The sequence below is a fragment of the Cupriavidus sp. F041 genome (genome assembly GCF_057814235.1).
Map to the genome: position 1 here is coordinate 4,010,956 of NZ_JBVASY010000002.1, position 115,343 is coordinate 4,126,298.

The 115,343-nt window shown below is 63.4% G+C and carries 90 protein-coding genes, 1 tRNA gene, 2 pseudogenes and 2 riboswitches (2 of these 95 only partly in view); of the genes and pseudogenes, 51 read left to right on the top strand and 42 right to left on the bottom strand.

All coding sequences use genetic code 11. The annotated features are described in order from the left end of the window. A protein-coding gene (locus ACZY0R_RS35925; RefSeq protein WP_488865175.1) for an MFS transporter crosses the window boundary here: on the top strand, positions 1 to 32 show its 3' portion. The gene continues 1,270 nt to the left of window position 1, outside the view; the window shows 32 of its 1,302 coding nt (coding positions 1,271-1,302); its start codon lies beyond the left edge, outside the window; its stop codon occupies positions 30 to 32. A gap of 49 nt (positions 33 to 81) precedes the next feature. Further along, on the top strand, positions 82 to 1,293 hold the full coding sequence (locus ACZY0R_RS35930; protein WP_488865177.1) for a M20 aminoacylase family protein: 1,212 nt from the start codon (positions 82 to 84) through the stop codon (positions 1,291 to 1,293). Here the strand turns inward: ACZY0R_RS35930 and ACZY0R_RS35935 are convergent. Further along, positions 1,278 to 2,216 (bottom strand): hypothetical protein, encoded by a 939-nt coding sequence (locus ACZY0R_RS35935; RefSeq protein ID WP_488865179.1) that lies wholly within the window; start codon positions 2,214 to 2,216, stop codon positions 1,278 to 1,280. The genes ACZY0R_RS35930 and ACZY0R_RS35935 overlap by 16 nt on opposite strands. Before the next feature lie 358 nt (positions 2,217 to 2,574). Between ACZY0R_RS35935 and gcl the strand changes: the two genes are divergently transcribed. The 8 genes from gcl to ACZY0R_RS35975 all read left to right on the top strand — a co-directional run bounded on the left by gcl (position 2,575) and on the right by ACZY0R_RS35975 (position 14,316). Further along, complete coding sequence (gcl, locus tag ACZY0R_RS35940) at positions 2,575 to 4,350, top strand: glyoxylate carboligase (RefSeq protein ID WP_488865181.1); 1,776 nt, start codon at positions 2,575 to 2,577, stop codon at positions 4,348 to 4,350. Positions 4,351 to 4,480: 130 nt separating this feature from the next. Then, complete coding sequence (gene hyi / locus ACZY0R_RS35945) at positions 4,481 to 5,263, top strand: hydroxypyruvate isomerase (RefSeq protein ID WP_488865183.1); 783 nt, start codon at positions 4,481 to 4,483, stop codon at positions 5,261 to 5,263. A 52-nt stretch (positions 5,264 to 5,315) separates the two neighbouring features. Then, positions 5,316 to 6,242 carry a 2-hydroxy-3-oxopropionate reductase gene (gene glxR / locus ACZY0R_RS35950; protein WP_441636848.1) on the top strand — a complete coding sequence of 309 codons (927 nt, stop codon included), beginning with the start codon at positions 5,316 to 5,318 and terminating at the stop codon, positions 6,240 to 6,242. A gap of 89 nt (positions 6,243 to 6,331) precedes the next feature. Next, the gene (locus ACZY0R_RS35955) at positions 6,332 to 7,645 is read left to right on the top strand and encodes a glycerate kinase type-2 family protein (RefSeq protein ID WP_488865185.1); all 1,314 of its coding nucleotides are present in this window, start codon (positions 6,332 to 6,334) and stop codon (positions 7,643 to 7,645) included. Positions 7,646 to 7,707: 62 nt separating this feature from the next. Continuing rightward, complete coding sequence (gene pyk, locus ACZY0R_RS35960) at positions 7,708 to 9,186, top strand: pyruvate kinase (protein ID WP_045242300.1); 1,479 nt, start codon at positions 7,708 to 7,710, stop codon at positions 9,184 to 9,186. 101 nt (positions 9,187 to 9,287) lie between these two features. Next, positions 9,288 to 10,181 carry a KPN_02809 family neutral zinc metallopeptidase gene (gene ypfJ, locus ACZY0R_RS35965; RefSeq protein WP_488865187.1) on the top strand — a complete coding sequence of 298 codons (894 nt, stop codon included), beginning with the start codon at positions 9,288 to 9,290 and terminating at the stop codon, positions 10,179 to 10,181. A gap of 137 nt (positions 10,182 to 10,318) precedes the next feature. After that, the gene (locus tag ACZY0R_RS35970; protein WP_488865189.1) at positions 10,319 to 11,074 is read left to right on the top strand and encodes a TetR/AcrR family transcriptional regulator; all 756 of its coding nucleotides are present in this window, start codon (positions 10,319 to 10,321) and stop codon (positions 11,072 to 11,074) included. A gap of 143 nt (positions 11,075 to 11,217) precedes the next feature. Next, a complete protein-coding gene (locus ACZY0R_RS35975) occupies positions 11,218 to 14,316 on the top strand; it encodes an efflux RND transporter permease subunit (protein ID WP_488865191.1) in 3,099 nt (1,032 codons plus the stop codon). 234 nt (positions 14,317 to 14,550) lie between these two features. On the opposite strand, the gene ACZY0R_RS35980 is transcribed toward ACZY0R_RS35975, so the two are convergent. The 9 genes from ACZY0R_RS35980 to ACZY0R_RS36020 form a co-directional block, all read right to left on the bottom strand. Then, positions 14,551 to 14,901: a hypothetical protein gene (locus tag ACZY0R_RS35980; protein ID WP_488865193.1), complete on the bottom strand. Its 351-nt coding sequence runs from the start codon at positions 14,899 to 14,901 to the stop codon at positions 14,551 to 14,553. Positions 14,902 to 15,318: 417 nt separating this feature from the next. Further along, positions 15,319 to 15,738: a nucleoside diphosphate kinase regulator gene (gene rnk, locus ACZY0R_RS35985; protein WP_045242295.1), complete on the bottom strand. Its 420-nt coding sequence runs from the start codon at positions 15,736 to 15,738 to the stop codon at positions 15,319 to 15,321. A gap of 173 nt (positions 15,739 to 15,911) precedes the next feature. Next, positions 15,912 to 16,073 (bottom strand): hypothetical protein, encoded by a 162-nt coding sequence (locus tag ACZY0R_RS35990; protein ID WP_276290773.1) that lies wholly within the window; start codon positions 16,071 to 16,073, stop codon positions 15,912 to 15,914. Positions 16,074 to 16,256: 183 nt separating this feature from the next. Beyond that, complete coding sequence (locus tag ACZY0R_RS35995) at positions 16,257 to 16,697, bottom strand: Cd(II)/Pb(II)-responsive transcriptional regulator (RefSeq protein WP_488865195.1); 441 nt, start codon at positions 16,695 to 16,697, stop codon at positions 16,257 to 16,259. A 117-nt stretch (positions 16,698 to 16,814) separates the two neighbouring features. After that, entirely contained in the window at positions 16,815 to 17,192 is a 378-nt protein-coding gene (gene speD / locus ACZY0R_RS36000) for an adenosylmethionine decarboxylase (RefSeq protein ID WP_488865197.1), read from the bottom strand. Positions 17,193 to 17,202: 10 nt separating this feature from the next. Further along, the gene (locus ACZY0R_RS36005) at positions 17,203 to 17,373 is read right to left on the bottom strand and encodes a hypothetical protein (RefSeq protein WP_488865199.1); all 171 of its coding nucleotides are present in this window, start codon (positions 17,371 to 17,373) and stop codon (positions 17,203 to 17,205) included. A 6-nt stretch (positions 17,374 to 17,379) separates the two neighbouring features. Then, entirely contained in the window at positions 17,380 to 18,891 is a 1,512-nt protein-coding gene (locus tag ACZY0R_RS36010) for a DUF4178 domain-containing protein (RefSeq protein WP_488865201.1), read from the bottom strand. A 13-nt stretch (positions 18,892 to 18,904) separates the two neighbouring features. Next, positions 18,905 to 19,933, bottom strand: coding sequence for an SPFH domain-containing protein (locus ACZY0R_RS36015; protein ID WP_488865203.1), 1,029 nt, complete (start codon positions 19,931 to 19,933; stop codon positions 18,905 to 18,907). A 45-nt stretch (positions 19,934 to 19,978) separates the two neighbouring features. Then, on the bottom strand, positions 19,979 to 20,365 hold the full coding sequence (locus ACZY0R_RS36020; protein WP_488865205.1) for a DUF350 domain-containing protein: 387 nt from the start codon (positions 20,363 to 20,365) through the stop codon (positions 19,979 to 19,981). Positions 20,366 to 20,585: 220 nt separating this feature from the next. Between ACZY0R_RS36020 and ACZY0R_RS36025 the strand changes: the two genes are divergently transcribed. The 4 genes from ACZY0R_RS36025 (at position 20,586) to htpX (ending at position 25,405) form a co-directional block, all read left to right on the top strand. Continuing rightward, positions 20,586 to 22,097: a polyamine aminopropyltransferase gene (locus ACZY0R_RS36025; RefSeq protein WP_488865207.1), complete on the top strand. Its 1,512-nt coding sequence runs from the start codon at positions 20,586 to 20,588 to the stop codon at positions 22,095 to 22,097. 27 nt (positions 22,098 to 22,124) lie between these two features. Continuing rightward, on the top strand, positions 22,125 to 23,849 hold the full coding sequence (locus ACZY0R_RS36030; RefSeq protein ID WP_488865209.1) for an FAD-dependent oxidoreductase: 1,725 nt from the start codon (positions 22,125 to 22,127) through the stop codon (positions 23,847 to 23,849). A gap of 71 nt (positions 23,850 to 23,920) precedes the next feature. Continuing rightward, positions 23,921 to 24,376 (top strand): hypothetical protein, encoded by a 456-nt coding sequence (locus ACZY0R_RS36035; RefSeq protein ID WP_488865211.1) that lies wholly within the window; start codon positions 23,921 to 23,923, stop codon positions 24,374 to 24,376. Positions 24,377 to 24,526: 150 nt separating this feature from the next. After that, complete coding sequence (htpX, locus tag ACZY0R_RS36040) at positions 24,527 to 25,405, top strand: protease HtpX (protein ID WP_045242287.1); 879 nt, start codon at positions 24,527 to 24,529, stop codon at positions 25,403 to 25,405. A 53-nt stretch (positions 25,406 to 25,458) separates the two neighbouring features. Here the strand turns inward: htpX and ACZY0R_RS36045 are convergent, their stop codons facing one another. From ACZY0R_RS36045 to ACZY0R_RS36055, 3 genes and pseudogenes are all read right to left on the bottom strand, one after another. After that, entirely contained in the window at positions 25,459 to 26,493 is a 1,035-nt protein-coding gene (locus tag ACZY0R_RS36045; RefSeq protein ID WP_488865213.1) for a GlxA family transcriptional regulator, read from the bottom strand. 62 nt (positions 26,494 to 26,555) lie between these two features. Beyond that, positions 26,556 to 27,760 (bottom strand): annotated as a pseudogene (locus ACZY0R_RS36050) (MFS transporter). 123 nt (positions 27,761 to 27,883) lie between these two features. Further along, on the bottom strand, positions 27,884 to 31,165 hold the full coding sequence (locus ACZY0R_RS36055) for a bifunctional cytochrome P450/NADPH--P450 reductase (protein ID WP_488865215.1): 3,282 nt from the start codon (positions 31,163 to 31,165) through the stop codon (positions 27,884 to 27,886). A gap of 238 nt (positions 31,166 to 31,403) precedes the next feature. Between ACZY0R_RS36055 and ACZY0R_RS36060 the strand changes: the two genes are divergently transcribed. After that, positions 31,404 to 32,087, top strand: coding sequence for a TetR family transcriptional regulator (locus ACZY0R_RS36060; protein WP_488865218.1), 684 nt, complete (start codon positions 31,404 to 31,406; stop codon positions 32,085 to 32,087). 48 nt (positions 32,088 to 32,135) lie between these two features. Next, positions 32,136 to 33,062: an alpha/beta fold hydrolase gene (locus tag ACZY0R_RS36065; protein WP_488865220.1), complete on the top strand. Its 927-nt coding sequence runs from the start codon at positions 32,136 to 32,138 to the stop codon at positions 33,060 to 33,062. Between the two features lie 72 nt (positions 33,063 to 33,134). On the opposite strand, the gene arfB is transcribed toward ACZY0R_RS36065, so the two are convergent. The 5 genes from arfB to ACZY0R_RS36090 form a co-directional block, all read right to left on the bottom strand. Then, entirely contained in the window at positions 33,135 to 33,539 is a 405-nt protein-coding gene (gene arfB, locus ACZY0R_RS36070; RefSeq protein ID WP_488865222.1) for an alternative ribosome rescue aminoacyl-tRNA hydrolase ArfB, read from the bottom strand. Positions 33,540 to 33,728: 189 nt separating this feature from the next. Continuing rightward, entirely contained in the window at positions 33,729 to 34,946 is a 1,218-nt protein-coding gene (locus tag ACZY0R_RS36075) for a hypothetical protein (RefSeq protein ID WP_488865224.1), read from the bottom strand. A 56-nt stretch (positions 34,947 to 35,002) separates the two neighbouring features. Beyond that, positions 35,003 to 36,424 (bottom strand): DUF2252 domain-containing protein, encoded by a 1,422-nt coding sequence (locus ACZY0R_RS36080; protein ID WP_488865226.1) that lies wholly within the window; start codon positions 36,422 to 36,424, stop codon positions 35,003 to 35,005. 112 nt (positions 36,425 to 36,536) lie between these two features. After that, the gene (locus ACZY0R_RS36085; RefSeq protein WP_045242279.1) at positions 36,537 to 36,761 is read right to left on the bottom strand and encodes a YMGG-like glycine zipper-containing protein; all 225 of its coding nucleotides are present in this window, start codon (positions 36,759 to 36,761) and stop codon (positions 36,537 to 36,539) included. A 9-nt stretch (positions 36,762 to 36,770) separates the two neighbouring features. Then, the gene (locus ACZY0R_RS36090; RefSeq protein WP_488865228.1) at positions 36,771 to 37,160 is read right to left on the bottom strand and encodes a hypothetical protein; all 390 of its coding nucleotides are present in this window, start codon (positions 37,158 to 37,160) and stop codon (positions 36,771 to 36,773) included. A 776-nt stretch (positions 37,161 to 37,936) separates the two neighbouring features. Here ACZY0R_RS36090 and ACZY0R_RS36095 point away from each other — a divergent pair. The 4 genes from ACZY0R_RS36095 to ACZY0R_RS36110 all read left to right on the top strand — a co-directional run bounded on the left by ACZY0R_RS36095 (position 37,937) and on the right by ACZY0R_RS36110 (position 42,936). Beyond that, entirely contained in the window at positions 37,937 to 39,250 is a 1,314-nt protein-coding gene (locus ACZY0R_RS36095) for a dicarboxylate/amino acid:cation symporter (RefSeq protein WP_488865230.1), read from the top strand. A 92-nt stretch (positions 39,251 to 39,342) separates the two neighbouring features. Next, a complete protein-coding gene (locus ACZY0R_RS36100; protein WP_488866373.1) occupies positions 39,343 to 40,215 on the top strand; it encodes an amino acid ABC transporter substrate-binding protein in 873 nt (290 codons plus the stop codon). 1,114 nt (positions 40,216 to 41,329) lie between these two features. Beyond that, positions 41,330 to 42,049, top strand: a complete 720-nt coding sequence (locus tag ACZY0R_RS36105) for a HipA family kinase (protein WP_488866375.1) — start codon at positions 41,330 to 41,332, stop codon at positions 42,047 to 42,049. Between the two features lie 8 nt (positions 42,050 to 42,057). Continuing rightward, positions 42,058 to 42,936 carry a hypothetical protein gene (locus ACZY0R_RS36110; RefSeq protein ID WP_488865232.1) on the top strand — a complete coding sequence of 293 codons (879 nt, stop codon included), beginning with the start codon at positions 42,058 to 42,060 and terminating at the stop codon, positions 42,934 to 42,936. Positions 42,937 to 42,962: 26 nt separating this feature from the next. On the opposite strand, the gene ACZY0R_RS36115 is transcribed toward ACZY0R_RS36110, so the two are convergent. From ACZY0R_RS36115 to istA, 3 genes are all read right to left on the bottom strand, one after another. Continuing rightward, positions 42,963 to 43,817 carry a hypothetical protein gene (locus ACZY0R_RS36115; protein ID WP_488865234.1) on the bottom strand — a complete coding sequence of 285 codons (855 nt, stop codon included), beginning with the start codon at positions 43,815 to 43,817 and terminating at the stop codon, positions 42,963 to 42,965. 268 nt (positions 43,818 to 44,085) lie between these two features. Continuing rightward, entirely contained in the window at positions 44,086 to 44,853 is a 768-nt protein-coding gene (gene istB, locus ACZY0R_RS36120) for an IS21-like element helper ATPase IstB (RefSeq protein ID WP_488861608.1), read from the bottom strand. Between the two features lie 155 nt (positions 44,854 to 45,008). Next, positions 45,009 to 46,526: an IS21 family transposase gene (gene istA / locus ACZY0R_RS36125; protein WP_488861606.1), complete on the bottom strand. Its 1,518-nt coding sequence runs from the start codon at positions 46,524 to 46,526 to the stop codon at positions 45,009 to 45,011. Between the two features lie 840 nt (positions 46,527 to 47,366). On the opposite strand from istA, the gene ACZY0R_RS36130 reads away from it, so the two are divergent. Beyond that, positions 47,367 to 47,780, top strand: a complete 414-nt coding sequence (locus tag ACZY0R_RS36130; protein ID WP_488866377.1) for a very short patch repair endonuclease — start codon at positions 47,367 to 47,369, stop codon at positions 47,778 to 47,780. Here the strand turns inward: ACZY0R_RS36130 and ACZY0R_RS36135 are convergent. The 6 genes from ACZY0R_RS36135 to ACZY0R_RS36160 form a co-directional block, all read right to left on the bottom strand. Continuing rightward, positions 47,768 to 48,394, bottom strand: coding sequence for an MAE_28990/MAE_18760 family HEPN-like nuclease (locus ACZY0R_RS36135; RefSeq protein WP_488865236.1), 627 nt, complete (start codon positions 48,392 to 48,394; stop codon positions 47,768 to 47,770). The two genes, ACZY0R_RS36130 and ACZY0R_RS36135, sit on opposite strands and share 13 nt — an antisense overlap. Before the next feature lies 1 nt (position 48,395). Further along, on the bottom strand, positions 48,396 to 49,493 hold the full coding sequence (locus ACZY0R_RS36140; RefSeq protein WP_488865238.1) for a DUF262 domain-containing protein: 1,098 nt from the start codon (positions 49,491 to 49,493) through the stop codon (positions 48,396 to 48,398). Positions 49,494 to 49,663: 170 nt separating this feature from the next. Then, positions 49,664 to 50,839 carry a DNA cytosine methyltransferase gene (locus tag ACZY0R_RS36145; RefSeq protein WP_488865240.1) on the bottom strand — a complete coding sequence of 392 codons (1,176 nt, stop codon included), beginning with the start codon at positions 50,837 to 50,839 and terminating at the stop codon, positions 49,664 to 49,666. 275 nt (positions 50,840 to 51,114) lie between these two features. Next, a complete protein-coding gene (locus ACZY0R_RS36150; protein WP_488865242.1) occupies positions 51,115 to 56,958 on the bottom strand; it encodes a DEAD/DEAH box helicase in 5,844 nt (1,947 codons plus the stop codon). Positions 56,959 to 56,978: 20 nt separating this feature from the next. Then, entirely contained in the window at positions 56,979 to 59,075 is a 2,097-nt protein-coding gene (locus ACZY0R_RS36155; protein ID WP_488865244.1) for a hypothetical protein, read from the bottom strand. Positions 59,076 to 59,102: 27 nt separating this feature from the next. Further along, entirely contained in the window at positions 59,103 to 61,814 is a 2,712-nt protein-coding gene (locus ACZY0R_RS36160; protein ID WP_488865246.1) for a hypothetical protein, read from the bottom strand. 1,144 nt (positions 61,815 to 62,958) lie between these two features. Between ACZY0R_RS36160 and ACZY0R_RS36165 the strand changes: the two genes are divergently transcribed. From ACZY0R_RS36165 to tnpC, 4 genes are all read left to right on the top strand, one after another. Continuing rightward, the gene (locus ACZY0R_RS36165; RefSeq protein ID WP_488865248.1) at positions 62,959 to 63,291 is read left to right on the top strand and encodes a hypothetical protein; all 333 of its coding nucleotides are present in this window, start codon (positions 62,959 to 62,961) and stop codon (positions 63,289 to 63,291) included. Between the two features lie 1,003 nt (positions 63,292 to 64,294). Further along, positions 64,295 to 64,771, top strand: coding sequence for an IS66-like element accessory protein TnpA (gene tnpA, locus ACZY0R_RS36170; RefSeq protein WP_488865250.1), 477 nt, complete (start codon positions 64,295 to 64,297; stop codon positions 64,769 to 64,771). After that, a complete protein-coding gene (gene tnpB / locus ACZY0R_RS36175; RefSeq protein ID WP_376990061.1) occupies positions 64,771 to 65,124 on the top strand; it encodes an IS66 family insertion sequence element accessory protein TnpB in 354 nt (117 codons plus the stop codon). The genes tnpA and tnpB overlap by 1 nt, the downstream gene beginning before the upstream one ends. Positions 65,125 to 65,181: 57 nt before the next feature. After that, positions 65,182 to 66,789: an IS66 family transposase gene (gene tnpC / locus ACZY0R_RS36180; RefSeq protein ID WP_488865252.1), complete on the top strand. Its 1,608-nt coding sequence runs from the start codon at positions 65,182 to 65,184 to the stop codon at positions 66,787 to 66,789. 81 nt (positions 66,790 to 66,870) lie between these two features. Here tnpC and ACZY0R_RS36185 read toward each other — a convergent pair whose 3' ends face one another. Continuing rightward, on the bottom strand, positions 66,871 to 67,131 hold the full coding sequence (locus tag ACZY0R_RS36185; protein ID WP_488865254.1) for a hypothetical protein: 261 nt from the start codon (positions 67,129 to 67,131) through the stop codon (positions 66,871 to 66,873). A gap of 791 nt (positions 67,132 to 67,922) precedes the next feature. Then, complete coding sequence (locus ACZY0R_RS36190) at positions 67,923 to 68,582, bottom strand: DUF6471 domain-containing protein (protein ID WP_488865256.1); 660 nt, start codon at positions 68,580 to 68,582, stop codon at positions 67,923 to 67,925. A gap of 80 nt (positions 68,583 to 68,662) precedes the next feature. Here ACZY0R_RS36190 and ACZY0R_RS36195 point away from each other — a divergent pair, with 80 nt between their 5' ends. The 6 genes from ACZY0R_RS36195 to ACZY0R_RS36220 all read left to right on the top strand — a co-directional run bounded on the left by ACZY0R_RS36195 (position 68,663) and on the right by ACZY0R_RS36220 (position 76,454). Beyond that, the gene (locus tag ACZY0R_RS36195; RefSeq protein WP_488865258.1) at positions 68,663 to 69,217 is read left to right on the top strand and encodes an HAD domain-containing protein; all 555 of its coding nucleotides are present in this window, start codon (positions 68,663 to 68,665) and stop codon (positions 69,215 to 69,217) included. Between the two features lie 10 nt (positions 69,218 to 69,227). Continuing rightward, on the top strand, positions 69,228 to 69,728 hold the full coding sequence (locus tag ACZY0R_RS36200; RefSeq protein ID WP_488865260.1) for an HAD domain-containing protein: 501 nt from the start codon (positions 69,228 to 69,230) through the stop codon (positions 69,726 to 69,728). 235 nt (positions 69,729 to 69,963) lie between these two features. Further along, positions 69,964 to 70,458: an HAD domain-containing protein gene (locus ACZY0R_RS36205; protein WP_488865262.1), complete on the top strand. Its 495-nt coding sequence runs from the start codon at positions 69,964 to 69,966 to the stop codon at positions 70,456 to 70,458. A gap of 940 nt (positions 70,459 to 71,398) precedes the next feature. Continuing rightward, entirely contained in the window at positions 71,399 to 74,059 is a 2,661-nt protein-coding gene (locus tag ACZY0R_RS36210; protein ID WP_488865264.1) for a DDE-type integrase/transposase/recombinase, read from the top strand. Between the two features lie 2 nt (positions 74,060 to 74,061). Further along, the gene (locus ACZY0R_RS36215) at positions 74,062 to 75,108 is read left to right on the top strand and encodes an AAA family ATPase (RefSeq protein ID WP_488865265.1); all 1,047 of its coding nucleotides are present in this window, start codon (positions 74,062 to 74,064) and stop codon (positions 75,106 to 75,108) included. Between the two features lie 5 nt (positions 75,109 to 75,113). Then, on the top strand, positions 75,114 to 76,454 hold the full coding sequence (locus tag ACZY0R_RS36220; RefSeq protein ID WP_488865267.1) for a TniQ family protein: 1,341 nt from the start codon (positions 75,114 to 75,116) through the stop codon (positions 76,452 to 76,454). A gap of 195 nt (positions 76,455 to 76,649) precedes the next feature. Here the strand turns inward: ACZY0R_RS36220 and ACZY0R_RS36225 are convergent. Then, a tRNA-Arg gene (locus ACZY0R_RS36225) sits at positions 76,650 to 76,725 on the bottom strand. A 387-nt stretch (positions 76,726 to 77,112) separates the two neighbouring features. On the opposite strand from ACZY0R_RS36225, the gene ACZY0R_RS36230 reads away from it, so the two are divergent. Next, positions 77,113 to 77,982 carry a c-type cytochrome gene (locus ACZY0R_RS36230; protein ID WP_488865270.1) on the top strand — a complete coding sequence of 290 codons (870 nt, stop codon included), beginning with the start codon at positions 77,113 to 77,115 and terminating at the stop codon, positions 77,980 to 77,982. A gap of 115 nt (positions 77,983 to 78,097) precedes the next feature. Here ACZY0R_RS36230 and hemN read toward each other — a convergent pair whose 3' ends face one another. Beyond that, positions 78,098 to 79,531 carry an oxygen-independent coproporphyrinogen III oxidase gene (gene hemN, locus ACZY0R_RS36235; protein WP_488866379.1) on the bottom strand — a complete coding sequence of 478 codons (1,434 nt, stop codon included), beginning with the start codon at positions 79,529 to 79,531 and terminating at the stop codon, positions 78,098 to 78,100. Positions 79,532 to 79,927: 396 nt separating this feature from the next. Between hemN and ACZY0R_RS36240 the strand changes: the two genes are divergently transcribed. Next, positions 79,928 to 81,079: an ABC transporter substrate-binding protein gene (locus tag ACZY0R_RS36240; RefSeq protein WP_488865272.1), complete on the top strand. Its 1,152-nt coding sequence runs from the start codon at positions 79,928 to 79,930 to the stop codon at positions 81,077 to 81,079. Between the two features lie 28 nt (positions 81,080 to 81,107). Here ACZY0R_RS36240 and ACZY0R_RS36245 read toward each other — a convergent pair whose 3' ends face one another. Both ACZY0R_RS36245 and ACZY0R_RS36250 read right to left on the bottom strand, forming a co-directional pair. Continuing rightward, on the bottom strand, positions 81,108 to 82,271 hold the full coding sequence (locus ACZY0R_RS36245; protein ID WP_488865274.1) for an ATP-binding protein: 1,164 nt from the start codon (positions 82,269 to 82,271) through the stop codon (positions 81,108 to 81,110). Next, positions 82,243 to 82,974 (bottom strand): response regulator, encoded by a 732-nt coding sequence (locus ACZY0R_RS36250; protein ID WP_276290943.1) that lies wholly within the window; start codon positions 82,972 to 82,974, stop codon positions 82,243 to 82,245. Before ACZY0R_RS36250 ends, ACZY0R_RS36245 begins: the two co-directional genes overlap by 29 nt. A gap of 398 nt (positions 82,975 to 83,372) precedes the next feature. Between ACZY0R_RS36250 and ACZY0R_RS36255 the strand changes: the two genes are divergently transcribed. After that, positions 83,373 to 84,005, top strand: a complete 633-nt coding sequence (locus ACZY0R_RS36255; RefSeq protein WP_488865276.1) for a hypothetical protein — start codon at positions 83,373 to 83,375, stop codon at positions 84,003 to 84,005. Further along, on the top strand, positions 83,995 to 84,756 hold the full coding sequence (locus ACZY0R_RS36260) for a peptidase associated/transthyretin-like domain-containing protein (RefSeq protein ID WP_488865278.1): 762 nt from the start codon (positions 83,995 to 83,997) through the stop codon (positions 84,754 to 84,756). Before ACZY0R_RS36255 ends, ACZY0R_RS36260 begins: the two co-directional genes overlap by 11 nt. Before the next feature lie 247 nt (positions 84,757 to 85,003). Here the strand turns inward: ACZY0R_RS36260 and ACZY0R_RS36265 are convergent, their stop codons facing one another. Next, positions 85,004 to 87,097, bottom strand: a complete 2,094-nt coding sequence (locus ACZY0R_RS36265; RefSeq protein WP_488865280.1) for a UvrD-helicase domain-containing protein — start codon at positions 87,095 to 87,097, stop codon at positions 85,004 to 85,006. Positions 87,098 to 87,321: 224 nt separating this feature from the next. Here ACZY0R_RS36265 and ACZY0R_RS36270 point away from each other — a divergent pair, with 224 nt between their 5' ends. The 10 genes from ACZY0R_RS36270 to ACZY0R_RS36315 all read left to right on the top strand — a co-directional run bounded on the left by ACZY0R_RS36270 (position 87,322) and on the right by ACZY0R_RS36315 (position 96,660). Then, positions 87,322 to 87,552, top strand: a complete 231-nt coding sequence (locus tag ACZY0R_RS36270; RefSeq protein ID WP_488865282.1) for a YMGG-like glycine zipper-containing protein — start codon at positions 87,322 to 87,324, stop codon at positions 87,550 to 87,552. A 68-nt stretch (positions 87,553 to 87,620) separates the two neighbouring features. Further along, positions 87,621 to 87,708: riboswitch (glycine riboswitch) on the top strand. A gap of 21 nt (positions 87,709 to 87,729) precedes the next feature. After that, a riboswitch (glycine riboswitch) is annotated at positions 87,730 to 87,869 on the top strand. Between the two features lie 99 nt (positions 87,870 to 87,968). After that, complete coding sequence (gene gcvT, locus ACZY0R_RS36275) at positions 87,969 to 89,096, top strand: glycine cleavage system aminomethyltransferase GcvT (RefSeq protein WP_488865284.1); 1,128 nt, start codon at positions 87,969 to 87,971, stop codon at positions 89,094 to 89,096. Positions 89,097 to 89,206: 110 nt separating this feature from the next. Next, complete coding sequence (gene gcvH, locus ACZY0R_RS36280) at positions 89,207 to 89,587, top strand: glycine cleavage system protein GcvH (protein ID WP_045242267.1); 381 nt, start codon at positions 89,207 to 89,209, stop codon at positions 89,585 to 89,587. A 101-nt stretch (positions 89,588 to 89,688) separates the two neighbouring features. Beyond that, positions 89,689 to 92,610 (top strand): aminomethyl-transferring glycine dehydrogenase, encoded by a 2,922-nt coding sequence (gene gcvP / locus ACZY0R_RS36285; protein WP_488865285.1) that lies wholly within the window; start codon positions 89,689 to 89,691, stop codon positions 92,608 to 92,610. 111 nt (positions 92,611 to 92,721) lie between these two features. Then, positions 92,722 to 93,264, top strand: a complete 543-nt coding sequence (locus tag ACZY0R_RS36290; RefSeq protein WP_441632263.1) for a DUF421 domain-containing protein — start codon at positions 92,722 to 92,724, stop codon at positions 93,262 to 93,264. 31 nt (positions 93,265 to 93,295) lie between these two features. Further along, positions 93,296 to 94,672, top strand: a complete 1,377-nt coding sequence (locus ACZY0R_RS36295) for an L-serine ammonia-lyase (protein WP_488865287.1) — start codon at positions 93,296 to 93,298, stop codon at positions 94,670 to 94,672. Between the two features lie 85 nt (positions 94,673 to 94,757). Then, positions 94,758 to 95,081, top strand: a complete 324-nt coding sequence (locus tag ACZY0R_RS36300; protein ID WP_488865289.1) for an EthD family reductase — start codon at positions 94,758 to 94,760, stop codon at positions 95,079 to 95,081. Next, complete coding sequence (locus ACZY0R_RS36305; RefSeq protein WP_488865291.1) at positions 95,078 to 95,281, top strand: hypothetical protein; 204 nt, start codon at positions 95,078 to 95,080, stop codon at positions 95,279 to 95,281. Before ACZY0R_RS36300 ends, ACZY0R_RS36305 begins: the two co-directional genes overlap by 4 nt. 101 nt (positions 95,282 to 95,382) lie before the next feature. Then, the gene (locus ACZY0R_RS36310; RefSeq protein WP_488865293.1) at positions 95,383 to 96,120 is read left to right on the top strand and encodes an MBL fold metallo-hydrolase; all 738 of its coding nucleotides are present in this window, start codon (positions 95,383 to 95,385) and stop codon (positions 96,118 to 96,120) included. A gap of 60 nt (positions 96,121 to 96,180) precedes the next feature. Further along, entirely contained in the window at positions 96,181 to 96,660 is a 480-nt protein-coding gene (locus ACZY0R_RS36315) for an OsmC family protein (RefSeq protein ID WP_045242262.1), read from the top strand. A gap of 117 nt (positions 96,661 to 96,777) precedes the next feature. Here ACZY0R_RS36315 and ACZY0R_RS36320 read toward each other — a convergent pair whose 3' ends face one another. The 4 genes from ACZY0R_RS36320 to ACZY0R_RS36335 form a co-directional block, all read right to left on the bottom strand. After that, positions 96,778 to 96,999 (bottom strand): hypothetical protein, encoded by a 222-nt coding sequence (locus ACZY0R_RS36320; RefSeq protein WP_488865295.1) that lies wholly within the window; start codon positions 96,997 to 96,999, stop codon positions 96,778 to 96,780. A 100-nt stretch (positions 97,000 to 97,099) separates the two neighbouring features. Next, positions 97,100 to 98,215, bottom strand: a complete 1,116-nt coding sequence (locus tag ACZY0R_RS36325; protein WP_488865297.1) for a YbdK family carboxylate-amine ligase — start codon at positions 98,213 to 98,215, stop codon at positions 97,100 to 97,102. Next, complete coding sequence (locus tag ACZY0R_RS36330; protein WP_045242260.1) at positions 98,215 to 99,429, bottom strand: cation:proton antiporter; 1,215 nt, start codon at positions 99,427 to 99,429, stop codon at positions 98,215 to 98,217. Before ACZY0R_RS36330 ends, ACZY0R_RS36325 begins: the two co-directional genes overlap by 1 nt. A 161-nt stretch (positions 99,430 to 99,590) precedes the next feature. Then, a complete protein-coding gene (locus ACZY0R_RS36335) occupies positions 99,591 to 101,504 on the bottom strand; it encodes a tetratricopeptide repeat protein (RefSeq protein ID WP_488865300.1) in 1,914 nt (637 codons plus the stop codon). 189 nt (positions 101,505 to 101,693) lie between these two features. On the opposite strand from ACZY0R_RS36335, the gene ACZY0R_RS36340 reads away from it, so the two are divergent. The 3 genes from ACZY0R_RS36340 to ACZY0R_RS36350 all read left to right on the top strand — a co-directional run bounded on the left by ACZY0R_RS36340 (position 101,694) and on the right by ACZY0R_RS36350 (position 103,816). After that, complete coding sequence (locus ACZY0R_RS36340; RefSeq protein WP_488865302.1) at positions 101,694 to 102,059, top strand: hypothetical protein; 366 nt, start codon at positions 101,694 to 101,696, stop codon at positions 102,057 to 102,059. 58 nt (positions 102,060 to 102,117) lie between these two features. Continuing rightward, positions 102,118 to 102,534 (top strand): helix-turn-helix domain-containing protein, encoded by a 417-nt coding sequence (locus ACZY0R_RS36345; protein WP_488858095.1) that lies wholly within the window; start codon positions 102,118 to 102,120, stop codon positions 102,532 to 102,534. A 271-nt stretch (positions 102,535 to 102,805) separates the two neighbouring features. After that, positions 102,806 to 103,816 carry a reverse transcriptase N-terminal domain-containing protein gene (locus tag ACZY0R_RS36350; RefSeq protein ID WP_488865304.1) on the top strand — a complete coding sequence of 337 codons (1,011 nt, stop codon included), beginning with the start codon at positions 102,806 to 102,808 and terminating at the stop codon, positions 103,814 to 103,816. On the opposite strand, the gene ACZY0R_RS36355 is transcribed toward ACZY0R_RS36350, so the two are convergent. After that, complete coding sequence (locus ACZY0R_RS36355) at positions 103,784 to 104,809, bottom strand: IS1595 family transposase (protein ID WP_488861174.1); 1,026 nt, start codon at positions 104,807 to 104,809, stop codon at positions 103,784 to 103,786. The two genes, ACZY0R_RS36350 and ACZY0R_RS36355, sit on opposite strands and share 33 nt — an antisense overlap. Positions 104,810 to 104,890: 81 nt before the next feature. Between ACZY0R_RS36355 and ACZY0R_RS36360 the strand changes: the two genes are divergently transcribed. From ACZY0R_RS36360 to ACZY0R_RS36370, 3 genes and pseudogenes are all read left to right on the top strand, one after another. Further along, a complete protein-coding gene (locus ACZY0R_RS36360) occupies positions 104,891 to 105,709 on the top strand; it encodes a group II intron maturase-specific domain-containing protein (RefSeq protein ID WP_488865306.1) in 819 nt (272 codons plus the stop codon). Positions 105,710 to 105,875: 166 nt separating this feature from the next. Next, a pseudogene (locus ACZY0R_RS36365) lies at positions 105,876 to 106,433 on the top strand (IS630 family transposase); the annotation flags it as partial. A 720-nt stretch (positions 106,434 to 107,153) separates the two neighbouring features. Beyond that, on the top strand, positions 107,154 to 107,993 hold the full coding sequence (locus ACZY0R_RS36370) for a hypothetical protein (RefSeq protein WP_488865308.1): 840 nt from the start codon (positions 107,154 to 107,156) through the stop codon (positions 107,991 to 107,993). A 136-nt stretch (positions 107,994 to 108,129) separates the two neighbouring features. On the opposite strand, the gene ACZY0R_RS36375 is transcribed toward ACZY0R_RS36370, so the two are convergent. From ACZY0R_RS36375 to ACZY0R_RS36385, 3 genes are all read right to left on the bottom strand, one after another. After that, positions 108,130 to 109,281: a branched-chain amino acid ABC transporter substrate-binding protein gene (locus tag ACZY0R_RS36375; protein ID WP_488865310.1), complete on the bottom strand. Its 1,152-nt coding sequence runs from the start codon at positions 109,279 to 109,281 to the stop codon at positions 108,130 to 108,132. 145 nt (positions 109,282 to 109,426) lie between these two features. Beyond that, on the bottom strand, positions 109,427 to 113,434 hold the full coding sequence (gene putA / locus ACZY0R_RS36380; RefSeq protein ID WP_488865312.1) for a trifunctional transcriptional regulator/proline dehydrogenase/L-glutamate gamma-semialdehyde dehydrogenase: 4,008 nt from the start codon (positions 113,432 to 113,434) through the stop codon (positions 109,427 to 109,429). A gap of 183 nt (positions 113,435 to 113,617) precedes the next feature. Then, on the bottom strand, positions 113,618 to 115,343 hold the 3' portion of the coding sequence (locus tag ACZY0R_RS36385) for a primosomal protein N' (RefSeq protein WP_488865314.1). 602 nt of this gene lie beyond the right edge of the window; the window shows 1,726 of its 2,328 coding nt (coding positions 603-2,328); the start codon falls outside the window, past its right edge — the gene reads right to left on this strand; the stop codon is at positions 113,618 to 113,620.

Here is a 115,343-nt window from a genome sequence, read left to right on the forward strand (position 1 = left end):
TCCTCGCGGTGCTGACGATCCGCGAAACCTGAGAAGACTGAGCCTTTCCTCCCCTGCCGTTTCGTAGCCAAGGAATACAGAATGACCCGCGAACCCAGCCTGACTCCCTTCCAGTTGCTGCCGCACCTGCTGCCGCAGATCCAGATCGACGCCGACACCTTTATCGGCATCCGCCGCCAGATCCACGCCCAGCCCGAACTCGGCTTCGAGGTGGGCGCCACCAGCAAGCTCGTTGCCACCTTGCTGGAGAGCTGGGGCTACGAGGTGCACACCGGCATCGGCAAGAGCGGCGTGGTCGGGCAGCTCAGGGTGGGCAACGGCAAGCGCCGCCTGGGCATCCGCGCCGACATGGACGCGCTGCCGATCGTCGAGGCCACGGGCCTGCCGTATGCCAGCAAGAACCAGGGCAAGATGCACGCCTGCGGCCACGACGGCCACACCGCCATCCTGCTGGCCGCCGCCAAGGCGCTGGCCGACAGCCGCGACTTCGACGGCACGCTCAACCTGATCTTCCAGCCCGACGAGGAAAACCTGTGCGGCGCGCGCGCCATGATCGAGGACGGCCTGTTCGAGCGCTTCCCGTGCGACGCGGTCTTCGCCCTGCACAATATGCCCGGCGTGCCGGCCGGCAGCTTCCGGGTGCTGCCGGGCCCGGTGAGCCTGTCGTCCGACGTGGCGGACGTGACCATCAAGGGCGTGGGCGGGCACGGCGCCATGCCGCACCGCGCGCGCGATCCGATCGCCGCGTCGGCGGCCATTGTCACCGCGCTGCAGACCGTGGTGGCGCGCAACGTGGCGCCGGACGATACCGCGGTGCTGTCGGTGGGCTTTATCCGCGGCGGCGCGACCCACAACGTGATTCCGGAATCGGTCACGCTGGGCCTGAACGTGCGCGCAGCGCGCCCGGAAACGCGCGCGCTGGTGGAGCAGCGCATCCGCGAGATCGTCATCCTCACCGCGCAGGCGCATGGCGTGGAAGCGCACATCGACTACCGCCAGCTGACGCCGCCGATGGTCAACACGGAAAGCGAAACAAAGCTGGCGCAGCAGGTTTGCAGGGACCTTGTCGGCGCCGACAAGGTCGTGACGCAAGCGCCCAAGGGCCTGAATGGCAGCGAGGACTTCGCGTGGATGCTGAACGAGGTGCCGGGCTGCTACCTGATCCTGGGCAATGGCGAAGGCGAGTTCGGCGGCTGCATGGTGCATAACCCCGGCTACGACTTCAACGACCGGGTGCTGCCGTTGGGCGCGGCCTGCTGGGTCCGCCTGGCGCAGACTTACCTGACCGCGTGAGATAGCGTGGGCGGACCCGCTGCTGCGCTCTCCGCCTCCACCGCCTCCACCGCCTCCCTCGGTTGCGCGGACGAAACCGAGCCTGGATCCCCTGGCGTCCGCGCGTCGCGGACCTCCGGTGGAACAGGCGCCGGCGACGGTACCGCGGGGCCTGGCGCTGTAACGGGTACGGCTGCCGCCATGGCAGCCACTGCCGGCGCGCCGGCGCTTTGCACGGGCGCCCGCCCCAGTTGCGAACTGATCTCGGCCGCTTCGGCCAGCACATAGGCAAGCCGCCGCAGCGGCCGGCTGACCTGCAGTTGCAGGAAAAGCGTCAGCGCCGCGCCGGGCACGAAGGCTACGCCGTACAGCGACAGCAGCGGCAACAGGCTGCCGCCCTTGTGCGGCAGTTCGACCAGCCCGGTGACCAGCGCCAGCGCGAACGGGCTCGCCGCCAGCAGCAGCCCGATCGTCTTCGTCATCCCTTCCCACATCCGCAGTTGCACGTGCACGCGCCGGGCCCGCGCGCGCAGCCCCTGGGCCGGTATCCGCGCCAGCGCGCGCAGCAGCGCGCTCTCCGCCTCATCGTGCCGGTCGGCCTGGTCGGCCAGCTGGCCCAGCGGATCGCGCAGCCTGCGCGCGAGCGCGGGCAGGTGCGTCAGCAGCAGCGCAGCCAGTCCCGCCACGCTGCCCCCCAGCAGGCAATAGACCATCCGCGCCTGCCACGGCGCCGGCGTCTGCCTGATCTGGTACTTGGTGTACAGCACCGCGCCGGTCGCCAGCAGCGCGGCCAGCGAACAAGCCCAGAACAGCCCCAGCAGGCCGCGCTGCAGCCGCTCCAGGTTCATGGCGGCCGCGGGCGAACCGGCGGTATCGGATACGGCGGGCGGCTTCCGCTTGAGCGCGTCGAGCAGCTCTCGGGTGGGAGGGAGCCTGGTCAGCATGGCGATTCGGTTGGCAATGGAGGGTTCCACGCGGTGCGCGAGCACTGGCGCGATACCCGCACATTGTCGACATTTGGCGCGCCAAGCGGGGGGGCGCCGGGGGCGTGGGCAGGCCTTTTACCGCGAATTCCCACGTATCGTTGCCGTCACACAACGTATGGCAATAGCGCGGGCCCGGCACCGTCCGGCGACGGTGGTTTCAGTGCCGCGCGGCCGTATTCCATATCACAGGTATCGAATCAACTGATCTCCCTTCCCTTTATCCCAACCCGCTTGCGGGAATAGCATGGGCTCCAACAGTGATTCGCAGGAATTCACAGCTTTTCACAAAACATCGCATCAACGATTGGAGACAGACATGCCGAAGATGAGAGCAGTCGACGCGGCCATCGCCGTGCTGGAAAAAGAAGGTATCACTACCGCGTTCGGCGTGCCCGGCGCCGCCATCAACCCGTTCTACTCGGCCATGCGCCGTGCCGGCACCATCGACCATTTCCTGGCCCGCCACGTGGAAGGCGCCTCGCATATGGCCGAGGGCTACACCCGCGCGGAGGCCGGCAATATCGGCGTGTGCATCGGCACCTCGGGTCCCGCCGGCACCGACATGATCACCGGCCTGTACTCGGCCTGGGCTGACTCCATTCCCATTCTCTGCATCACCGGCCAGGCGCCGCGCGCCCGCTTGTACAAGGAAGACTTCCAGGCCGTCGATATCGAATCGATCGCCAAGCCGGTGACCAAGTGGGCCGTGACCGTGCGCGAGCCGGCGCTGGTGCCGCAAGTGTTCCAGCAAGCCTTCCACCTGATGCGCTCGGGCCGTCCGGGTCCGGTGCTGATCGACTTGCCCTTCGACGTGCAGGTCGCCGAAATCGAGTTCGATCCGGAAACCTACCAGCCGCTCGCCCCGTACAAGCCGGTTGCCTCGCGCCCGCAGATCGAGAAGGCCATCGCCATGCTCAACGCGGCCGAGCGCCCGCTGATCGTGTGCGGCGGCGGCGTGATCAACGCCGATGCGGCCGAGCTGCTGGTGGAATTCGCCGAACTGGTCAACGTGCCGGTGGTCCCCACGCTGATGGGCTGGGGCGTGCTGGCCGACGACCACCCGCTGCAAGCCGGCATGGTCGGGCTGCAGACTTCGCACCGCTACGGCAACGCCACGATGCTGGCCTCGGACTTCGTGCTCGGCATCGGCAACCGCTGGGCCAACCGCCACACGGGCAGCGTCGAGGTCTACACCAAGGGCCGCAAGTTCGTGCACGTGGATATCGAGCCTACCCAGATCGGCCGCGTGTTCGGTCCGGACCTGGGCATCGTCTCCGACGCCAAGGCCGCGCTGGAACAGTTCGTGGAAGTGGCGCGTGAAATGAAAATGGCCGGCCGCCTGCCGTGCCGCAAGAGCTGGGTGGCGGACGTGCAGAAGCGCCGCCGCACCATGCAGCGCAAGAGCGACTTCGACAACGTGCCGGTCAAGCCGCAGCGCGTGTACCGCGAGATGAACCAGTACTTCCCGCGCGATGTGCGTTATGTGTCCACCATCGGCCTGTCGCAGATCGCCGCCGCGCAGTTCCTGTCCGTCAACGAGCCGCGCCACTGGATCAACTGCGGCCAGGCCGGCCCGCTGGGCTGGACCATTCCCGCCGCGATCGGCGTGAAGGTGGCCTCGCCGGAATCGGATGTGGTGGCCATCTCGGGCGACTACGACTTCCAGTTCATGATCGAAGAACTGGCTGTGGCCGCGCAGTTCAAGGTGCCGTACATCCACCTGGTGGTGAACAACTCCTACCTCGGGCTGATCCGCCAGGCGCAGCGCAATTTCGAGATGGACTACTGCGTGCAACTCGCCTTCGACAACATCAACTCGCCCGAACTCAACGGCTACGGCGTGGACCACGTGAAGGTGGTGGAAGGCCTGGGTTGCAAGGCGATCCGGGTGTTCAAGCCGGAGGACATCGCACCGGCCTTTGCCGAAGCCCGCGACCTGATGGCCGAGTTCTCGGTGCCGGTGGTGGTGGAAGTGATCCTGGAACGCGTGACCAATATCGCGATGGGCACCGAGATCGACAACATCAACGAGTTCGAGCCGATCGAAGACATCGAGGAAGCCATCCTCCGCGAAGAAGTGGAAACGGCGTAAGCATCGCAGGCTGACAAGCGCGGGCCATGAGCCCGCGCGCTTTCTGCAAATCAGTACCGCTGCATCAGCGCGCCCCCAATCACCGCATCCGCGCGAGCGGAACCACAAGACAAGTCATCCGGAGACATCTATGCCAAAACTTGCCGCCAACCTGACCATGCTGTTCAACGAAGTGGCCTTCCTCGACCGCTTCGAAGCCGCCGCGCGCGCGGGCTTCCGCGGCGTGGAGTTCCTTTTTCCGTACGCCTTCCACGCTGACCAGATCGCGGACCGGCTCAACCGCTTCCAGCTCGACCTGGTGCTGCACAACCTGCCGGCCGGAAAGTGGGAAGCGGGCGAACGCGGCATCGCCTGCCACCCGGACCGCGTGGGCGAGTTCCAGGACGGCGTGGGCGAAGCGATCAAGTACGCCAAGGTGCTGGGTGTGCGCCAGCTGAACTGCCTGGTCGGCATCCAGCCGCAGAACGTCAAGCACGAGCAGGCGCAGGAAACGCTGGTGGAAAACCTGCGCTTCGCGTCGCAGGCGCTCGCCGCCGAGCAGATCGATCTGCTGGTCGAGCCGATCAACACCTTCGATATTCCCGGCTTCTTCCTGTCGCGCACGCAGCAGGCGCTGGACCTGATCGAACAGGTCAACGCGCCCAACCTCTACGTGCAGTACGACATCTATCACATGCAGCGCATGGAAGGCGAAATCGCCGCCACGCTGAAAGCGCATCTTCCGAAGATCAAGCACGTGCAGCTGGCCGACAACCCGGGCCGCAACGAGCCGGGCACCGGCGAGCTGAACTATCACTTCCTGTTCAAGTGGCTCGACGAGATCGGTTATGGCGGCTGGGTCGGCTGCGAGTACAAGCCGCGCACGACCACCACCGAAGGCCTGGGCTGGCGCGCGGAACACGGCGTGCAGTAAGCGGAACCAGTAAACCCACAAACATTCAACGATCGCATCAAGGAGACATCACATGGCAAACCAACGCAACGTCGGATTCATCGGCCTGGGCATCATGGGCGCACCGATGGCGGGCCACCTGCGCGCAGCCGGCCACACGCTGTTCGTGCACGACGTCAACCCGGCGCCGCAGGCACTGGTCGATGCCGGCGTCACCGTCTGCACCAGCGCCGAGGAAGTCGCCAAGCGCGCGGACATCATCGTGATCATGGTGCCGGACACCCCGCATGTGGAAGCCGTGCTGTTCGCCGAGAAGGGCGTCGCTGCAGCGCTCAAGGCTGCCGGCAAGGAAGCCGCGCACGGGAAGATCGTGGTCGACATGAGCTCGATCTCGCCGATCGCCACCAAGGACTTCGCCGCGCGCATCAACAAGCTGGGCGCAGCCTACCTGGACGCACCGGTTTCCGGCGGCGAAGTGGGCGCCAAGGCCGCATCGCTGACCATCATGGTGGGCGGTCCGCAAGAGTCGTTCGACGAGGTCAAGCCGCTGTTCGACCTGTTGGGCAAGAACGTGACGCTGGTCGGCGGCAACGGCGACGGCCAGACCACCAAGGTGGCCAACCAGATCATCGTGGCGCTGAACATCCAGGCCGTATCCGAAGCGCTGCTGTTCGCCTCCAAGGCGGGCGCCGATCCGGCGCGCGTGCGCCAGGCGCTGATGGGCGGCTTCGCGGCTTCGCGCATCCTGGAAGTGCACGGCGAGCGCATGGTCAAGCGTACCTTCGATCCGGGCTTCCGCATCGAGCTGCACCAGAAGGACCTGAACCTTGCCCTGCAAGGCGCCAAGGCGCTGGGCGTGGCGCTGCCGAATACCGCCACCGCGCAAGAGCTGTTCAACACCTGCGCCGCCAACGGTTGGGCCAAGCAGGATCACTCGGCACTGTGCCGCGCCATCGAGATCATGTCCAACCATGAGATCGCCAAGGGCGGCGCCAAGTAAGCCAGCAGCACCATCATGGCCTGCCCTGGCAGGCCAGCATCATTCCCCGGCCGTGCGCGGCCGGGGGAGCCGCACTTCCGGATTCCGTCATGCTCGCCACCGATTCCCACTCCGCCCTGCGGGTGCCCCAGCGCCCGGCCGGTCTTTCCGATCCACGCGCGTTGCTGCGTGACTTGTTCGATACCGCGGTCGCCGCCGTCAGCGCCAGCCATTGCCTGCCGCCGCAACTGCCGCCGCCGCCTAAGGGCCGCACGGTGGTAATCGGTGCGGGCAAGGCGGCTGCCGCGATGGCGCAGGCGGTGGAGACGCACTGGCAAGGGGAACTGTCGGGGCTGGTGGTGACGCGCTATGGACACGGCGCGGCGTGCCGCCGCATCGAGGTCGTGGAAGCCGCGCACCCGGTGCCCGATGAAGCCGGCCAGCGCGCCGCGCAGCGCATGGTGGAACTGGTCAGGGGCCTCACCGCCGACGACCTGGTGCTGTGCCTGATCTCCGGCGGCGGCTCCGCGCTGCTGGCCGCGCCCGCGCCCGGCATCACGCTCGCCGACAAGCAGGCCGTGAACCGCGCGCTGCTCAAGAGCGGCGCCAACATCGGCGAGATGAATTGCGTGCGCAAGCACCTCTCGGCGCTCAAGGGCGGGCGCCTGGCGTTGCACTGTGCGCCGGCACGCGTCGAGACCCTTTTGATTTCCGATATTCCCGGTGACGATCCCACGCTGATCGCCAGCGGCCCAACCCTGCCCGACGCCACCACCTGCGCCGACGCGCTGGCGGTGATCGCCAAGTACGGCATCGAAGTACCGGCCAATGTGCGCGCGCACCTGGAGAGCGGCGCGGGCGAAACGCCCAAGCCTGGCGACGCGCGTTTCGACGGCCATCGCAGCGCCACGCTTGCCACCGCGCAGCAATCGCTGGAAGCGGCGGCGGCGCGTGCGCGCGAACTTGGCTTCGAGGCGCACATCCTGTCCGACAGCATAGAAGGCGAATCGCGCGACGTGGCGCTGGTGCATGCCGCCATCGCGCGCCAGGTCGCGCGGCACGGCCAGCCGTTCCGGAAGCCCTGCGTGATCCTGTCCGGCGGCGAAACAACGGTGACCGTGCGCGGCAGCGGCCGCGGCGGGCGCAATGCCGAATTCCTGCTGGCGCTCGCCGTCGCGCTGGACGGCCTGCCGGGCGTGCATGCCATTGCCTGCGACACCGACGGCATCGATGGTTCCGAAGACAACGCCGGTGCGTTGCTCGCGCCCGATACGCTGAACCGTGCCTCGGCGCGCGGACTGTCTGCGCGCGCGCACCTGGGCAACAACGATGGCTACGGTTTCTTCGCCGGCCTGGACGACCTCATCGTCACCGGCCCGACCCGTACCAACGTGAATGATTTCCGCGCCATCCTGATCGTGTAAGCCACGTGTTTGAACAAGGGCGCGCCCTGGGCGCGCCGCCCGAGATTGGAAGAGGAGACAAAATGAGACGCCAGCGCAAAGCCAAGATCGTTGCCACGCTCGGACCGGCCAGCACCGACATCGAAGTGATCCGTCAGTTGTTCGAAGCCGGGGCGGATGTATTCCGCCTGAACTTCAGCCACGGCTCGCACGACGACCACAAGCGCCGCTACGATGCCGTGCGCCAAGTCGAAGCCGAGACCGGCCGGCCCATCGCCGTGCTGGCCGACCTGCAAGGGCCCAAGCTGCGCATCGGTACCTTTGCCGCGGGCAAGGTCGCGGTCAAGGCCGGCGACGTGTTCGTGCTCGACAGCGATCCCGGCCCGGGCGATGCTACCCGCGTGCACCTGCCGCATCCGGAGCTGTTCCGCGTTGCCGCGCCGGGACAGTCGCTGCTGATCGACGACGGCAAGGTGCAGCTGAAGATCGAGTCGGTGGCCAGCGGCAGCATCGTCACGCGCGTGGTGAACCACGGGACGCTTTCCGATCGCAAGGGCGTCAACGTGCCCGACGCGGTGATCCCGATCCCCGCGCTGACCGAGAAGGATCGCAAGGACCTCGACTTCGCGCTGGAACTCGGCGCCGACTGGATCGCGCTGTCCTTCGTGCAGCGTCCGGCCGACATCGTGGAAGCGCGCGAGATCATCGGCACCCGCGCCGGCGTGCTGTCCAAGATCGAGAAGCCCGCCGCGCTGCAGCAGCTGGAAGAAATCGTGCGCGTCTCCGATGCGGTGATGGTGGCGCGCGGCGACCTCGGCGTGGAGCTGCCGCCAGAGCGTGTGCCGGGCGTGCAGAAACGCATCCTGCGCATCTGCCGTCAGCACGGCAAACCCATCGTCATCGCCACGCAGATGCTGGAATCGATGATCGATTCGCCGGTGCCCACGCGCGCCGAAGCCTCCGACGTGGCCAGCGCCATTTATGATGGCGCCGATGCGGTGATGCTGTCGGCGGAATCGGCCAACGGCCGCCACCCGGTACCGGCGGTGGCGATCATGGACCGCATCATCGCCGAGGTGGAGCGCGATCCGCTCTATCGCAACCTGCTGGACGCGCAGCACGAGGCACCGCTGTCCACCCGGCAGGACGCGATCTGCGCCGCGCTGCGTGAAGTCACGCAGATCATCGGCGCGGTGGCCACCGTGACCTACACCTCGTCGGGCTCCACCGCGCTGCGCGCGGCGCGCGAGCGGCCGCACGCCCCCATCGTCAGCATCACGCCGAACCTGGAGATCGCGCGGCGGCTGGCGCTTGCCTGGGGCGTGCATTCCACCGTCAGCCCCGATGTGCAAAGTGTCGACGAGATGGTGAACGCGGCCACCCGCGCCGCGCTGGCCGAAGGCTATGCCGCGCCGGGCGACCAGATCACCATCGCGGCCGGCATGCCGTTCGGCCAGGGCGGCACCACCAACCTGCTGCGGGTGGCCGAGATCGGTGGCACGGAGCCGGGAAAGGCGCTTGCGCTTGGCGCCGGCAGCACGGTGCCGGCGGTTACGGCCTGATACACCACACGCATGCGCCGGCGCCAACGCCGTTGCTATACTGATCGACACACTGCGGCCACTGTCCGGCCACAGCGATCAACCAGCAATGCGGAGCCACCATGCGTCTCGATGACGAAGCCGAAAGCCAGAATGTAGAAGACCGCCGGGGAGAAGGTTCCGGCGGTTTCGGTGGCTTCGGCGCGGGGCCCAAGACGCTCGGCATCGGCACCATCCTGGTGGCGCTGGCGGCGTCGTATTTCTTCGGCATCGATCCTTCCGTGATCATGCAGGGCGCCTCGGTGCTGCAGGGTTCGCAGCAACAGGCGCCGCAGCAGCAGCATGTGCCCAGCCATCCGCCCGCCAACGACCAGATGACGGTGTTCGTGCGCAAGGTGCTGGGCAACACCGAGCGCACCTGGTCGCATATTTTCGAGACTGACCTCAACCGCCGCTACGCGCCGCCCACGCTGGTGCTGTTCTCAGGCGCCACGCCCACCGCCTGCGGCACCGGCGAGTCGGCCATGGGGCCCTTCTACTGCCCGGGCGACCAGAAGGTCTATATCGACCTGGCCTTCTACGATGAACTGCGCCGCCGCTTCGGCGCCGGCGGCGACTTTGCCCAGGCTTATGTGATCGCCCACGAAATCGGCCACCACGTGCAGAACCTGCTCGGCGTGTCCGGCAAGGTCGACGCCGCGCGCCGCCGCATGGGCGAGGCGCAGGCCAACCAGTTGTCGGTGCGCGTAGAGTTGCAGGCCGATTGCCTGGCCGGCGTGTGGGCCGCCACCGCGGAGCGCATGAACCAGCAACTGCTGGAACCTGGCGATATCGAAGAAGGCCTCAAGGCCGCCGCCGCCATCGGCGACGACCGGCTGCAGAAGCAGGCCCAGGGCTACGTCGTCCCCGAAGCATTCACCCACGGCACCAGCGAGCAGCGCACGCGCTGGCTGCGCCAGGGACTGACTACCGGCGATATCCGCAAGTGCGATACCTTCGCAGCCCGGCAACTCTGAGCCCCGCGCGTCCGCTTTGACCGGCCGATGGCAACCGGCCGGAAGCCCGTCCCCCCACCAGGGCGGGGAAAGTAAAAGTGCCTGATCCGTGGTGTAAACATTGTTCACAAAGTGACTGAGTGTTTATAATCGCGGCCATGCCCTCCGCCCGCCCGCCGCAATACAGCCTGCAAGCCCAGCCCGCCGCCGTGCCGTCCGGCAGCGCGCCAGCCGTGCCGCTTGCCGCGCGCGCCGGCGTGCCTGTGCGGCCGCCCGCTGCACGTGCGGGCGGCGCCGCGCAGCGCCGCGAGAGCGTGCGCGAGGCCTTCTTCAACGCCGCCCGCGCGCTGTTCGCGGAGGCTGGCTTCGCCGGGGTCACGCTGCGCCGCATCGGCGAGCGCTGCGGTTATAGCGCCGCTGCCATCTACCGGCATTTCGAAGACAAGACCGCACTGCTGTTCGAGGTGTGCGCGCAGGACTGGGTACGGCTGGCGGCCGCGCTGGCCGAGGCCCGGGCCGCCGCCGGCGCGCCCTCCGGGGTCCTGCCGGCGGTGCTGGACGCTTACGTGGCGTGGGCCCTGGCCAATCGCCACAGCTATCACCTGATGATGATGATGGGCCTGCCGGCCGATGCCGAACGCGCCATCGACCAGCGCTGGCGCGAGCGTTTCCCCGAGGACCCGGTGGCCGCCGTGCTGCTGGCTTGCGTGTGCGACCAGCAGGCCGCCGCGCTGATCGATGCCGGGCATCACCCCGGCGACGTCACCGACGCGCTGTGGACCGCCGTTCACGGACTGGCCGCGCTCGACATCACTTTCGAGCACCTGCCGCGCGAGGACCGGCAGCCGCTGGCGCATCGCCAGCGGGTGTTGCTGGCGGCACTGTTGCGTGGTTTCGCACCGCCTGCCCGTTAGGGGCGCCGGACCCCACGGCAACCCTCTCCCCTCCTGCTGTTCCGCCTCACGGCGCTATCCGGACAGTTAGCGCGCCGTCCCACGTTCCATCGCACCGGATCCGCGGCCCGTTGTCGCGCCGGTGCCAGACAACCGAATCTGTCATGGCGTCCTTTTTCCTTCGCCGGCCCGCCTTCGCGTGGGTAATTGCCATCCTCACCATGGTGGCGGGCCTGATCGCCCTCACCCGCATTCCCATCGCCCAGTATCCGGCGGTGGCGCCTCCCACAGTGATCGTCTATGCCGACTATGCCGGCGCTTCGGCACGCACCGTGGAGGACGCCGTGACCGCCGTGCTGGAGCAGCAGATGCACGGCATCCCCGGCCTGCTCTACCTCGATGCCAGCAGCGAGGGCGGTGCCGCCACCATCACGCTGGGTTTCCGCCAGGGCACCGACGCGCAGCTGGCGCAGGTCAACGTGCGCAACCGCGTCATGCAGGCGGAACCGCTCTTGCCGGAAGCGGTGCGCCGCGGCGGCATCTTTGTGGACCAGGCCAGCAGCAGCCCCTTCATGTATGTCTCGCTGGTCTCCGATGGCGGCCAGCTCGACGAAACCGCGCTGGGCGATTTCGCCGCCGGCTCGCTGCTGCCGATGCTGCGCCGCCTGCCCGGCATCGGCAAGGCCGAGCCTTATGGATCCGAGTACGCCTTGCGCATCTGGTTCGATCCGGACAAGCTCAACGCCTACGGCCTCACCGCCGCGGACGTGGAGCAGGCCATCAGGGCGCGCAACGGCGATGTCACGCCCGGCCAGCTTGGCAGCGCGCCGGCGGTGCCGGGCCAGCCCTTCCAGGCGCTGGTGCGCCCGCCCCGGCCGCTGAGCGATCCGGAAGCGTTCGAGCGCATCGTGGTGCGCGGCGGCAGCGACGCCTCGCTGGTGCGGCTGCGCGACGTGGCACGGGTGGAACTGGGTGCCAGCGACTACCGCTACGGCTCGCGCCACGATGGCCACGTCGCGGCATCGATCGGCCTCAAGCTGGCGGATGGCGCCAATGTGCTGGCCACATCGCGCACCGTGCGCGCGGCGCTCGATGAAGCCGCACGCAGTTTTCCGGCGGGCGTGCGCTATGAGATCTCGTCCGACAGCGCGCAGTTTGTCGAGCGTTCCATCTGGCGCGTGCTGACCACGCTGGGCGAAGCCACGGTGCTGGTCTTCCTGATCCTCTACCTGTTCCTGGGCAACCTGCGCGCTACGCTGATTCCGGTGATCGTGGTGCCGGTGTCGCTGCTTGGCACCGTCGCCTGCCTGTACGCGTTCGGCCTCTCGCTGAACGTGATCACGCTGTTCGGCGTGGTGCTGGCGATCGGCATCCTGGTGGACGACGCCATCGTGGTGGTGGAAAACGTCGAGCGGATCATGCGCGAGGAAGGCGTGGATGCGATGGAAGCGGCGGCCCGCTCGATGCGCGAAGTGTCCGGCGCGCTGCTGGCGGTCACGCTGGTGCTGTGCGCAGTCTTCGTGCCGATGGCGTTCATGGGCAGCGCGGTCGGCGTGATCTACCGGCATTTCGCCATCACGCTGGCGATCTCCATTGCCTTCTCGCTGTTCTTCGCGCTCTCGCTGGCGCCGGCCATGTGCGCCAGCCTGCTGCGCCATGCGCCGCATCCGGTGCGCGGGCCGCTGGCGTGGTTCGAGCGCGGTTTCGCGGCATTTACCGCGCGCTATGCTGGAGGGGTGCAGGCGCTGCAGCGCCGCCGCCTGCGCTGGCTGGGCATCTACCTGGCTCTGGCGGTCGCTGGCGGCGTGCTGATATGGCAGATCCCCGCCGGCTTCCTGCCGGACGAGGACACGGGCGAACTTGTGATCGATGTGGAACTGCCGGCAGGCTCCACCCAGGAGGAGACGCGCACCACCGTGGCGGCGCTGGAGAAGTGGCTGCAGGCCGGCAAGTATCCGGTGCGCTCTACCTTTGCCGTGCTGGGCTGGAGCAATTCCGGCAGCGGCGAACAGCGCGCCAGCCTGTACCTGGCACTGGAAGACTGGGAGCGGCGCGGTGCCAGCGAGCGCGCTGACGTGATACTGGCGAGGATGACGGCCGCGCTGGAGGACTGGCCAGGGCGGGGACGCGCGCAGCTCTACGCTTATGGCGGCGCTACCTTGCCCGAACTGGGCAGCACCGGCGGCCTCGACATGCGGCTGGTTGCACAGCCCGGCACCGGACGCGAGGCGCTCTTCGCCGCCCGCGACAAGCTGCTTGCCGCGGCCAGGGACGAACCCGCGCTCGGCGAGGTCCGTGCCACCACGGCGCAGCCCGCGCCGGCACTGGACCTGCGCATCGACTACGAGCGCGCGCGCAGCTTCGGCGTAGAGCCCGAGGCCATCCACCATGCGCTGTCCGCCACGCTGGGCTCGCGCTACGTCGACGAAGTGGCGCGCGAAGGCCGTATCCGCCGGGTGATCCTGCAGGCCGACGCGCCTTACCGGATGAACCCTGCCCACCTGTCGCGCGTGCACGTGCGCAACGAGCGCGGCGGCATGGTCTCGCTCGGCGCCTTCGCCGAACTGGTGTGGGGCAAGGGTGAAGCCACACTGGAGCGGTTCAGCGGACTCCCCTCGGTACGCATCAACGCCGACGTGGCGCCGGGCCACAGCACCGGCACGGCGATGGAGCGGCTCACGGCCATGGTCCGCGAACTGGGCGGCACCTATGACGTGCGCTGGACCGGGCGCGCCTTCGAGCAGCAGCAAAGCGGCGCGCAGGCGCCCTGGCTGTTCGCCTTGTCGTTGCTGTTCATCTTCCTGTGCCTGGTGGCGCTCTATGAAAACTGGACCCTGCCGCTGGCGGTGCTGTTGATCGTGCCCGCGGGCCTGCTTGGCGCGCTGGCGGCGATCTGGCTGCGGGGGATGCCGAACGACGTCTACTTCAAGGTGGGCGGGATCGTGATCATGGGGCTGGCGGCCAAGAACGCCATCCTGGTGGTGGAGTACGCCGAGCAGTTGCGCCGCGGCGGCATGGGGCTGGTCGAAGCCGCCAGCCAGGCCGCCCGGCAGCGGTTGCGTCCGGTGGTGATGACATCGCTGGCCTTTATCCTCGGCGTGGTGCCGCTGGCGATCAGCACCGGCGCGGGCGCGGCGGCGCAGCGCGCGGTCGGCACCGGGGTGCTGGGCGGCATGCTTGGCGCGACCGTGATCGGCGCGCTGGCGGTTCCCTTGCTCTATGTCCTGATCGGGCGCCGGCGTCCCCGGCGCGAGCGGGAATGACGGGCGCGTGCCAGCCTTTGAGGCGCTATGGAATAAAGCGGGATGAACTGCGGAACGGCCGGAGGGGTTGAATGTACAGCGGGAGGTACAGCAGGAGCGGCGGGGAAAAATCACCCGCCCGGCGGGAGAGAGAAGGAGGAGGAGGTCAGCCGGGCAGGTGGGAGATAAAGCGGGAAAACAGGTGCATAACCGAGGCGGCCACCTAAGTGGCCGCCTGGTAACACGAGGTCTGGATCAGACCTTGTAGCCGTACAGCGATCCGTCGCCGGAGCGCGAATTGTCCAGCGAGCTGGCTGAGATTTCACCACTGAAGGCGCGCGCGCCGTCGGTGAACGTATCGAATTTGCCGGCCTTGGCGCCGTCGGTGAACGTATCGAACTTGCCGGCCTTGGCGCCGTCGGTGAACGTATCGAACTTGCCGGCCTTGGCGCCGTCAACGAACGTATCGAACTTGCCGGTGCGCAACGCATCGGCATAAACGTCGAACTTGCCGACCTTGCTGGTGGCAGGGGCTGCCAGTGCCGCGGCCGATCCGGCCACCAGAAGCACTGCTAACGCGCTGCCCAGGATGCGTTTGGCATTCATTTGGGACTCCTTCAACTGATTGTTTCGTCGCTTTTTGTTTTAAGCCGCAGTTACTTGCTGCTCTTTGGCAATCTATGTTGCTATGCGAGCACGGACTGAAGATTAGTGGCTGGGCGCGCAAGGAGAAATACCACTGCGACGAATGGTGCGTTGCGAGTCGTGAAACGCTGGAAGTGCGGACGAACGGCGCGGATTAGCCGCCGGATGGCGCTGCCGGGACGTGGAAACGGAGTGGCGCAAGCGCCTGGCGCGCGGCGCGATAGCCTGCCAGCCCAGGCTGGAGGCCGTCTGGCGCCGGTGAACGGTGCGCGCGCCCCCGTGGGACGGTGTGCGCAGCGCTGCCTGCAGCGCGCGAGGACGCCGCGACCGGCGTCCTGAAAGCGCACGCGAGATACCCTGAATGTGGCTACTGCGGCCTTAAACGGTGTACTGGCCGTTGGCCTCGGGCTGGAACGACAATTCGACCACCGTGACGCTTTGCTCGCGTCCGTCCGGCAGGCGGTAGCTCACGGTCTGGCCGGCGCGCGCGCCCAGCAGGACGCGGCCGATCGGCGACAGCACCGACAGCCGGCCTTCGTCGAAATCCGCGGTGTCCGGATACGCCAGGGTCCAGCGGCGCGGGGTGGCCTCGCCTTCCAGCACGCACAGCAGGCTGGAGTTCATGGTTACGACATCCTTCGGAATGGCATCGGCCGGCACGATGGCGGCGCGCTCCAGGATGCTGTCGAGCATCTCGGCCAGCGGGGCGGCGCCGGCACGCCCGGCAATGCGTTCGAGGCGGGTTACGTCGAGCTCGGTAAGGTAAAGGGTCGGTTGTTGCTTGGACGAAGCCGTCATGATGAATCCTCGCTAGGTGGCGATGCGGCGACCCAGGGCGGCTGGGGCGATCCGTCATGGATCGGCTCCGGGCACTGCCAGGTCATGGAATAAGGGGCCGTCAGGAACGGCGGGAAAACCGCGAACAGGGAGTGACTCGGCCCGGTTCGGCGCTTGCCTGCGTTGGGGGGACGTCAGGCTGGGAACCGGGCAGGATCAAGCGGTGCGCTGATCCGGCGGCAGGCAATAGCCTGTTTGGCTTGCGCGCGCGGCGCCTGCGCCACGCGCGCGGACGCGCCGGCCTGCCCGATACGGGCAAGCTCGACAGCGGTCAGCGACAGGCAGCTAAGCGTCATTTACGTGCGGCAACTATTGGATGGAAATTCGGAAAAGCGCGCCACGCGGCGGGATCGATGAGAGCAATGGCTCACTCAAACGTCTCGTCGCGGGACCGTACCGCCGCGCTTTTCACCAGCTTGGTGCGCGGCAAGTTGAGGAATCGTAGCATAGCCGGCACCATTCAGTACCGGGGCGCAACCCTAGCCTTGATCCACGGCATGCGGATGGCATTCGCAGGCGGCGCCGGCCGCGGCCTGCTGCAGATTCTGCAGGATGCCGCACTCGCTGGCCGGATGGGGCTGGTCGCAGGTGTGGCGCAGCGCTCGCAGTTGGCCTTCCAGGGCCTCGAGCGCAACGCGCTGCGCATGGATCTGCTCGATCTGGCGATCCAGCAGGGCGTTGATATCGTCGCAGGCAAGTGTCGGATCCCGCTCGAAGTCGCGCAGCCGCCGGACGTCGGACAGGCTCATGCCCAGCGAGCGGCAGTGGCGCACGAAATTGAGCTGTAGCAGATGGCTGTCGCCATAGCGGCGATAGCCGTTATGCTCGCGCTGGGGTGCGTCGAGCAGCCCCTCGCGCTCGTAGTAGCGGATGGTTTCCACGTCGCAACTGCTGTGTTTTGCCAGTTCACCGATACGCATGCCGACTCCAGGTCACTTCTGCATCCATGTAAATTCCCTGTAGTAATTACAGGGTTTTATGCAGTGTAGACCATGGGGGCGGGTCTTGCCAGCTATCCCGAAGCCGGACGAAACGGCTCAGGCCGGGGCCGGTCCTCGTGCCTGGTCGCGCAAGGTGAGCGTACGTGGCGCGAAGGCCGCGCGCACCACTTCCACCGCCAGTTCGGGCCGGGCGGCGCCGCACATGAAGACATCCACGGCGGCAAAGCCATATTCCGGCCAGGTATGGATGCTGATATGCGACTCTTTGAGCAGCAGCACCCCGGTCACGCCAAGGCCCGGCCCGAAGTGCCGGAAGCGCGCATCGACCACGGTGGCGCCGGCGGCCTGCGCCGCCTGGTAGAGCACGCGCTCGACCAAGGCGGCATCGGCCAGCAGTTCGCTGGCCACGCCTTGCAGGTCGGCCAGCAGGTGGTGGCCGAGCACGGCCGGACAGGGTAACGCCGGCGCATTCATGCCTGCGCGCTCACTTGTGTCCGCCGCCGGAGGACCAGCCGCCGGAGCCGGAAGAGCCGCCACTCCAGCCGCGCGCACTGCTATAGCCCGAGGAAGAGCCCGAGCGGCCGGTATCGCCGATGTTGAAGAAGGTCGTGCCGAACAGCACGATGATGCCGTAGACGAGGTAAAGCAGGCGCACGCTGTCTTAGTCCTTTCCGGCCCAGCGCTGGACCAGCCAGATCGGCGCCCACAGCAGCAGGAAGCCGACGACGATGGTGAACCATCCCCGGTCGGTGACGAGGGCCACCGGCACGTTGAGGATGGCGAGGAGGATGGCGTAGACCTTGGCGCTCTTGCGGCAAAAGGCGAGGTCATCCGTGCTGCCCGCGCGCGTGCCGGGCGAGGCCCGGGCCGCCTCGGCCAGCCCGGGGCTGGACTTGAACCACAGCGCGACCTGGGAGCGCGGCACGGTGGTGGACAAGGTCCAGACGATCTCGGTATCGGAAGTCTCGCGCGTGAGCCGGCGCGCGGGCTTGCCGAACTCGGTCAGGCGCGTGGTGTCGCCCACCGTGACGCGCCAGTTGAAGGTGCCGGCCGCGTACAGCACCTCGCTCTCGTAGTCGTAGCCCTGCTGGAAGGTCTGGCCCTGGTAGCTCGCGGTGGTACCGGACACCATGCGCGGCCAGGTGTCGAGCACCTCGACCCGGTCCCAGCCGCTGTCCTGTTCGACCAGCCACATCAGGCCGCGCTGCTCGTTGAACAGCAGGTACTCGACCCAGGTGGAGGCTTCTTCCTCGTCGTTGTCGGTGCATTGCATCAGCCCCAGCACCGTGTAGGGCTTGCCATCGATGCTGCCGGTATCGCCCGGCGCCAGGCTGGTCTGCAGCGCATCCAGCTCGCGCTGCTTCTCCAGTACCAGCGCGGTCGAGGTAGTGCAATCGATCTCGCTGTGGCAACTCGGGCAGACCACGAAGCTGGCCACGCCCGCGCGGTAGGCGATGGCGCCGCCACAGCCCGGGCAGGCCAGCGGCACGGCCTTGCCGCGATAGCGGTCGGCGGTGCCGGCGATCTGGTCGGTCTCGCGCAGCAGCTGGCACTTGAGCTGGTCGAGCGTGACCGCCTGGCCGGTATAGATGGCCGGCGGATCGCCGTCGGCGTAGTCGAGCGTAAGGAAACGGCCCTCGTCGCGGAAGTCCGCCACCTGCGCGGTCCAGCCCGCGCCGACCGTGAACGGCAGTTCGCCCTGGCCGCCGGTGCAGCGCGCGCTGCGCACATCGCTGGCCAGGTAGCGATGCTTGTCGAAGTACAGGGGCGTGCCGGGCGTGAGCTGGTCATGGCGCGGCAGCGCCACGCCGTTGAGCTGGGCGGCGGATTGCTCGGCCGTGACGCGCCGGGTCAGCATGTACTGGCCGGAGGCATCGGCCAGCCAGCCGTCGCTGCCGTCGTCGAACAGCACATACCACTCGTTCCACAGCCCGGCGTCGTAGCGCAGCTGGATGCGGCCGACCAGCGTGAAGCCCTGGCCGTCCCACTGGCCCGAGGTATGGAGCTGCAGCGGCGTGTAGTCCTCCAGCACGGCGGACATCTTGCCGATGTCCTTCACCGTGTCGGCGTCCTTGAGCAGCGTGCTGTGGCAGTACTCGCACACCACCATCACGGCGGCCGACGAGCGAAAGGCCGCCGGCGCGCCGCAACTTGGGCAATTGATTTCTTGCATGCGTCCGCTACGCTCAGCCGACCAGCTTCTTCAGGATCTCGGCCTTGGCGGTATCGAAGTCGGCCTGGGAGATCAGGCTCTTGTCGAGCAGGTCCTTGAGCTTCTGCAGTCGCGCGGCGGGATCGTCCGCGGGTGCCGCAACCGGAACCGCAGCCGCGGCGGGCGCGGCGGGCTGTACGCCGGCGGCGGCGCCAAGCCCGCCCGCCATCGCCTGGCCCATCACCGCGCCGGCCGCCAGGCTGGCGCCCAGCCCGGCCACGCCGCCTTCGTTCTGCGCGGCCAGCGGGATCGAGGTGGCGACCTGGTACTGCGTGTACTTCGCCATATCGCCCATCATGCCCATCGAAATGCGGGTGTCGATGGCCTTTTGCAGTTCTTCCGGCAGCGACACATTGGTCACCGCGAAATTATCCAGCGCCACGCCATAGCGCTCGAACTCCGGCGCCAGCTTGTCGCGGATGGTCTGCGACATCAGCGCCTGGTTGGCGGCCATGTCGAGGAACGGCACCGAGGCGCCGCCCAGCGTGGACGTCATGGTGGCGATCAGCAGGTTGCGCAGCTGCTCTTCCACCTCGTCGCGGGTGTACTCCGCGCGCGTGCCGCTGATCTCCGTGTAGAACCTGGCTGCGTCGGCGATCTTGTACGAGTACAGGCCGAAGGCACGCAGCCGCACCATGCCGAAATCGGCGTCGCGGATGGTGATGGGCTGGGCGGTGCCCCACTTGCGGCCGATCTGCAGGCGGGTGCTGAAGAAGTAGACGTCCGACTTGAAGGGCGACTCGAACAGCTTGTCCCAGTTCTTCAGGTAGGTCAGCACCGGCAGCGTCTGCGTGGTGAGCTTGTGCATGCCGGGCCCGAACACGTCGGCGATCTTGCCTTCGTTGACGAACACCGCCATCTGCGACTCGCGCACGGTCAGGCTGCCGCCGTACTGGATTTCCATATCCTCCATCGGGTAGCGCCAGGCGAGTACGCCGTCGCTGTCCTCGGTCCATTGGAGGATGTCGATAAACTGCTTCTTGATGAACGATCCGATGCTCATGGCGATCCCCAAAGTTCTCAGCAAATTTCCAGCAAATCCGGCCAGTCAGGACAGGCACGCGGCGTTGATCGCCCCGACCGTCACCGAGATGGCGCCCATCAGCCCGCCCATGCCGATATTGTTCGACTCGATCGCGGCGTCCATGTCGGGCAGCGCGCGCGTCAGCCCGGCGTAGGCCAGCGCCTGGACCAGCATCGCGCCCACCGCCCACGCCAGGAACATCAGGAAGGTGTCGTTGTGCTGGATGCTGGACGACAGCGTAAAGCAAAAACCGATCATCGCTCCCGACAGCGACAGCGCCGCCGCGAGGTTGCCCTGGCGGATCAGCGCGAATTCGCGAAAGGGCGTGATCCTGGTGTAGACTCCGACGAACACCGCCAGCAGGGCAAGGCCAGCCAGCAAGTGCAGCACGTAGGCGTAGATGGCTTGCATCGTTGTTATTCTCCGGCGGGTTCCACGACTGTGTTCCGGTTTCAACTTTTGGCAGTATCTTGCCGGCTGCGCTACCGCGCCGGCGCTCAAGTATATCGTTGTCCATTTCCAGCAATGACAACAATTTACAGCGTGCCAGGCCGATCCTGTATCGCGGCTCGCCTGCTCCTCTCCCTCCCCTGCCCATCCGATCCCGACCGCCGACCCGACTGATTACCTGATGCGCGACCGTACCCTTGTTCTTTCGGTGTTGATCGTGGCGTCCTGCGGGCTCGGCTACGAGCTGATCGCCGGCGCCCTGTCCAGCTACCTGCTGGGCGATTCCATCCTCCAGTTCTCTTCCATCATCGGCTGCTACCTGTTCGCCATGGGCGTGGGCTCCTGGCTGTCGCGCTATGTGAAGGACGAAGACGTGCTGGCGCGCTTCATCGATATCGAGATCCTGATCGGGCTGCTCGGCGGCATCTCCGCCGCGCTGCTGTTCGTGGTGTTCGCGTGGCTGTCGGCGCCCTTTCGCACCGCGCTCTACGCCATGGTGTTCGTGCTCGGCGTGCTGGTGGGCATGGAGATCCCGCTGGTCATGCGCGTGCTCAACACACGCCGCACCGCCTTCAGCGAACTGGTCAGCCGCGTGCTTACCTTCGACTACCTCGGGGCGCTGGCGGTCTCGCTGGTGTTCCCACTGGTGCTGGCGCCGCGCCTGGGCCTGTCGCGTACCGGCTTCCTGTTCGGCATGCTCAATGCCGGCGTGGCGCTGGTCACCATCCACATCTTCCGCGACGAACTCAAGCCGGTCATGTCGCGCATGCTGCGTGCCTCGCTGGTGCTGGTGCTGCTGGCCGGCGGCTTCCTGGCTTCCGGGCGGCTCACGCACTGGGCGGAGCGCGGCATGTTCGGCGACGAGATCATCCATAGCGAAAGCACGCCGTACCAGCGCCTGGTGATCACGCGCTGGAAGGATGACATGCGCCTCTATATCAACGGCAACCTGCAATTCTCCTCGCGCGACGAGCATCGCTACCACGAGGCGCTGGTGCATCCGGTGCTGCAAGCGCTGCCCTGGGCGCGCCGCGTGCTGGTGATCGGCGGCGGCGACGGGCTGGCGGTGCGCGAGATCCTCAAGCACAAGAATATCGAGCACGTCACGCTGGTCGACCTCGACCCGGCCATGACCACGCTGTTCTCGCGCAGTGAACCGCTGGTGGCGCTGAACCAGGGCTCGCTCAAGGACGCGCGCGTGCAGGTGGTCAATGCCGATGCCGCGCAATGGATGGAGCAGCACAACGAGATGTTCGACGCCATCATCGTCGACCTGCCCGACCCGTCCAACTTCGGGCTCGGCAAGCTGTACTCGGTGCCGATGTACAAGCTGATGTCGCACCATCTCGCCGAGAAGGGCTATGCGGTGGTGCAGTCCACGTCGCCCTACTTCGCGCCGCGCTCGTTCTGGGATATCGACGCCACGCTGCGCGAAGCGGGCCTGCATACCTGGCCTTACCACGCCTACGTGCCGTCCTTCGGCGAGTGGGGCTTCATCTTGGCGGCCAAGCGCGCCGACTACACGCCGCCGACGCGCTACAGCGTGCCGCTCAGGTTCCTCGACGCCGACAGCACCGCGCTGATGTTCCGCTTCCCCGCCGACATGGCGCCGCGCGAGGCGCGCGCGAACCGGCTCAACGAGCAGACGCTGGTGCACGATTTCGAGCAGGACTGGCGCAATGTCATTCGCTGATCGCCGTTGTCAGCACGGGGAGCCCGAATGGACCGCCGCCGCTTCCTGATCGCCGGCGCCGGCACGGCCAGCCTGGGCTTGCTCTCCGGCTGCGACCGGCTGGGCGACGATGCCAGCCGCTTCCTGGCTGGCGTCGGCCTGCGCGAGCCCGCGCCCGTCGTGTTGCGCCCCGGCATGGCCGAAGGCCATGCGCTGCGCGATGCCGCCGGCTGGCCGTCGGCCGTACCCGCGCAGGACGAGATCGTGACCGACGTTGCCATCCTCGGCGGCGGCGTGGCCGGGCTCAGCGCGGCGTGGCAGCTGGCGCGCGGCGGACTGAAGGATTTCGTGCTGGTGGACGGGCCGGAGTTCTGCGGCAATGCGGCGGGCGGCAATTTCGGCGGCGACCTGGCTTTCCCGCGCGGCGCGCACTACCTGCCGCTGCCCTCGCCCGAATCGACGCATATCCGCGAGATGCTGGCGGATACCGGCGTGATCCGGCGCGACCCCTTTGCCGCACGGCCGGAGTTCGACGAGCACGCGCTGGTGCATGCGCCCGACGAGCGCCTGCTCTTCGACGGCAAATGGCACGATGGCCTGCTGCCCAGCGACGCCGTGCCGGACGAGGAAGGCGCGCAGCACGCACGCTTCCTGGCCCGCGTCGAGCAACTCAAGGCCGCACGCGGCAGCGATGGACGCAAGGCCTTCGCCATTCCGCTGGCGCTGGCCTCGCAGGATCCGGCCTGGACCGCGCTGGACCGGCAAAGCATGCGGCAATGGATGCTGGCCGAAGGCTATACCTCGCCCACCCTGCATACGTATGTGGACTACTGCTGCCGCGACGACTACGGCGCGGGCCACGAACTGATCTCCGCCTGGGCCGGCTTGTATTACTTCGCCAGCCGCGCGGGCCATGCGAGCGATGCCGCTGACGGCGCCGTGCTGACCTGGCCCGACGGGCTGCATGCGCTGGTGACGCGGCTCTCGGCGCGGATCGACGCGCACCGCGGCGCGGGGCAACAGGCCGGCGCGCAGCCCTGGCGCCGCCCCGGCATGGCCTTGCAGGTACGGGAGCAAGGCCGGGAAGTCTCGGTGCTGTGCGCCTGGTGGCCGGACGGCGTGGGCGCCCGGCCGCCGCGCCTCTACCGCATCCGCGCGCGCCGCGTGATCTGTGCCATGCCGCTGCATGTGGCCGCCCGTGTGGCGCCGCTGCGAGAGTTCGGCTTCGACCCGGCGCGCCACCTGCCGCCCAGCGCGTCGTGGATGGTGTCGAGCTTCCGCCTGCGCGGCTTCCCGCCGGAGGCAACCGGCGTACCGCTGGCCTGGGACAACGTGGTGCACGGCGGGCGCGGGCTGGGCTATGTGGTGAGCACCCATCAGCTGATCCGGCAAGCGATGCCGGCGGCCACCGTGTTCACCGCCTACTGCCCGCTCGACGCTGCCGCCGACCCGGGCGCGGCGCCGCGCTCGCTCGCCGACACCCGCCGCTGGCTGGCCGAGGCCAGCCCCGCCGAACTGATGGACTATGCCACCACCGACCTGCGCGCGGCTTACGGGCGCGCCTTCTGGCGCCACGCCGACGCGGTGGAGATCACCGTGCGCGGGCACGCCATGGCCTCGCCGCGCACCGGCTTTCTCGGCAATGCCGGCGCGGCGGCGCTGCGCGCGGCCGATGGGCGCGTCCTGTTCGCCCACGCAGACCTGTCCGGCGTTTCGGTGTTCGAGGAAGCGGCCTGGTGGGGAACCCGCGCCGCGCAAAAAATCCTCGGCTAAGTGTTGCGATGTGATGCTTGCGGTACTACATGTGGCAATGCCGCATCCTGTAGAATTCTCGCCACGGATTCATGTCGAATCCCCGTATCGAGCGATCCCAAACCAAACTATTTGTGCGCGCCATCCGCTTCCTGCTGCTGCTTCTGATGCTTGCCGTCATGCCCTTCCAGAGCTGGGCAGGCGCAGGCGTGTGCGCAGTCGGCAATGCAGCGTCGCATGGCTGGGCGCAACCGGATTCGTGCGGCACGGCGGCGCAGGCGGCACAAAATTCCGCATACGCCGCTGTGGATGACCGGGATCGCGCCGACGCGGCCGCTGCCAGCATCGCGGCGGATCCCGACGAAGCCCCGGGCTCCGCTGACCTTGGCGATCCTTCGCAGCCCGGCGCCGACCTGGCCGAATCCCTGTTGCCGGCCTCGCCCTTGCGCTTTGTCGCCGGGCTCGCCGGTAGCGGCGCGCCCGCGCACCGCGCCGGCGCATTGCCCGACCCCGACCTTCCCCTCCAGCAGCGCCCACCCAGCGCCTGATGCTCTCCCCGCGCGCAAGCTGGTCTTGCGCGCACTCGTTGTTCGCCCTTGCGATTTTTCCGTTCGCCGTGAGCACCCGGCGTGCCCGCAATGACCGCAATGGGCGCGCCTGGTTTCCCCACTGTACCGATCACTTCTTCACATCAAAAAATGAAACGCGTCCTCCTATTCCTGGCGACCAACCTCGCCGTCATGCTTGTCCTCAGCTTTACCGCCAGCCTGCTGGGCGTGAACCGCTTCCTGACCAGCAACGGGCTCAACCTCGGCATGCTGCTGGTCTTTGCCGCGCTGATGGGCTTCGGTGGCTCCTTTATTTCGCTGCTGATGTCCAAGACCATCGCCAAGTGGTCCACCGGCGCGCAGGTCATCACCCACCCCGGCAACAGCACCGAACTATGGCTGGTGCAGACCGTGCAGAAACTGGCCGACCGCGCCGGCCTGCCGATGCCGGAAGTCGCCATCTATGAAGGCGAGGCCAACGCCTTCGCCACCGGCGCCACCAAGAAGAACTCGCTGGTGGCGGTCTCCACCGGCCTGCTGCAGACCATGTCGCATGACGAAGTGGAAGCCGTGCTGGCGCATGAGGTGGCCCACATCGCCAACGGCGACATGGTCACGCTCACGCTGATCCAGGGCGTGGTCAACACCTTCGTGATCTTCCTGGCGCGCGTGGTGGGCTACTTCGTGGATTCGATGCTGCGCAAGAACGATGAGGAATCGAGCGGCCCCGGCATCGGCTACATGATCACGGTGGTGGTGTGCGAGATCGTGTTCGGCATCCTGGCCAGCATCATCGTGGCTACCTTCTCGCGCCACCGCGAATACCGTGCCGATGCCGGCGCGGCGAGGCTGATGGGCAGCCCGACGCCGATGGTGGCGGCGCTGCGCCGCCTGGGCGGACTGGAGCCGGATGGCCTGCCGCAGAACATGCAGGCCATGGGGATCGCCGGCGGCAAGTCATGGCTGTCGCTGTTCTCCAGCCACCCGCCGATCGAGGAGCGGATTGCTGCGTTGCAGGCCAAGGGCTGAGCGCCTTTCGTCCGCCCCCTCTGCCACTTGGTGGGAGAGGGGGGAAGCCACCACTACGCAACCTCCCCCCGCTCCGCCGGCCTGGTCCTGAACGCCGCCCGGTACCGCTCCGGCGTGGTCTGCACATGCCGCTGGAACGCCTGCCGCATGACGTCGGCATTGGCAAAGCCGGTCGCATGGGCGATGCCTTCCAGCCGCCGCCCGTCCTCTTCCAGCATGCGCCGCACCGCCTCCACCGGCAGCCGCTCGACGTAACGCGCCGGCGTCTCGCCGACCTGCCGCGCGAACACGCGCGCGAAGTTGCGCGGGCTCATCGCCACGCGCTCCGCCAGCACGGGCACCGACAGGTCGCGCGCCAGGTGCTCCGCCATCCAGCCCTGCAATTCACGTAATTCCGGACTCTGCGCGCTCTGCGCCTGCAGCAAGGTGGAGAACTGCGCCTGGCTGCCAGGCCGGCGCAGGAACAGCACCAGCTCGCGCGCGACAGCCAGCGATGCGGCGTGGCCGAGATCGTCCTCCACCAGCGCCAGCGCCAGGTCCATGCCCGCGGTGACACCGGCCGATGTGTACAACTGGCCGGCGCGAATCCAGATCGGGTCCGGGTCCACCTGCACCAGCGGATGGCGCTGCGCCAGGCGCGCGGCGTGGCGCCAGTGGGTGGTGGCGCGATGGCTGTCGAGCAGGCCGGTGCGCGCCAGCACGAAAGCGCCGGTGCAGACCGCGCCCAGGCGGCGCACGCGCGGCGCCTGCTCGCGGATCCAGCCGATCAGCCGCTCGTCCTCGGCCGCAGCAGCATGGCCCGAGCCGCCGGCGATGAGCAAGGTATCGATCGGGCCTGACAGCATCTCGCCGATGCGGTGATACGGCGCATCCGCCAGCAGCCGGATGCCGCTCTCGGTGCACACCAGGCCGTCGTCGCGCACGCTGGCGATGCGGATCTCGTAGGCAGGCGAGCGCTGTCCGGCACGCCCGTTGGCATTGCCGAACACGGCGCTGGGGCCGGTGACGTCAAGCTCCTGCGCGGGGTCCGGCGCGACCAGCACCACGATGCGCGGCGGGTCGGATGGCAAGGGAGAGCTGGATGGCATGGACGATGGCCTGGACGAGAGTGTGAATGCGTGCCAGCCGCCGATCATACTGGCGCCGGCCGTCAACCCGCCAGTGCCGCCGCCCGCGGCGCTTGCCGTTGCCAGCCCAGCGTGACCAGCAGCGCCAGCCCCAGCGCGGGCAGCACCGCCAGGTTGACCGCCTGCCAGCCATGGCGGTAGAGCACCTGGCCGGCGGCGAGCGTCGCCAGCGCGGTCAGCGCGGCGGCCGAGAATTCGGCCAGCGCCTGGGTGCGCGCGCGCTCCGCGGGCCGGTAGCTCTCCGCCAGCAAGGTGGTGCCGCCGACAAACATGAAATTCCAGCCAACGCCCAGGCACAGCAATGCGACGTAGAAGGCCGGCAGTGCGGTCGACGCCAGGGCCACCAGCGAACCCATCGCAGCGAGCGCGATGCCGCACATCAGCATCGGCCCGCGGCCAAAGCGCTGCAGCAGCCAGCCGGAGAAGAAGGATGGCGCGTACATCCCGACCAGGTGCCACTCGATGATCTGCGCGCCCTGCTTGATGGTGTGGCTGCACGCCACCGCGGCGATCGGCGTGGCGGTCATCACGAACATCATCACCGCATTGCCGATGCCGTTGTTGGCGAAGGCCGCGAGGAAGACCGGCTGGCGCGCGATCTCGGCCAGCGGGCGCGCGGGCAGTGCCGTGTCGCCGTGCCCGGCCGCTGCCGCGGCGGCGGCCTGGGCCGGCGGCTCCCGGTAGCCGAAAACCAGCAGCAGAACCGTGGCGAGACCGAACACCGACACCACCGCGTAGGAGCCCGCGAAGGGCTGCGCCACCATCAGGTCGCTGCTCCACGCCGCGATGGCGGGGCCGCACACGGCCGCCACCACGCCGCCGGTCAGCACCGTGGAGATCGCGCGCGGCTTGTCGGCAGGCGCGGCGGCATCGGCGGCGGCCAGCCGGTAGAAGCGCGCGAAGGCCTGGAACACGCCGACCAGCGCGGTACCCACGCAGAAGGCGGCGAAGTCATGGTGCGCGATCGCCCACACGGACACCAGCACGCCAGCCCGCCGAGGCTGAATGCCGCGCGGCGGCCCAGCCGCTCGATCAGGAAGGCCGCGGCGATGGCGGTGAGGGCCGACGCGACGGTAATCAGCGCAAACGGCAACGTGGCAAGCGCCTTGTCAGGCGCGAGCGTATAGCCGACCAGCCCGGTCAGCGTCAGATCGACGGACAGGGCCGAGGTGAACAGGGCCTGGCAGATTGCCAGGACCCGGGCCTGGGACATCGCGGGACGTGCCATCGGGCGCTCCGGTGTGAGGGAGGTGGGGATGACACCGAGCGTAAGGAATATGGCGCCGTGGCGGCTGACAATGATCCGCAGATTTCTGCCAACCAGCGCGATGGCGAGACGACACCTGGCCGGCTAGTTGAACACGTCCTGCCGGTACTGCCCCTGCGCCACCATCGCCGCAAGCCGGTCGGACGCCGCGGCCTCGCTCATGCCGCCCTGCTGCGCGGCGATCTCGATCAGCGTGCGGCGCACCGCCGGCGCCATCAGCCGGCCATCGCCGCACACGTAGATCGTGGCGCCGTCCTGCAGCATCGCCCACACGGTTTCGCGATCGCGCCATAGCAGATGCTGCACATAGCGCTGGTCCGGCGCGCCGGCGGTGGAGTAGGCGGCATGCGCCTGCACCACGCCCCCGGCCTGCCAGCGCGCCACATCGTCGCGATAGAGCCAGTCGTGCTCCGGATGGCGACAGCCGTAGTAGAGACGGCTGGCTGCCACCGCCTGGCCAGCGGCCATTTGTGCCGCGCGCTCTTCCAGGAAACCGCGGAACGGCGCGATGCCGGTGCCTGGCCCGACCAGGATCATCGGCCGCGCCGGATCGGGATCGGGCGCGAAGGCCGGATTGGGCGTACGGATCGCCGCCGCCACCACGGCGCCCGGCACGAGTCCCTGCAGCCAGGTGGATGCCACGCCGCGGAACAGGCCACGGCCCGACAATGCCGCCGACAACACCGTGCCGACGGTGATCGTCGCCACGTCAGGCGATACCGCCGGCGACGAAGCGATGGAGTAGAAGCGCGGGCGCATCGGCACCGTGCAGGCCAGCAAGCCCGGCAGCGTCAGCGCGATCGCGGGATGGCCCACCAGCACGTCCACCAGCCCCAGCCGCTGCGCGGCGACGCGCGCGGCGTAGCCGTCTTCCGCATGGTCCGACCCGAGCCGTTCCAGCGCCCCGCGCGTGAACGGGCAGCGCGTGTATTGCACCAGCGTGCGCAGCGTCTGGCGCGACACCACGTCCTGCAGTTCGATGAAATGCGTCAGCAGCGCGCGCAAGGGCAGCGCCTCCTCCAGCGGCAGGCCGCGCGCGGCGGATGCATGCGCGGCGGACAGCGTCACCATGGCCTCGGGATCGAGATCGAGCCGCTCGCACAGGTCGCGCACGGTGGCCGGATGGTTCTGCGGATAGACCGCGAGATGATCGCCGGTGGCATAGCTCGCACCTTCGGGCAGGCGCAGCCGGATGTCGCGCGTGGAAGTGCGCGGCGCTTCCTGCGCAAAGTCCCACAGGCCGGCAGGATCGTTCACCAGTTCGGTGTTGGCCAGCACCGTGAAGGCCTGCGTCGACGGCGGCAGCGTGCCGGCGCGGATCGTGGCGATATCGCGCAGCCGCACTTCGATGTGGCTCGCGCCCGCCGCATCGGGCGTCGCGCCCTGCTCCACGCGCAGCGCCTGCAGCGATTGCCACAGCCCGGCGAGCCACGACTCCGCAGCCTGGTCGAAATCGCAGTTGCCGTCGGCTTCACCGCGCGCGAGCAATGGCGTGGCGCCGGCCGCGCTGAAGAAATCGTGCAGGCGTTTGGGGAATGCCTGATAGGTGGCCCACTGCGAATTGCCGCAGCCGAGCACGGCAAAGCGCAGGTCTGCGGCGCGATAGTTATCCACAGCCGCGCCGTCGAGCATGGCCTCGAAGCGCCGCGCCGAATCGGGCGCGCGGCCGTTGTAGGTGGCCGCCACGATCACCGCCAGGCCTTCGGCGGGCAGCGCGCCAACCACGTCATCCAGGTCGCGCAGCGTGGCATGGAAGCCGGCCGCCAGCGCACCGGCATGGATCTGCTCGGCCAGTTCGCGCGCGGTGCCCAGGCTCGACCCGCACAGCACGGCAAGGGCCTGGCCATTGCCCCGCACCGCCGGGCGTTGCGACTGGACGCTGGCCGCGCCGGCCGCCGCGGCGGCAGCGATGCGCTCATGCGGGCGGCGCCTGCGCGCGCGCAACGTGAACGCATCCGGCTTCAGGGTCAGCGTTTCCTTGATGCGGAACTGGTAGCCGTGCGGATCGCTGAACTGGAAGTTGCGCAGCATCAGCGCCAGCGCCAGCTTGGCCTCGGTAAGCGCGAACTGGCGACCGATGCAGGCGCGTTCGCCATTGCCGAACGGCTTGTAGGCGTGCGGATGGAGCCTGGCTTCGTTCTCCGGCAGGAAGCGGTCGATGTCGAAGCGTTCGGGATCCGCCCACACCTTGGGGTCGCGGTGCAGCGCGGTGAGCACCACCGAAACCCGGCGGTTCTTGTGGATCCGGTAACGCCCCCCGATCACGGTGTCCTCGAACGGCGCCACCGCAAAGGCGGGCGCGGTGGGCCACAGGCGCAGTGTTTCCTTGAGCACGCGGTCGATCACCTGGAGCCTGGCAAGGTCGGCATAGGCCGGCGGTGCATCGCCCGGCAGCACGGCGTCCACTTCGGCATAGGCCTGCGCCAGCACGCCGGGATTACGCAGCAGTTCGTACAGCGCAAAGGTCAGCAAGCCGCTGGTGGTCTCGTGCCCTGCGATCAGGAAGGTGATGACCTGGTTGCGGATATTCACATCGTCCAGGCGCTGGTCGGTGTCGGGGTCGCGCGCGTCCAGCATCAGGTTGAGCAGGTCGTGCGCCGGCGGCTGGCCGACATCCTTCCCGGCCGCGGCGCGGCGTTGCCTCACCACCTCGTCCACCAGCTCGCGCATGTAGCGGATGTCCTCGGCGAACTTGCGGTGCGCCGCGTGCATGAACTTGTCCTGCAGCGCGAAGCGGGTCAGCTTGCCCATGGCCTCTTCCAGCGCGCCGACCATCGCATCGATAAAGGGGTGGAGCTGCTCGCGCGAGAACGAATCGAAGTCATAGCCGAAACCCGACAGCGCGATGGTGTCCAGCGTGAGCCGGGTCATGTCGTCGGCGATCGCGATGTCGGTATCGGCGCCCTGGTGGTCCCATTTGTCGACCAGCCGGTTGGCCACGCGCAGCATCACGTCGAAGTAGCCTTTCATCGCGCGCTGGCTGAAAGCCGGCATCAGGATGCGGTGGGCGCGCCCCCAGTTCTCTTCCTCCCCGTGCGCGGTGAACAGGCCGTCGCCTGCCAGGTCGCGCAGGTAGGACAGCGGCGGCCCGACGATCTTGCGAAAGCGTTGCCCGTCCGACAGCTCGCCCGCCAGCGCGGCATCGCTGACGAACGCCACGCGGCGCCCGGCGAAATCAAGTTCGAAGATGCCATCGAAATGGCGGCTGCGCGCCAGCAGATGCTGCGCGACCTTGCCGGGCGTGACTTGCAGCAGGTTGCCGACCAGCGGCCAGCCGGGGTCGCACGGAATCGGCGCGAGGGCGTGCGCGGCCGGCGCGGCGGACAGGGTTGCGGCGGGAACGGCGGGAGCGGAGTCGCGCTGCATGGTCGGTTCACCAGTTGGTAGTCGGCGAGCGGATCGCCAGGATTGGGCCAAGGGGCGCGCAGCCGCCTTGTGTCTCTTGTTCGTTATTTTCTTGCGGGGTGCATCGCTGCCCTCGCAAGTCGGCGTAGACAACCGTCTACTTTTGCAGCAAAGTAGACGAATGTAGACCGAGTGTCAATTCCAAACCGAAGCATGACCACGCCGGGGTATCCCGGCCTTAACTTTTTTGCCCGAGACCATGGAAGATGTTGCTGGCGGCAAACGCAAACTGATCGACGCGGCGCTGCGCCTGGCCGCGGCCAGGCGCAGCTTCGCCGGCCTGGGCCTGCGCGAACTGGCGCGCGAGGCGGGGCTCAACCCCAACACGTTCTATCGCCACTTCCGCGATATGGAAGACCTAGCGCTGACCGCGGTGGCCGAGGTCAGCAACGAGTTGCGGCCCATGCTGCGCGCGGTGCGCTGGGCCGTGGCGCGCGACAATCCCGGCGAAGTCGCCACGCGCGCCTGCGACGCATTCTTCGCCTACGCCGACGCCCACCCCGACGCCTTCTTTGTCGGCGTGTGCGGCAGCACCGGCCCCCAACCCACGCTGCGCGACGCGGTGCGCCAGTTGCTGGCGGACATCGCCGCCGAAATGGCGGAAGACATCGAGCGGCTGGAGTTGTGTCCCGGACTGTCCCGCCCGGTCATCGACGACCTGTGCGGCTACGTGGTGTCCTACCTGTTCCACTTGTCGACGGATTATCTCGAAGACAACGCCAAGGGCCGGCGCCAGCGCATCCAGCAATCCAGGCAGTTGATCGGCTGGCTGCTGCGCGGCGCCGCCGAACAGCAGCGGGCGCAGGAGCGCGAGCAAAGCCAGGCACAACCGGCACCTGCCCCGGCGCGCAAGCGCAAGCCGCCGGAGCGCCGGCCGCACTGAACGCCGCAAGCATCCACACCGAGTCCTGACCACCGAACGAGGAGCCCGATGAGCCTGCAGAACCTGTTGCTGTCCTACGGATTGAGAAAGCGCCTGAAGCGCGGCGCGCCGCCGGCGCAGATCGACGTGGCCGGCACCCGCCGCGCGATGGCGCAGTTCGGGCAGAACGCGCGCGTGCCGGCGGGCTGGCGCATCGAACGCTCCGAGGCGGCCGCTTTGCCGGGCGAATGGACGCGCCGCGATGGCGCTGCCGCGCACGCCGATGTCCCTACGCTGCTCTACCTGCACGGCGGAGGCTACTACTTCTGCACACCGCAGACGCACCGTCCGCTGACGCTGGCACTGGCGCGCGGGACCGGCATGCCGGTGTTCTCGCTGGACTACCGGCTGGCGCCCGAGCATCCCTTCCCCGCCGCGCTGGACGATGCCGTCGATGCCTACTCGGCGCTGCTCGCACTCGGTATTTCGCCACGCAACATCGTGATTGCCGGTGATTCCGCCGGCGGCGGGCTGGCGCTGGCGACGTTGCTCGCGCTACAGGCGCGCGGCATGACGCTGCCTGCGGGGGCGTTGCTGTTCTCGCCGTGGACGGACCTGGCGGCTACCGGCGAAACCTTGCGCAGCAACGACCGCCACGACGTCATGTTCCACGGCGAGTCGATCGCCCGCGCCGCGCGCCTGTACCTGGGCGACACCGCCGCCACCGAACCGCTGGTCTCGCCCCTCTACGCCGACCCTGCCGCGCTGGCGGCGCTGCCGCCGCTCTATGTGCAGGCCAGCGACAAGGAAGTGCTGCTCGACGATTCGCGCCGGCTGGTGGAACGCGCCAGGGCGGCCGGCGGCGCGGCCGAGCTGCACGTCTGGCGCGGCGTGCCGCATGTCTGGCAGCTCTACCATCCCTTCCTGCCGGAAGCGCGGCGCGCACTGGCGGATGCGGCTGCGTTCGCGAACCGCGTCACGGAGCGCTGCCAATAAGGGGATGCGGGATATGCGCGTCGCAGGGACGGGTACGCGCGGCGGATGCGCGATGTGACGTGGCGTTGGCGCTCAGTCCACGACCTTGCCGCGCTGCGCCTTGACCTGGCTGCGCTGGCTCTTGCCTTCCAGGCGACGCATCTTGGACCCGTACGTTGGCCGCGTGGGACGGCGCGTGCGCGGCGGCGTGGCCACGCTGCGCACCAGGTCGTGCAAACGCTGCACGGCTTCCTCGCGGTTCATCTCCAGGCTGCGGTGTTGTTGCGCCTTGATCACCACCACGCCGTCGCGCGTGATGCGGTGATCGTGAAGCTGCAGCAGCCGCGCCTTGTGTCCCTCTTCCAGCGACGACGCGCGAACATCGAAACGCAGGTGAACCGCGTTGGAGACCTTGTTGATGTTCTGCCCGCCGGCGCCTTGCGCGCGGATCGCGGTGATCTCGTATTCGGTGTGGGGGATGTGGATATCGGGCGGCATGCGACGGATGATATCAAGGACCCGGCACCGTGCGTTAGCTCGCCGGATGTACCAGCGGCAGGCTTGTCATTGCCTCGAGCACGCAGCCGATGCCGGCCGCTTGTGCCAGGCGCCGATTGAGCAGGAATAACAGACCATCGCACGCTACCGCTCCCAGGAGCATGGCAATGCCGGGCGGGGAACGGTCGCCTAGAACAATAGGCCGAACATCATCTTGAGCAGCGCTTCCAACGGCATCATGGTCAACGCCAGCGGCAGCACCGGCAAAAGGGTGGCCACGGCGACCTGCATGATGGATTCTCGCGTAATCGGGGCAATGCGCATCGTCCGCAAAACGTCGAAACTATTGCCCAGATCCGCGAGGGACTGGATATCGCCGCTACCCACAAGCGATTCATCGGGAGGGGCTCCTCCGCGTAGCCACTTGGCATCGAACTCGCGTACGTAGCGCTCCGCCAGCGTGCCGTATTCACGCAGGCCCGTGCGCTTCGCCTCCGCCAGCTGAGGCGAAAACACCAGCAACGGGCCAAGCACCAGGCACAGCAGGAAAATGACCATGACCGCGATCTGTATCTTGTACTCAGGCAGCTTGGCCCCGAGATAGAAGATGCGGTTGGCGAGTTGTCCAGCCAGCAGCATGCCGTGCGCCATGGCAAGCAGCGAGAAGGCATGAACCGCCTGGGCGAGAAATCCCAGGCCGCCGACGCGGTCCGGATGCAGGGGAATCAGGATCAACTTGATACGTGACACCTGCCAGAGAAAACGGATCCAGATAAGGAGCCTGAAATACCAGCGACACAGCAGGAACTGGAAGACAGGCAGGCTCACGTAGCCATACCACATGCCGGCAAGCGAGAGTCTCGAGCCTTCGGCGGACGATGTCACGTACCATGTGGCGGCGTCGAGTGCCGTGTAGTGCCGCCAGACGACCAGGATGCCGACGCCATACACGAGGCCGATCAGCAACAACTCGGTGAGCACGGAATTCCGCAGCCGGAACGCCGACGCGATGGCCGCCTCGAATCGCATCGAGGCGTTTTCGGGAATCAGCTTGCGCTCTATGAACAGCCTCGCCACCGGCCGCATGCGAAGGTGCACCACCAGCTCCGAAGCGATCAACAGCGGCATCACCAGCAGGAAGCGCGCATGCGCTTCGATGTCCAGCAGAAAAGGCAAGGTCACTCGCCCGCCCAACAGCTGCCCCTCAGCCGCTGACAGCACCAGGAGCGGCAGCCAGGCAAACAAGGACATGACGATGATGCGCTGGTGCACCAGTTGCAACGCATCATCGGTCAGGTGTGCCTTACGCAGGAGCTGGAAGAGTGGCCCGCCCAGGACAAGCGAGAAGTCTTGTGTAGTCAGAGGCGAATCCCGAGCGTCGCCGGGCTCCGAGACGCGAGCGTTCATTGTTGGCCTCTCCACGCCGAGAGCATCTTCCCGGAAAACCCCGGCAGCGTTCCTGCCTAGTCCTCGACCATCACCGGGATCCGGCCCTCTCTGATTGCACTGAGGAACGCCCGATAGTCGCTTCGGTTCTGGGCGGCATACTCGGTCGCAAACTCGCCGACCGCGTCGTCGAAGGATTGCCCGGAGCCCATGTATCCGGCGATCGTCGCCGCATCGCCGGAGCGGGCATGCGCGCGCGCCAGGGCATGCGCGCACATCCGCGCGTATTGCCGCAACATCCCTGTATCCCAGTCCTCGATGACCGCGGACAACTTCATGTCGCGAAGCTGGCGGAGATAGTATTCGCGGCCGTTCACGCCTCGGGTCCAACCAAGGAACACATCGCTGGCCGACTGCATGAGGCGCTGTCCCACGATGACGCGCTGGCCATGATTGGCGTGCAGGCTCTTGCCCGCATAGGGCTCGAGCACGGAGGCCTTCGCCTCCTTCACTTGGAGGAACATCGGGTCGTTGTCCGCCGCCATGAACAGTCCCACGGCGCACATCGTGCCAACGCTTCCCACGCCGACGACCTTGAGGGCCAGGTCGACGTAGTGGAAGCGGTCGAACAGTGTCCGGACATGCTCGGGCAAGCTCTCCCGATACGAGGCAATGGCTTCCTTGTACCCTGACTCGAGACCGGGAGCCTGTTCTTCCGTGGGATGGAAAATCAGGGGGGGTTCATCCTTGATCCTGGGCTTGACCCCTTGCTCCGAGACGAGCTTCGGATACAGATGGTCAGGCACCGTCTTGCGCCGCTCTGATTCGAGCCGCTCCTCCAACCGCTTGCGAGCCGCTGCCACCACAGCCGGATTGCCCGTCCGGTCTTCATACTTTTGCAGGTCGATCCTGTTGTACCAGACATCGAGCGCCCGCATCCCGGCGAAATTGTCCATCCGCTCGCGGTATTCGCGCACGAGATCCGTTGCCACGCGTCCCGCGTCGCTGCGGGGAAGCTCCAGATGTTGCGCCGCCACGACCACACTGGCCGCAAGCCGCTTGAGGTCCCACTCAAAAGGGGCCGGCAGCGTCTCGTCGAGATCGTTGACGTCGAAGATCACGTTGCGCTCGGGCGTCGCGAAGCCGCCAAAGTTCATCAGGTGCGCATCGCCGCACGCCTGCACCCGGATCCCGCTCGTCGGGGTGCCGGCAAGGTCGGCTGCCATCAGTACGGCCGCGCCACGATAGAACGCGAATGGCGAAGCCGCCATGCGCCCGAAGCGTATCGGGGTCAGGCTCAGGATGCGGCCCTCATTGGATTCGATCAGGAGTTCAACCGGGTCGCGGCGATCCTTGGGCGGCGTCCATCCAGCGTGCGATGCGCGCGGCACCGTGTCGCGCAGTGCCCGCCCTTTAGCGGCGCGTTCATCAGCCGACAAGTAAGGCGTCCCGGTTTGAGGCGCGGCACTTTCGCTCCTTCCCTTCGTATTCTTGGACATGTGGCATTCCCCATCGTCAGGTTTGCGCCATCTGCCTCGCGCGCGACAAGCCAAGGCCGGAGGGTGAGGCAAGTCTCCGCGCCAGATCTTGCAGCGAAGCGCCGGACGCGTCTTACTGCTGCTTGCCTCCCTTGATATTGCCCGCGACACCGCCAGCAACAGCGCCTACCGCGGCACCGGTCCAGGCGCTCCCGCCCGCGATGGCAGCAATGCCTGCGCCGGCCAACGCGCCCACGCCCGCGCCAGACATCGTCCCTTGTTGTTGCGGCGTCATGTTCGTGCACCCGACAATGCCGACGAGGGCAAGCGTTGCACCGATCAGTCCGAGTGATTTCATGCGTTTCACCTACTTGTTGCGCTGAAGTCCGGGAACGACCATTTCGAACCAGATCGTTTCGATAACCGGCCGCTGAAGCCGATCTGAGTGCGTGGCGTACCACCGATCCAGTCCTTCCCGCACCGTTTCGAGTGTCTGGCCCTGCAGCCCCTTCGCCAGGCGAGGAATGACGCTTTGCGTGTCGGGTGGTGAATTGCCCACCTGGGCCCGATACGCGATATCAACCTGGATGACATTGGCGATGCCAATGAGGTAAGCCTTCTTCGCCTGCTCCGATGACTCGATCCAATGCTGGCCGGTGATCAGCGGGATTTCGTCGCCACGGACAGGGCCCGATGCGATCGCCAGCGTCGTGCACACCGCTGCCATCACAGTGCGCAAATTCAGATGCATGATCATCCTGTTCTCCTCAGGAATCCGCAAATCAAAGTTACCGTGGTGGGTGGCATTCAATTCCCGCTAACGCTCGCAAGCCATCGCATCGCACGCCCCTGGCTGTACGCCCGAGAAGGTCAATGGCACTCCGTAATCCCGCGAAGGCATTTCAGACTGCCCTGATCGGGAATCCACCGGATTTCGATAACTATGTGAAAGATTAGGAGACAGACGAGGGGCCGGGTTGATCCAGGTCAACGGGATGGCAGCGCTGGCCGCCCAGGGATGGGCCCGCCGGACTTTCCGGCGTATTGCGTATCCCCGAGTGGCGCAATGCGCTAACGCGTTGATCTCCCCGCGGCATGACGTGTCCGATCGCGCTGGACACTCATAAATTATTGAATCTATTGGGATTGTGGCATGGCTGTACTGGCGTTGGCGTCAGGCTTGGCCGTGCACCAGTGTCCGGCCGCTCCGGGCATCTGGCATGGAGTCCGGATGCGTGAGAGGAGGGATCGGCAAGGGTCAGACGGCATGCGGCGCCGTAGGACACCTGCCGGGTCAGTTTTGTTATCTGGCACATGATCTCTGGCTTGCACATCGTCGGTGCGAGCGCCTATCGTTACTTACGTGCAGACCACCGCATTTCGAGTAGCCGGAACCGACTTACGGACCAATTCCCGCCGCTGAAGAGTCGCATCAAGCACGTGGTCAGTGCCGAGTCAGCCAGGTCGAAATGCGGGGCGAACGGCCAGCGCCTGCCTTGCACAAGATAGCTCTGCAACCGCCAGGGGCCGGCCATGGGAAAACATCTCCATATCACCACCTACATCGTCATCGCGATGGTACTTGGCGGCGTGGTCGGCTACGCCTGCAATATTGCCTTCCCGGATCCCAAGGCCGCGAAGGACGTTGCCGGCTATTTCTCGATCATCACCGATGTCTTCCTGCGACTAATCAAGATGATCATCGCCCCGCTGGTCTTCTCGACGCTGGTGATGGGCATCGCCCATATGGGGGATGCCAGCACTGTGGGGCGCGTCGGCGTCAAGGCGATGGGTTGGTTCATCACCGCATCGCTCGTCTCGCTGACCCTCGGCCTGATCATGGCAACGATGCTGCAACCGGGGCACAACCTCGGACTCCCTTTGCCCGAGGTTGGCACCGCCACCAGCCTCAAAACCAATGCCTTCACACTGAAGGACTTCGTCACCCACCTGGTTCCTCGCTCGGCGGCGGAGGCCATGGCAAACAACGAAATCCTGCAGATCCTGGTCTTCTCGATCTTCTTCGGGACCGCGCTGTCGACGCTTGGCGAAAAGGGCAAGCGCATGGCCGGCGTCATCGAGGATCTGGTCCAGGTGATGCTGAAGATCACGAGTGCGGTGATGTGGCTGGCGCCGGCGGCCGTGTTTGCCGCCATCGCGTCGACTATCACCACGCAAGGCCTGGCGATCCTCGTGACGTTTGCCAAGTTCATGGGCGGCTTCTACTTGTCCTTGCTGGTGCTGTGGTCACTCCTCGTCCTGGCGGGGATCGCGTTCCTGGGCAAGCGGGCCCTGGTGCTGATCCGCCTGATTCGCGAGCCGTTCCTGCTGGCATTCTCGACCGCAAGCTCGGAAGCGGCCTATCCCAAGCTGCTGGAAGCCCTCGACAAATTCGGTGTCGACCGCAAGATCTCGAGTTTCGTACTGCCAATGGGCTACTCCTTCAACCTGGACGGATCGATGATGTACTGCACGTTCGCCGTACTGTTCATCTCGCAGGCCTACGACGTCCACCTGCCCTTGGGCACCCAGATCACCATGCTTTTGCTGCTGATGCTGACCTCGAAAGGCATGGCCGGCGTGCCGCGCGCATCGCTGGTGGTCATCGCGGCCACGCTGAACCAGTTCAGCCTGCCAGAGGCCGGCCTGCTGTTGATCATGGGGGTGGACCAATTCCTGGACATGGGCCGCTCGGCCACCAATGCGGTGGGGAATTCGATTGCGGCAGCCGTGGTGGCCAAATGGGAAGGTCAGTTGTCGAGCGGATCCACGTTAGACGAGGGAGACGAAAGCGATACCGCCGACGGGTCGGTGCCCTTGCACAAGCCAGATGCCGCGCAAGCGTAAGTGGCACGGCGCGCGACACCCAGGACCGATGCATGCACTCCCAACAAGCACGCCGGCGAGCCCGGCCCGGCCATATGGTGCTGCGGATCTCGATGGCCCTGTGCCTGGCGGCAGCCGCCGCCTCCGTCGGGGCGCAGGAGCCTTACGCGCTTTCCGGAACTTTGAAGAAGGCAAGGGAAACGGGTGCTCTCATCATCGGCTACCGGGAATCCTCATTGCCGTTTTCCTACCTGAACCAGATCGGCAGGCCGATCGGGTATTCGATCGACATCTGCGCGTCGATCGTCGAGGCTGCGGGGGAAGAGGTCGGTCGCGACCTGACGATCAAGTGGGTGCCGGTGACATCCGAGAGCCGCTTCGATGCGATTGTTTCCGGCAAGATCGATCTCGAGTGCGGCTCCACGACACGCAACGCCGAGCGGCAGCAGCGCGTCGCGTTCTCGCCCGTGATCTTCCTGGCGGGGACCAAACTGATGGTGCCGCACGGTTCGCCGATCAAGTCATTCCGCGACCTGAAGGGCAAGACGGTGGTTGCTACGGCTGGCACGACCAACGTGGAGGCCATCGAGCAATTGTCCACGCGCTTCAATCTCGGCCTGAAGATCATCCGCGCTCGCGACCATGTCGACGCTTTCGAGGTCCTGCGGCATCGCGGCGCCGACGCCTATGCGGGCGACGATATCCTGCTGTATGGCTTCCTGGCCAAATACGGCACGCGCAGCCAGTACGACGTTACCCGCGAGTTTCTCTCCTACGACCCCTACGGCATCATGCTGCGCAAGGGCGACCCGGAATTCGCCGCCGTCGTCGACAAGGCCGTGCGCAAGCTGGGCACGTCGGGCGAGCTCGATCGCCTGTACAAGCAGTGGTTCCTGAACCGGTTGCCGACCGGTGAGCGGCTGGGCATTCCAATGAGCGAACAACTGGAGGAGATCATCAAGGCGACGCCAGAGCCGACGGAATAGCAATGCAGTGAGGGCCCAGATTTCCCGGCCGGATCGATCGATTGCGCTCGTGCCAAAGCGAGACGCGCGGAAACAGCCGATCGCACCCGGGCTAATGTGGACGCCTACCGCCAAGCTCATCGAGATCTTGTGAAACGGGGACAGTCGCCTACTCGCCGGAGAGTTCTGGTCGAACTGTCGAACATGGGGATTCGTCTGGGCTGGCGCGAGGCCCCCGGGGCGTACTGGCTCGCGCCGGACGAAGACACCTCTTCGGGAGCCAATCAGTGGAGAGTTAGCGCGTTTCCGATGGCCTCATAGGTCACCGGGCGTAAGCATAAGCCGTCATTTCGGCCATTTGATGCTTAACGCCACCGCATTTGTGGCGTTACCCATAACTTGGCGTTTGCGGGCACCCATAACTTGGCGCCAGGAAGTCGGATTGTGAGCGTTGAGGCACACCCAAATCGTCCTCCGGTCACCCATAACGTGGCGCAAAAATAGCCAATCTACCCATAAAGTGGCGTATCGACTAAAGCGGGGCCAAGTGCCTGATTTTACTACTCTTTTTGCCAGACGACCGCTGGCGGCCAAGGGCAGTCCGATGACGGCCTGAACAAGAAGTAACTTTTGAGCACTGGTCCAGTTCAGGCGGACTCTGTGGCGTATAAGTCGCGGCGCTATATTTGGGATGCACTGCCCAAATACCTCGACGCCCACGGCCTAGCCTTGCCATGCCCCGGCCATCCTCCGTCGCTTCCGCAGCGCACCCTGGACCTTGCCGCCCGTTGTCCACTTGGGCCCAAATTTCCGGCCGCGTTGGCGCTGCAACGACAAAACCGAATTGTGACTAAAAAGCATCTTATAGAGTAATCCGCTTTCTGGGAGTCGAGAACGAAGACCTTGCTCGCTGGACATTCGGTCACGTACACTATACTTGGTGTACGCAAAGTGAATTTGCACTACCTATTGTGGCCGCGTACAGCGAGCTGTGAGAGCGCGACGGCCGAGAACGCTGAGTTGACGAGGCATTGTGCACTTACCTGACTCTCCATTTGCAACCGGCACGCTACAATTTCGCCCGATTGAGCCGGTCGGCAGCGCGTCGCACGTCGTACTAGTCGGCCGTGTTCAGGTGCCGGTCCGCACACAATGCCTCAATGCCCACGTTAAGCTGCTGAACGCGAAGGAATTCGCGGCGGAGTCTGTGTGCGCATGGCTTGCCAGGGCCCTTGCACTGCCAGCGCCCGAGCCACTATGGGTCCGAGTCTCACGAAGTATTGTTCCCGTTGCATGGCCGTTCGGCGACAATAATGTTCACCTTTGCTTCGGCACGCAATCGGTCCGCTTCGCGCAGTCTCTCAACCTGGCCGGACTCCAGCCGGAAGCACTGCTACAGCAGTACGCTGCGCAAATTCCCCTTCTCGCCCGCATTGGAGTCTTCGACGAACTCGTTGGAAACGACGACCGCCACGAAGGAAACGTATTGGTCGCGCCCGGGAGTAACCTGCTACTCATCGACCATGAGCGAGCTCTAGGTGGAGCGGGAATTGGACTATTTTCCACGCCGCCTCTGGCTGGTCCAAATCACCTGCTTAACGTCATCAGACAGCTTCCCACCAAGCAACGATTTGAGCTCAAAGCACCACTTATTCAGTTCTGCGCAGCTTGCGCGACCGAGGTGAATCGGATACCGTTCGACCTGCTCATCCCTCATGATGAGGCGCTCCGGGAAGCCATCTCCAGCTTTCTGTGCAAGCGTGCGACAGGGCTATGTGACGTTGTCACCAGGATTCTCGGCATACCAGACCTCCCAGGCATGAACGGCGCCTATGTCAGGCCCCCAGCGTTATGAGCCAGCTTATGCAACTTGAGCTATCTAGTCCCGCGGCGGATGTTATCAGCGGGCAGGCTCGCCTCGCCAGACTTGTGCTCGATGCGTCGGGCGAGTCACTAGCAATCGCCGTCGTTGGAGAATATCAAGACGGCGCTGTATTCGCGCGTGCTGTTACATCGAAGGTCCTCCGGTGCTTACCACAAGACCTCGGATACGCTTGTCATACGTTCGGTGCGCTCTTGGTTGCCGATTATCTCGCTTGGTCTGCAAGCGGAAAGATACCTTCGGGTTGGCAACCACCTTTGGGCGGCGTTGCTCTGGGACCAGCGTTCACCATTGACGCGGAAGATGCGGAAGGCGTCGTCAATGCCGCCCTCGACCGGTGCGCGCTTTTTGCGGGTAAAGGAGGCCCCTCTCCCCTTCAAACCGACGATGCAGCGCTCCGCCCAGTCCATGAAGCTCGCTTCGCCAAATCGGTGAGAGAGGAGGTCCTTTCCGTTGCACCGTCTTTGGCACATGGCTTCAACCGAAACTTCAGCTTGACTGGTTCACCAAGCGGGTTCTCCATTGACTACATCGGTCACGCGTATGCGACGTGTTACGCTGCAATCAATCCCAAGAGCAAATCTACAGTTCGACTTAAGACAGCCTCAGCAGCATTGTGGCGACTGGCTCGCGCTAGAGATGCCTTTGGATTTGCGACGCCAGAATGCATCGAGTTGACAGCCTGGATTCCCGCTCCTGGTTTGCCCATTTACTCGGACAGCGAGTATCTTATCGTTCGGGACACTCTCGATGAGTTAAAGGAGCAAGCTAAACGCGAAGACCTCCAAGTCTTCCCAGCATACGACGCGCATAGGGCGTGTGGGCGACTCCTCAACGAAGAGGTGACGGCCCTAAACTAAGGCTCCACTTGCTGGGCCTCGATTTCTCATCGCAGAAGCCGGCCAGTTTTGGTGTACCTGTCAAAAGAATAGACGTGCTCGGTCGGGTGTTCCTCGCACCGCCCGACCAGCCTCCCAGGGAACTCCTGGCGACCGTCGGCTAAGTGCACTGTCTCTCCGCATATCCGGCATCTTGCCGAGTAGCGAACCAGGCGAATCATCTTGAATGGCTCTCCATTCGTCGGTTTTTCTCGGGCTAACTCCAGTTGAACGTTTAGCTCGCGGAATGAGACCAATGCGTCCGGTGCCATGATAATGCGACGGTCAAGTAGCTCTGAGAATGGCCGCAGTATCGCCACACCACGCCAGGTAACCACCGCTGCGAACATAAGGAGCAGCATAATACCTCCGACCTGAATAGACGACCAAGCGCCGCTTAGTGCATACCATGTCCAAAGCAACGCTAACCCAACAATAGCAATTACCGCGACACCGAATCCGATGAAGGTGGTACGTCGCCACCCGGTCAAGATAAATCCGGTACCTAATAACGGCTTTGCCCAAAAAGCGGGCTTTAGGGTCAGTTCCTGTACATACGAAATCTCGCTCAAAGGCGTCGAGGCCGGTTTCTCGTCGGTTGCAGGAAGTTGCAGGAACTCAATTGAGTAAGTTGAGCTATTGCCTGCGCCCCCTGCCCCCGTGGACTTCTTCGGCCAAGCGTAGATGGAGATGCCAGCCTGACGAGCGGTATCTTGGAATCCCGTGCGGCGCTCTTCGAGCTTCTGCTCCAAGTCTTTCCAGATTTTGGATAACCAGGCAGTCGCCCTGTCGGCCGATACCTTTTGCCCCACCAGGTCTGCGATATTTGTCGAATTGAAAACGGTCGGTGGCTTTCCCACCATGAGCCTATCCAGTGTTTCTTCAGCCAGCCTGCGCGCGACCACAAGGGCTTTGGTCCCTTGGCCGTACTGCTGGCAAAACCCAAGAAAAGCCTCAAGCGCGGATGCTTGCTGCGTATTCCGGTGATCATGACCGGCATTTCCGGCATCGTGACCGCTGATTCCGTTTTATCGTGACCGCTGTTTCCGGTTGTTCGTGACCGGCGATACCGGCGATCGTGACCGGTGGTCGACGGGAGGTGTTGCGTGGGACGGATTTTACCCTGGAAGACTATGCGAGGTCGTTGGCCATGCCTGCCGCGCCTATTTTTTGAGCAGTCTTTCTTAACGAGTCGCCGGCCAGTGTGATCCGGTGAATGCGGTGCATCAGCCGATCGAGAATGGCATCGGCGATGGTGGGATCGCCGATCCAGGCATGCCAGTGCTCGACGGGTAATTGACTGGTGATGAGGATGCCGCGGTTGCTGCCGCGATCGTCGATGAGCTCAAGCAAATCGTTACGTGTGGCGGCATCCAGTGGCGCAACGGCCCAGTCGTCCAGCACCACCAGATCGGTCTTGGCCATCTGCAGCAGCCATTTGCCGAAGCCGCCGCTGCCGTGGAGGATACGCAGTTCCTCGGCGAGCCTGGGCACGCGCAGGTAGGCGACGGAATGACCACGGCGGCAGGCGTATTGCGCCAGTGCGCAGGCGAGCCAGGTCTTGCCGACACCGGTCGGACCGCCGACGAGCACGGTGTGGCCGGTAGCGATCCAGTCGGACAGCACAAGGCTGGTGATCTGTTTATGATCAATGCCCCGGCCCGGCCGGGTATCGAGATCTTCGATGGCGGCCTGCGGATACTTGAGCCGGGCACGCTGCAATAGACGGGCAAGCTTGCGGTTGTTGCGCCAGAGCAGTTCACGGTCGATCAGCAAAGCCAGGCGTTCTTCAAAGGCGAGCGCGCCGGCGGCCGGCTGGGCAAGCTGCTCTTCAAGGGCGGCGGCGAAGCCGTCGAGCTTGAGCGAGCGTAGTTGCGCGAGAGTGGTATGGGTCATCATGAGGTGAGGTCCTGGTCATTGGCGCCGGGCGAGAAGGCAGAGTCAAGAGCGGGCGCAGCCCGGCATAGCGCACCCTTGAGGCCGACCAGACGGTCAGGCGCTAGGCCAGGCAGTCCGCGGCAGCCTGCCGCGGACTGCCGTGGTGACAGGCGGCGTCACTGGTAGTAGCTGGGGCCGCGTAGATGCGCGTGGTCGGGACTGACCCACTCGGATGGGGCCGCGGCAGCGAGCCGGTCGCGGTCGGTTTCGAGCACGCTCTTGACGTGGCGATACTGATACGCGCCCAGTTCCAGAGCGACTGCGCAGGCGGCTTCGAGGCGATCGTTGCCATAACGCTTGGCTAAACTCAGCAGACCTAAACAAGAGCGGTAGCCGTGCTCGGGATGCTTGTACCGTTCGAGCAGGCGCCGCACGACGGCACCGGTGGCGCCGCCGATCTGCTGGCCCCAATGGACGAGCCGCTGCGGCGACCACTCGAGGTGAGCGCGGTGAGCGGCGGGCATATGCTCGGCCACGGTAGTGAAGCCGCCCGCAGTCGCGCGCAGATGGGCCGCAACGCGCTGGCCGCGATGCAGCAGTTCGACGGCGTGTGAGGTGATGCGGGCGTCCAGCGTCTGACCGACCAGCGCGTGCGGCACGCTGTAGCGATGCTTGTTGATCTCGACGTGGTGGTCGATATGAACCTTGACGGTGCGGAACTGGGCGATCTCGTAGGGAATCGCCGGCAACGGGCGCAGCGCCGGGGCGTCCAATGCAGCGAAGGCGCTGGCGCGGCTGCCCGGCAGCTTCTGGAAGGGGCGGTCATTCAGCGTGGGCAACAGCGCGGCGATCGCGCAGTCGACCGCGTACACGGTCTCGAAACGCTGATGGCGCAGCCGCGCCATGATCCAACGTTCAACTATCTGGACCGCGACTTCGACCTTAGCTTTGTCCTGCGGCCGCCGCGCCCGGGCCGGGAGCACCGACGTGCCGTAATGGCGCGCGAAGTCGAGCACGGTGTCATTGGCGCGCGGCTCATAGCGGTCCGCATTGGCAATCAAGGCACGCGGGTTATCGGGCACGATCAAGTCGGGGCTGCCACCTATAAAGCTCAGGGCGCGCACCATCGAGCCGATCCAATCGACCATCGTCTCGCGCGGCGTGGCGCAGGCGAATGTGTAGCTCGATGCGCCCAATGCTGCGACGAACACATGGGCACGCGTGCCATCGGCCACCGCGATGGTCGGGCCAGCATAGTCGACAAACAGCTTCTCGCCGGCCTTGTGGACCTGGCGCATCGAGCGCTTCAGGCTCTTGGCCCACGTGTGGTAGTGCTCGCAGAATTGCGTGTGGCGGTAGGTCTTGCCGCCGGGGTGGGCGTCGACATATTCCTGCCACAGCAGCGTCAGCGTGACGCCCTTGCGACGCAACTCCTGGTGTATCCGCGCATAGTCCGGCGGCACGTAGGCGCTGCCACGTGAACCGGGCAGCAGACGCGCTGCGATCGCCGCCTCGTCGAGGTCACGTAGCTGGTCCCATGCCAGCCCGGCATCCGCGGCGAGCGACACGTACTTGGATACCACTCCTTTGGAAATTTGCAGCGTCGCCGCGATGCGAGAGTGTGAAAGCTGAGACTCATGCTTGAGTCGTAACACGTCTTTGATCATGCGTATCGTCATTGGGGGTGTGGGCATCGCTTCTCCGTGTAAAAACGGGGAAGGTTATCCACAACCGGGGTTGAACAATACGCAACATCTCCACGCCGATCATCCCGAGGCAGACACCGCGAAATCGGCGGCGGATGACGCCTCAGCGGGCTGGTCACGATCGCCGGAAAGACCGGTCACGATCAGCCGGAAATGCTGGTCACGATGCCGGAATCACCGGTCACGATAATCCGGAATCACTGGTCACGCTCAGCCGGAATACGCACTTGCTCAGTCGCCTCATTTTCCCGCCCATCCGCCTCGATTGCGTCTAACCCTTTGATTTTTTGGACAGAATTTCGCTCTCCCACTGTTCCCCTCACTGTTAGAAACTGTTCTTCCCGTCTGCTGCGCCCTACGCTGAGCCCGTCTTCATCACGGAGTTTTATGTGTCTCAGCGAACAGGAGTGTGGACTTTCTTCATTCTGGGAGTACCCGTATTTGTGCGGGAACTGCCACTCAACAACATATCCGTGTTTCACCCAGCAAACCAAGCTGTCCGCGAAATTGTTGAGCCAATCTGTCGCGGGCGAGGCTTCTGGAGTGCCGATTACAAGAACTGGGTCGTCTTCGAACGCTTTCGGCCGATAGTTCTGGACGAGTTGGAGCAGTTAGTGCGGGCATGATGGAGCGACTGTGCGCAGTGCCCCTTACAGGCTCGGCGCGCCAGCGGACACGAAGGCGCGCTCGGTTAATATTCTGGTGCATCCGCCCCCGAATAACGATTTTTTCTGTCGCCGTTGGCCGCACATTTTTGGCAAGGTACTGGCTGAACCGGTCCAAGCCCTCCAGCCGCTATGTAGAGACAAACAAACGCAATCACCAAACATGGCCGACATCCTCACCCCAGACCAACGCAGTGTTCGCATGAGGCGGGTGCGGCAGACTGGGACAGACATAGAACTTAGGTTACGGAAGGCACTCTGGAGAGCCGGTCTTCGTTATCGCCTTCGTGTGGGACGAGCGGTACCGGGTCGCCCAGATATCATTTTCGTTACAGCCAAGGTTGCAATCTTCGTTGATGGATGCTTTTGGCATGGATGCCCCATACATGGCACGAAACCAAAAGCAAACGCGCAGTTTTGGGAAGAGAAAATAAGGCGAAACCGCGAGCGGGACCACCACGTCGATTGCAAGCTTACGGAAGCTGGTTGGCATGTAATACGACTTTGGGAACATGAGGTGGAGAAGGAAATCGAAATCTGCGTAAAACGCGTCTCCCAAGCGCTTCAGGTACGGTAAAGATAATGACGCTGCCCAATATAGGCCTCGAAGTCATTAAGTGCTGAACCGAGTAAGTTCTTAACGCACTCGTAATCCCTAATCAGTTGCGCTGCGGTCAGGTCCTTGCCATAATCCCCAAAAGATTCTGCTCCGTGCGCTAGTCGGTTTCGAGCAACCATAATGTCGTGCAGACGGTCTTCCGCATAGGCATTGGTTTTCTTCACTCCATAGTCCGTCAAGGTATCGCGAATCTTCCTTGAATCCACGTTGCCGTTGAAAACCTTGGTCTTGTCAAAACTGCAACTAATGATATCAGTAGTAATCGCGACGAGCTTGGGAGTCAGCTTTTCAGCGTTGATGTTTTTTACGTTCCCAAGCACCGCAGCTTTTAGCACGGGGCTTAGAGAATCAAACGGCACTTTTCGCTGCTGCAACTCATCGAACACAGCCTCAACAGCGTTCGTCATTGTCGATTCAACTACGTTATATAACAGGAGCATAGCAGCGGCCTTCATCGTGGATGGCAGTCCGCTCGGAATGTCGTGAGTACCAGACTCGACTTTCGCAAGCCAGTCAAGATAGGTCTTAATTTCACCGCATCTTTTATCAAAGTCGGCGCGCACAGTGAGCATTTTATGCGCCCAAAAGCCTATCTCGGACAAACTCGATACGAGCCTTGACCTTCGGACGTGAATTACTTGCGTCCGACACTGTATGATTCATGAATTCCCTCGACGTCAACCAGTCAGTAATATTCTGACTTGAAGCGGTAAGGTCAGGTTTGGCTTGCAGGGCCAAAGTCACGCCAACCGAGATTGCCTCGAACCGGACCCGGGGCACCGATGAATTACCAGGAGATTTGCGAAACCCAAATGGAAAATTATCTCGGACGAAGGTCAGCATTGAATTAAATCGGTCGAATAGCGCAGCTCTGTCAAAATGACTCTGGTGCTCCTTCAAGTAGCCATCGAGGAAATTCCGCACGCTATGACTGAACTGTTCATATCGGTCAGCGTATGCGAAATAGCGAAGTACCATTTCCTCCGCCTCCTCTCTCCGTTGCTTGCGATACGAAATCGGACAAACCTCGTTAAACAAAGGAAGAGCAGCACATTCTGCAATGAAGTCATAGAAGGGGCCAGTGTAGATGCCTTTCCGCTTCTCCATTGCCCTCAATTCGTCACTGCCCGTATTAATGCGTTCGAATATGTCACGCCTGACGGATTCCGTGGCCTTCTCAGACAACTCAATGACCCGTATAGGCCGTCGCTTGAACTTCCTTTGGCGAGACAGCTCAATATCTGAGAAGCGAAAGCCATTAAGGCGGGATAGCTTTTCCAATCCATCGAGAATCAGTTCGTCACATACGAACGCCGCCAGCGTACGAACGCGTTGTGAGCCATCGACAATTTCAACGCGCCCCTCGTCTGCATCGATGTCCTTTTCCAAGGAGGCTGTAAATACGTAAGGTATTGGAAGACCGAGCATTACTGACTCGACGAACTTGCTTTGCCGCTCCGTACTCCACACGAAATCACGCTGATAGGTGGGCACGAAGAGCTCGTTTGCATCTTCGTCTTTCCCATCCAGGTATTTCTGCACTATAAGCTCGACCGTGTACTCCTTTGTCTCATAATCGACATCGGTTTGAAGCTCGCGAACCTGCTCTTCGGCCGCGATTTTGTCTTCATCAGTAACGAATCGTAGTTGATTCCGTGCCGTGGTGGCCATTATGAAAACTTCCGTTATGCAGTGTCTACGCGCGACAATCTCCGCGCGGCTTTATTTTATAAATCTTGTGCTATCGCACTAGAGTCTACCACTCGGCGTTCCAATGGCCCCCGACAGCGTATTTCGTAACAACGATTCGGTGCCCCAGGGCCGACAGACTAATAGACACGTTATGCCACCTTCAAAGCCATCCCTTTCGCAGCGGGCGGAGGAACCACGCCACCCAAGAGCTCGACGTGCCGTTCGACCGCCGCTATAAACGCCGAATCGAATCTTAGCTTCGCTCTCCGCGTTCGACTTAAAAATCCATGCGCGGCCCTCAAGGAGAGCGGGTCGCCATCATCAAGCAAGAAATCGGACAGCGGCGGCGGCCGACGCCCTACGGGGTCCACGCCGATAGATACTTTATGTCTGCGCTTGCCATCAAAACGTGCAGCCCGGGGAATTCTTCCGGCTGACGGAAAGTCGCTATCAAGGTCTTTGCGGTAAGTCCCGGGGTCCATAAGTCGCTCTCCCAGCCATTGAGCGACCGGAACACTAACGGCACTCCCGATTAAGCTCCAGCGAAACGACCGGCGGACAACTTTCTCAGCGGGCTCCGTCCACCCTTGTTCAAATCCCTGCAACCTCTCTGCGTCGCGTATACTCGGCTTCACGATTCTTCCATCCGGAAGCAGTACGGCAGGTGGCGACGGGATGCCAATCGTCGAGCCATTCTTCAATGTCGGGATGCTGTCGACCGCCCACCCTAGACCGGTCAGTCCTTCGGTCCAATAAAATCCGTGCGCTACGTCGCCGATTGCCGTCTTGGGCCGCTCCAACTCGTTTTCGTCGGCAAAGAGAACACTTGCTGGGTCGAGCGCTCGTGAAGCCACAAAGAAAACCCGCTCACGGCGCTGTGGTAAGCCAAAAGCAAACGTGTCCACCACACGATATGCCCAACGGTATCCGCGTGCCTCAAACTCATCGGCGATTGCTCGCATCGCCGAGCCGCCGCTCAACTGGAGCATGAATGGCACGTTCTCAATGACAATTGTTGGGATACGTCGCCGCGACAACAGCCGAAAAACCTCCGAGATGAGGCCCGACTTCTCGCCGTCAAGCCCGGCCCCCCGACCAGCCTGGCTCAAGTCTTGACACGGGAAGCCTGCGCAAATGGCGTCGACACTTGAGGGGAGCGACTTCAGGGTCTTGATGTTGGAGTGATATGCGACTCCGTCAAAATGGCGTTTCAAAACCGCCTCGGATGCGGGGTTCACGTCACACAGCAGTTCAGTGCTGTGTCCAGCACGTCCCAGCCCGAGTTCAAAGCCGCCGATTCCGGCGAAAAGCCCTGCAAATTTCATTGTAAAAATGGGGTTCCATAGGTCTGGCTGCGGAAAGGCAACGCGCCATCGCGGCGAGGACAAAGGCGCTTTTCGCACGCTAAATTGACTTGTCTGCCTCCGCCGCAAGCTCAGCCGGAAGGATACTCGAGTTTCCCGGCAATTTGCTTTTTTACTGCGCTGACGCTTGACGGCCCGTGGCTGCAGCAATACTTCCGGGCCCAAACTCGCCTACCCGCGAACTCGCCGCCCCCGCCTTCCTCAGTTGCTATACGACGCTCGGTCTCACGAATCAATCAGATGAGGCCTTGCCTTTTTGCATGTTCCACGGCGGAGTTCAGTACCCTCTGCGGACGTCGAGCCGCTTGAAATGTGTCTATGAAGAGCGTCAGACCGTCAAATCCATTCCCGACGACGGACGTTGCTGCACTCCTAGCCCAGAAGGGATGGACTATCACGAACCGTCGACCGCTCTTCCGCAACTGTATCGAAGGCAACCCTAGCGAGCCTGCGGAAACCAACTCGTACCTGTCCGGACTCAAGCTGGCTATGTCTGTTGCACATTCCCAGGCCATTCTTAACCAATCAGCTGTCTCTGGTGCCCTTGTCCAATCGCCATCGAGACCGGCTGTCCATGAACTGTCGAGAAAAATTCGCAGCATTGAAATCCCAAGGCGCCAGTCCAACAGACCGTGATATGACCGGTTTCCGTAGCGTTGCAGACACTCGTAACAGGCTTGTGAGCACGTACTGCTGTGTCGCTCTGAGAAATAAGAGCCAACGAGCGGGTCGTCATGAGGCGAGTCAACCATCGACCGCGCCAGCTGAATAACCAACGGTATTTCGCCAACTGCTAGACGGTTTGAGAAACCTGCGCCGTTCACCAGAAAGTCAGCGATTTGCAGTAGTGGTTTTCCATTCCTGAGTCTAGGCTCCAAGGCTTCAAACTCTTCGGGAGCAATATCCAATTCCAGCGCCGCACGCTGCACGAGCAAGTGCGTGGCACTTACAAGCGAAGCTCGAATAGACGTGTGATAGAAGTCGCGACCGACTCGACCGATGTCGAGCGCATCCAAAACGTTGGTCGGAGTTAGGTAGACAGCGTCGGTTCTTTTGCGTGCCATCAGCCTTACGGATTCGTCAACGAAGTCGAGCTCCCGAGAAGCTAAATCCCTCGCCTTCAATGCGGCGAAGTTGTCAGCAGTCAAGTACTGTCCAGGCAGTGTCCATTTTCCGTTTCCGGGAATGGGCACTCTGTGCTTGGCCGTCGGGACCATCTGGAACGGCTGTGCTACTCCGCTGTCATCAACTTCGCCATCGTTCAATCGCAAGACGCGGGCTTCGCTCGCACTGCCGACTGACATATTTGTATCTCCAACTGCCCTCATAGAAACAGCCAAAGCCTCGGTAGTTGTCACCCGCCTAAAGACCGGGCTCAAGTCACCCTCCTCGACTGACTTAGGCCGGAAGTCGGTCGTAAATGCCACGGGACTCACGTAGCATAAGAAGCCTTCGGGGGCGATTGCTGTACCGCAATCAACGCAGAGAACTTCCGTCAATGGCTCATCGGGACGGCTAGAAACTGCTCCACAACAGGCGCAATGCGCAATGTATCGCCGCTCAGACCGCCACGACCCAAACCGAACTGCCCTTGTTGTCCCACTCACAGGTTCACGCAAGGTCGGGGAAAATCCAATGGACTCGTGCCTCTGTTTATCTCGGATAAGCGACCGCCCAGGTGCAAACTCGTACACCGCAATATCCAAGTCGCGGTCGACGGTCGCAAACTTTGCGTCTTTCGCATCGTCCTCCTCTGCACCGACATATAAGACTCTCACTCTTGTCGGCATACCATACATTGGTAGCAGGCCTTGCTCCGCCAAGAATTGACCCAATGGCTGGGAACTCGCTGCCCCCTCCTCCGCAAGCGCCCACATTTGCTCTATCAACGTAGCAGGGGTCATGTCCACCGCAATCCGTTCGGCGTGGCCCAACTGCCCGTCATACAGAGCATTTGCTACCGAATCGCGCGTTTGAGTCGTAGCTGATAGCGCTCCTGCTATGCGCTCATGCCAAGGCGAACCTGGCGAGAAAATTTCGTCCGCTCGAGGAAATTCACCGTGTGTATCGACAATATCATCGCCGGGATATGCAATGCCGTCTTCGTCACGTAGCACGGAGAAGGCCGCTGCGAGCCAAGCTTTTCTCACGATACGATATCCGATTGCGAGGTGGCCAGTCGTCAGAAACGGCGGAGGTGGCACATCGCCCGTAATCTTCTGCGGGTTGCGGAAATAGTGGAGGTCATGACTTCTGCTGCGGCAAAGCGTCAAAACCATCGAGAAAGCTTGCCCGCGCCGTCCCGCACGCCCAACACGCTGCTGGTAATTGAAGCGCTGCGGCGGCATGTTTGCTTGGTAGACAGCCTGCAAGGCACCAATATCAATTCCAACCTCCATCGTCGTGGTTACCGACAGTAGGTCGATTTCTTCCACACGCTTACGCAACTCGAACGCTTCGGATGCAGTCTTCTCAACAAAAATGCCTTTGAAGGCACGCAGCCGTCTTGCAGGTGACCCCGTTTGGCCAGTTAGCTCTTCGCAATGAAGACGAAAGGCTGACTCACGTCCATCGCCCAAACGCATTGTGCGGCGCGCAAGAAAGTTCGAGGTCCACAAGTCATCAACAGTCCCCTCTTTTTCCGTTGGGAGTGATTCAAAGCAGCGTGTGCAGTAGCCGGTCCCCCGGTGTAGATGTACACGGCCACAGTTCGCACAACGATAGAAGGGGTCGCCGGACTTGCTCATGCGGACATAAAGTCCGCTCAGTTCAATCAAGCCATGCGCATGATTTAGACTCCCGAACCGCTCCAATAGTCGGTCAAGCTCTGCAATCGGAGCAGCTGACGCGCTGGCCTTCGCAAATCGATAGATGCGGCTCCGTTTACTGAATTGGTGTGCATTATCAACGTTCGAAGCCTCTTCTGACCATCGGTTGCCTGCAACCCGATAAGCGTCGGCAAACACTCGCAGGTAAGCATCAAGGCGGTCGGAGTCCGCCTCCTGAGTGGCCGTCATCGACGGATATCCGATGCCGGTCTCCTCAAGAGAAAAGTATGTCTTCGAAAAAAGTACTTCGTATGTCAACGGTCGTTGTTCCGCTCGAATGTGCGCGCGAGCCTCTCCGGCATCCCCACTTTCGCTGTGCGCTGGCCACTCCGGCTTACCATTCAGTCCCACCGGAACAACCCATTCGTGCCATGGACGCTTGAATATTGGAGCAATGCCTGCAGGGTCGGTCGGGTGCATCCCCAGCTCGACGTGCCGTTGCAGATAGGTTTTAAGCTCCCTAGTTTCCGTCGAAATAACTGGTTCGATTACCTCAGAAAGCGGCACTCGGGAGGGGTCGTGTGGTTCTTGAGCCTTGCTAATCTCCTGAGACAATCTTGCCACTTCAGGAAAATTCCTTGCCGCAAAGGCCTGCTGAAGCTGACTCTCCCAGTCTTGCACTTGCGATTTTGATGGTCGCGCGTCCGCAACAGACTTCAGGGCCTCAACTAACAGCTGCCGGCGCGTGTCCTGATGGTGACGGCGCTCGATGTCTAAAGCCGCGCGCGCGGCGTCCTGCCTGCTATCTGAAAAGACTACCGACTTCGCGGTGCGCCCGCTTACTCGAAGCACCGAAAACAGCTCGGTCGCCAACAATTGCGAGCTCTTTGCAAAACCTGTTCGAAAGCTGCGAAGCGGGGAGAGAGCCCCCATACCCGGCTTTCGCCTGCTGTAATCAGTACCGCAAGCGGGGCAGCACCGTGGTGATGCGGACCCCTGCTCGGTAGTTGATTTCGCGCCTTGACCCAAAAAGAATAGCCGTCCTGATACGCTGGTGGCCACTTCCCTCTCGCGAGTCGAAACGACAGCGTTACGTGTATCGAGCGAAGCAAGGCTCCACTCTTCCGCCGTCGTTTCACCGTCCTTCGGCTCGCTGGTCCTCGGCCAAAATATTGCGTATTGTATATAGCTTAGGTTCTCATAGTTGGTGTTCGCGGCCGCCTCGGGGAGTTGCTCAAGGTTCGGAGCTGTCGTGAGCAGTTCAGTTGTTCCCAAGTCATCTTCAGCATTGCGGCGACCGCCAACGAAGAGCTCACCACAAGCTTCACAGTAAACTAACTCAAAAAGCCTTCGTGTTTCCCCATCCTCGCAGAGGGTATGAGTGCGCCCCCGCTCCACAGTCAGGCCGTCGAATCTCAGCTTTGCTTCACTATCAAAGTATGGAGCTGCAAACATGCCTTCGATACTACGAAAGAACGCGTGAAGTCGAATACTTGGTAGCGCCTCAGGCAATTTGACAGCGTATGTAGAAGAATCCTGCGTGTAGTCGGCTAAGCCTCGAAGCACGCAAAGTCCACGCAGTGCTTCCTTAGCATCTTCCCCCCGTAGGCCAAATAAAGTTTCAGAGATGTCGTCCACGGAGGTTGCCCGCAGAGCTCCACCTGCATTTGAATGGCACGCAGATACTAGGGCCGCAGAGGCGGCCGCTATCGCGCGGACCAGCGTCTGCGATATGTCTTGGGCATCTGGGTTGGCACCTAACGCCGCGGCCGCCCTTAAGATGGCAGCATCTAATACCGCCGAACGTTCTGCAAGCGACGGCGCGAAACCGGATGTACCGACGGTTAGTGCTCCAGCGAGCTCTGCGAATGGGCTTGTGTCGAGGGGTAGCATCCCATCAAACGTCTGACTAACCTGCCGCCCTCGCACTATAGCCTCATGCCACTCCGATGCGGTGCGGTAGCCATTGTCGCCCTTGAAACGCGCTGTGCCAAAGGTACCGAAGAAATCAAAGAGATACTGCAAGCTAACTGAAGCGTCCGGCCCCTCGTCTGGCAGGGACGCGCTTGAGGCAAGAACCCGAATCTTGTGACGATTCTCTGGGCGGTCGAGGCCAAGCCTTGAGAACAAGCTTCTAAGCAAGCCAACCACTTCCATGCCGGCAGAGCCGCGAATCAAGTGCAGTTCGTCCAGGACAATAAAGAAGTATGCGTCGTCTTCGCGCTCCAGCCACTCTCGTGTGGCGTCGAAAATGGGCGCATCGACCTCTCGAACAAGCATCGTCGCCAGCATTGACGTGTTAGTGATGAGGATGTCTGGCGGCGTTGCTTGCATGTCCCAACGACTCACGAGCTCGCTGCCGTCTGTCGAAGGGAAAAGGAAGCGGGTAAGCTCCGGCTCGGCATCGCCCGCCTCTTTGGCTGCAGCGCGTTCGCGTGCGTCGTGCGCACGCGCTACGGATTGCATCTCCGAGAACTCCGTTAGTTTTGCTCGCAATTCCTCCATGCGGCGTTTGCGCTTGCGTTTTTCCTCTGGGGTATTGGCCCTACGCGGATGATTTAGATGACCCGTTACAGGGGTTTCCCCGGTGTAACGTCCGAAGAAAATCCGGTTTCCATGAAATCGTTCGTTCATAATGCCGGCAGCTTCGTCAGAATCAAGCGTGCGTCGCAGCCGCGTCATCTGGTCTTCAACAAGCGCGTTCATTGGATACATAATCAGCGCCCGCACTGCTTTGGGGCGGTTGCCACTTTCGCCCTTCCGTTGCGGAACGAATTCCGATTTCCCGTCAAGATACCAAGGGCTGCCCGTCGTCTCGCTAGGCGGTGCGGGCCATCGAACGGCCTCGGCCGCTATCGTGGCTAAAATGGGCAACATGAAAGCTTCTGTCTTCCCCGAGCCAGTTCCGGAAGTAACAATGCCAGGATGCCCCGCGAGAACGCCGCGTCTTAGCATCTCCCACTGGTGTAGATATGGCCGTGCGTTACTTTCCCTAAGAATGTCGCCATCGGTTGATGGTCGCCCCGGAAAGAGTCCGGAAAGAACTAATTCAACAAAGGCACGCCTTGCATTTCTATCGAAATGCTCAAGCGGGTTACTGTCTTTTAGGTCAACAAGCTGTTGGATTGTGTACGAAGCTTGCTCGTACCTCGGCACCGGCTCAAGAAACTCATCGGTGGTCAACGTACCCGGCAGACTAAGAAGCTTGCGCCTGGCCGACTGGACGTCCTTGTCGCGAATACGGAATGCCGTTTCCAGGTACGACAGGAAGAATTCGCGAATCCGGTGTGTGGCTCCGATAGGGTCTAGCATATTTATTAATTCGATTGAATTTATCTGACGAGGCTGTCAAGGGAGGCATACCCTTCCCGAAGACATGGCGACAAACTCTCTGAGTTTGCCGAAGAGCTATTGAACTCGGCCCAATTAAAGATGCACGCCTGTAGGTTCTTGTCGCTTGTATGGCGGGTCGCGTCTGCCAGTCGTGCTAGGCGTGTCACAAGATGCGGGTCCGCGCCCTTCAGTACAGCGATGCGTTTCAGCCATTCGGTCGATATCGTTTCTTCTGAGGGCGCATTTGACGGAAGACACAGTCGACTAGCATGAGAAATTTTGGGAGAGACAGATGAAAGCACCGAAATAGGCCCGTCCTTGTGCACTCCGGCAAGAACAGGGACTAGCCATCTCCGGTAGGTGTCACCGCCTGCGGGTGTAGAAGACTGAGCACCATCGGTCGAAGTCGCTGTTGCGAAAAACAATAGGTTTCGCGGCCTTGAAGGGGACATTAATACGGTGCTAAATGACGCCAACCAGAGATGAAACGGCGCGGCATCAAGATTCCGTAAGCACAGGATATGCGGGCGGTCAGGCTCGGCAGCGGCGGAGTTCCAAGCGTGGGCTATCGCGGTCGGCTGTTGGGTCCCAGGTACGCGCCATAGGTCTTCGAGTCCAATTACACTCGGGTCTACAGCCAGCGACCGAATAACACCCCCAGACACGCATCGCGCATACGCCGTCAGCGCCAACTCCGCTTGAGGGCCAAGCATTAACAATAGCTCACCAGCTCGCGCGAACGCATCAACCATTAGCAGGTCTTCTTCATTCACAGCATGCGCAGTTGCTTCCTCCTGTGTGCGTCTCGCAAGCTCGGAGAGGTGAATCAGGTGCACGTCAAGTACGTCTTCCGGCCTTGCCCACGGCGCGAGGCTAGAGGGTATGAGGCTGGGACCTGGGTAATCGCTCCTGCTTAGTGCCCTCTCGAGACGCTCGGCGACGATTCTAGCGAGCGGTAGTTCCAGTGGCGACATGCTCTCGAAGGCCGCACGCAAGCCATTCGCTATCTCTTGTAGATTGTTCGCTAGTGCCTGTTTCTCTTTGCGTCCCTCTGCACAGAGTTGTTCAATCTCGTTGAGCTCTTGAGACAACAACATCCGCTGATGGGTAATCGACTCGACATCTGCAGCAACTTCGGCACGTCGTGCAAGGGCGTCTGCAAGACTTATTTCGATTTCGCGCCTGACGCTTTGCTCGACCACGGGTCGGATAGTCTGAACGGCCTGCTCCTCGGCTTTTGCTATGGCTTTGGTTATCGCGTCCTTCGCTGCTTTTGACCCCAGTACTAACTCACAGAGTTGCTCTGACGCCTCGAATCTGGCCTCAAGAACGGGCCAGTCCGCCCGAAGACGTTCGAGATTAAGTTCAACGTCGTCGACGTCGCCGGGCATGAGCTCAGCGCCCTCAAGTGCGCGAGCAATGCGCTGTACATTTTCCTTGGAGAGGGGAGCATATTTTGTATCACCGAGCTGCTGCGAAAATTTTCTGAATCGCTCAAGCACTCTTTCTACAAAATCTTCGTCACTGCACCAGTTCACAAACTTCACTGGGTGCGTCTCCGGCACGGTCGCGGCAGGCATGTAGCTCAGACCGTCAATGCTTCCTACGTGCTTCCATTGTACCGGGGCTGCCATCAAACAGACGGGTGCGGAGACGGGGTCGGCGTTCCAAAGCCCGTCAGCTGACAGCGTAAAGTCGAGGTCGCAGAACCGTTGGTCAGCTAAGAGAACGATTGCGTAAGCTCGCTTGTGGGGTGAGTAAAGCCTTACACCCTGATTGAATATGCGCTGGCGGGCCTGCTCAATCGACAGCGCTGATAAATCTACGACCTGCACGGCCTCCCACGCATCATCGACGAGATAATGGTCTTTGCCGTTATCTGCTCGCTCATTCGCCCGACGATGAAAGGTCCATATGCTCTCTTTTTCGGCACCATGGAGAGGACGCGGCGAAAATGCCTTACCGTCTGGCGGAAAGAAGGCTGCCTTGTCTTCTATAGCGACCCACCGCCCATTCGATTCAAATGCCAGAGGCTCAACTCTAGCGTAGGTCTTTTCGGCGTAAATTATCTTTCCCAGGTACAGCCCTTCTTCCATTCACAACTCCAATTCATTCAGATTCATTCAGCTTCGCTCAGTACGCGCGAGAAATGCGCCACGACTATCGGCACGAAATATCTTCCGGTGTCGCAGATGCCCGAATGAACTCGCCGCAAGTTCCGCGTCATCCTCCGCGGCTCCTGCAGACTGCGCCGTAACAAAGGATGAACCAAGCAATCTGCGCACCTTTTGTACGATGAACGAATCTGCTGGGTATGCGTAGGTCCAGCGACCATCGATTAACGCAGGGCCGGAATTTCGCGCCCCTCGCGTGATTGCTTCTGAAGCGAGCGCATGGACCAAATAGCCGTCCTTGGGTATGCGCACCAAAAGATTTTGTCGGTGTTCAAAGAAATGAGTGCTCTTGCGTCGGTACGCCTCGGTGATGGCGACCACGCGGGAAGCGGTGACGAATCTCGTGGCGTTGCCAGTCTCCGAGACGACGAACAGGTCCTCTCTGTCGCCACGCTCGCGCCGGAAGCGCTCAATAGCAACAATATCCAGTCTAGACGTGAACCGATTTTCGAAAGAGCCTCGCTCCCAGGTCCATTTGCCGAATCGGCTGTGGCGAGATTCATCGGCCGTGTCTACCGGCCAGCATTGAGGAGCTGGCGGAAACGTCACTGCAACCGCGTCTGTCACTGTCCACCCCAATTCGGCGACAACAGCAGACAACCCGGTACCCGTTGCCCACAAAGACAGCGCCGAGTAATCCCCGACTCCTCGTCTTGTCTCCACCGCGCACCCGGCAGCGATTGCTGTTTCTGCAAATCTTCGCCGCACAGTCGTGGGCGCGCTGCCGCGCAACAAGAGCGCTTCGCTATCATCGGCAAGCCTGCTTCTCACAAGGATTGGCGGACACAGCCACCAGCATCGCGCGCGCCACTGTACGTTAGAGGTTTCCACGAGCCAGCCGCTCTCCGTAAGGCCGCGGAGTATGTCCCAAGGAGACGGTGCGTCCGGGCGCAATATCTCACGCATTGCGGATACTAGGTCTTGCTCTGTCCATCCAGAGCGGCCACCCGTGTACACGGCCTCCAAAAAATCATCAAACCGAGTGACAGCGTCCGCGCAGGATTCGACCGTATCATCCCCTGTGGGAGAGGGGTCTACGGTAGGAGGTAGTGTGACTTGATGATTGCAGGTTTCCGACACCACCTTCCAGCGCGTATCGTCGACGTAAGGAAGGCTAATGTGCTCAAGGGCATCAGGAAAGAACGATAATGTCTTCTCTACTGCAAGTGGCTCGGCATCCGGTAATATGTCCTCTTCAAGCAAGACCCTATATGGGCCTTCGAGAGGGCATGTGGATTCTATGTGCCAGAACGGGAACTCGTCTTTAGTGAGCGAAGCCTTGTTGCTGTCGCCCGCCCCACCTCGTAGCGAAGGCACACCCGGCCCGTTGACGATGAGTTTCGGCAATAGCGAGACTCTTCCGACAAGGCCAGTGGCAGTCTTAAAACCACCGCTGACAAGTAATGCCTGTGGAAGTGCCGTCGTGAACCCGCTAGTTCTGTACCCGAGGTACTGATAGACCGACAGGGTCTCACGAGCAGGAAGTGGACCGGCCAACATCCAGTCTTCGCCAATTGGCGTAGCTTGAGCCCTCCATTGCTGAGCAAACTCACTCTTCCCCTTGGCCACTAGGAGCATACAGCGCACGGGCAGGTCCGGCGGAGACAACCGGGACACCCATAGGCCAAAGCGCTCTTCTAGAAACGGTATCAGTCCTCCGCTAACTGCCGCACAAAGCGAGGTACCGGCACCAGACAGCGCGTGCTTCACAAGCCATTTAGGCAGTAGTCGAAGGACCTCATCTGCGCAACCTTCGAGTCTCTTCTCCGCGTGCGGGAATCCCTTGGCATCGACCACGTTCAACTGCAACTCTGCGTCTTCAACCTCCGACCCGAAGCGGAGTTCCAACCGTGGGAGCAAACTGTTGGCATTGAGCGCAGTCCGGCCAAGTTGGAGTGCTGGGCGCAACGCCAGCCAGAATCGATGAAGTTCAAGTAGGGACGCTTTCGCGAAGTAAAGTTGCTCGTACTCGTCACTGGCCAGTCGCATGGATGGCGAGAACCTGATGTCATTTTTCACTTGCGGACACAGCAGTTTCGCAGCTGCAAGTGGGTCGCTAATCGAGGCATATTGATTGCCCCGCTCCAGCAGTGACCTTAGACGGCTCACGTCACGCCATCCTGGAAAGGCTATGGCATTGGTCAGTCCAAGGTGCTTTCCGGTGCCTGGCTCCGGTAGGACCACTTTGCGCAGTGCGACTCCTGCCTCGCGCTGGCGACTAGACCAGCTTTGCAGGCGGGCCCACAAGCCCGGCAAGGCTGCCCGGTTTGCGAAGATATTTGGTGAGTCAAATGCCACCGCGAGGTTTTCGCCAAACTCTTGGGTCTTGTCGTTACTGTCCGCAGTCGCAACGATGGCGCATGTCATCACCAAAAATCTGAAAAATCCTGGAGTGTCGGCGGCTTTGGTCTGGGAAACCACGCCGTGTGCAAGCATCCGCGACATAGCCTGCGCTCCCCCGCAGGCGCGGCCAAGCTCTTTCACCGGGTTGCAGCTCTCGTCAAGGCACAATGCCGCTGCCAACTGGCTGGGCGACGCGTCGATGTACCGGAGTGCGCCCGCACCGAAAGGCCCGTCGGACCGTAAGTAGTAAGCTGCCAAAGCGGATTCCACACGTTGCTGTTCAGTTGCAAGACATGCTTCGTAGCCAACGGTCGCCACTTCGCGCTCCCTTTCCTTTTCGTATTCTTCGCGCGCTAACTGCGCGCCAAATGTTCAACGGCGTTATCTGGACCAAGGAGGAGAAAATTACGTCCTCGGCCTATTGAACCCAGTAAATGTAACAGATTGTTAGCACGCTGCCACTGGGCGATAGAAACTAGTGGAGCGAGACCGAGGGGGCTATCGGTGCTGCAAATAAGCCCAGATGGAAAGTCTGATAATCGCATCTACATTCTGGCGACAATCCTCCTACCCTTTGTTTGCATACGTATCATCTAACCAACTGCAGACCTGGTCGTTTGGTGCTCGAGGCCCCTCCTCGCTCGCGAGCCTAGTGGCACTAGCTTCGGCGTGCTCGCGCAAGATGTGCGGCTAGGTCGGTACGAGTGCTTCCAGCCTCTTGCAATCAGCGTTAGACGGCCTAAACTTCCTGCAAGCGCTCTCCTGCGCCTCAACTGTTGCCGCCAAAAGTAGAACTACACCCTGGCAACAATCTCCCAACAGCCCTTGCGTGCAAGCGTGCCTCGTACCTCAGGTGCGCCATCGTCCGTGTCTGCAGTTTCGGCTCACGATTGTGCGAGAACACCTGGGCCAAGTTGCGGACCTAACGTTGTCCCCGGCAGGCTGACACTCGCTGGCAGGATACCTGTTGTCAAATGAGCTAGCCACTCGCACTGACGTGTCACGAAAGTGTCCGGCGGCGGCGCCTACTATGAAATCCCCATCGATGGAGAGTTTTCCCGTGCCTTTTGTGCTTGCCGCCCCGGTAGAGGTCCAACCGAGAGTCTCCCTGATTAGGTGGCGTGTATTTCGTACGGAGGGCGGTGACAGACACCTTGCCGGCTACTGTGTAGAAAACTGCCGCGAGCGTGTTAGCTCGCACATCGTGTCGTTCGATTTCACAACGAAGACGGGTATTACGATGAGTGGTCGCAAGTACGCGTTGTCAGGCGTCCCCGGAAGTGATGGGATTGCAGAGCTTGCCTGGATGTTTTGGGCGCTCCATCACGGAATCATGGAGGCCACGGACGTGAGCGAAGAATATTGCTGACTCGATATGAGACACCGGTCTTGCCGACGCCCGTTCAATCCACGGTCCGCCCACAGTGCAGGAAGGTATTCGCAGCTTAGTCAGGAGAACGACATGCCCGTCAAGATTACCGAGCTCCCAGTCGAGTTGACCGCACGGCTCGGGGTGAGCACAGAACTCGCTCGGAGCATCGCTTGCGCAATAGGCGCGCTCTGCTCGCAAGGTCCTGTCGCCGTGGATGCCGTCGTGAACTGCCCCGACGAGGTACTGGGCCGCATCATCAAAGCCGGCGTTGTCATGACTGCAGAGTGCGCTGCGCTTGACGTTTTGAACAGAGAGCTCTCGGAGCGGAGGCTCTCAAGGGATATCTATGAAACGCAGGTTGTCAGAACATCATTCGGCGGCATCGTGGCAACCATGGTGAAAGCGGGAGAGTGGGAGCATTAGCAGCCGGTGCTATGCGCGTTCGTGGATAGCTGAGCCTATAGCCAGCGTCTCGCGCGGTGGCCTTGCACCTGCTCACAAACATACTACACTTCAACCGTGCGCTCCGCTGGCGCACGGCAAACGTTGCCGCCATAAGCAGAACTACACCCCACCCGGCAACAATCTCCCCAACCCTGCAGGCAATCCACGCATAGTCTCGCGAAGCTCTGCCCCTCATTATGCCCAACGGCGAGTCGGTCGTGGGCCCGATGCTGCATGGCCTAGCCCGGTACGCATTCAGCCTTTGATATCTGATGGCTGTGGATAGGCTTGTCTGCAAGTATTTCCCGCCGACTTCTGGTGACTCTGCGCTTACGCACTGAGGCTGAGGAAACGCGGAAAGGAGAGGCACGTGGCTCGATGGATATCAACTCCAGAGGACCTGAATGGTGATGCTCATCTAAGGGAATGGCACGTGATGCTCACCCACGCCGGTACGAGGCACTTTGTTGGCAAGTGTGCGCGTACCGGGTATTACCGGGTCAGCCCTCCCCTCGTGTCGTTCGATGCGAAGAGCAAGATTGGACGGACAGAAGACGGGCATTGCTTTGCCTTGGACGGCTACCCCGGAAAAGATAGGGGTATGTGGGTGTTGTTCTGGCTAGTCTCAACGTGGACAAACAAGGTATCTGGCGCGAAAGACATCACGAACGAGTACTTCATGCTTTAGTGGAGCAGGTATGCGCTGGCGTGTACTGTTCAATAGGCTGGCCGAGGAAACGCCGGCAGTGACTATGACCGAATGACCAAAACATGTTCCTAACTCGCCATGTTAGCAAACCTGCAAAAAGCCGCGGCTAGCTCGGAGCGCAAGCTAATTGAGAGCTGGCGCGTACTCGAAACATACCGGGGCGAGCGCCACTTTGTCGGCAGGTTCTCCGTAAGCGCGAAATTAAGCGCACCTAGCTTTTGCGGCTGAGAGTGGGCAGGCTTGCGTCCGCAACCACTATTTGCGGACGCAAGCATGATCGAAGCCGAATGTGAAGTTCCGCCGCTGAGGGTGATCCGGGTTCGCTCCAACGGAAAGCGAGACTTTGACCCGGGGGATAAGCGCCAACTGGTCGAGACGTGTCTGCGGCCAGGGGTATCGGTAGCGGGGATGGCGCTCAAGGTCGGCATCAATACGAACCAGTTGCGCAAGTGGATTCGGCTGCACCAATTGGCAACAGAAGCCGCGGCGGCCGGTAGTGCGGAACCTGTACTGCCAGCGTTCGTACCGGTCGTTGAGGTTAGCGGCGTAACGCGCGTTTCGGAATCGCCGGTGGCGCTGGAATGTTTGCCGGCCGAGGCGCCTGCTTCGCCCCAACCATCGCTGCGTCCATCTCTGCCACTCGCGGTACTCACGGCGCGGATGCCCAACGGCGTGACGGTGGAACTCCAATGCGGCGAGCAGGACGTCACGCTCGTGAAGGCGATGATCGAAGCGCTGGGGGCGCGTTGATGTTCCGGCTCGACGCTGACCTGCAGGTCTATCTGCACCGCAATGCGGTGGACTTCCGCCTCGGGATCAATGGGTTGGTTGCCCTGGTCGAGCAGTCGATGCAGCTTGATCCGTTTGCCCGCGCCGTCTACGCCTTTCATAACCGTCGGCGCAACCGCATCAAGCTGTTACTGTGGGACCGAAACGGCTTCTGGATGCTTTTGAAGCGATTGGAGGAAGACCGTTTTGTGTGGCCGCGGCGTGAGCACGCGGTGATCGAGCTCACGACCGAGCAGTTGCACTGGCTACTGGACGGTATCGACGTGGACGCCGTGAAGCGGCACCCGTCGCGCAAATATCAGCACACGGCTTGATGGTCGTTCGGTGTGACGTATACCAGATTGGGCGGAGGCTGCACTATCGTGTTCAGCATGAACGAACACGACCTCTCCCAATTGCCGCCGGCCGCCCAGGCCTATATCCGCGAACTTGAAGCGCGGGCTGCTGCCAACGTTCAGCACATCGCCGAGCTGAACGAGCGCATCAAGCTCCTTGAGGAACAGTTCCGCCTCGCGCAGTCCAAACGCTTCGCACCAAGCAGCGAGAAGCTCAAGGACCGTGTGTTCGATGAAGCCGAACAAATGGCCGCTGCGGAGCCGGCCGACGACGATGAGGATGACGCGCTCGCGCCGCCGGACACGGGGCTGCCAGAGCCTGATAAGCCCGCAGGCCGCAAACGTGGCCGCAAGCCGCTGCCGGCGGAGTTGCCGCGCCAACGTATCGAGTACGACCTGACCGAAGACGAGAAGATCTGCCCGTGCTGCCAGGGCGCAATGCACCGCTTGGGCGAGGAAGTCAGCGAGCAGTTGCACATCGAAGCAAAGGTCTCCGTACTGCAGCACGTCCGCTTCAAATACGCGTGCCGGCACTGCGAGCGCAATGCCGAACGCACGCCGGTGGTGACCGCGCCGATGCCAGCGCAACCACTGCCGGGCAGCAACGCAAGCCCAGCGATGCTGGCGACGGTGACCACCGCCAAGTACGTGGATGGAACGCCGCTGTACCGCATGGAAGACGCGCTGGGTCGCGCCGGCATTGCAGTTGGCCGTGGCACGCTGGCCAACTGGATCATCCGGCCCGCGCAACTGCACTACAGCCGACTGTACCAGGCGCTGCGCCGCACGCTGCTGACGCAGCCACTAATCCATGGCGACGAGACGACGGTACAGGTGCTCAAGGAGGAAGGCAAAGCCGCGCAGAGCAAATCGTACATGTGGGTCTACCGCAGCGCGGAGGACTGCGAGCATCCCGTGGTGCTGTTTGACTACCAGCCGGGGCGCGGGCAGGAGTATCCGCAGGCGTTTCTCGCAGGCTACGAGGGCATGCTTATGACCGACGGCTACAGTGCCTGGCGTACCCTCGAAGGCGTCACGCACTTCGGTTGTCTTGCGCATTCCAGACGGATGTTCGTTGATGCGCAAAAGGGGCAGAAGAAGCCCAGCGCGCGAGTGCTAAAAGCGCTCGAGTACTTCAAAGCCCTGTATCAGGTCGAGACGCTCGCCAAGGAAGAGCTGCCCGAAGGCGAAACGCGCGTCAACTACACGTACCGGCTGCGTCAACAGCACAGTGTGCCGCTGCTGGAAGCCCTCAAGGCATGGCTGGACCAGCAGGCACCGCTGGTACTGCCGGAGAGCCTGCTGGGCAAGGCCATCGCCTACGCGCGCAACCAGTGGGAATACCTGAGCCGATACGTTATCGATGGGCGTGCGCCCATCGATAACAACCCGGTCGAGCGTGACATCCGCCCATTCTGCACAGGGCGAAAGGCATGGCTCTTTGCAGACACCGTCGCTGGAGCGAAGGCGAGCGCCATGATCTACAGCCTGATGCTTACGTGCCGCGCCTGTGACGTCGAGCCGTATGCTTATCTGCTCCACGTGCTCACAGAGCTGCCACAGCGCGCGCCGAACGCTGACATCAGCGACCTGTTGCCGTTCAACTTTGCACGGCAGCAAACCGCGCCGCCGCACCCTACCTGAGCAGCGGGTCGATCGTTGCCCCCAAGTCGGGAACTCCATCACACTGAGAGAAGCCTCTCGTTACCCGGTAACAGCGAGGCGCTAGCGGGGGACGTTGAAATAGCGATCCCACCGCTCCGAATCCGGATTGAGCCTGCGCACGATCGCGTCGTCCGCTCGCGCGATCAGCCGCTCCAGCATCTGACGCTTCGTTACCGCGTAACGGTGCGCCAGCCGTGCAAGAGCAAGGTCGGCTTCCGTACTGACCCACATGTCCAGCCGCCGCTCTCCGTTGCCGTCCTTGCCCGCCGTCGCGCGCCTTGCCCGATAGGCGGCCTGCCGCTGTGCTGTCGTCTGCGCCATCCTGCTCTCCTCATGATCGTTACCCGGTAACACCCCGTGCGGCAACGTTACCCGGTAACAACTGGAATCCTCAAGGTGTGCTGGATTTAGCGCTTACGGTTCTCCAAGGCTGGTAGGTACTGGGCAACTGCTCGCATCGTTGAGTTTGACCCTGCCACTCTCACTGGGACGACCGATGGCGGAGGAGTCTATGTTCTTGTCGGGGAACCGGGGACCGCAGAGGCAGCGGAACGCTTCGCTGGGCTCTGCGCTGTATTTGACGAAAGACTCACGGGAACAAGAGACGTAACAATGGAAGTTCTAGCTCACACAGATTGGATTTCGTTGGGTCGTATATGGCCGTCTGTCGTCAATAGGGCGTCGGACCCACGAGTTTGAGTTCAGCTCCTGACATGAGGCCAGCAAACGCGCATGGTTTTCGTCGCCAGCGCAAGTGTGGCCGCGCAGGCGCTGCGGTACTAGCCACGTCTCTAGTGTGCTACTTCCACTGGCAGATTTCGCACTCGTTCTCCCCTTATAGCCGATGCTCGCCAGTGTCGCTCATCGCCACTAGGGTGAGCGCACAATCGTCTGCGGCACATTCGTCAACTCGACACGGAACCTGCCGACACGAGCTTGCTTTTCTCGTATTCTGGCCTAAGCTAATGGCGAGGGTTATCCCTCGCGACGGACCACTTGGAGCATAGAACCGCACGGTGCCTAGTGGCCTAGGCTTCATGGTTCATCTAGCCGCTGAGGTTGACCCCCACAGTCCACGGTCACGTCTGTTCGATAGCGTTCATGCAACGTTGTCATTCTATTGGGGGCGCTGTCGGGGGAGCTTGACTCGGGCGGGCCGTCAGGAGAGTGCTCCGTATGTCCGAGAGGTCCACTATTCGGTCGAGCCCTTCGATGGGGGCGACCAAGCAGAACTGGAGTAGGAGCGTGAAAGGGTAAGACCCGCTTGCAACCTGTTGCTCTACCGAGGAATGGCGGAATTGAATACCGAGCGCCCGTAAGCGCCTCTCTAATGTGCTAGCCGTCAGGGAGTGCGCATGCAGTTCATGCAGAAATATTCGGGTTGAGGCGTCGTCCCAGTTATCGCAGCTTGCTAATAGAGCTTTCCAATGAGCTGGGTGGTCAGATTCCAGAGCGCGTAGGAGTTGTAAAAAGAAACTGCACCGAAATGCCCCTCTAAGGAGCTTTCCCTCGAGTCCTTTCACGGATTCCTGAACGCCCATACGCTCGAGCCGCCGGAGCAATTCCTCGTGACTTACGCCTTTACGCACGAGGAAGCCTCGCGCGGTGCGTGACGCCAGGCGGGTCCATGCAGTGTCCGTATGGGTCAATTCAAATTCCTTTGGGCGAAACGACGTATACCGTCCCGGTGGAGAGAATCGGGCGGCACAAATCCGACTGGCAACAGTAGAACTACACGCCGCAGAGCGGCAAGGTCGGCATACCACAAACACGGCAGCGCACTCATTCTATTACCACTTTCTTCAGATGTGGGGGGAGCGGGTCGCGCGCTGTGCCATGCGGAGTTGCCGATATGTCTGCGACGACTTTATATCTTGGTTTCGAGGGAGTTCTTCATCCTGCCCAAGTTACGTTCTGCAAAGGATTCCCTCCTGTGCTGCGCCGGCACGGGCATACCTTTTTCGAAAACAATGCAACGCTCGAACGAATCGTTTGGGCGCATCCATCCATCCGCATTGTTCTTCATACTTGGTGGGTTCACTACGAGGGCTACACCTCGGCCTTGCGCTGCCTCCCAATTTCCGTACAGGAGCGAGTCGTTGGGGCGACCTGCCCTGGAAACCGTCTCTTAGGATTTCGTTGCAAAGCGATACCGACGAGGCGCGATTGGCTGCTCAACGATTTGAGACGACGGGAACCCAAGCGCCCGGTAGTTATGGATTCCGACTGGAATCAATTGCTACCAGGTTTGGAGAGCTCGACGCTCATCTTGAACGGTTCATACGGTCTCGCGAGTGAACGCACGTTGCAAGCGCTGTTGCGCCTCCTCGGGGCGGACTACGACGCCGACGACTCGCGGACCTGCGGGGCAGACAAGTACACCAATAGCGCTGTCGCGCGGGACTAGGGAGTTCGCAATGGACAATACAAATATTCATCTTTTTCTCAACTTCGAAGGCGTAATCGTAAGGCCGATGGCCGGCGTGGTCGGGCTTCATGAAGTGAAGGGCGAAGACGAGCAATTCTGGTGTTGGGCGTCACCACTCACCGAACTCGTCGAACAGCACGACGCGGTTCTGGTACTACGTAGTTCTTGGCTACTGCAAATGTCCGTTCAAGACATTGTCAGCAGGATGCCCCGCGCACTTGGTAGTCGCGTTGTGGGAGCGACCGACCCCCTTGTAGAGCTCCGGTTCTCCGGAGCGAACCGCATAGCCTACTCCTACGAGGTCGTAGCGCGCTATGTGCAGCGAAATCAGCTTGCTGCCTGGTGCGCGGTCGACGACCGCGAGGAACGTTGGCCAGCGGAAGAGCGCTGGAGATTAACTCGTCCAAATCCATTGACCGGATTAAGTGATTCGGAGACTTGCCGGGAACTGGGAGCGACGCTAGCGCGCGTCGCCAAGACGCCAAAATAAAAGTCAAGCGAAATTTATGGGCTTTTGTGAGTCTACTCACAGTTTAGTATATTTAGCTGATTTTAGCGTCGCGCGTGCGCAACATCGACACATTTCTTAGTGAAAAATCGAGACGCATTTCTCTACGCGATGAGCGGACTTATTTTTATAAGAATTCTTCTACTTTTAAAGTGTAGACGCCGCATTTTTTACAAGCGAAAGAAGTTAATTACATATTAATATCTGGAAAATCGACATGCAAGGTGTGGAAATTTATTTAAACTTCGATGGGGTACTTACCCCAACCGCACGAAGTCCGTCTGCGCTAACGATAGAAGACTCGTTACAGCTTCGTCAATCCATGCGCAATGGCTCAACGATTCTGTCGGAATGCATAAAATCACTGCCAAGTTGCTCACTTGTACTAACGAGTCGAAAGGTACTTGACTTTGGATTTATCGTTGCAAAACAATTACTTACACCGGAACTGTCGGTGCTGGTGGTTGATTCTATCTTTTCTAGCTCGGAGATTACGGAGTCGATTTTATCCAAGGCGGATAGAAGTCAACTCATCGAGCTTGCTTTAAAGAGAAGGCGCCCAAAGGCATGGTTCATACTTGACCATACCGATACGCAATTTCCGGATTGGTGCCTAGAGCATGCCGTACTGCTGTCGCCGAACGAAGGTATTGTCTGTCGAAATGCGCTGAATTACGTAAGGAGAGCGGCCACCTTCTTTGGCTCTTCCTGATTGCGATTAAAAAAGCTGCTGCAATTAATTTAAACAATGGATGCTGACGTGCCGCTCCAACCCCTCGTTTGTAACCAGCGAGGGTATTGCCGTTAACGCCTGGATGGCGCTAGGATGCTGCCCGACAAATGCAGTTTGTCGGCGAATGCGAACCGCCGACGGGCTTAATTGTTAGAAACCAGTGCACTGGGACTCGCCCTGCCGCATATTTGCGGCACCGTAAACGGAAAAAGGGGCAGGACCAGTGCGACCTAGTCTTGCCCCCGAGGCATCTCTTGTGAGAGAAACCTGCGTGTTCGAGTACGCGCGCGTAATATCTCACAAAAGTATCTCGGTGTCAAGTGGACCTCGCTCGCCCTTACGGGACGGGCGCCAACGCAAGAACGACCGCCGTGAACCCATCTCCTCTCCCCCCCTCCGACAACTCGTTAGCTTCTCGCCAGCAGGCCTGCCGCTTTCGAAAATCAACTCAGCCGCATCGCTATAAGGCCGAGAGGCGCTGCCTATTTATCCGGCGTCACGCTCGGTAATTGGCAAGAGCTGCGGCAATCCTGAGACCCTTGTCACTGGATTGCTTGCCCATCAGAACATTGTTATTCGAGTGGTTTGTCCGTCCCGTGGAGCAATTGCTCACGGGAAAGACAGCGCTTTCCTTGGACCTTGCCGAAAGGTTCGCCACTCGGCTACAGCCATGGCCGCCCTGCGATGCAACAACGCGCCCGTATAGCCGTCGATTTGCGGCTCCAACTTGCCGTGAACGCAAATGCCCGTCTCACCGGCATCCCTTTCCGCTTGGCAGCACTTCAGTACTGCCTACTATCCACAGGGTCGCGCGATGCTGAACTCGACTGACCTAGCCGACCTGTTTGACAAACTCCACATACCGGATGCGGGCAGGGCGTACGTGCGGGAGGCGAGAAAGAGTGCTCCCGCGCGGCAAATGACGTCCTTCAATGGCAATGTCATTACGCGCTATCAAAGCGTGAAGATGCAGCGCTGGGTACCCACTGAGAGCCGCAGACCGGAATACGGAGCGGTCGTTCAATACGACTACGATGAGGAGACCCTCGAGTTTTATTGTCAGCCCCCGACTCGGACCATTCATTTGACGGTACGTCGAACCACGGTCGCGAACAACGCTGCTACCGCTTCTACGTATTCGACGCCGACACCGTGCACGCCTGACATTCTCAGAATCACCTCTTCTGGCATCCTCCTCGAGGAATGGAAAACCCCCAGCGAAATGGTCAGGTTGGGGGGGACGCACCCCCATCGCTACGTTCGCAGCGAGGATGGTTGGCGCTGCCCCGAGCGCGAGGAGTACTTTGCGCAGTTGGGACTTCACTATCGGATTCGAACGTCAGATGAACACAATCCTAGGCTCATTGAGAATGTCGAATTTCTAGCGGATTATCGCTCTAGCAATCCGCCGCCGATAAGCGACAGTGCAATAGCGGCACTCAAGAGCGTGTTCGCCTCAAGCGCTGTTCTGTCGCTCGCCGAACTTGCTAGCTTTGCAACATCAATAGGGGCAACGCTCAATGACACAGAGGCCCTATTCCTTAAGACGCCGGTAGCCGGCTTCAGCATGGACGACATATACAAAGCGGTCGCGGACCGTCTCGTGTTTGTTGACCTGACATATGACGATATCTCTGACCAGCATCAAACCGTCATCTGCGCGTCTCGTGAGCACCTGGATATGGTTAAGGCGATGCGGCCAGCGTCTCACCTTACTGAGGAGTCTCTTGACCGCAACATCACCATTGGAACCGAGCTGCGGTATGGCGACACAAAGCATACCGTCAAGATGCTCGGCAATGACCAGATAGTCATCGCTGACGATAACGGCAACGTCGTAGAGCTGCCAACATCACTGCTCAGCCGCATGGTTGAGCAGGAGCGCATTACGGTCATTAGTCCTGTTGTTCTCGGCGAACCCGTTTGGCATCGATGCGCTGCGCTATCCAAGCAGGATATTTTGGACGGAAAGGCGCGACTGGCCGCCGCTAGAGCCTCAGCACGGGGTCCTGTGTCCTCGCAATGGGCGCCACGCACACTCAGCCGCTTCCGTAAGGCAATGCGGGAAGCCGGGCCGTCAGATTGGGAACAAATATTAGCCCTCGCACCGAAAACCAAACGACGGGGCAGACGAGGCTGCCGTCTGTCAAAAGAGGTCCTCGAGGTCATTGCCAAGCTATCCGATGCTGACAACACTGCAACCAACCCGCTAACGTCAAATGCGTTCAATCGATTCGTTGAGATATGTCGACTGAGGGTGATTAAACCTTGCTCCCGTCGCTCTTTCTACAAAGCGTATGGCAGTAGGAAATCGACATTACGTCGTCTTGGCAGTCGTTACGCGTATAACGAAGACCCAGCTGTATGGTATTTGTATGCCGAAGAAAAGCTTCATGGTGGACGACCGTTTCAGTATGTCCATATGGACCATACGCAACTTGATGTCTATGTAACGCTACGAAGCAAGGGTGGCAAGCTTTATCGCAAGCGACCATGGCTGTCCATCGCAATAGACGCTGAATCTCGGTTGGTCATAGGCTTCTATTTAAGCATTCATGCACCAAGCGCCGTGAGTTGCATGATGCTATGCCGTGACATCGTACGACGATTCAAGCGTATGCCCTCGATGCTTATTTTGGACAATGGCAAGGAGTTTCACTCCAACGCGTTGGACTTATTGCTCGATGCAACCAACACTTCGAAGCGCCATCGCCCCCCCCATCAGTCTCGCTTCGGAGGGGTGTGCGAGAGATTATTCGGGACAACCAACACCGACCTCATTCACAACCTGGTAGGGAACACCAAAGCGTTGCAGAACGTTCGCAAACTCACACGGAGCGTCAATCCGATTAATGCAGATGCACCGACGTTCCCGCAACTACATGCCCTCCTCGACTACTACTTCATGGAGATATATGGTAAACGAATTCATCCTGCACATAACGATACTCCGCTTGCCTATATGGAACGTCGATTCCACGAGACAGGCTGGAGACTCAATCGACTGGTTGCCTATGACCAGCGGTTCCGCATCATCACATGCGTTCCTCCCGTCAAGGGAGAAAAACGCCGCGTCGATTCACAGCGTGGCGTAAAAATCGGCCACTTGTACTACTGGTGCAACGACTTTGCGGACAGACGACATCACAAGGAAGATTTCGAGGTCCGACTTGACCCGTGGAATGCCGCTATTGCGTTCGTCCGAATCGGCTCCGAGTGGGTTCAATGCATCTGCCGATTGTTTCAATATGCGAAGCGAATGACGCAAGTCGAGCTGCGCTATCTCATGGAGGAGTTGCGAGCAACTCTCAAGCTCGTTAATAGGCAAGTCACCGAAGAGGATATTCGTCGAGTTGTTGCGTTCAACAACCTGCCTCGTAACGCAAGCGCAGCCGCTCCTGACGAATTCGGAATTAATCGTGTGTACGACGATTTAGAAATGGGGGCCGTCGAAATTGGCGCACCGGACTGGCCCGTTGCAGGACCGGCCCAGGAGAGCGATGCAACAGTTCCACCGCCCCCCAAGGTGGTTCGTGATTTCGGGAACTGGACGCCCGGCGATATATATGAGGTTTTTTAGAAATGCAGCGAAATTACATAAGCAAGGAACAGGCCATTCGAGGCAGTGGTGAACTCAAAAACAAGTACATGAAGCAACAACGATTCCTGCATCCGAAAATGGCTGCAGTAAATCAAGCGGTAATGCGACTCCTAACTCCAGGCACTGGCGTTTCCATCACGGTGGTAGTGGGACCTACTGGTGTTGGCAAAACGACGCTCGCGCAGGCCGTAATGGATGAAATGTATGAAAGGTACGCACTGGAAATTAATGAGGACCCGAGTTGCATTCCGGCTGCGTACGTTGAGGTTCCCGCAGCCGTGGGCGGCGAATTGGACTGGCCGCTCTTTCATCGCAGATGCGGTATCGCGCTGCATGAGCCTCTTCTGGACGAACGAAGCTTCGACGGTCCGTCTGTGCCCGACGCGAGCGGCGCTCCCATCTTCAACAAGAGCCCTGGACTGCGTTACTCGTTTGAGCGTTCCGCTAGATTTCGCAAACTTCGACATCTGCTATTGGATGAATGCGGCCATTTCGTAGATTCCAAGGCGGACCCTCTTGATTACGGCAATTTCCTGAAATCGCTTGCCAATGGCGGCGGCATGAACCTACTCATGCTCGGCGCCTATGGCTCAGAACGAATTATCAACACTGCAGCTCAACTGGCTCGACGGGTGAACGTGGTCCACTTTCCGCGCTTCACCGAGGCGGATACAAAGGACTTCGGGAGGTTTGTGCACTCACTGCAACAGGCTGTGCCGCTGCCAATAACGCCGAATCTTATGCGGTTCGTGGCCGACCTGTTTGACGGCTGCTGTGGGCTGGGGGGATTGACCTGCGACACTGTAATGGCTGCGGTCCTGGAGGCCGCCGAGAATGACGGAGAGTGGAACGACAACTATCTTTGGAACGCAATGCCGAGCGAAGCAAAACGCGAGACGATTCTTGCTGACATCCTGCGAGGAGAAGAGGATATCAAACGCTACCTCTCCACCAGCAGCAAGCCCAAGTACGCCAAGGAAAGTGATATCCGAGCAAAGCTTGCTGATGAATTCAATGGGCGGGGCTAAGCCAAATGAGAGAGTTCAGTACGCTGGCCACGGCCCAACTCGATGTTGTTTCACTTTGGCCGAAGAGCCTTCGGTCGCGCTCTGCGCTTTGTGGCCTTGCCTTCGAGGGCTTTGACGGCTCGACTATCGAAGACCTGGTTAGTTACTACATGCGAGTCTGCGAAGTTCACTCACTTCAACCTGCGACCGTCGCGGGAAAGCTCGTTGCACCAATTATTGCGCGCAGAACCGGAGTGAAGGTAGAAGATGTGGCGGAAGCGTGGTGCGCGTCAGCGGTGAGGGGCAAAGGTAAAGCTGCGCAGGAATGGAGTTCCGCGCTGATTGAGCTGACCCAGAAAACGAATCTCACTATGCTCACGCTGCTCTCGCTTCGGCATATTCTCCCGGATGCACAGCTACTTGCGCCCAAACAACGCTTTTGCCCTCTTTGCTACGGAGATGACATTAGGCAAGGTCGGCCAATGTACAACCGCCTGCTCTGGAGTATCCGCGCCGTGATTGCGTGCCCGTTTCATCGAACATGCTTGATGGAGGGATGTCCGGACTGTCGGGCCAACTCAAAGACTACGCCCGGACGTCGATTCGTCCCTGGCGTCTGCAGCGATTGCGAAGTGGAATTCGCCACGCTGGCCGCCGAAGCAGCCTCATCTGACGAGGTCGATATAGCCACACGGGTGGGCGAATTCCTTGACCATGCGCGGTGGTTGGGCCGGTCAAATCCCGCTGATGGGGGAGTGTCGAGCTTTTTGCGGCACATTTGCCAGAGTGTCACGCAGGGGAACGCCAAAGCACTCGCGGATGCAATTGGAACAACGAAGACCAACCTGCACGGCTGGATGCACGGCCACATCAAGCCATCATTTCCCGCGATTGTCCGAATGGCGCAGACGTTCGATTGCTTAATCTCCGATGTACTCCTCGGAAATGAAGTCGTGCCGCGACTTGCAGTGAGGCAGGCCCCTCTCAGATTGCAATCCAAGAGGCTGCCGACCAAAAAGGTCGACAGGCACGAAGTCGGAGAAGCTTTGGAGGCAATGCTGCGAAGTGAACACTGTCCGACTCTTAGGGAAGCCGCCAGGGCAATGAACGTCTCAGATAAGTTTTTGAAAAGAAGCCATCCTGAGCTAGCTGCAAGACTCGTGTCACGTTGGCAACGCAGACGACGAAAAGCAGCAACCGAGCGCCGGCTAACAAAATACAAACAGTACCGGCAAGCGCACGAGGAATTGGTTGCGAAAGGGGTTCATCCTTCGCGGCGAAAAGTACTGGCCGTGCTGGAGTCAACTGGTGTGAGTTTTCGGCACAGTGAAGCGGCGGAAGCCTACCGCTTAGCAAGGGGCGTATAGCCCACAGAGGGGGCGGGGGGAAGTGCGGCGCTAGGCTGCCACTTCAGGTCTGCCCGCTCCCTATACGTCGCCTCCACGCGCCCCACCATATATTGTGTCGCATAACGCACTGCGCGGAACTATAACTTGGCATTTCTGCCATGTTTTGGGGTAACGACACAGCATTGCCGTGGCAGCAACTGCCAGGTGGAATCTTGGTGCGCCCGGCTGGGATCGAACCAGCAACCCCTGCCTTCGGAGGGCAGTACTCTATCCATTGAGCTACGGGCGCACAGGGTATGACGGGGTACTTCGCTGGCAGCGCGCGAGTGCCGCTGCCGGAAAGTCGCATAGGATACCGTGTTTGTTCGCGGACGTCCATGTCCGGCTCAATCAGGGTGGCGTGGCGACGTCTCTTCCAAGCCGCTTTTGCCTCATGCCATAGGCCTTTGAGGCTATAATCGCGAGTTATTTGTGCAAAAACGGGGCTGCGCAACGTCCACATCAGTTCGGTGGACAGAGGTGGCGCACCCTGTTGGCTGGCCCCGTTGGGGACAGTTGACGCCGGATAACAGTCCGATGCACGCAATTGGCCAGGGGGAATTGGCCACCGAGCAAGCGGCCACATAAGCAGCCGATCGCGAGCGGCCACAGGTTTCCTGCAAATTGAGAGTTGAGTATGAGCGACGTCCACAACGCACACGACGAACACGAGTCTCCCATCAAGACCCCCAAGCAGCTGATCGCTGTGGTGATTGCCGCCTTCCTGGTGCCAATCATCGTGATCATCCTGCTGGTCAATTTTGTCGGACACGGCGCCAAGGAAGGCGCGGGCTCCACCGCTACCGTGGAAGCCGTCAATGACCGCATCAAGCCGGTCGCCTCGCTCGAACTGAAGGATCCGAATGCAGCGCGCGTCTATAAGACGGGCGAACAGGTCTACAAGGAAGTCTGCGCCGCGTGCCACGCCACCGGTGCTGCCGGTGCGCCCAAGTACGGCACCGCCGGCGACTGGGCTCCGCGTATCGGCCAGGGCTTCACCGGCCTGCTGAACTCCGTGCTGCACGGCAAGGGCGCCATGCAAGCCCGCGCCGGCACCACCGCCGACGATTACAGCGACTACGAACTGGGCCGTGCCGTGGTCTACATGGCCGACGCCGGCGGTGCCAAGTTCCCGGAACCCGCAGCGCCCGCTGCCGCCGCTCCGGCTACCGCCGCTGCCTCGGATGCCGCCGCAGCAGCCCCGGCAGTTCCCGCTGCTGCAGCCGCACCGGCTGCTGCGCCGGCTGCTGCAGCAGCGCCGGCTTCCGCCGAAGTGGGTAAGAAGGTCTACGACCAGGTCTGCGCCGCCTGCCACGCCGCCGGTGTTGCCGGCGCGCCGAAGCTGGGCGACAAGGCTGCCTGGGCGCCGCGCCTGAAGGAAGGCATGGACGCCGTTCACGCCTTCGCCCTGAAGGGCAAGGGCGTGATGCCGCCGAAGGGCGGCTACGCCGGCCCGGACGCCGACGTGATCGCAGCGGTCGACTACATGGCCAACGCGTCGAAGTAACCGGCCGGAAATCATCCCGGGGCCACCACGGCGCAAGCGGTGGAACGGACCCGGAGAACAAAAAGCCCGCGGCGTGCCGCGGGCTTTTTGTTTGCCTGTGCCAGGCGTCAGTGGCTCAGACTACGCGCGAGTAGCGCAGCGGCGCCGGTAGCGGCGTACCTGCATCAGCGCTCGGGGTTCCCGCTGGTGCCACTGCCGGCATCGCGTCCGCAGCCCGCCGCGCGTCTTCGCGCAGGAAGCCGTCGAAGACCATCGCCAGCCGGCGCACCAGCAAGCGGCCCAGCGGGGTCACTTCGATCCGGCCGGGCTCGCATAGCACAAGGCCGTCCCCGGCGAGCCGCGCCAGGTCCGCCATCTCGCCAGCGAAGTGCGCGGCAAAGTCGATGCGATGCCGGGCTTCCACCGCTGCAATATCGAGCACGCCGTTGCACATCAACGCACCGATGACCTCACGCCGCAAGTGATCTTCATCGCGCATGGCGAAGCCGCGCATCACCGGCAGCACGCCGCCGTCGAGCACGCGGTAATAATCGTCCAGCGTGCGCGCGTTCTGTACATAGCGGCCCGCCACCGCGCCGATCGACGAGACGCCAAATCCAAGCTGGTCATAGCCGGCGTGGGTGGAATAGCCCTGAAAGTTGCGCTGCAGCCGGCCCTCGCGCTGGGCCACGGCGAGCGCGTCGTCCGGCAGCGCGAAGTGATCCATGCCGATGTAGACATAGCCCGCGGCGGTGAGCTGTTCGATGGTGCCGACCAGGATGTCGAGTTTTTCGGCGGGCGCCGGCAGCGCGCGCTCGTCGATGCGCCGTTGGGGCTTGAACACGTGCGGCAAGTGCGCATAGCTATACACGGAGAGCCGGTCCGGGCGCATCGCCAGCACTTGCTCCACGGTGGCGGCGAAGCGCGCCGTGGTCTGGTGCGGCAGGCCGTAGATCAGGTCCATGCTGACCGAGCGGAAGCCGAGCCGACGCGCGGCGTCGACCACTGTCCGGGTTTCGGCCTGCGATTGCACGCGGTGGATCGCTTGCTGCACCTCGGCATCGAAATCCTGCACGCCCAGGCTGATGCGGTTGAAGCCGAGTTCGGCCAGCAGCGCCATCTGCGCGTCGCCGATCCGGCGCGGGTCGATCTCGATGGAGTGCTCGCCCTCGGGCAGCAGGTTGAAATGCTGGTGCAAGGCATCCATCACGCGGCGCATCTCCGCCGGATCGAGGAAGGTCGGCGTACCGCCGCCCCAGTGCGATTGCACCACCTCGCGCCGCGTGCCGAGTTGTTGCGCCACCAGCGCCATCTCGCGCGCCAGGTAATCCACATAGCGGGCGCTGCGGCGATGGTCTTTGGTAATGATCTTGTTGCAGCCGCAGTAGTAGCAAATGTTCTCGCAAAACGGCACATGCACATAGAGCGACAAGGGCGGCTGCCGGCCGGCATCCACGCCGGCGCTGGCCGCGCATTCGGCTAGTGCCCGCCGGTAGTCCTGCTCGCCAAAGCCGCCATGGAAGCGGTCCGCCGTGGGGTAGGAGGTGTAGCGCGGGCCGTTGATGTCCATGCGGCCGGCCAGCGCGCGGAAGTCCGACAAGGCATGCCGGTCCGGTGCCGAGGCGGCGCGGCCCGGCTGCTTGCTCTTGCAGGCGGCGCCGCAATTGCCGGAGCAGGTGTTCGGCGGACTGGCAATGGAAACGGGGACGGTTGCGGTGGCGCGGGCGAGCTCAGCCATGGGGCGGCCTTCGTGGTGGATTGGATGGCTCATCGTAGTGGGGGCCGCCCCTGCGCGCGTTGACCGGCGTCAAGTCATGGCCCATGACACCAGGGCCCTTGGCGGGCCACCAGCGGCCAGGCGGTCACAAGCGTGCGCCGCGTCATGCCAGCGTCACCTGGACCGGGTAGGCTGCCCCGCGCTTGCCGGCTTTCCATCCACCCGGCTCAATCCGTCCCTTCGGCCCCCATGCACGCTTCTCCCCTGATTGCGCAGGCGCATTACGCGCCACAACTGCCGCGCCGCCGCCTGCTGGCTGCCCTCGGCAGCGCTATGCTGGCGCCCGCCACGTTGCTGGCGCAATCGCCCCCGCGACGCCCGCTGGTGATTGGCCACCTGGTGGATCGCGGCGGCGCGCAGGCCGATCTCGCACGCGACTACCTGGCCGGCGCCAAGGTCATGTTCGACGCGGCCAACGCCGGCGCGCGCGAGCCGCGCGTAGTGCACGTGGTGCGGGAAGTCGAAACCGATCCGCGCGCGGCCACCGCGCAGGCGCTGTCGCTGGTCGACGGCGAGCGCGCCGAACTCCTGTTCGGTCCCAGCGACGCCTTGTTGCCCGTGCTGGCCGCTTCGCCCGAGCTGGCCCGGCGCGGCGTGCAGATCGTCGCGCCCTTATCGGGGTTGTCGCTCGCGGCCGATCATGTCTGGTACACGCGGGCCGACTACCGCGCCGAACTGGATGCGGCGATTCACCAGTTGCGCAGCTACGGGCTCAAGCAGCTGGCGTTGGCCGTGGCACCGGATTTCGCTGCCGGAAGCCTGGCCGCCGGCACGCCGTGGCGGCGCCAGCTGGAGCAGGAGCCTGGCCTGCAAGCGCTGACGCTGGAAGCCGGCAAGGGCAACGACGGCGGCGCGGCGGCGGCGCGCATCGCCGCGGCGCGTCCGGCGGCGGTGATCGTGGCCGGCGACACGCTGGCCTACGGCAATCTCGGCCGTGCGCTGGCCGCGCGGGGGTGGTACGGCTTCCTGGTGGGCTTGTCCGCTGTCAACCCGCTGGCGGCGCGCGAGATCCTCGGCGCCGGCTATAACGGCGGCATCGTGCTGACGCAGATTGCGCCGGGTCCGCAGGACCTGACCCTGCGCGTGGTCAAGGAGCACGTGGGCCGGATGAAGCAGTTCCTGGACGAGCCCGCTTCACCCGGCACGCTGGCTGGCTACATCGGCGCGGCCTGGCTGGTGCGGACTGCGTTGTCCGCGCCGCGCGCCGCCACGCCGGCCGACCTGCGGCGTGCCCTGCAGGCCCGCGTCGACGTGGGCGATTTCGTGTTGGATTTCACGCGCGGCTCGCGCGGCTCGCAATACGTGCAGCTCGCGGCGATGGGCAGCGGAACGGCCCGCTGAACGGTCGCGGCCGCGCGCTAGCCGGCGCTCAGGCCCGCGGCAGCACGATCCGCACGCGCAGCCCGCCCTCCGGCCGGTTGGCCAGGCTCAGTTCGCCACCGTGGCGCGAGACGATATCCGCGGCGATCGACAGGCCCATGCCGACCCCGCCCGTCGCGCGGTTGCGCGAGGATTCGAGCCGGTAGAACGGCTCCAGCACGCGCGCCATTTCTTCCGGCGGAATGCCGGGGCCGTCGTCGCAGACGTCGATGACCACGCGCTCGGCGCTGTCGGCCAGCGCGATGCGTGCGCTTCCGCCGTAGCGGTGTGCGTTTTCCACCAGGTTGACCACGGCCCGGCGCAGTTCGGCCGGATAGGCCAGCAAGGGCTCCGCGCCGCCGGACAGGCTGACGTCCTGGCCAATCTCCGTGGCGTCGTCCACCACCGCCTGCAACAGGGCATGCACATCCACCCGCTGGCGCGGCGCGGCGGCGCCGTCGCGCTCGCGCAGGTAATACAGCGTGGCATCGATCAGCCCGTTCATCTCGGCGAGGTCCTGGCGCAGGCGATAGCGCACCTGGTTGTCGTCGACCCCTTCGATACGCAGGCTCATGCGCGTCAGCGGCGTGCGCAGGTCGTGGGACACCGCGGCCAGGAAACGCGATTGCTGCGCCAGCTGGGTGCGGATGCGCTGCTGCATATGGTTGAAGGCTTTGGCGGCGTCGCGGGCCTCGGCCGGGCCGCTGTCCTCGTCCAGCGGCGGCGCGTGCACGTCCTGGGCCAGCCGGCTGGCGCTGCTGGCAAGGCGCTGGACGGGCCTGGCCAGCAGGCGCGCTCCCACCCACGACGCAGCCACGATGGCGGCAAGCTGGAACAGCAGCCCCAGCCGGGGTGGGCCAAAGCCACGGCTGCCGCGCGGCCGGCGTGGCGGCGGCGGACCGCCTTCGCTGCTGCCCGTGCCCGCTTCGGCGCCGGACGGGGGGACTCCCCCGCGGCCCGGTTCGCCCGGCGGTGGGGGCGGAGGCTCGCCGCCGGGGACGAAAGTGAATCCGCTGTGCCCAGGGTGAGGAAAAATGCTCTCGATGACCGTGACGCCGAGCAGGTGGACGGCCAGCATGATCGCCGCCATCACCAGGAACAGGCGGATGAACATGGAGTCATGGCGGGCCACCCAGGCCGGGCGCTCAGCCTTCGACGGTGCCGGTAAAGACATAGCCTTCGCCTCGGACGGTACGGATCAGCGCCGGGTCGCGCGGGTCGTCGCGCAGCTTCTGGCGCAGGCGCGAGACCAGCAGGTCGATGCTGCGGTCGAAGACATCGAGATCGCGGCCACGCGCCTGGTTGATCAGCAGTTCGCGGTCGAGCACGCGGTTCGGGTGTTCGATAAAGGCCAGCAGCAGGCGGAACTCGGCATTGGACAAGGGCACCACGGTGTCCTCGCCGTCCACCAGTTGCCGCAGCGTGGTATTGAGGCGCCAGTGGCCGAATCGCAGCTCATGGCCGCCCACCGCCGGGGGGCGCTTCACGCCGCCGCCCCGGCTGCGGCGCAGTACGGTGTGGATGCGCGCCACCAGTTCGCGCATCTCGAAGGGCTTGGTGACGTAGTCGTCGGCGCCCACTTCCAGCCCGACCACGCGGTCGGCCAGTTCGGTGCGCGCGGTGAGCATGATCACCGGCAAGTCGCCGCGCTCGCGGATTTCGCGGCAAAGCGCCAGGCCGTTTTCGCCGGGCAGGGAGAGGTCGAGCACCACCAGGTCGTAGTCGCGCACGGCCAGCGCGGCGCGCATGGCGGCACCACCCTCCGCGCCATCGGCTTCGATGCCGAAGGTGGCCAGGTATTCGGCCAGCATGGAGCGGATCTGTGGATCGTCGTCGACGATCAGCAAGTGCAAGGGCGTAGCGGGGGAAAGATCCATCGGGTTTCGCAGGAGGCTATTGCGGCGGTTTGCAGCGGAGTTCGCGGCAGGTTTGCGTCGAATCGGGGGTGAATCGGGCTCGGCCGGGCAGCGGCCGCCGCCAGGGATTCACTCTACCAGCCCGGCGTTGCGCCCTGATAGGCGCGTTGTGGCCGCTTTGTATCAGGCGCGATACAAAGCCCGCCGCCCGGCGGCCCGCTTTGTACGGCATTGCTTCGGCGCGCTGACCAAGCCCTCAAGCAAACGCGGGCCTGGCTTTTTAAGATGGCATGTCGCCAACCCGCTGCTTTGCACCCGGCAGGCCCGCACAGGCGGCCCGGCGCCCCGCTATGCTTTAGCCATCCGCATGGTGTCGGCGGCCCGGGCCTCTCCCCCGCAAGAGTTCCACGGAGATTCCCATGACCCAGCCACAAGCCTTGTTACCCCGCTTGTTACCCTCAATCCGCGCCCTGCTATCGCTTGCCGCGCTGTGCGCAGTGTGCGCGCTGGCCTTGCCCGCCCATGCGCTGCAGACCGGCGCGCCGGCCACGGCCGGGCCTGGCCGGCCAGGCTCACCCGACGCGCTGCGTGACGCGCTGGCACTCACGCCGGCGCAGACCGCCCTCTGGCAAGCCGCCCGCGCCGCCGCGCGCGAGGCGCATGCGCATGCACTGGAACTGCGGGCGCGCTTTATCCGCGAGGAGGGACCGTCCGATGCCGCCGGCACGGCCAACGCGCCGGAGCCGTCGCTGCGCGCCCGGGCGGAGCGCGAAGACCGCCTGCACGACGCGCTCGACAAGGACCGCCGCACCGTGCGCGACCGCTGGATCGCCTTTGACGAAAGCCTGGATGCCGGCCAGCGCAAACGCCTGCGCGCCATGCCGGAAGCGGGCCGCTGGCCGTGGCCGGGCGGGATGCCTGGCCTCTTCGCCGGCGGCGCGATGCCCCCGCATAGGCCCGCGCCCATGCCCTGCGCCTTCGGCGCGGATGGCCCGGGCAACGTACCCGGTGCTGCGGGACCTCACCGACAAGGAGCACACGATGCGCAGTAAGCATGACTCCCCCGGCAGCCGCCGCCGCTTTCTCGGCGGTGTGCTGGGCGGCTCGCTCGGCGCGGGCCTGATCGGGCTGGCGGGCGATGCCGCCGCGCAGTCCACGCCGGCACTGACCGAGGGCCCTTTCTATATTGACCAGGCGCTGATGCGCAGCGATATCCGCGATGGCCGGCCGGGCCAGTTGCTTCGACTGCGGCTGGTCGTGGTGGATACCGACCGCGGCTGCGCGCCGGTGGCCGGCGCGCTGGCCAGCATCTGGCACTGCGATGCCGGCGGCAGCTATAGCGGCTATGACCAGGCCGGCATGCCGCCGCCCCCCGGTGCGCGGGGAGACCGTATACCACCGCCCGCGGGTGGCGCCGGGCCAGGGCGGGAAGAAGGCGGCATGCACGCTGCGCCCACCAGCGCCGCTCGTTTCCTGCGGGGCGTGCAACCCACCGGAGCCGATGGCAGTGCGCAGTTCCTGACGATCTACCCCGGCTGGTACGCGCCGCGCGCGGTGCATATCCATCTGAAGATCCATGTGGGCAAGGAGGAGGTGCTGACCTCCCAGATGTTCTTTGACGAGGAGGTGAACCGCGAAGTGCTCCTCGGCCACCCCGCTTATCGCGCTCGCGGCGCCTCGCCGTACCGGAACAGCCAGGACCCGATTGCCGGCGCGCATCCCGGCCTGGTGCGGGTGCGCCGCTTGCAGGATGCGGCCGGCACGCTGGAGGGTGAGTTCACGATAGGTATCGCGCGAACCTGAGGCAGCCCCGGTCCTGCCCATCAAAAAAACGCCCCCGGACACTCAAGTACGGAGGCGCGTAACAGGGAAGAAGTCGGGCATCACGGCCCGGCCACCCCGCTCCGAAGGGACGAAGCAGTGCGGCGCCCGGACCAGAACGACAGCCCAGGCACGATCAATGGTAATGAGGCATCAGGCCGGGGTCTTGTCCCGCTTGTAGGGCAATGTATCGGCTGTGTAGGTTCGGGCTTTGTACGTCCGGCGCCGGCTACGCTGCGGTCTTGCCGGGCGTGCCCAGCAACGCCTTGAGTCCGGCCAGGCGGTCTTTCGGACTCATGGCCGGGGTCTCGTCCTTGATCTCGGGCGCTTCCTCTAGCTTCATCTCGCCGATAAACCGCGAGGGCTGGCATGAGTAGGTGTCGCGCGCGCGCTTGCGCTTCTTGCACCAGCTGATATGCAGGCTGCGCTGGGCGCGGGTGATGCCCACATACATCAGCCGGCGCTCCTCTTCGATCTTCTCGTCGGTCATGTCCTCGTCTTCGCGGCAGTGCGGCAGGATGCCCTCTTCCACGCCGACCAGGAACACGTGCGGATACTCCAGCCCCTTGGAGGCGTGCAGCGTGGACAGGCGCACGGCGTCGGGATCTTCCTCGCGGCCTTCAAGCATGCTCATCAGCGCCACCGTCTGCGTCAGCTCCAGCAGGTTCTTGCCTTCATCGCCAAAGCCGTCGGCGGTGTCGAAGCCGGTGGCTTCGCCCTCACCCGTGGCCTCGGGCTTGGTGCCTTTGCGCTTGAGCCAGTCGAGGAATTCCAGCGTGTTGGTCCAGCGCGATTGCGCCTGGCGTTCGTCGAACGTGTCGTAGAGGTAGGCTTCGTAGTGGATGCCTTCCATCAGGTCGTCCAGCACTTCGGTAGCGGGGTCGCTGGCCGCGCGCCCGGCCAGCCGCACCATCGCCTCGCAGAACACGCGCAGCGGCTCCAGCTGGCGCGGCTGCAGCTTGCCCTCGATGCCGCCCATCATGGCCGCCTCGAACAGCGAGACCTTGGCCTGGCCGGCGAAGGTGCCCAGTACTTCCAGCGTGGTGTTGCCCACGCCACGTTTGGGCGTGGTGATCGCGCGGATGAAGGCGGGATCGTCATCCGGGTTGGCGATCAGGCGCAGGTAGGCGCAGATATCCTTGATCTCGGCCTTGTCGAAAAAGCTCTGCCCGCCCGACAGCACATAGGGAATGCGCTCGCGGCGCAGGATCTGCTCGAACAGGCGTGCCTGGTGGTTGCCGCGGTACAGGATGGCGTAGTCGCGGAACTGCGCGCGCCGCTCGAACTTGTGCGCCGACAGGCGGAACACCACGGATTCCGCCTCGTGCTCCTCATCGTTCATCGGGTTGATGGCGATGGGGTCGCCCATGCCGTGCTCGCTCCACAGCTTCTTGTCGAACAGCTTGGGATTGTTGGAGATGACCGAGTTGGCCGCTTCCAGGATGCGCACGGTGGAGCGGTAATTCTGCTCCAGCTTGACCACCTTCAGGTCGGGGAAATCGGTCTGCAGCAGCTTCAGGTTGTCCAGCGTGGCGCCGCGCCAGCCATAGATGGCCTGGTCGTCGTCGCCCACCGCGGTGAAGGCCGGCGCGCGCAGGTGCGAGCCGCCGGCGAGCTGCTTGAGCAACTGGTACTGGCAGGCGTTGGTGTCCTGGTACTCGTCCACCAGGAAGTAGCGCAGCCGGTTCTGCCAGCGCATGCGCACCTCTTCGTTGCGCGCGAACAGCTCGGCCGGCAGGCGGATCAGGTCGTCGAAATCCACCGCCTGGTAGGCGTGCAGCGTGGCCACGTAGTTGCGGTAGATCAGCGCCGCCTGATGATCGTCGGGATTCTCGGCCTGGGCGATGGCGGTCTCGGGATCGACCATGCCGTTCTTCCACAGCGAGATGGTGCTCTGCACGTTGCGGATCAGCTTCTTGTCGGTGCTGGCGAGCTGCTCCTGCACCATGCCGAAGCAATCGTCCGAATCCATGATGGAGAAGCGCGGCTTCAGGCCTACGTGTTCGGCCTCGGCGCGCAGGATCTGCACGCCCAGCGAGTGGAAGGTGCTGACGGTGATCTGCTTGATCGGAATCCGCTTGCCCTCGCGCGTGGTCTTGCCTTCCATCAGCTTGGCAATACGCTCCTGCATCTCCTTGGCGGCCTTGTTGGTAAAGGTCACCGCGGCGATGTGCTTGGGCTGGAAGCCCTTGTCCTCGATCAGGTGGGCGATCTTCTGCGTGATCACCCGGGTCTTGCCCGAACCGGCGCCGGCCAGGACGAGGCAGGGGCCGTCGAGATAGCGGACGGCTTCGGATTGGGCAGGATTGAGTCCGTGGGTCATGCGAGGCGGGGGTGACGGATGCGCAACGCGGCATGCGCGATTGCTGGGCGGAGGCTGGATGTTAACACGCGGCATTGGCCCCGCCCCAAGTAGGAAGTGGCCATCACGGAGCCGGTAACACTTCGTAAGCCCGGGAGCCGCGAACCTCCTGGCCCGTCTAATTTTTATGTCCGGCACGAGTATGCCCCGTGCGGGATGCACTTCACGATACGTTGGAGGGAATCATGAACACCCTGCATTCCTTAAGCAAGGCGGTCCTGATCGGTATCGCGGTAGCCAGCATGGCGGGTTGCGCCGATATGACGCCAAAGCAGCGCAATACGGCGATCGGTGCTGGCGTCGGTGCAGTAGGCGGTGCCGTGCTGACTGGCGGTGACGCACTAGGCACCCTGGGCGGCGCCGCCGTAGGCGGTGTGATCGGTAACGTCACGACCGACAATCATCACAGGCGGTAGTGCGCCGCAGCAGGATGGCGGCCCCAGCCGGATGCGTTGACAAAGCCAGGACGCTCCCGTAAATTGCGCGCATCCGACCGGGAGAGCGCGCGAAGCTTGCGCCGCCGAAGGGGTATCACCCGAAAACTCTCAGGCACCATGGACTGGTCGGATCGGCTTGCAACATGCACACGATGCAAGCCGTACTCTGGAGAGCGGCACCCGCCATTTGCTTGATGAATGGTGAGCGTGCCCACCGAAGGGGCGCGCAAGGCCTGGGTCCTGGTTTAACGGGGCCGCCTTGTAATCTCTCAGGTATCGAGGACAGAGGGGTCATCCGCCGCAGCGGATCTGGCAGCGCTATTGCGCGCCGAATCCTGCGGCGGATGGCCCTTTTTTCGTTTTCGAACCGAGATTAGCCTTCCCCCGAGGATTCCATGACGCTCCAGGCCACGCCCCTCAACGCTATCCACCGCGCCCTCGGCGCCCGCATGGTCGACTTCGGCGGCTGGGACATGCCGGTCAACTACGGCTCCCAGATCGAGGAACACCACGCCGTGCGCACGGACGCCGGCATGTTCGACGTCTCCCACATGTGCGTGGTCGATCTCAATGGCGAGCATGTGCGTGCCTTCCTGCGCGGCCTGCTAGCCAACAATGTGGACAAGTTGCAAACGCCGGGCAAGGCGCTGTACTCCTGCATGCTCGACGAAAAGGGCGGCGTCATCGACGACCTGATTGTCTACTTCTTCGCCGAGGACCACTTCCGCCTGGTTGTGAACGCCGGCACCGCCAACAACGATATCGAATGGATCGCCGCACGCAACGCCGCCACCAATAGCGGCGTGAGCATCACGCCGCGCCGCCACGACAACGCGCCCGACGGCGTGGCCCCGCTGGCCATCGTCGCCGTGCAGGGCCCGAACGCCCGCGCCAAGGTGTGGAGCGCCTTTCCCTCGACGCAGCCCAGCGAATCCCTGAAGCCGTTCAACGCCGTGGTGGTGCAGGATCCGGCGCTCGGCGAAGTCATGGTGGCGCGCACCGGCTATACCGGCGAAGACGGTTTCGAACTGGTGGTGCCGGCCGAGAACGTGGCCGGCCTGTGGGAAAAGCTGATCGCCGCCGGCGTGCGCCCGGCCGGCCTGGGCGCGCGCGACACGCTTCGCCTGGAAGCGGGCATGAACCTGTACGGCCAGGACATGGATATCCACACCTCGCCGCTCAACGCGGGCCTGGCCTGGACCGTGGACCTGCAAAGCGAACGCGATTTCACCGGCAAGGCGGCGCTGGTCGCCGGCGGCCAGACCCAGCAGTTCGTCGGGCTGATCCTGCGCGAAAAAGGCGGCGTGCTGCGCGCCCACCAGAAGGTGATCACCCCCGCCGGCGACGGCGAGATCACCAGCGGCACCTTCAGCCCCTCGCTGTCCCAATCCATCGCTTTTGCCCGCCTGCCGCGCGACGTTGCCATCGGCGCCGAGGTTCAGGTCGAGATCCGCGACCGCAAACTCGCCGCGACTGTGGTTAAACTGCCGTTTGTGCGCAATGGCAAGGCACTCGTGAGTTGAACGCTCGCACCCGGTCACAGCGCGCCCGCCGGCGGTTACCCATCGATCATCGTGTATCGGAAGCTCCGCCCGGCTGGCGCTGAATAACAAATTGAATCTGGAGCAATCCCATGAATTTCCCCGCCGACCTGAAATACACCGAGTCCCATGAATGGGTGCGCGTCGAAGCCGACGGCACGCTGACCATCGGCATCACCGACCACGCGCAGGACGCGCTGGGCGACATCGTCTTCCTGGAACTGCCGGAAGTGGGCAAGTCGGTCGGTGCCGGCGACGCGCTGGCCGTGGTGGAATCGGTCAAGGCCGCGTCCGACATCTACGCCCCGGTGGCCGGCGAAGTGATCGCCGTCAACGATGCCGCCGCCGCCTCGCCCGAGAGCGTCAATGCCGACGCCTTCGACGCCTGGCTGTTCAAGCTCAAGCCGGCCAACAGCGATGACGTGAACGGCCTGATGTCGGCCGACGCCTACAAGGCCAACGTCGGCGCCTGATGCCAGATCGTCATTCCCGCGCCACGGGAATGACGGACAAAGACTGTCCGCGACGCGGCCGGGCCGACCACCCGCCGCACCGCTCCCACGAGATCCTTGCCATGAACGCCCCCCTGCCCATGACTGCCGCCCAAGTTGCCCGGCCCACGCTGGCCGAACTGGAGGCGCGCGACGCCTTCGCCTCCCGCCATATCGGCCCCGATGCCGCCGAGCAACAGCACATGCTCAAGGTGCTCGGCTATGACAGCCGCGCCGCGCTGATCGACGCCGTCATCCCCGCCGCCATCCGCCGCCGCGACGGCATGCCGCTGGGCGAGTTCACCGAGCCGCTGACCGAGGAAGCGGCGCTGGCCAGGCTGCGCGGGCTGGCGAACAAGAACAAGGTACTCAAGAGCTTTATCGGCCAGGGTTACTACAACACCCTGACGCCGGGCGTGATCCTGCGCAATATCTTCGAGAACCCGGCCTGGTACACCGCCTACACGCCCTACCAGCCCGAGATCTCGCAAGGCCGCCTGGAAGCCATGCTGAACTTCCAGCAGATGGTGACCGACCTGACCGGCCTGGATATCGCCAATGCGTCCATGCTGGACGAAGGCACCGCGGCCGCCGAGGCCATGACGCTGCTGCAGCGCGTCAACAAGCACGCTTCCAATACCTTCTACGTGGCCGACGACGTGCTGCCGCAAACGCTGGAAGTGGTACGCACCCGCGCCCTGCCGCTGGGCATCGAGGTCAAGGTAGGCCCCGCTTCGGAAGCCGCCGGCGCCCATGCCTTCGGCGTGCTGTTGCAGTATCCCGGCGTCAATGGCGATGTCGCCGACTACCGCGCCATCGCCGATGCCGTGCACGCCGCCGGCGGCCTGGTGGTGGCTGCCGCCGACCTGCTGGCGCTGACCCTGATCGCCGCGCCCGGCGAATGGGGCGCCGACGTGGCGGTGGGCAACTCGCAGCGCTTTGGCGTGCCGCTGGGTTTTGGCGGCCCGCACGCCGGCTATATGGCGGTCAAGGATGCCTTCAAGCGCTCCATGCCCGGCCGCCTGGTGGGCGTGACCATCGACGCGCAAGGCAACAAGGCCTATCGCCTGGCCCTGCAGACGCGCGAGCAGCATATCCGCCGCGAGAAGGCCACCTCGAACATCTGCACGGCGCAGGTCCTGCTGGCCGTGATGGCCTCGATGTACGCCGTGTACCACGGCCCGCAAGGCCTCAAGCGCATCGCGCAGCGCGTGCACCGCCTGACCGCCACGCTGGCCGGCGGCCTGGAGCAGCTCGGCTATGTGCGCACCAACGCCGCCTATTTCGACACGCTGACCCTGGAAACCGGCTTCAACACGGAAGCACTGCACGCATCGGCAACCGCCCGCGGCATCAACCTGCGCCACGCCGGCGCCACCCGCATCGGCATCTCGCTGGACGAAACCACCTCGCGTGAAGACGTCGTCACCCTGCTGGAAATCTTCGCCCACGGCAAGCCGGTGCCCGATTTCGACGCGCTGGAAGCCGCCGCGCAGGACGCCTATCCGGCCGGCCTGGCGCGCCAGAGCGCCTACCTGACCCATCCGGTGTTCAACACGCATCACGCCGAGCACGAGATGCTGCGCTACCTGCGCATGCTGGCCGACAAGGACTTGGCGCTGGACCGCACCATGATCCCGCTGGGCTCGTGCACCATGAAGCTCAACGCCACCAGCGAGATGATCCCGGTGACGTGGCCCGAGTTCAGCAAGGTGCACCCGTTCGCGCCGCTGGACCAGACGGTCGGCTACCGCGAGATGATCGACCAGCTCGAAGCCATGCTGTGCGCCGCGACCGGCTACGCCGCGGTGAGCCTGCAGCCCAATGCCGGCTCGCAAGGGGAATACGCCGGCCTGCTGATCATCCACGCCTATCACGCCAGCCGTGGCGAAAGCCATCGCGACATCTGCCTGATCCCCTCCTCCGCCCACGGCACCAACCCGGCCTCGGCGCAGATGGCCGGCATGAAGGTGGTGGTGGTGGCCTGTGACGAGAACGGCAACGTCGACCTGGAAGACCTGGCGAAGAAGGCCGAGCAGCACAGCAAGAACCTCGCCGCCATCATGATTACCTACCCGTCCACGCATGGCGTGTTCGAGCAGGGCGTGCAGCAGATCTGCGACATCGTGCACAAGCACGGCGGCCAGGTCTATGTGGACGGTGCCAATATGAACGCCATGGTCGGCACCGCCGCGCCGGGCCAGTTCGGCGGCGACGTATCCCACCTGAACCTGCACAAGACCTTCTGCATCCCCCACGGCGGCGGCGGCCCGGGCGTTGGCCCGGTGGCGGTCGGCGCGCACCTGGCGGACTTCCTGCCCAACCAGGACAGCGTGGGCTATCGCCGCGACGACCAGGGCATCGGCGGTGTTTCCGCCGCGCCGTTCGGCTCGGCCAGCATCCTGCCGATCTCGTGGATGTACATCGCCATGATGGGCTCGGCCGGCCTGACCGCCGCCACCGAGAACGCCATCCTGGCCGCCAACTACGTGGCCCGCCGCCTGTCCCCGCACTTCCCCGTGCTCTACACCGGCCAGCACGGCCTGGTGGCGCACGAGTGCATCCTGGACCTGCGCCCGCTGCAGAAGAGCACCGGCATCTCCAACGAGGACGTGGCCAAGCGCCTGATGGACTACGGCTTCCACGCCCCGACCATGAGCTTCCCCGTACCGGGCACGCTGATGATCGAGCCGACCGAAAGCGAGGCCCTGCACGAGCTGGACCGCTTTATCGACGCCATGATCGCCATCCGCGCCGAGATCGGCCGTGTGGAGGACGGCAGCTTCGACCGCGAGGACAACCCGCTGAAGAACGCGCCGCACACTGCCGCCGTGATCACCGCCGATGCCTGGGAGCACAAGTACACGCGCCAGGAAGCCGCCTACCCGGTGGCCGCGCTGCGCACGCAGAAGTACTGGCCGCCGGTCGGCCGTGCCGACAACGTGTACGGCGACCGCAACCTGTTCTGCGCGTGCGTGCCGATGAGCGAGTACGCTGAGGAGTAAGCTGGTGGATGCCGGGGTTGCGGCCGTCGCGGCAACCCCGGCACTTCGCCGGCGCGCTATGCTCGGTGTGGATGCGCGGCCACCCGGCCGTGCCCGGCAAACGGAGCACGCATGTGGAATCTCAGCGCCCCATGGTGGGAATTCGTCCTGCGCGGACTGATCGTCTACGGCAGCCTGCTGGTGTTGCTGCGGCTTTCCGGCAAGCGCCAGATCGGCCAGCTCACGCCGTTTGACCTGGTGCTGCTGCTGGTCCTGTCCAACGCGGTGCAGAACGCCATGAACGCGGGAGACAACTCGGTCACCGCCGGCCTGATCCTGGCCGTGACGCTGATCGCGGCCAATCTCGGGCTGGCCTGGCTGAGCTGGCGCAGCCGGCGCTTCGAGGATGTGGTCGAAGGGCGCCCCGAGATACTGATCCACGAAGGCAAAGTGTTTCCCGACGTGATGAAGCGCGCCTTCATCACGCGCGACGACCTGCACAAGGCGCTGCGCCATGCCGGCTGCGAGCGCGTGAGCGATGTGCATTTCGCCATCCTCGAAAACGACGGCACCATCAGCGTGATGGCGAAGAAGGACGCCCCACCCACCCCCCAGGACGCTGCCACCTCGCTGTGGCGCGCCCCCGACAACGACATCGGCAACTCGTCGGTCTGAGACCGGCGCGTAGCCAACCAGGAGCCTTGCCGTGGCTGTCAGCGTTTTCGACCTGTTCAAGGTGGGCATCGGCCCCTCCAGTTCCCACACCGTGGGCCCGATGCGCGCGGCCCTGTTGTTTGCCCAGGGCCTGGCGCGCGATGGCCTGCTGCCGCAAGTGGCCAGCGTACGCATCGAGCTGTACGGCTCGCTCGGTGCTACCGGGCGCGGCCACGGCACCGACAAGGGTGTGATCCTCGGCCTGCAGGGCGAGGCGCCGGACACCATCGATCCCGACACCATCGAGCTGCGCCTGGCCGCGCTGCGCGCCAGCCGCACGCTATCGCTGCTGGGCACGCACCCCGTGCCCTTTGTCGAGAAGGAACACATCGTCTTCTACCGCCGCGAGGCCATGGCCGAGCATCCCAACGGCATGAAATTCCATGCCTTCAATGCCGGCGGCGAGCCTATCCGCGAGGGGCGCTACCTGTCGGTGGGCGGCGGCTTCGTCATCACCGCCGGCGCCGCCAACACGCAGATCCTGGAAGCTGACCAGCAACTGCCGTACCCCTTCCGCAGCGGGCGCGCCATGCTGGAAATGGCGGCCGCCAGCAAGAAGAGCATCGCGCGGATGATGATGGAGAACGAGTGCGTGTGGCGCAGCGAGGCCGAGGTCAATGCCGGCCTGCTGCAGATCTGGGCCGTGATGCAGGCCTGTGTGGCACGCGGCTGCCGTACCGACGGCGAGCTGCCGGGACCGTTCAAGGTCAAGCGCCGCGCCCCCGAACTGTTCCGCAACCTCACCGAGCACGCCGAGCGCGCCCTGGCCGATCCGCTCTCGGTAATGGACTGGGTCAACCTGTACGCGATCGCCGTCAATGAGGAAAATGCAGCCGGCGGCCGTGTGGTCACCGCGCCAACCAACGGCGCGGCCGGCATCATCCCTGCCGTGCTGCATTACTACGACCGCTTCGTGCCTGGTGCCAACCCGCAGGGCGTGATCGACTTCCTGCTTACCGCCGGCGCCATCGGCATGCTCTACAAGCTCAATGCCTCGATCTCGGGTGCCGAAGTGGGCTGCCAGGGCGAAGTCGGCGTGGCCTGCTCGATGGCCGCCGGCGCGCTCGCCGCGGTGATGGGCGGCACGCCCGAGCAGGTCGAGAACGCGGCCGAGATCGGCATGGAACACAACCTCGGCCTGACCTGCGACCCGGTTGGCGGGCTGGTGCAGATTCCCTGCATCGAACGCAATGCCATGGCGTCAGTGAAAGCCGTCAACGCCGCGCGCATGGCGTTGCGCGGCGACGGCATGCATTATGTGTCGCTGGATTCGGTCATCAAGACCATGCGCGAGACCGGTGCCGACATGAAGACCAAATACAAGGAAACGGCGCGCGGCGGGCTGGCGGTGAATATCGTGGAGTGCTGAGGCCGCTTCCCGTTCGTTCTTCTACTGACACGCTTTCTGCTACGCTTGCCGGGCATCAACCCACTTCACCCACTTGGAGTCCGGCATGGTCAAAATCAGTTTTCTCTACCCGCACAGCAAGGGCGGCAAGTTCGACATGGACTACTACGTGCAGCGGCACATGCCGCGCGCCATCGAACTGTTCAGCGCGCAACCCGGCTACCGGGGCGTGGCAGTGGAGCGCGGGCTGGGCGGCGGCGCGCCGGGCTCGGATCCGGCCTACACGGTGATGTGCCATTTCCTGTTCGAGTCGGTGCAGGACTTCGTTGCCGCCGCCAAGGCCGCCGGCAACGAGCTGCAGCTCGATATCCCCAACTACACCGATGCGGTGCCGGTGGTGCAGATCAGCGAAGTGGTGTCCGTCGCTTGACCCGATTGCCGCCCCAGCCGCAGCAGCCCGCCCAACTTATCCACATCCGTTTCGTCCACCCCAGGCCCGGCCTGCCCGGCAGATGGCTGGCCCGGCTGGTGTCCTCGCCGCGCTTGCTGGCGGCACGCCGCGCGTTGCTGTCGCGCCTGCCTTTCATGGTGCTGCAAAGCGAGGTCGAGCAGGTGGTCTACCTGAACTAGCTGGTGGACGCCACGGCGGCCGCCCGGTACGCGCCGCCGGGCGTTGCCATGAATCCGTGCGGTAGCGCTATCATGTCCGTTCCCACTCAGGCGGTGCAGCCATGCAGACCTTCCATCAGCTCTTCGACGAAATCTCCTCCACCTTCACCTACCTGCTGATCGACGCCGCCACGCGGGAGGCGCTGCTGATCGATCCCGTGGATCACCAGCTAGACCGCGACCTGGTGCTGCTGCAGGCCAGCGGCGCCACGCTGGCGTGGGTGGTCGAGACCCATGCCCACGCCGACCACATCACCTCCGCGGGCCATGTTGCACTGCAAACCGGCGCACACACCGCCGCGCCCTCGGGCTGCGATATCCAGCCCGCGCAGAAGCAGCTGATCGACGGCGACACGCTGCAGTTCGGCACGCAGACGCTGCGCGCCATCCACACGCCCGGGCACACCGCCGGCAGCATGAGCTACCTGTGGGAAGAGCCCACGCCCGCCGGCGTGGTGCGCCGCATCTTCACCGGCGACGCGCTGCTGATCGACGGCTGCGGCCGCACCGATTTCCAGTCCGGCGACGCCGGCACGCTATACGACAGCCTCACGCAGAAACTCTTCGCGCTGCCCGACGACACCGTGGTCTATCCCGCCCACGACTACAAGGGCCGCACCGAATCCACCATCGGCCAGGAGCGCGCGCACAACAGCCGCGTGGCCGGCCGCACGCGTACCCAGTTCATCGAGATGATGGCGCAGCTGAACCTGCCGAAGCCCAAGCTGATCGACGTGGCCGTGCCGGCTAACCAGCGGCTTGGCTTGCGCGATGGGGAGCAGGTCCCGCACGGGGCATAGGCGGGCGCAGCCGAAAGCGCATTGGTCACGGCAAGATAATGCAGACAGGAGAGACAGGACATGGCCCAGTACACCGCCGAAATCCTATGGCTACGTGGAGAACAGGATTTCCTCGGCAACCGCTACAGCCGGAAACACACGCTGCGATTCGACGGCGGCATCGAGGTGCCGGGTTCCTCGTCGCCGCATGTCGTGCCGTTGCCCATGTCGGAGGCTGCGGCGATCGATCCGGAAGAGGCCTTCGTCTCCTCGCTGTCCAGCTGCCATATGCTGTGGTTCCTGTCCATCGCCGCCAAGCACAAATTCTGCGTGGACCGCTACTTCGATGCGGCGGTCGGCACCATGGCGAAGAACGCGGAAGGCAGGATGGCCATCACGGTGGTCACGCTCAGGCCGGAAGTCACCTTCTCCGGGGAGCGGCAGCCGAGCCGCGATGAAATCGCCCACCTGCATCACACGGCGCACGAGGCGTGCTTCATTGCGAACTCGGTCAAGTCGGAGGTGCGCTGCGAGCCGGTGTACGTGGGCGTACAGGCCTGATATCGCACCCCGGCGCAGGAACGGCGCGCGCCACGCAAGCAACGGGTTCCGCCTGCCACGCCAGGTGGCAGCGGTTGAGGATCGGCGTCGGCTTCCGGCCTCGCTGTGCGGACCGGGCTAGTCCCAGATACAGCGAACCGCCGCCGCGGCGATCACCGGCACGGAAAGGACCAGCGGAATCGCGAAGTAAGGTACCTCGAAATTCACGACGTGTTCATAGATGAGCCAGCCGATGCCGATGGCTAGCGTGACCAGTCCGACAATCGCAGCGAGAACGTTCACGGCCCGGTCCGAAGGACGTCCGTGCGTCCGTTCTGCTTTGGTGGAAAGCGCTTTCATCGTAGCTCCGAAGGGTGTCGTCACGGGCATCTGATGCGTTAATTCTAGTCCTGCTCCGCCGGTTTGCGCGGGTTGCCTGCAAGTGGTACCCGTACCGCGCTCAGGTCGCCCAGCTATCGCAAGTCTGCCGCACCGTTTCGCGCAGACTCCGCGTGCTGGCGTCGATCTGGCGCACGCGCTCGGCATCGCCGTTGCGGCTTTGCGCCAGCGCGCGGATATTGGCCAGCGCATCGAGCGATCCCAGCGCTTCGGCATGGGGGACCAGCGCATCGCAGATCGAGATGATGTGATCCGCGATCGGCATGCGCGTGAGCTCGTTGGGGTGCACATACTCGCCTTCCAGCCCGAAGCGGCAAGCCTGGAAGCGGTTGAAGGTATAGACGAGGTAGTCGTCTTCCTGCGGCATGAAGGGGCGCGAGAGGAGCAGGTAGCGCGCAAGCGCCTGGATGTAGGCGGCGATATCGCAGGCACGGCCCACCGTGAGCGGCGTGTCCATCACGCGGACCTCGATGGTGCCGAACTCGGGCTTGGGGCGGATATCCCAGTAGAAGTCCTTCATGCTCTCGATCACACCGGTCTTGCGCATCTTCTCGAAGTAGGCGGTGAACGCATCCCAGGTGAGCAGGTGCGGCGCGCGCCCGCTCATGGGGAAGGCGGCGACCGAGTTCAGCCGCGCCGAGGCGAACCCGGTGTCCACGCCCTGCACATAAGGCGACGAGGCGGCCAGCGCGATGAAGTGCGGCACGTAGCGGCCGATGGCATGGAGCAGGAACAGCGATTCGTCGGCGCTCGGGCAGCCGATATGCACGTGCTGGCCGAACACCGTGAACTGCTTGGCCAGGTAGCCATAGAGCTCGGAGATGTACTGGTAGCGCGGCGAATCGGAGATGGTGCGATCGGCCCACTGCTGGAAGGGATGGGTGCCGCCGCCGCAAATGCCTAGGTTGAGCGAACGCGAGGCATCCACCATCAGGTCGCGCATGGTGCCGAGTTCGTCCAGCGCCTGTACATAACTCGTGCAGATGCCGGTGCTGATCTCGATCATCGAGGGGCTGATCTCAGGCTTGATGTCGCCGGCATGCTGCGCGCCTTTCAGCGCACGCAGCAGGTCCGGCGCGAACGGCGCCAGGTCATAGTCGTGGCGATTGACGAGCTGCAACTCCAGTTCCACGCCGAATGTCAGCGCTTCGGAGTGCTTGAACGGTTCGAGTGACATCAGCGCCCTCCTCCATTGCTTCTGACCTCGCCCGCAAAGCGAAGTGCCCAGGCCGCCATCGTGGGCCCCATCAGTTGTTCGATCGCCAGCGTGCACAGGATGATGGCCGCCAGCGGCTCGCCGGTGTTCGGATACAGCAGCGCGACATCGCTCATCAACAGGTACGCCAGACCCGACATGGGCGCCAGCGCGAGACCGAGCGCCACGCACTGCTTCAGGCTCAGGCCCGAGAAGGAGCCCAGCGAGACCACGCCGACCAGCTTGGCGAAGTGGCGCAGCAGTACCAGCACACAGGCGGCGCCGCCGCCGATGGCCCAATCGTGCGCGGTCAGCGGCAGGCCGAGCGACACCACCATCACGATGATCAACAGGCTGCCCGCGCTGCCGAAATGCGCCGGCCACACGCGCGGCTGGCTGTCCTGGTGCTTGAAGACGACGCCGGCCAGCATCAGCGTGAGCGGCATGGAAAGCTTGAGTACGCGCGTGAGCGCCAGCGTGAGCAGCACCAGTCCCACCAGCACCAGGAAGCTGTAGTGATCGTCCGAGGCCATGCGTGCGTAGATGCCGTGCCCGAGCTTACCGACGACCCAGGCCAGCAGGCAGGATCCCACCAGCAGGTATAGCGGATGCAGCAGCGCGGCGCCAAGATTGCCGTATTCGGAATGCAGCCAGCCCGTGGCCAACTGGACGATGGTGGCGGCGTAGATGCTGTTCAGGGCCGCCATGGCAAGCAGCCGTTCAGTCACCTGCCCTTCCGCGCGCAGTTCATTCTTGAGTTGCAGCACGATGGTCGGCGAAGTGCTGACGGCGATACCGCCCGCCAGGATGGCCACGGCCGGGCTCACGCCGATCCATTGCAGCACGGTGGCCACCAGGCCCCAGGTCAGCAGGCTTTCGAAGGCACTGGTGAAGAGCAGCCAGCGGTTAGCCCGCAGCCAGGTGAGCGAGAGCCGGTGCCCCAGTTCGAACAGCGCCAGCGCCAGCGCCATATCGATCAGGACGCGGCTCTGCGCGATCATGTCTTCGTCCACGATGCCGCGGCCGAGCATGCCGGCCAGCAGGCCCGCGGCGGCATAGCCGACGATCCGGGGCAGCCGCAGGTACGTGCGGCATATCTCTCCCGCCAGTCCGGCGCCCACCAGCGCCAGCCCGACCCAGAAAAGCCCGCCCGGTACCAGGGGCAGGCTTGGAAACAATTGGCTTAGTCCATTCATGGGCTACATGGTAACGGAGGCGCACGAAAATCCCTGTCAGATTTTGTCCGACAGGGAATGGAATTTGCAGGCAACGTGATGCGTTCACGCATAAAAAAACGCCATCTTACCGGGATGGCGTTTTTTCATGGCATCAGGGTCGGAGCGCCACCGTACAGACGCTACACGCCCCAGAACTTCCATGCCGGCCGGGTCGCGCGCAAGCCGGCTTCCACGCGAGCGTACAGCGCACGCGATTTGCCCTGCGCGGCACCACCCGCGCGGGCCTTCTCGAAATAGCCCAGCGCGGTCTCGCGCTGCTCCAGCCCGAGCGCGGCCTCGACAGCGCCGAGATATGCATCGCCTTCCCAGCCGTCGCGCGCGGCAAAGGCCGCCTGGAAATCCGTCAGCGCCTCGGCGTACTGCTTTTCGCCGTTGCGGATCAGGGCACGCTGCAAACGCGGGAAGGCCTGGTCACGGGGGTCGTCCGCAGTCAGCCCGATGGCCTGCTCGAACAGCGGCAGTGCACGGTCGTGTGCGCCAAGGTCACGCCAGATCATGCCGAACTCGTTGCACAACCACGCGTCCTCGATCAGCAGCGCGCGGCGTTGCAAAGCCTCGATCTCGGCCCGCGCATCGGTGCGGTCATGCTGGTCCATGCCGCCCGTGGCGTTGCGCAGCAGCCCGGCGAAGTGGGCGCGGGCGTGCGCCAGCGCGTGCGCGGCCTGGCTGCGCTCTTCCACTGGCAGGGCATCGGCGCGGGCATCCATATGCGCCAGCGCATCGCGGGCGGCCGACGTCACTTCCGCACCGCCGATCGCCTTCCAGGTGCTCATCAGCCGGCTGAAGATCCAGCCCACATTGGCGGGATCGCGCTCCAGCGGGTAGCGATTGAGGACATCGCCCGCCACTTCCACGGCTTTCTGGTGCTGGCCGGCAGCCTCCAGGCATTCGAGCAGGTCAATCCAGTGCTCGATGAATTCGCTGACCGCGATGCCCTTCTCGTGCAGGGCGATGCGCTCGGCGCGGTTGGCGGCACCTTCCAGCCGGGTGGCCAGGTTGTGGCACAGCATCGAATAGATGTGCGGGTCGGCGTCGTCGTAGCCGCCCTCGCCGCTGGCGAAGTATGACTCGAAGCGCGCCACGCCCAGGCGATACGCCTTGATCAGGTGCGGCGTCAGCGCGGCCTCGGCGGCCGGCACGGCGTCCATGAACTCGGCCAGCGCCACGCCGGCGTTGTAGTAACCGGTCGCATCGGTGGCGTTCTCCACGAAAGCGAAACGCAGCCACGGCTCGGCTTCACCGGACTGGTGGCGCCATTCCAGTTCGCGCACCTGCGCCTTCGGGTCCGGCGCCTGGCGCTGGTAAGTGGCGAAATCATCCCATGCACCGTCCAGCTCGCCGGCCCGGTAGCGCAGCGGTGCGCGGATGCGGCGGGCCTGCGGATGGTCCGGCTGGCTGGCCAGCACGATCCCCGCCTGTTCGGCGGCCAGGGCATCGCCCGCGTCTTCGTCGAGTTCGAGCAGTTCGGGGTTGTCCAGGCCGATCCGCGCCAGGCACAGGCGCAGCATCGGCTCGGCCTGCTCGCCGGCGGCGTTCACGTGGGCCACTGCCTGGCCCAGGATGTCAGCGGCGCCCAGGTCGGGGGCGCGGTACAGCAAGTCGTACCAATAAGCGCCAGCCCGGGCGAAATCCCCCAGCCGGTAGTGCACCAGGCCAGCATGCAGGCGCGCGCTCCACTCCCCCGAGGACAAGCCGTTGCGCAGCGCCGCTTCTTCCAGCCAGGGCAGCGCCTCCTGAGGGCGGTCCATCCCCAGCAGCAGCATGCCGTAGCGATGTGCGATCACGCCGCGCGAGGACCAGCGGTGCGCCGGATGCAGCGGTAGCCCGGGCAACTTCGCCAGCGCGACGTCGAGCACGGCGAAAGCCTGCTGTGCGTCGCCGCGGTCATAGTGCAGGCGTGCCCGCAGGCAATCGAAATCCACCACTTGCGGCTGCGCCTGCGAAAGCTGGTCGAGGATGACCAGCGCTTCATCGTAGCGCTCGGCGTTGGCTAGCTCGATGGCGTGGTCGTAGCTGACTTCCTGCACGGACACGGACTGCTCCTTCTGGGTGGATGTGCGAGTGCGGGATTATGGGGCATTGGGAAATTTCGCGCCCCAAATTCAGAAAGTGCCGCTTGCGATGCCCCGGACGGTTCGCCTACCTTGGACGGGTAGGACAGCTTACGCCGCACCTTACACGCTAGCGGCGATTACCCATTAGCCGATCAGAGGAGGGATCCCATGCGTATATTCGGATATTCAAGAGTTGCGCTGCTCGCACTGCTGCCTGCATTGGTCATTGCCGGTACTGCCCAAGCGCAATGGAAACGGCCTCCCGCCGTTCCATCCAAGATCGGCTGGGACCCATCCGATGCAGCGGACGTCGTAGGGAGGAATTTGGAACTATGGGGCATCGGAAGCATTGGTCATGTTGGCATATGGAGTGGCAACTATGTCATTGAAGCGCTCAACACTCCAGGAAATGCCATCAATACCAACACCCTAGCCGACTTCAAATCGCGAACACGATATTGGGGTTCTGCGTTCGTTGCAGGCCTCGACAGGCTCCCGCAGCAACGCATGTGTAGCGATGCATCATGCTCGTAAGTGCCTCACAAGAAGTATCTCTATAATGTCGGGCCGAACAAGAACCGCGACATAGACGATGGCCGTATTGAAGCCGCTGGAACTGACGAAGGAAGAACGTACCGAGCTTGAGGTTCTGGCGAGAAGCCGCCGTGATTGGAGAACACGAGACAGGTCTCGGACGATTCTGATGTTTAGCAACGGCGTGCCAGCCAAGGAGATAGCCAGGCGGCAGGAGTTGACGTTGGAGGCGGTGTACGAGAGGCGCTATCGTTGGTTGGACAAAGGCATGGCGGGGCTGTCGGACGCGCCGCGTAGCGGTGCGCCGTCGAAGCTGTCGCCGGCGCAGGTTGAGCAGTTGAAGATGTGGGCGACGCAGGAGGCGCTGACGGCCGCGGAACTGCTGGCACGACTCGAAGAGAAGTTCGGGATTCGAGTTCATGTGCGACCTGAAAGTCGCTTGAGTTTCTGTTTCACTGGAGCAGGTATTACCTGATGAAACCGGTTGTTCCATCAACCGTTCCCTACCCGGGCATGCGGAGCCGGTAACAGCTCGGTGTGAAGCTCTGGGGACAACGTAGCCGCCGGATAACCGGTACGCCGAGCCGCGAGGTAAGGCGGAATCTGCCAGCACAGAGGCGGAGAGGAGCAAGGGATGAGTGGGTACGATCAACATATGTGAACTTCCGATAAACGTCGTCAGAATCAACAAGCCAAACGTGCTGACAGGCTTGGACCAAAACGGTACGCGGTGTGGAGTGGCCTTCGTGAACTGGGCCACCATGGACGACAAGCCGCCGGCGAAGAGGAAGGGTCCGCCCCGCTCGGAAATTCATGCGGAACAGGGTAAGCCCATCGCGGCGCCGGCAACGGCAGGCGAACCGCGAGGAACGCTGTTGGCGCGGTGGGTAAAGGAATGCGGAGAAAGCGAACGCCCGGCTGTAATGGACGGGATACGGGCTGAGACATCGCCCGACGCGAAAGCGGGCAGACTTCCGCGTGGTCATTCATGGCGAGATAACCTTGAACAATCGTTATACGGGGGAAAGCAGATGACGGCAACGGACGCGAAAGCTCCTGACGCTGGTGCACTCTCGAGCGCTGCGCAGATGTGGGACCATGCAAACTGGTCGCACATCGAAGCAGAGGTGAAGCGACTTCAGATGCGTATCGCCAAGGCCGCTCAGGAAGGCCGATGGGGCAAGGTGAAAGCATTGCAACGTCTGCTAACCCGCTCGCATGGCGGCAAGATGCTCGCCGTCAAGCGTGTGACGGAGAATCGCGGTAAGAGAACGCCGGGGGTGGACGGCAAGATATGGTCATCCCCGGCGGCCAGATGGAACGGAATGCTGTCGCTACGACATCGCGGCTATCGTGCGATGCCGTTGCGGCGTGTCTACATTCCCAAGAGTAATGGGAAGAAGCGTCCGTTAGGAATCCCGTGTATGCGGTGCAGGGCGATGCAGGCCTTATGGAAGCTCGCTCTGGAACCCGTCGCGGAGACCCTTGCAGACGCCAATTCCTACGGCTTTCGGCCCGAGCGCTCGACCGCCGATGCCATCGAACAGTGCTTCAACGTTCTGGCCAAGCGTGCCTCGTCAGAATGGATTCTGGAGGGTGACATTCGGGGCTGTTTCGACAACTTCAGTCATTCCTGGTTTCTGGAGAACGTACCGATGGATAAGGAGGTTCTGCGCAAGTGGCTTCGAGCCGGATATATCGATGAAGGAACCGTGCTTATCCGGTTAGCTCCCAAACCTACTAGATGTAGTGGGTAGCGATTTTTTTCCATAGAGCTCGGCATAGGTCGGCGCGGTGACGTCACCAGCGATGCCGAGCAGGGAGCGAAACGCGTTGAAGGGATAGAAACGGCGGTTGAAGCGGAAGGTGAATTCGTTGAGATAGGCTTGTAGGTGCTGCGGGCTGACACCGTGATGAATACCGCGCAGCCAGGTCTTGAGATTGGAGAACACAAGGTGAATGATCGGCAGGAAGGTTTCGGCCACTTGCATGTCACCGCGCTGCGCGATGGCGATATGGCCATAGCCGCGCTCGCCCAGCTTGGCATAACCGCCCCAGTCGTCGGTGATGATGGTTGCCCCGGGTGCAACGGTACGCTCGATGAATCCGCCCAGCGACCGGGCACTTCGGTCAGGAACCAGAGCGAGCCGAACTCGTCCGGCATACCGTCCGCTCTTGCGTTTGTTGCGGCTGCCGGAAAGCTTGCGTTGCCGAACCTCGACAGCGCCGGCCACAAGAACCATGTGGTGCACGCCCCTGCCTTTGCCGCGAGTACGCCCACCGACGTAGGCCTCATCGGCCTCGACGTGTTCCTCAGGCTTGCCACCAATCCGATCCTGGTCGGGGCGCACCATGCCGGCGCGCAACTTGTGGAGTATCTGGAAGGCGGTCTCGTAACGCGACAGGCCGAGTTGGCGCTGGAACTGAACTGCCGACATGCCAGGCGTCTGACTGGCGACCAGATACGCCGCCCAGAACCAAACCGACAGCGGTGTGTGCGTGCGCTCCATGACGGTGCCAGCAGTGAGGCTCGTGTCGCGTGTGCAATGGCGACAACGGAAAACGCCGGGGCGATTGGCAAAGCGGTACGGCTCACCAAGCAAGCCACAGTGGTCACAAATGAACCCATCGCTCCATCGAGCGCGCTCAAGGTAGGCCATGCATGCCGCTTCGTCTGGAAACATCCGCTGAAACTCCGGCAGCGAGCCCGGAAACGGCAGATCGCCTCGGTCAAGCACATCAATAACCATGGCTGCCCCGGGTTGGCACAGATGCCCAACATACTATCGGTAGAGGGCTTGGGAGACAACCGGATAAGCACGGAAGGAACCTTGTTCGAGTCACAAGCGGGCACACCCCAAGGGGGTGTGATCTCGCCTGTGATCGCGAATATGGCGTTGGACGGACTTGAAGCAGCAGTTCATGCAAGTGTGGGCACATCCACACTTGAGTGCAGAAAGGCGCAGCTCAACGTCGTCCGCTATGCCGATGACTTTGTGGTGACTGGCGTATCGAAAGATGTGCTGGAATCCCGGGTACTTCCGGCAGTCAGGCAGTTCATGGCGGCTCGGGGTCTGGAGCTCTCGGAAGAGAAAACCCGGATCACGAACATAGCGGCGGGTTTCGATTTCCTTGGCCAGAACGTGCGCAAGTACGACGGCAAGTTGCTGATCAAGCCAGCGAACAAGAGCATCAAGTCGCTGCTTGACAAGGTCAGGGGAATCATCAAGGAAAACGCGAGCGCCACGCAGGAGGCGTTGATACGACAGCTCAACCCTGTGATCCGGGGATGGGCCCAGTATCACCGTCACGTCGTGTCGAAAGCGATCTTCTCCTCAATCGACTCCCACATCTGGCAACGGCTCTGGAGATGGGCGAAGCGTCGTCACCCCATGAAAGGAGCCCGATGGGTCCGGCAACGGTACTTCCGGCGCGACGGATACCGGTCCTGGGATTTTGCAACAGAGGGTTCAACCGAGGGTGACACCTGCGGCCTGCAACTCTTCCGCGCAACGACCGTCGCGATCCAGCGACACGTCAAAATCCGGGGACTGGCCAATCCGTTTGACCCGGCATGGGCCGCCTACTTTGCCCGCCGTCGAACCGCGAAACGTTCCGCTGGTCTGCCCGGTGCCACACAATGGTGCTGAACGAATGGCTTGAGCCGGATGCGGGGCGACTCGCACGTCCGGTTCTTAGGGGGCGGCGACGTAGTAATGCGTCGCTGCTACCCGACCGCAATACGCTGACAGGGATTCTCAAACGGGCGGGGCTGGTATGGAAGCGAACCCGGCATAGCTTAAAAAAAAGCGGGACGAACAGCGGTTCCGACAAGCCCAATCCGAAATTGGGGAGTTGGTCCAGCAAGCCCAGCGTGGCGAAATCGAACTCGCCTACGTAGACGAAGTTGGCTTCGCGCAAGCGCAGCCGAATCGAAGTGCGTGGACACCTGTCGGGGAGCAACACATGATTGAAGCCCGGCGTGGTAAGCGTCTGAACGTGGTCGGAGCACTGCTGTCCTCGGGAGAACTGTTTGCAGCGAAGTTGTGGGAGACGATGACCTCGATGCTGTTCGCTGGATTTCTCGGCCTGCTGGTCGAACACGTCGGCAAGCCGCTGACCGTGATTCTCGACAATGCTTCGGTCCACACGGCCCGCGCACTGCGGCCTTATCTCCGGCTGCTACAAACGAAAGGCTTGACGTTGTATTTCCTGCCACCGTACAGCCCGGAGCTCAATCGCATCGAGAAGCTCTGGCACAAGATGAAATACGAGTGGCTGGCCTTCAAAGCCCGCGACACCAAAACCCTTGAAGCTGATGTCGATGTAATCCTTCAGGGATTTGGGGCAGACTACAGATTCACTTTTTGTTGAAAGCTTATCTGATCACTTTAGGCATGAAACACGCTATCGAATGCCAGGGTCATTGGACAAGTGGGCGCCGATTACACAGTCACCGACGGCTACATTTCCGCTCGGCCAGCATGCCGTCCGCCAATGTGCGCAAGCTACCGTCCGCAAATCCGCGGACAATATCGTTGCGATAAGTTTGTCATCGACGCCTACACACCGCTTACTTAGTAACGGAAATTCGACAATGTGGACCGCACTGTTCAGGTCCACGACACCGGAAAGCCTTTTCAGCCGGCTAAATGAGAGAGGCATCGAAGTAGGGAAAAAGTAACACCACGCCAAAACGCTCATGAAGATGCGACTCGCTGTCGGTACTTTGGCCGCCATTTCGTGCCTACTGGGGATAGACTCCTTAACTTCTGAAAGCTCGTCCGAAAAGGAGAATCCCCCTACATCGGCATCCCGCCGGCGGGTTATTACTGCGCCGGCTTCCTCCCCCCAGCAAGGTAGGATCGAGACGACGGCTCCGAATCATGCTTCCATGCTTCGCTATTTGAAGGCACCGGTCTTGAAGGCCTTCGGCACCACACGGACAAGATAACTTCGGATCCCGCCCTCACACCAGAGCAAAAATTCGATTTCCTTTGGGCAGACTTCCAGGATGCGGGGCGCCGCCCGATTGTCGCCAAATTTTTGCTTGACACGATGAGGCTGCTGCCACTTCGGGCCACGGCCGAAAGAGTGTCAAAAATAGAAGGCGCCTTATATGGGAGCATTCACGAGCAGCAGGTCAAACGCGCCCTGGTCAACCTGTTGGCGTCGCGATATGAAACTAATGAAGCGTTGACCCTCACGGAGCAATCTCGCCTCGGTGTCAACCCTTTGGTTGCAGCCACTCTCGCAAAAGCCGCTCGCTCGCCGGACACTGAAATTTCGCATCAGGCCGTCATACAATATACGCGAATCGGTTTTTTCCCCGACACGCTTCCGATCCTGAATGCGGCTTTGTCAAATGGCGCAATAAGTCGCGCCGAATACACCAGGGAACTGCGTTTCCTCCTGCCCTTGATCCAGGAACCCGAGGCACAGCGACTCGCGCTACAAGCTATTACGCATTCAGGCGTCCCGGGTGGGCTCACTGCAGAGGATCTGGCAACCGTGGTGCTTTTGCCTCATGCGCTGTCATCGCTGCACTCGGACACACTGAGCCAAATCCAGAAACATCTCGCGGAGAACCAGCCAGTTTTCCCGGACGCCCTTGCCACAATTGATTTCCTCGACTTGGTCCGCTACAGCGATTGGTTGTCTGCCATCGCAGCGATCGAAGCAAGCCTTTCAGGCCGCAGCACGATAGATCGCATCGCTACCGTTGTCATGCAAGAGGGGGCCGATCCGCGTGGACTTCTCGCCGTTGTCGCGTCTCCCGCAGCGGAAGCGGTAACGCGGACATTGGCGCAGCGCGGGCAAACAGCAGCCGCGCAACAAAAGCTCGCCCTGCTTTCATTGGAAGTCCCCAACGATGTCGCCATGGCGCGCATGATCAGAGAGGCGCAAGACATCATCGGGCGCCGGCCGCCGTAAAGCGGGGCGATCGCATGCCCTGCGACGCGGAGCCATCAGCATGCTGGACGTCGTCGGGCACAACGTAAGAAAACGCCGTCCCAAAGGGACGGCGTCAGATAATAGCCGTTGATCACTCCTATTCTGGAGTCATAGCTTACTTGCCGCCAACCGTCTCCAGCACGGTCCACTTGCCGCCAACCACCTTGTAGACGGTGATGCCGCCGTCCTTCAGGTCGCCACGCGCGTCGTAGGCCAGCGTCTTGGTGGTCACGCCTTGCATGTTGGTGGCCGCCAGCACCGGCAGGTAGCGCGCCGGATCGGCCGAGCCGGCCTTGATCATGGCGGTCATCATGGCCGTGGCGCCGTCAAAGGCGTACGGCGAGTAGGTCTGCACCTTGCCGCCGAAGCGCTTCTCGTACTTTTTCTCGTAGGTAGCGCCACCGGGCATCTGCTCCAGCGGCAGGCCGGCCAGCGATACTACCGTGCCCTCGGCGGCAGGGCCGGCCAGCTTCAGGAAGTTGTCGGTCTTCGACATTTCGCCCGATACCACCGGCGACTTCATGCCGAGCTCCTTGACCTGCTTGGCCATCGGCGCGGATTGCGTTTCCGCGCCGCCGAAGAAGATCACGTCCGGGTTGCTGCGCTTGATATTGGTCAGCACGGCCTTGAAGTCCACCGCCTTGTCGTTGGTGAACTCGCGGCGCACGATCTTGCCGCCTGCTGCCTTGGCCGCCTTCTCGAACTCGTCGGCAAGGCCCTGGCCGTAGGCGGTGCGGTCGTCGACGATGGCGATGTTCTTGGCGCCCAGCTTCTTCACCACGAAAGCACCGATCACCGAACCCTGCTGGGTGTCGGAGGTCATCATGCGGAAGGTGGTCTTGAAGCCCTGGCGGGTGTACTCAGGCGCGGTGGCCATGGCGATCTGGGGAATGCCGGCGCGGTTGTAGACCATCGAGGCCGGGATGCTGGTGCCCGAGTTGAAGTGTCCCAGCATGCCCTGGACACCGTTGTCCACCAGCTTTTGCGCCACGACCGAGCCGGTCTTGGGGTCGGCCGCGTCGTCTTCGGAGAGCAGTACGAACTTGACGTCCTTGCCCCCGATCTTGGGCTTGGTGGCGTTCATTTCCTCAATGGCAAGGACGATGCCGTTTTGCATGTCCTTGCCATATTGCGCCTGGCCGCCGGTCATCGGCGCGGCAAAACCCAGCTTGATTTCCTGCGCCTGGGCGAAGGCGGCCGAGGTGGCGCACAGGCCTGCAACGGTCAGGGCAACGGTCAGGGCCGTCTTGTGGAAAGTCGAGTTCATCAGTTCTCCTTGGTGGCTTTTGAATAGCCTTGCTGCGCTTTTGGACGCGTCCGGGTGTGGCGCGAAACGCTCCCCCGATTTTTCAAATACGCGAGGTCTGCGGGATCGCCGCTGCCTCGCGTCGCTTCGATCAACGGTCGGCCGGTCAGCCGATCGTCATCAAACTGGCATTGCCGCCCGCCGCCGCCGTGTTGACGGACAGCGAACGCTCGATCAACAAACGCTCGATGGCCACATTCGGTTCACCGTGAGCCAGGCCTTGCACCGAAATGATCGGCCCCTGACGCGTGGCCAGTTGCTCGCACACGGTGCGCAACTGGTCGGAATCGCCGTGGTGCAACACCGCGTCGAAATTCGTGTCGCCGGCAGCCCAGTCGGGCACCAGGCGGACGCGCGATTGTACTGCCTTGGGCAGCCGTGCAAACAGAGCCCGGGCCATGGGGCTTTCGGGCCATACTGCCTGGCTGCCGGCGGCCAGCACGGCTGCCAGCTGGGTGGCCAGGTCGGCCTCCTGCTGGGCCAGGCACAGCACGGCCGCGCGCGGCAGCAGCGTGTAGGTGTTGCGTTCGCCGGTCGGGCCGGGCAACGTGACCGACAGGCCGGCTGGCGAGGCGGCCGCAAATCGTTCGCACACCGCCGCCAGTTCGGGTAGTGCCGCGCCCTCGCGCTGGGCCCATTCCTTGAGCGTACCCAGTGCATCGGCCAGCGTGCGGCGCACCGGGCTGGTTGCATCGGCGCCGCCGAGCGTATCGGAGGCGCGCACCACGCGGGCCACGGCGTCCTGCGGGCAGACCGACAACAGGCGGTGCAGGTAGAGCGGGCCGCCGGCCTTGGGACCGGTGCCGGACAGGCCTTCGCCGCCAAAGGGCTGCACGCCGACCACCGCGCCGACGATATTGCGGTTGACGTAGAGATTGCCCACCTCCGCCCGGTCCACGATGTGTTCGATGGTCTCGTCGATGCGGGTATGGATGCCCATGGTCAGGCCGTAGCCGGTGCCGTTGATCTGATCAAGCAAGGTGTCGAGCCCGGTGCGCGGATAGCGCACCACGTGCAGCACGGGGCCGAAGACTTCGCGCTGCAACTCCTCGATGCTGTCGAGTTCGATCAGCGTCGGCGACACAAAGGTGCCGTTGCGGCAGGCGGCGCTGGCCGCGCCGTTCGGATCGGCCTGGTGGACGCGGCGGCCCTTGGCGCGCATGGCGTCGATATGGCGCACGATATTGTTGCGCGCTTCCTCGTCGATGACCGGGCCGACGTCGGTCGACAGACGGTCCGGATTGCCCATGGTGAGTTCGTCCATGGCGCCCTTGAGCATCTCCAGCACGCGGTCGGCCACTTCTTCCTGCAGGCACAGCACGCGCAGCGCGGAGCAGCGCTGGCCGGCGGAGTCGAAAGCGGAATTCACCACGTCGCCCACCACCTGTTCCGCCAGCGCGGAAGAATCGACGATCATCGCGTTCTGGCCACCGGTCTCGGCGATCAGCGGCACCGGGCGGCCGGCGGCGTCCAGCCGGCCGGCCACGCTGCGTTGCAGCAGGCGCGCCACTTCGGTGGAGCCGGTGAACATCACGCCCTTGACGCGGGCGTCGCCCACCAGCGCGGCGCCCACGGTCTCGCCACGGCCCGGCAGCAACTGCACCGCGCCGGCCGGCACGCCGGCTTCGCGCAGCAGGCGCACGGCCTGGGCAGCGATCAGCGGCGTCTGCTCGGCGGGCTTGGCCAGCACCGTATTGCCGGCGGCCAGCGCGGCCGCGACCTGGCCGGTAAAGATGGCGAGCGGGAAATTCCACGGGCTGATACAGACCACCGGCCCCAGCGGGCGGTGGGTATCGCTGGAGAAGGTCTCGCGTACCTGCGCGGCGTAGTAGCGTAGGAAGTCCACGGCCTCGCGCACTTCGGCGATGGCATTGGAGAAGGTCTTGCCGGCCTCGCGCATGATGATGCCCATCAGGGACTGCATCTGCGCTTCCATCAGTTCCGCCGCGCGTTCGAGCGCGGCCGCACGGACGTCCGCCGGGGTCGCCTGCCAGATCGGCGCGGCATTGACGGCGGCCTGCAGCGCGGTTTCCACCTCAGCCATGCTGGCTTCGGTGACATGGCCGACCACGTCACGCAGGTCGGACGGATTGCGCACAGGCGCAGGCTGGCCGGTGTCCGCGCCGGCAGCGGCTTCCACGCCCAGCAGCGGCACGGCACTGACGGCCTCGCTGGTACCGGCCAGCAGCGCCGAGGACAGCGAGGCAAGGCGATGTTCGTTGGAAAGGTCGATACCGGCGGAGTTGGGCCGCGATTCGCCATAAAGGTTGCGCGGCTGCGGGATACGCGGATGCGGCAGGCCAAGCGCGCCTTCCTCGGCGTGCATGCGCTCGACCACGGTGACCGGATCGGCCACCAGCTCGTCCAGCGAGATGGTGTCGTCGGCGATGCGGTTCACGAAGGACGTGTTGGCACCGTTTTCCAGCAGGCGGCGCACCAGGTAGGCGAGCAGCGTCTCGTGCGTGCCTACCGGCGCGTAGATGCGGCATGGACGGTTGAACTTGCCGTCGGCCAGTGGGCCGACCACTTGGTCGTAAAGCGGCTCGCCCATGCCGTGCAGGCACTGGAACTCGTACTGGCCGGGATAGTAATTGTGGCCGGCGATCTGGTAGATGGCCGCCAGCGTGTGGGCGTTATGGGTGGCGAACTGCGGGTAGATGGCGTCCGGCACCGACAGCAGCTTGCGCGCGCAGGCCACGTAGGACACGTCGGTATAGACCTTGCGGGTGTAGACCGGATAACCCTCCAGCCCGTCCACCTGGGCGCGCTTGATCTCGCTGTCCCAGTACGCGCCCTTGACCAGGCGGATCATCAGGCGATGGCGGCTGCGGCGTGCCAGGTCGATCAGGTAGTCGATCACGAAGGGGCAGCGCTTCTGGTAGCCCTGCACCACGAAGCCGATGCCGTTCCAGCCTGCCAGCTCGGGCTCGAAGCACAGGCGCTCCAGCAGGTCGAGCGAGATTTCCAGGCGGTCGGCTTCCTCGGCGTCGATATTGATGCCGATGTCATACTGCCGGGCCAGCAGGGTCAGGGACTTGAGGCGGCCATACAGTTCGCTGACCACGCGCTCGTGCTGCGCGCGGCTGTAGCGCGGATGCAGGGCCGAAAGCTTGATCGAGATGCCGGGGCCTTCATAGATGCCGCGCCCGCGCGAGGCCTGGCCGATGGCGTTGATGGCCTGCTCGTAGGAGGCCAGGTAGCGCTGCGCGTCGGCCTCGGTCATGGCCGCCTCGCCCAGCATGTCATAGGAGTAGCGGAAGCCCTCGGCTTCATACTTGCGTGCGTTGGCGAGCGCCTCGGAAATGGTCTCGCCGGTGACGAACTGCTCGCCCATCAGGCGCATCGCCATGTCCACGCCCTTGCGGATCAGCGGCTCGCCGCCCTTGCCGATGATGCGGGTGAGCGCCTTGGACAGGCCGGCCTCGGTATGGGTGGCCACCAGCTTGCCGGTGAACAGCAGGCCCCAGGTCGCGGCGTTGACGAATACGGACGGGCTCTGGCCCAGGTGCGACTGCCAGTTGGCACCGCTGATCTTGTCGCGGATCAGCGCGTCGCGGGTGGCTTTGTCGGGAATGCGCAGCAGCGCTTCGGCCAGGCACATCAGCGCCACGCCTTCCTGCGAGGACAGCGAGAACTCCTGGATCAGGCCCTGTACCAGCCCTTCCCGGCCCGTGCCGACCTTGCGTTCGCGCAGCCGCGTGGCCAGGGTCCGGGCCATGGCCAGGGCGGCTTCGGCCTGTAGGTGCGGCAGGCGGGCCTGTTCCAGCAGCACCGGCACGCACTCGGGTTCCGGGCGGCGGTAAGCGGCGGTGATGGCGGCACGCAGCACCGACTGCGGCTGCACGCTCTGGGCAAACTCCAGGAAGGCTTGCACCGCGCCTTCGCCGGTCCCCGCGTCGAAGCCGTCGGCGCCATCCGCCGCACCCTCGCCTCCCATACCCATACCCGCAGCACTGGTCTCATGCGGGACATTGCCTCGCTCGACCTGCTCCAGATACGTAAAGATTGCCTGCTTGATCAGCCAGTGCGGCGTGCGGTCGATTGACTGGGCAACGCGCTTGAGGCGCTCGCGGGAGGCGTCGTCGAGTTTGACGCCAAGGGTGGTGGTGGCCATGCGCTTGATTCTCCGTAAGACGCGAACGCTGGTTCCCGATACCGCGAGGAAACCTGCAGATGGCGCGATCATACTCTGGGGCAAACCAAAGGTGCAACTAGGTACAACCACCCATGCCAATCCGAAAATGTAGGTTGCACCGTACCTGGCGCTGCGCTGGCCTCAGCGCGTTCCGGAACGGACTCAAATTCGCAGCGGATCGATCTCCAGCTGCCAGCGCACGCCCTTGGCATCGGCCATTGCATCACCGAAAGTTTGTACCCACTCGCTGATAAACCGCTGCAGCGCAAGGCGTGATGTACTCTCTACCAGCATCTGCGCACGCTCCCGGTTGAATACGCGCACCATCGACATCGGCACCGGGTCATGGAGTTGCACCTCCGGCGCCATGGGGCACGCATCTGCGCGGTTGCGCGCGCTTTGCAGGAAAGCCAGCGCGCGTTCCAACTGGGCATGCTCGGCCGTGACCAGCACCTGGTAAGCAAACGGGGGCAACCCGGCCTGCCGGCGCTCGCGCAACTGCGTAGCAGCGAATCCATCATAGTCATGGCGTACCAATGCCTGCAATGCCGATGCGTCGGGATAGCGTGTCTGGATCAGTACTTCGCCGGCCAGCCCTGCCCTTCCCGCGCGGCCGGCCACCTGCATCAGCGAGGCGAACAAGTGCTCGGCGGCGCGGAAATCATGGCTGAACATGGCGGCGTCGGGATGGACGATGCCGACCAGCGTCACACGCTGGAAATCGTGCCCCTTGGCCACCATCTGGGTGCCGACCAGGATGTCGACCTCGCCCGCGTGCACTTCGTCGAACATGGCCTGGGCGCTGCCCTTGCGGCGCGTGGAATCGGCGTCGATGCGGGCAATGCGCGCTTGCGGGAAACGCGCGGCCAGAGCCTCCTCGATGCGCTGGGTGCCCCGCCCGAGCGGCGCGACGTCCACGTTGCCGCAGTCCGGGCAGTGATGCGGCACCGGTGACTCCAGCCCGCAGTGATGGCAGCGCAGGCGGCGCTCCGGCCGGTGCAGCACCAGGTAGGCAGAGCAGCGCGGGCAGCCGGAGAGCCAGCCACAGCTGTCGCAGGCCAGTACCGGCGCATAGCCGCGCCGGTTGAGAAAGAGCAGGCTCTGCTCGCCACGCTTCAGGCGAGCCTCGATGGCATTGAGCAAAGGCACCGACAGGCCTTCGTAGAGCGCGCGCTGGCGCTGGCGCTCCTGGTTGATATCGATCAGGCGCACCGTGGGCAGCGTGGCGTCGGTCTGGGCGCGCTCGCGCAGCACCAACTTGCGGTAGGTGCCCTGCTCGGCGCGCCACCAGGACTCCATCGACGGCGTGGCAGAGCCCAGTACCACCGCGGCGCCGAGCTGCTTGGCGCGCCATACCGCGAGGTCGCGGGCCGAGTAGCGCAGGCCTTCCTGCTGCTTGTAGGAGGTGTCGTGCTCCTCGTCGACCACGATCAGCGCCAGGTGCGGCAACGAAGCCATGACCGCCAGGCGCGTGCCCAGCACGATGCGGGCCTCGCCGCGGTGCGCGGCCAGCCATTGCAGGGTGCGCTCCTGGTCGGCCAGGCCGCTGTGCAGCACCGCCAGCGGCAGATGCGGGAAGCGCGCTGCAATGCGACCTTGCAACTGCGGGGTGAGGTTGATTTCGGGCACCAGCATCAACACCTGCGCCCGCGCATCCCGCGCCAGCACCTCGGCCATGGCGTGCAGGTAGACCTCGGTCTTGCCGCTGCCGGTCACGCCGTGGAGCAGGAAAGGTGAGAATCCCGTGGCCTGCACGATCGCCTCCACGGCCACGCGCTGCTCTTCGTGCAGCGGCGGCGCGGCCGACGGCTCGCTTGCCGGTGGCGTGCCCAGCAAAGGCTGGTCGGCACGCTCGGAGGTCACCCAGCCGGCCTCGGCCCACTCAGCC

Coding starts and splice junctions, on each gene's coding strand:
- ACZY0R_RS36035 (WP_488865211.1), top strand. CDS start 23,921: ATGTCGAATCCCCGTATCGAGCGATCCCAAACCAAACTATTTGTGCGC.
- ACZY0R_RS36210 (WP_488865264.1), top strand. CDS start 71,399: ATGACGTCCTTCAATGGCAATGTCATTACGCGCTATCAAAGCGTGAAG.
- ACZY0R_RS36165 (WP_488865248.1), top strand. CDS start 62,959: ATGCCCGTCAAGATTACCGAGCTCCCAGTCGAGTTGACCGCACGGCTC.
- ACZY0R_RS36045 (WP_488865213.1), bottom strand. CDS start 26,493: ATGCCATCCAGCTCTCCCTTGCCATCCGACCCGCCGCGCATCGTGGTG.
- ACZY0R_RS36185 (WP_488865254.1), bottom strand. CDS start 67,131: ATGGCGCAGACGACAGCACAGCGGCAGGCCGCCTATCGGGCAAGGCGC.
- ACZY0R_RS35955 (WP_488865185.1), top strand. CDS start 6,332: ATGCTCGCCACCGATTCCCACTCCGCCCTGCGGGTGCCCCAGCGCCCG.
- ACZY0R_RS36330 (WP_045242260.1), bottom strand. CDS start 99,429: ATGAATGGACTAAGCCAATTGTTTCCAAGCCTGCCCCTGGTACCGGGC.
- ypfJ (WP_488865187.1), top strand. CDS start 9,288: ATGCGTCTCGATGACGAAGCCGAAAGCCAGAATGTAGAAGACCGCCGG.
- ACZY0R_RS36220 (WP_488865267.1), top strand. CDS start 75,114: ATGAGAGAGTTCAGTACGCTGGCCACGGCCCAACTCGATGTTGTTTCA.
- ACZY0R_RS36240 (WP_488865272.1), top strand. CDS start 79,928: ATGCACGCTTCTCCCCTGATTGCGCAGGCGCATTACGCGCCACAACTG.
- ACZY0R_RS36310 (WP_488865293.1), top strand. CDS start 95,383: ATGCAGACCTTCCATCAGCTCTTCGACGAAATCTCCTCCACCTTCACC.
- ACZY0R_RS36245 (WP_488865274.1), bottom strand. CDS start 82,271: ATGTCTTTACCGGCACCGTCGAAGGCTGAGCGCCCGGCCTGGGTGGCC.
- ACZY0R_RS36320 (WP_488865295.1), bottom strand. CDS start 96,999: ATGAAAGCGCTTTCCACCAAAGCAGAACGGACGCACGGACGTCCTTCG.
- gcl (WP_488865181.1), top strand. CDS start 2,575: ATGCCGAAGATGAGAGCAGTCGACGCGGCCATCGCCGTGCTGGAAAAA.
- ACZY0R_RS36265 (WP_488865280.1), bottom strand. CDS start 87,097: ATGACCCACGGACTCAATCCTGCCCAATCCGAAGCCGTCCGCTATCTC.
- ACZY0R_RS36115 (WP_488865234.1), bottom strand. CDS start 43,817: ATGGTGGGAAAGCCACCGACCGTTTTCAATTCGACAAATATCGCAGAC.
- ACZY0R_RS35930 (WP_488865177.1), top strand. CDS start 82: ATGACCCGCGAACCCAGCCTGACTCCCTTCCAGTTGCTGCCGCACCTG.
- ACZY0R_RS36110 (WP_488865232.1), top strand. CDS start 42,058: ATGCAACTTGAGCTATCTAGTCCCGCGGCGGATGTTATCAGCGGGCAG.
- ACZY0R_RS36065 (WP_488865220.1), top strand. CDS start 32,136: ATGAGCCTGCAGAACCTGTTGCTGTCCTACGGATTGAGAAAGCGCCTG.
- ACZY0R_RS36060 (WP_488865218.1), top strand. CDS start 31,404: ATGGAAGATGTTGCTGGCGGCAAACGCAAACTGATCGACGCGGCGCTG.
- ACZY0R_RS36315 (WP_045242262.1), top strand. CDS start 96,181: ATGGCCCAGTACACCGCCGAAATCCTATGGCTACGTGGAGAACAGGAT.
- ACZY0R_RS36075 (WP_488865224.1), bottom strand. CDS start 34,946: ATGAACGCTCGCGTCTCGGAGCCCGGCGACGCTCGGGATTCGCCTCTG.
- gcvP (WP_488865285.1), top strand. CDS start 89,689: ATGAACGCCCCCCTGCCCATGACTGCCGCCCAAGTTGCCCGGCCCACG.
- tnpA (WP_488865250.1), top strand. CDS start 64,295: ATGATCGAAGCCGAATGTGAAGTTCCGCCGCTGAGGGTGATCCGGGTT.
- ACZY0R_RS36270 (WP_488865282.1), top strand. CDS start 87,322: ATGAACACCCTGCATTCCTTAAGCAAGGCGGTCCTGATCGGTATCGCG.
- ACZY0R_RS36090 (WP_488865228.1), bottom strand. CDS start 37,160: ATGATCATGCATCTGAATTTGCGCACTGTGATGGCAGCGGTGTGCACG.
- tnpC (WP_488865252.1), top strand. CDS start 65,182: ATGAACGAACACGACCTCTCCCAATTGCCGCCGGCCGCCCAGGCCTAT.
- ACZY0R_RS36145 (WP_488865240.1), bottom strand. CDS start 50,839: ATGAAATTTGCAGGGCTTTTCGCCGGAATCGGCGGCTTTGAACTCGGG.
- ACZY0R_RS36340 (WP_488865302.1), top strand. CDS start 101,694: ATGCGTATATTCGGATATTCAAGAGTTGCGCTGCTCGCACTGCTGCCT.
- ACZY0R_RS36095 (WP_488865230.1), top strand. CDS start 37,937: ATGGGAAAACATCTCCATATCACCACCTACATCGTCATCGCGATGGTA.
- htpX (WP_045242287.1), top strand. CDS start 24,527: ATGAAACGCGTCCTCCTATTCCTGGCGACCAACCTCGCCGTCATGCTT.
- pyk (WP_045242300.1), top strand. CDS start 7,708: ATGAGACGCCAGCGCAAAGCCAAGATCGTTGCCACGCTCGGACCGGCC.
- hyi (WP_488865183.1), top strand. CDS start 4,481: ATGCCAAAACTTGCCGCCAACCTGACCATGCTGTTCAACGAAGTGGCC.
- ACZY0R_RS36135 (WP_488865236.1), bottom strand. CDS start 48,394: ATGCTCACTGTGCGCGCCGACTTTGATAAAAGATGCGGTGAAATTAAG.
- ACZY0R_RS35970 (WP_488865189.1), top strand. CDS start 10,319: ATGCCCTCCGCCCGCCCGCCGCAATACAGCCTGCAAGCCCAGCCCGCC.
- ACZY0R_RS35990 (WP_276290773.1), bottom strand. CDS start 16,073: ATGACGCTTAGCTGCCTGTCGCTGACCGCTGTCGAGCTTGCCCGTATC.
- ACZY0R_RS36020 (WP_488865205.1), bottom strand. CDS start 20,365: ATGCAAGCCATCTACGCCTACGTGCTGCACTTGCTGGCTGGCCTTGCC.
- ACZY0R_RS36290 (WP_441632263.1), top strand. CDS start 92,722: ATGTGGAATCTCAGCGCCCCATGGTGGGAATTCGTCCTGCGCGGACTG.
- ACZY0R_RS36140 (WP_488865238.1), bottom strand. CDS start 49,493: ATGGCCACCACGGCACGGAATCAACTACGATTCGTTACTGATGAAGAC.
- ACZY0R_RS36080 (WP_488865226.1), bottom strand. CDS start 36,424: ATGTCCAAGAATACGAAGGGAAGGAGCGAAAGTGCCGCGCCTCAAACC.
- hemN (WP_488866379.1), bottom strand. CDS start 79,531: ATGGACATCAACGGCCCGCGCTACACCTCCTACCCCACGGCGGACCGC.
- ACZY0R_RS36085 (WP_045242279.1), bottom strand. CDS start 36,761: ATGAAATCACTCGGACTGATCGGTGCAACGCTTGCCCTCGTCGGCATT.
- ACZY0R_RS36025 (WP_488865207.1), top strand. CDS start 20,586: ATGCGCGACCGTACCCTTGTTCTTTCGGTGTTGATCGTGGCGTCCTGC.
- ACZY0R_RS35975 (WP_488865191.1), top strand. CDS start 11,218: ATGGCGTCCTTTTTCCTTCGCCGGCCCGCCTTCGCGTGGGTAATTGCC.
- ACZY0R_RS36150 (WP_488865242.1), bottom strand. CDS start 56,958: ATGCTAGACCCTATCGGAGCCACACACCGGATTCGCGAATTCTTCCTG.
- ACZY0R_RS36055 (WP_488865215.1), bottom strand. CDS start 31,165: ATGCAGCGCGACTCCGCTCCCGCCGTTCCCGCCGCAACCCTGTCCGCC.
- ACZY0R_RS36325 (WP_488865297.1), bottom strand. CDS start 98,215: ATGTCACTCGAACCGTTCAAGCACTCCGAAGCGCTGACATTCGGCGTG.
- ACZY0R_RS36195 (WP_488865258.1), top strand. CDS start 68,663: ATGTCTGCGACGACTTTATATCTTGGTTTCGAGGGAGTTCTTCATCCT.
- speD (WP_488865197.1), bottom strand. CDS start 17,192: ATGAATGCGCCGGCGTTACCCTGTCCGGCCGTGCTCGGCCACCACCTG.
- ACZY0R_RS36300 (WP_488865289.1), top strand. CDS start 94,758: ATGGTCAAAATCAGTTTTCTCTACCCGCACAGCAAGGGCGGCAAGTTC.
- gcvH (WP_045242267.1), top strand. CDS start 89,207: ATGAATTTCCCCGCCGACCTGAAATACACCGAGTCCCATGAATGGGTG.
- putA (WP_488865312.1), bottom strand. CDS start 113,434: ATGGCCACCACCACCCTTGGCGTCAAACTCGACGACGCCTCCCGCGAG.
- ACZY0R_RS36230 (WP_488865270.1), top strand. CDS start 77,113: ATGAGCGACGTCCACAACGCACACGACGAACACGAGTCTCCCATCAAG.
- ACZY0R_RS36375 (WP_488865310.1), bottom strand. CDS start 109,281: ATGAACTCGACTTTCCACAAGACGGCCCTGACCGTTGCCCTGACCGTT.
- rnk (WP_045242295.1), bottom strand. CDS start 15,738: ATGACGGCTTCGTCCAAGCAACAACCGACCCTTTACCTTACCGAGCTC.
- istA (WP_488861606.1), bottom strand. CDS start 46,526: ATGCCCACACCCCCAATGACGATACGCATGATCAAAGACGTGTTACGA.
- ACZY0R_RS36100 (WP_488866373.1), top strand. CDS start 39,343: ATGGCCCTGTGCCTGGCGGCAGCCGCCGCCTCCGTCGGGGCGCAGGAG.
- istB (WP_488861608.1), bottom strand. CDS start 44,853: ATGATGACCCATACCACTCTCGCGCAACTACGCTCGCTCAAGCTCGAC.
- glxR (WP_441636848.1), top strand. CDS start 5,316: ATGGCAAACCAACGCAACGTCGGATTCATCGGCCTGGGCATCATGGGC.
- ACZY0R_RS36260 (WP_488865278.1), top strand. CDS start 83,995: ATGCGCAGTAAGCATGACTCCCCCGGCAGCCGCCGCCGCTTTCTCGGC.
- ACZY0R_RS36255 (WP_488865276.1), top strand. CDS start 83,373: ATGACCCAGCCACAAGCCTTGTTACCCCGCTTGTTACCCTCAATCCGC.
- ACZY0R_RS36250 (WP_276290943.1), bottom strand. CDS start 82,974: ATGGATCTTTCCCCCGCTACGCCCTTGCACTTGCTGATCGTCGACGAC.
- gcvT (WP_488865284.1), top strand. CDS start 87,969: ATGACGCTCCAGGCCACGCCCCTCAACGCTATCCACCGCGCCCTCGGC.
- ACZY0R_RS35980 (WP_488865193.1), bottom strand. CDS start 14,901: ATGAATGCCAAACGCATCCTGGGCAGCGCGTTAGCAGTGCTTCTGGTG.
- ACZY0R_RS36010 (WP_488865201.1), bottom strand. CDS start 18,891: ATGCAAGAAATCAATTGCCCAAGTTGCGGCGCGCCGGCGGCCTTTCGC.
- tnpB (WP_376990061.1), top strand. CDS start 64,771: ATGTTCCGGCTCGACGCTGACCTGCAGGTCTATCTGCACCGCAATGCG.
- ACZY0R_RS36205 (WP_488865262.1), top strand. CDS start 69,964: ATGCAAGGTGTGGAAATTTATTTAAACTTCGATGGGGTACTTACCCCA.
- arfB (WP_488865222.1), bottom strand. CDS start 33,539: ATGCCGCCCGATATCCACATCCCCCACACCGAATACGAGATCACCGCG.
- ACZY0R_RS35995 (WP_488865195.1), bottom strand. CDS start 16,697: ATGCGTATCGGTGAACTGGCAAAACACAGCAGTTGCGACGTGGAAACC.
- ACZY0R_RS36215 (WP_488865265.1), top strand. CDS start 74,062: ATGCAGCGAAATTACATAAGCAAGGAACAGGCCATTCGAGGCAGTGGT.
- ACZY0R_RS36015 (WP_488865203.1), bottom strand. CDS start 19,933: ATGAGCATCGGATCGTTCATCAAGAAGCAGTTTATCGACATCCTCCAA.
- ACZY0R_RS36345 (WP_488858095.1), top strand. CDS start 102,118: ATGGCCGTATTGAAGCCGCTGGAACTGACGAAGGAAGAACGTACCGAG.
- ACZY0R_RS36355 (WP_488861174.1), bottom strand. CDS start 104,809: ATGGTTATTGATGTGCTTGACCGAGGCGATCTGCCGTTTCCGGGCTCG.
- ACZY0R_RS36130 (WP_488866377.1), top strand. CDS start 47,367: ATGGCCGACATCCTCACCCCAGACCAACGCAGTGTTCGCATGAGGCGG.
- ACZY0R_RS36155 (WP_488865244.1), bottom strand. CDS start 59,075: ATGGAAGAAGGGCTGTACCTGGGAAAGATAATTTACGCCGAAAAGACC.
- ACZY0R_RS36200 (WP_488865260.1), top strand. CDS start 69,228: ATGGACAATACAAATATTCATCTTTTTCTCAACTTCGAAGGCGTAATC.
- ACZY0R_RS35935 (WP_488865179.1), bottom strand. CDS start 2,216: ATGCTGACCAGGCTCCCTCCCACCCGAGAGCTGCTCGACGCGCTCAAG.
- ACZY0R_RS36030 (WP_488865209.1), top strand. CDS start 22,125: ATGGACCGCCGCCGCTTCCTGATCGCCGGCGCCGGCACGGCCAGCCTG.